Annotated in this window: 101 protein-coding genes, 11 tRNA genes, 1 other RNA gene, 4 pseudogenes and 1 riboswitch (1 of these 118 only partly in view); of the genes and pseudogenes, 62 read left to right on the top strand and 55 right to left on the bottom strand. The window is 72.1% G+C overall.

Going from position 1 to position 111,681, the window contains the following annotated elements:
- Nucleotides 1–485: 485 nt before the first annotated feature.
- Complete coding sequence (locus ACIP8Z_RS20510; RefSeq protein ID WP_030318311.1) at nt 486–1,052, bottom strand: MarR family winged helix-turn-helix transcriptional regulator; 567 nt, start codon at nt 1,050–1,052, stop codon at nt 486–488.
- Nucleotides 1,053–1,207: 155 nt separating this feature from the next.
- Here ACIP8Z_RS20510 and ACIP8Z_RS20515 point away from each other — a divergent pair, with 155 nt between their 5' ends.
- Entirely contained in the window at nt 1,208–2,476 is a 1,269-nt protein-coding gene (locus tag ACIP8Z_RS20515) for an MFS transporter (RefSeq protein WP_402085345.1), read from the top strand.
- Here the strand turns inward: ACIP8Z_RS20515 and ACIP8Z_RS20520 are convergent.
- Both ACIP8Z_RS20520 and ACIP8Z_RS20525 read right to left on the bottom strand, forming a co-directional pair.
- Nucleotides 2,473–4,125, bottom strand: a complete 1,653-nt coding sequence (locus ACIP8Z_RS20520) for a SpoIIE family protein phosphatase (RefSeq protein ID WP_402085348.1) — start codon at nt 4,123–4,125, stop codon at nt 2,473–2,475. The genes ACIP8Z_RS20515 and ACIP8Z_RS20520 overlap by 4 nt on opposite strands.
- A 106-nt stretch (nt 4,126–4,231) precedes the next feature.
- Nucleotides 4,232–5,596 carry an NAD(P)/FAD-dependent oxidoreductase gene (locus ACIP8Z_RS20525; RefSeq protein WP_402085351.1) on the bottom strand — a complete coding sequence of 455 codons (1,365 nt, stop codon included), beginning with the start codon at nt 5,594–5,596 and terminating at the stop codon, nt 4,232–4,234.
- A gap of 352 nt (nt 5,597–5,948) precedes the next feature.
- Here ACIP8Z_RS20525 and ACIP8Z_RS20530 point away from each other — a divergent pair, with 352 nt between their 5' ends.
- Together ACIP8Z_RS20530 and ACIP8Z_RS20535 are read left to right on the top strand one after the other, a co-directional pair.
- Complete coding sequence (locus ACIP8Z_RS20530; protein ID WP_402085353.1) at nt 5,949–6,740, top strand: TetR/AcrR family transcriptional regulator; 792 nt, start codon at nt 5,949–5,951, stop codon at nt 6,738–6,740.
- A 209-nt stretch (nt 6,741–6,949) separates the two neighbouring features.
- Entirely contained in the window at nt 6,950–9,082 is a 2,133-nt protein-coding gene (locus ACIP8Z_RS20535; protein WP_402085356.1) for a sigma-70 family RNA polymerase sigma factor, read from the top strand.
- Here ACIP8Z_RS20535 and ACIP8Z_RS20540 read toward each other — a convergent pair.
- From ACIP8Z_RS20540 to ACIP8Z_RS20555, 4 genes and pseudogenes are all read right to left on the bottom strand, one after another.
- On the bottom strand, nt 9,069–12,626 hold the full coding sequence (locus tag ACIP8Z_RS20540; RefSeq protein ID WP_402085359.1) for an ATP-binding protein: 3,558 nt from the start codon (nt 12,624–12,626) through the stop codon (nt 9,069–9,071). The genes ACIP8Z_RS20535 and ACIP8Z_RS20540 overlap by 14 nt on opposite strands.
- Before the next feature lie 72 nt (nt 12,627–12,698).
- Entirely contained in the window at nt 12,699–12,896 is a 198-nt protein-coding gene (locus tag ACIP8Z_RS20545; protein WP_402085361.1) for a hypothetical protein, read from the bottom strand.
- Nucleotides 12,897–12,921: 25 nt separating this feature from the next.
- Nucleotides 12,922–13,101 (bottom strand): annotated as a pseudogene (locus tag ACIP8Z_RS20550) (Uma2 family endonuclease); the annotation flags it as partial.
- Nucleotides 13,102–13,140: 39 nt separating this feature from the next.
- Nucleotides 13,141–15,390, bottom strand: coding sequence for an asparagine synthase-related protein (locus ACIP8Z_RS20555; RefSeq protein WP_402086491.1), 2,250 nt, complete (start codon nt 15,388–15,390; stop codon nt 13,141–13,143).
- Between the two features lie 570 nt (nt 15,391–15,960).
- On the opposite strand from ACIP8Z_RS20555, the gene ACIP8Z_RS20560 reads away from it, so the two are divergent.
- The 6 genes from ACIP8Z_RS20560 to ACIP8Z_RS20585 all read left to right on the top strand — a co-directional run bounded on the left by ACIP8Z_RS20560 (nt 15,961) and on the right by ACIP8Z_RS20585 (nt 21,940).
- Nucleotides 15,961–17,448, top strand: coding sequence for an MFS transporter (locus ACIP8Z_RS20560; RefSeq protein WP_402085363.1), 1,488 nt, complete (start codon nt 15,961–15,963; stop codon nt 17,446–17,448).
- A 198-nt stretch (nt 17,449–17,646) separates the two neighbouring features.
- Nucleotides 17,647–18,831, top strand: a complete 1,185-nt coding sequence (lhgO, locus tag ACIP8Z_RS20565; RefSeq protein ID WP_402085366.1) for an L-2-hydroxyglutarate oxidase — start codon at nt 17,647–17,649, stop codon at nt 18,829–18,831.
- A gap of 46 nt (nt 18,832–18,877) precedes the next feature.
- On the top strand, nt 18,878–19,681 hold the full coding sequence (gene trmB, locus ACIP8Z_RS20570; RefSeq protein ID WP_402085367.1) for a tRNA (guanosine(46)-N7)-methyltransferase TrmB: 804 nt from the start codon (nt 18,878–18,880) through the stop codon (nt 19,679–19,681).
- Nucleotides 19,682–19,736: 55 nt separating this feature from the next.
- On the top strand, nt 19,737–21,065 hold the full coding sequence (locus ACIP8Z_RS20575) for a PrsW family intramembrane metalloprotease (RefSeq protein WP_402085369.1): 1,329 nt from the start codon (nt 19,737–19,739) through the stop codon (nt 21,063–21,065).
- 143 nt (nt 21,066–21,208) lie between these two features.
- The gene (locus ACIP8Z_RS20580) at nt 21,209–21,424 is read left to right on the top strand and encodes a hypothetical protein (RefSeq protein WP_402085372.1); all 216 of its coding nucleotides are present in this window, start codon (nt 21,209–21,211) and stop codon (nt 21,422–21,424) included.
- Nucleotides 21,425–21,451: 27 nt separating this feature from the next.
- Nucleotides 21,452–21,940: a hypothetical protein gene (locus ACIP8Z_RS20585; protein ID WP_402085375.1), complete on the top strand. Its 489-nt coding sequence runs from the start codon at nt 21,452–21,454 to the stop codon at nt 21,938–21,940.
- Between the two features lie 45 nt (nt 21,941–21,985).
- Here the strand turns inward: ACIP8Z_RS20585 and ACIP8Z_RS20590 are convergent.
- A pseudogene (locus ACIP8Z_RS20590) lies at nt 21,986–22,083 on the bottom strand (IS481 family transposase); the annotation flags it as partial.
- Between the two features lie 130 nt (nt 22,084–22,213).
- Between ACIP8Z_RS20590 and ACIP8Z_RS20595 the strand changes: the two are divergent.
- Complete coding sequence (locus tag ACIP8Z_RS20595; protein WP_402085377.1) at nt 22,214–23,224, top strand: quinone oxidoreductase family protein; 1,011 nt, start codon at nt 22,214–22,216, stop codon at nt 23,222–23,224.
- A gap of 181 nt (nt 23,225–23,405) precedes the next feature.
- On the opposite strand, the gene ACIP8Z_RS20600 is transcribed toward ACIP8Z_RS20595, so the two are convergent.
- The 8 genes from ACIP8Z_RS20600 to ACIP8Z_RS20635 all read right to left on the bottom strand — a co-directional run bounded on the left by ACIP8Z_RS20600 (nt 23,406) and on the right by ACIP8Z_RS20635 (nt 30,629).
- Nucleotides 23,406–24,557: a M23 family metallopeptidase gene (locus ACIP8Z_RS20600; RefSeq protein WP_402085379.1), complete on the bottom strand. Its 1,152-nt coding sequence runs from the start codon at nt 24,555–24,557 to the stop codon at nt 23,406–23,408.
- 11 nt (nt 24,558–24,568) lie between these two features.
- A riboswitch (cyclic di-AMP (ydaO/yuaA leader) is annotated at nt 24,569–24,714 on the bottom strand.
- A gap of 201 nt (nt 24,715–24,915) precedes the next feature.
- Nucleotides 24,916–26,145: a PP2C family protein-serine/threonine phosphatase gene (locus tag ACIP8Z_RS20605; RefSeq protein WP_402085382.1), complete on the bottom strand. Its 1,230-nt coding sequence runs from the start codon at nt 26,143–26,145 to the stop codon at nt 24,916–24,918.
- A gap of 197 nt (nt 26,146–26,342) precedes the next feature.
- On the bottom strand, nt 26,343–27,566 hold the full coding sequence (locus ACIP8Z_RS20610; RefSeq protein WP_402085384.1) for an MFS transporter: 1,224 nt from the start codon (nt 27,564–27,566) through the stop codon (nt 26,343–26,345).
- Nucleotides 27,563–28,603 (bottom strand): PLP-dependent cysteine synthase family protein, encoded by a 1,041-nt coding sequence (locus ACIP8Z_RS20615; protein WP_402085387.1) that lies wholly within the window; start codon nt 28,601–28,603, stop codon nt 27,563–27,565. Before ACIP8Z_RS20615 ends, ACIP8Z_RS20610 begins: the two co-directional genes overlap by 4 nt.
- Before the next feature lie 64 nt (nt 28,604–28,667).
- Complete coding sequence (locus ACIP8Z_RS20620; protein ID WP_402085390.1) at nt 28,668–29,048, bottom strand: hypothetical protein; 381 nt, start codon at nt 29,046–29,048, stop codon at nt 28,668–28,670.
- Between the two features lie 112 nt (nt 29,049–29,160).
- Nucleotides 29,161–29,901, bottom strand: a complete 741-nt coding sequence (locus tag ACIP8Z_RS20625) for a MerR family transcriptional regulator (protein WP_402085392.1) — start codon at nt 29,899–29,901, stop codon at nt 29,161–29,163.
- A 106-nt stretch (nt 29,902–30,007) separates the two neighbouring features.
- Nucleotides 30,008–30,081, bottom strand: a tRNA-Met gene (locus tag ACIP8Z_RS20630).
- A 53-nt stretch (nt 30,082–30,134) separates the two neighbouring features.
- Entirely contained in the window at nt 30,135–30,629 is a 495-nt protein-coding gene (locus tag ACIP8Z_RS20635; RefSeq protein WP_383585715.1) for a rhodanese-like domain-containing protein, read from the bottom strand.
- Between the two features lie 200 nt (nt 30,630–30,829).
- Here ACIP8Z_RS20635 and sigJ point away from each other — a divergent pair, with 200 nt between their 5' ends.
- On the top strand, nt 30,830–31,783 hold the full coding sequence (sigJ, locus tag ACIP8Z_RS20640; protein WP_402085395.1) for an RNA polymerase sigma factor SigJ: 954 nt from the start codon (nt 30,830–30,832) through the stop codon (nt 31,781–31,783).
- A 9-nt stretch (nt 31,784–31,792) separates the two neighbouring features.
- Here sigJ and ACIP8Z_RS20645 read toward each other — a convergent pair whose 3' ends face one another.
- The 7 genes from ACIP8Z_RS20645 to ACIP8Z_RS20675 all read right to left on the bottom strand — a co-directional run bounded on the left by ACIP8Z_RS20645 (nt 31,793) and on the right by ACIP8Z_RS20675 (nt 40,079).
- On the bottom strand, nt 31,793–32,386 hold the full coding sequence (locus ACIP8Z_RS20645) for a phosphatase PAP2 family protein (protein ID WP_402085398.1): 594 nt from the start codon (nt 32,384–32,386) through the stop codon (nt 31,793–31,795).
- Complete coding sequence (locus ACIP8Z_RS20650) at nt 32,383–33,777, bottom strand: diacylglycerol/lipid kinase family protein (protein ID WP_402086493.1); 1,395 nt, start codon at nt 33,775–33,777, stop codon at nt 32,383–32,385. Before ACIP8Z_RS20650 ends, ACIP8Z_RS20645 begins: the two co-directional genes overlap by 4 nt.
- 174 nt (nt 33,778–33,951) lie before the next feature.
- Nucleotides 33,952–34,024: transfer RNA gene (locus tag ACIP8Z_RS20655), tRNA-Lys, on the bottom strand.
- A 126-nt stretch (nt 34,025–34,150) separates the two neighbouring features.
- The gene (locus ACIP8Z_RS20660; protein WP_402085401.1) at nt 34,151–36,346 is read right to left on the bottom strand and encodes an FG-GAP repeat domain-containing protein; all 2,196 of its coding nucleotides are present in this window, start codon (nt 36,344–36,346) and stop codon (nt 34,151–34,153) included.
- A gap of 225 nt (nt 36,347–36,571) precedes the next feature.
- Nucleotides 36,572–38,725: a DEAD/DEAH box helicase gene (locus tag ACIP8Z_RS20665; protein ID WP_402085403.1), complete on the bottom strand. Its 2,154-nt coding sequence runs from the start codon at nt 38,723–38,725 to the stop codon at nt 36,572–36,574.
- Nucleotides 38,726–38,922: 197 nt separating this feature from the next.
- Complete coding sequence (locus tag ACIP8Z_RS20670) at nt 38,923–39,477, bottom strand: hypothetical protein (protein WP_402085406.1); 555 nt, start codon at nt 39,475–39,477, stop codon at nt 38,923–38,925.
- A gap of 251 nt (nt 39,478–39,728) precedes the next feature.
- Nucleotides 39,729–40,079: a metallopeptidase family protein gene (locus tag ACIP8Z_RS20675; protein ID WP_055601288.1), complete on the bottom strand. Its 351-nt coding sequence runs from the start codon at nt 40,077–40,079 to the stop codon at nt 39,729–39,731.
- 104 nt (nt 40,080–40,183) lie between these two features.
- On the opposite strand from ACIP8Z_RS20675, the gene ACIP8Z_RS20680 reads away from it, so the two are divergent.
- The 3 genes from ACIP8Z_RS20680 (at nt 40,184) to ACIP8Z_RS20690 (ending at nt 40,466) form a co-directional block, all read left to right on the top strand.
- Nucleotides 40,184–40,256: transfer RNA gene (locus ACIP8Z_RS20680), tRNA-Glu, on the top strand.
- Between the two features lie 40 nt (nt 40,257–40,296).
- Nucleotides 40,297–40,370 (top strand) — tRNA-Asp (locus ACIP8Z_RS20685).
- Between the two features lie 22 nt (nt 40,371–40,392).
- Nucleotides 40,393–40,466 (top strand) — tRNA-Phe (locus ACIP8Z_RS20690).
- Between the two features lie 125 nt (nt 40,467–40,591).
- Here the strand turns inward: ACIP8Z_RS20690 and ACIP8Z_RS20695 are convergent.
- The 3 genes from ACIP8Z_RS20695 to ACIP8Z_RS20705 are packed head-to-tail and all read right to left on the bottom strand — an operon-like array spanning nt 40,592 to nt 42,630.
- The gene (locus ACIP8Z_RS20695) at nt 40,592–41,434 is read right to left on the bottom strand and encodes a cytochrome c biogenesis CcdA family protein (protein ID WP_402085409.1); all 843 of its coding nucleotides are present in this window, start codon (nt 41,432–41,434) and stop codon (nt 40,592–40,594) included.
- On the bottom strand, nt 41,431–42,222 hold the full coding sequence (locus ACIP8Z_RS20700; RefSeq protein WP_402085412.1) for a DsbA family protein: 792 nt from the start codon (nt 42,220–42,222) through the stop codon (nt 41,431–41,433). Before ACIP8Z_RS20700 ends, ACIP8Z_RS20695 begins: the two co-directional genes overlap by 4 nt.
- Nucleotides 42,223–42,279: 57 nt before the next feature.
- Complete coding sequence (locus ACIP8Z_RS20705; RefSeq protein WP_402085413.1) at nt 42,280–42,630, bottom strand: hypothetical protein; 351 nt, start codon at nt 42,628–42,630, stop codon at nt 42,280–42,282.
- 228 nt (nt 42,631–42,858) lie between these two features.
- On the opposite strand from ACIP8Z_RS20705, the gene hrpA reads away from it, so the two are divergent.
- The 3 genes from hrpA (at nt 42,859) to ACIP8Z_RS20720 (ending at nt 47,346) form a co-directional block, all read left to right on the top strand.
- Entirely contained in the window at nt 42,859–46,797 is a 3,939-nt protein-coding gene (hrpA, locus tag ACIP8Z_RS20710; RefSeq protein ID WP_402085416.1) for an ATP-dependent RNA helicase HrpA, read from the top strand.
- Between the two features lie 84 nt (nt 46,798–46,881).
- Nucleotides 46,882–46,955: transfer RNA gene (locus ACIP8Z_RS20715), tRNA-Asp, on the top strand.
- Between the two features lie 127 nt (nt 46,956–47,082).
- Nucleotides 47,083–47,346, top strand: coding sequence for a DUF6274 family protein (locus ACIP8Z_RS20720; RefSeq protein WP_402085418.1), 264 nt, complete (start codon nt 47,083–47,085; stop codon nt 47,344–47,346).
- Between the two features lie 341 nt (nt 47,347–47,687).
- On the opposite strand, the gene bldC is transcribed toward ACIP8Z_RS20720, so the two are convergent.
- The gene (bldC, locus tag ACIP8Z_RS20725; protein ID WP_003949541.1) at nt 47,688–47,894 is read right to left on the bottom strand and encodes a developmental transcriptional regulator BldC; all 207 of its coding nucleotides are present in this window, start codon (nt 47,892–47,894) and stop codon (nt 47,688–47,690) included.
- A gap of 582 nt (nt 47,895–48,476) precedes the next feature.
- Nucleotides 48,477–49,397: a hypothetical protein gene (locus tag ACIP8Z_RS20730; RefSeq protein WP_402085420.1), complete on the bottom strand. Its 921-nt coding sequence runs from the start codon at nt 49,395–49,397 to the stop codon at nt 48,477–48,479.
- A gap of 155 nt (nt 49,398–49,552) precedes the next feature.
- Between ACIP8Z_RS20730 and ACIP8Z_RS20735 the strand changes: the two genes are divergently transcribed.
- Complete coding sequence (locus tag ACIP8Z_RS20735; RefSeq protein WP_402085423.1) at nt 49,553–50,644, top strand: Leu/Phe/Val dehydrogenase; 1,092 nt, start codon at nt 49,553–49,555, stop codon at nt 50,642–50,644.
- 323 nt (nt 50,645–50,967) lie between these two features.
- A complete protein-coding gene (locus ACIP8Z_RS20740; RefSeq protein WP_030318267.1) occupies nt 50,968–51,222 on the top strand; it encodes a DUF3073 domain-containing protein in 255 nt (84 codons plus the stop codon).
- 167 nt (nt 51,223–51,389) lie between these two features.
- On the opposite strand, the gene purM is transcribed toward ACIP8Z_RS20740, so the two are convergent.
- The 4 genes from purM to ACIP8Z_RS20760 all read right to left on the bottom strand — a co-directional run bounded on the left by purM (nt 51,390) and on the right by ACIP8Z_RS20760 (nt 56,039).
- Nucleotides 51,390–52,463: a phosphoribosylformylglycinamidine cyclo-ligase gene (gene purM, locus ACIP8Z_RS20745; protein WP_209495996.1), complete on the bottom strand. Its 1,074-nt coding sequence runs from the start codon at nt 52,461–52,463 to the stop codon at nt 51,390–51,392.
- A 57-nt stretch (nt 52,464–52,520) separates the two neighbouring features.
- Entirely contained in the window at nt 52,521–54,047 is a 1,527-nt protein-coding gene (gene purF, locus ACIP8Z_RS20750) for an amidophosphoribosyltransferase (RefSeq protein ID WP_073909208.1), read from the bottom strand.
- 218 nt (nt 54,048–54,265) lie between these two features.
- Nucleotides 54,266–55,162, bottom strand: a complete 897-nt coding sequence (locus ACIP8Z_RS20755) for an META domain-containing protein (protein ID WP_402085427.1) — start codon at nt 55,160–55,162, stop codon at nt 54,266–54,268.
- Between the two features lie 85 nt (nt 55,163–55,247).
- Nucleotides 55,248–56,039: a sterol carrier family protein gene (locus ACIP8Z_RS20760; RefSeq protein ID WP_402085430.1), complete on the bottom strand. Its 792-nt coding sequence runs from the start codon at nt 56,037–56,039 to the stop codon at nt 55,248–55,250.
- A 78-nt stretch (nt 56,040–56,117) separates the two neighbouring features.
- On the opposite strand from ACIP8Z_RS20760, the gene ACIP8Z_RS20765 reads away from it, so the two are divergent.
- A complete protein-coding gene (locus tag ACIP8Z_RS20765; RefSeq protein WP_402085433.1) occupies nt 56,118–56,528 on the top strand; it encodes a nuclear transport factor 2 family protein in 411 nt (136 codons plus the stop codon).
- Here the strand turns inward: ACIP8Z_RS20765 and ACIP8Z_RS20770 are convergent.
- The 5 genes from ACIP8Z_RS20770 to purS all read right to left on the bottom strand — a co-directional run bounded on the left by ACIP8Z_RS20770 (nt 56,516) and on the right by purS (nt 61,232).
- On the bottom strand, nt 56,516–57,346 hold the full coding sequence (locus ACIP8Z_RS20770) for a M23 family metallopeptidase (protein ID WP_402085435.1): 831 nt from the start codon (nt 57,344–57,346) through the stop codon (nt 56,516–56,518). The two genes, ACIP8Z_RS20765 and ACIP8Z_RS20770, sit on opposite strands and share 13 nt — an antisense overlap.
- A 30-nt stretch (nt 57,347–57,376) precedes the next feature.
- Nucleotides 57,377–57,958, bottom strand: a complete 582-nt coding sequence (locus tag ACIP8Z_RS20775; RefSeq protein WP_402085438.1) for an ArsR/SmtB family transcription factor — start codon at nt 57,956–57,958, stop codon at nt 57,377–57,379.
- Between the two features lie 102 nt (nt 57,959–58,060).
- Nucleotides 58,061–60,310, bottom strand: a complete 2,250-nt coding sequence (gene purL / locus ACIP8Z_RS20780) for a phosphoribosylformylglycinamidine synthase subunit PurL (protein ID WP_402085440.1) — start codon at nt 60,308–60,310, stop codon at nt 58,061–58,063.
- On the bottom strand, nt 60,310–60,990 hold the full coding sequence (gene purQ / locus ACIP8Z_RS20785) for a phosphoribosylformylglycinamidine synthase subunit PurQ (protein ID WP_030496512.1): 681 nt from the start codon (nt 60,988–60,990) through the stop codon (nt 60,310–60,312). The genes purL and purQ overlap by 1 nt, the downstream gene beginning before the upstream one ends.
- Nucleotides 60,987–61,232 carry a phosphoribosylformylglycinamidine synthase subunit PurS gene (purS, locus tag ACIP8Z_RS20790; protein WP_017240564.1) on the bottom strand — a complete coding sequence of 82 codons (246 nt, stop codon included), beginning with the start codon at nt 61,230–61,232 and terminating at the stop codon, nt 60,987–60,989. Before purS ends, purQ begins: the two co-directional genes overlap by 4 nt.
- Nucleotides 61,233–61,598: 366 nt before the next feature.
- Between purS and ACIP8Z_RS20795 the strand changes: the two genes are divergently transcribed.
- From ACIP8Z_RS20795 to ACIP8Z_RS20825, 7 genes and pseudogenes are all read left to right on the top strand, one after another.
- Nucleotides 61,599–61,940: an Lsr2 family protein gene (locus ACIP8Z_RS20795; protein WP_030318247.1), complete on the top strand. Its 342-nt coding sequence runs from the start codon at nt 61,599–61,601 to the stop codon at nt 61,938–61,940.
- Nucleotides 61,941–62,062: 122 nt separating this feature from the next.
- Nucleotides 62,063–62,134, top strand: a tRNA-Gly gene (locus ACIP8Z_RS20800).
- An 80-nt stretch (nt 62,135–62,214) separates the two neighbouring features.
- Nucleotides 62,215–62,290, top strand: a tRNA-Gly gene (locus tag ACIP8Z_RS20805).
- A gap of 154 nt (nt 62,291–62,444) precedes the next feature.
- A pseudogene (locus ACIP8Z_RS20810) lies at nt 62,445–62,771 on the top strand (ATP-binding cassette domain-containing protein); the annotation flags it as partial.
- Nucleotides 62,772–62,850: 79 nt separating this feature from the next.
- Nucleotides 62,851–63,159: pseudogene (locus ACIP8Z_RS20815) on the top strand (ATP-binding protein); the annotation flags it as partial.
- A complete protein-coding gene (locus tag ACIP8Z_RS20820; RefSeq protein WP_402086496.1) occupies nt 63,156–63,794 on the top strand; it encodes a response regulator in 639 nt (212 codons plus the stop codon). The pseudogene ACIP8Z_RS20815 and the gene ACIP8Z_RS20820, both read left to right, overlap by 4 nt.
- 22 nt (nt 63,795–63,816) lie before the next feature.
- A tRNA-Gly gene (locus ACIP8Z_RS20825) sits at nt 63,817–63,892 on the top strand.
- 85 nt (nt 63,893–63,977) lie between these two features.
- On the opposite strand, the gene ACIP8Z_RS20830 is transcribed toward ACIP8Z_RS20825, so the two are convergent.
- The 6 genes from ACIP8Z_RS20830 to ffs all read right to left on the bottom strand — a co-directional run bounded on the left by ACIP8Z_RS20830 (nt 63,978) and on the right by ffs (nt 72,671).
- Nucleotides 63,978–64,886, bottom strand: coding sequence for a phosphoribosylaminoimidazolesuccinocarboxamide synthase (locus tag ACIP8Z_RS20830; RefSeq protein WP_402085443.1), 909 nt, complete (start codon nt 64,884–64,886; stop codon nt 63,978–63,980).
- 88 nt (nt 64,887–64,974) lie between these two features.
- Nucleotides 64,975–66,435 carry a N,N-dimethylformamidase beta subunit family domain-containing protein gene (locus ACIP8Z_RS20835; protein ID WP_187622091.1) on the bottom strand — a complete coding sequence of 487 codons (1,461 nt, stop codon included), beginning with the start codon at nt 66,433–66,435 and terminating at the stop codon, nt 64,975–64,977.
- Nucleotides 66,436–66,740: 305 nt separating this feature from the next.
- The gene (locus ACIP8Z_RS20840) at nt 66,741–68,708 is read right to left on the bottom strand and encodes a hypothetical protein (RefSeq protein WP_402085446.1); all 1,968 of its coding nucleotides are present in this window, start codon (nt 68,706–68,708) and stop codon (nt 66,741–66,743) included.
- A gap of 251 nt (nt 68,709–68,959) precedes the next feature.
- Nucleotides 68,960–70,210 carry a phosphoribosylamine--glycine ligase gene (purD, locus tag ACIP8Z_RS20845; protein ID WP_402085448.1) on the bottom strand — a complete coding sequence of 417 codons (1,251 nt, stop codon included), beginning with the start codon at nt 70,208–70,210 and terminating at the stop codon, nt 68,960–68,962.
- Between the two features lie 61 nt (nt 70,211–70,271).
- The gene (locus ACIP8Z_RS20850) at nt 70,272–72,428 is read right to left on the bottom strand and encodes a DNA polymerase III subunit gamma and tau (protein ID WP_402085451.1); all 2,157 of its coding nucleotides are present in this window, start codon (nt 72,426–72,428) and stop codon (nt 70,272–70,274) included.
- A gap of 144 nt (nt 72,429–72,572) precedes the next feature.
- Nucleotides 72,573–72,671: signal recognition particle sRNA small type (gene ffs / locus ACIP8Z_RS20855), an RNA gene on the bottom strand.
- Nucleotides 72,672–72,912: 241 nt separating this feature from the next.
- On the opposite strand from ffs, the gene ACIP8Z_RS20860 reads away from it, so the two are divergent.
- Nucleotides 72,913–73,000 (top strand) — tRNA-Ser (locus tag ACIP8Z_RS20860).
- Between the two features lie 69 nt (nt 73,001–73,069).
- Here ACIP8Z_RS20860 and ACIP8Z_RS20865 read toward each other — a convergent pair.
- Nucleotides 73,070–73,702, bottom strand: coding sequence for a TetR/AcrR family transcriptional regulator (locus ACIP8Z_RS20865; RefSeq protein WP_402085453.1), 633 nt, complete (start codon nt 73,700–73,702; stop codon nt 73,070–73,072).
- A 128-nt stretch (nt 73,703–73,830) separates the two neighbouring features.
- Here ACIP8Z_RS20865 and ACIP8Z_RS20870 point away from each other — a divergent pair, with 128 nt between their 5' ends.
- The 3 genes from ACIP8Z_RS20870 to ACIP8Z_RS20880 all read left to right on the top strand — a co-directional run bounded on the left by ACIP8Z_RS20870 (nt 73,831) and on the right by ACIP8Z_RS20880 (nt 74,848).
- Entirely contained in the window at nt 73,831–74,031 is a 201-nt protein-coding gene (locus ACIP8Z_RS20870) for a hypothetical protein (RefSeq protein WP_402085455.1), read from the top strand.
- 134 nt (nt 74,032–74,165) lie between these two features.
- Complete coding sequence (locus ACIP8Z_RS20875) at nt 74,166–74,591, top strand: VOC family protein (protein ID WP_402085457.1); 426 nt, start codon at nt 74,166–74,168, stop codon at nt 74,589–74,591.
- Entirely contained in the window at nt 74,588–74,848 is a 261-nt protein-coding gene (locus tag ACIP8Z_RS20880) for a hypothetical protein (protein WP_402085458.1), read from the top strand. Before ACIP8Z_RS20875 ends, ACIP8Z_RS20880 begins: the two co-directional genes overlap by 4 nt.
- A gap of 82 nt (nt 74,849–74,930) precedes the next feature.
- Here the strand turns inward: ACIP8Z_RS20880 and ACIP8Z_RS20885 are convergent, their stop codons facing one another.
- Nucleotides 74,931–75,497, bottom strand: coding sequence for a hypothetical protein (locus ACIP8Z_RS20885; protein ID WP_402085460.1), 567 nt, complete (start codon nt 75,495–75,497; stop codon nt 74,931–74,933).
- Between the two features lie 214 nt (nt 75,498–75,711).
- On the opposite strand from ACIP8Z_RS20885, the gene ACIP8Z_RS20890 reads away from it, so the two are divergent.
- The 4 genes from ACIP8Z_RS20890 (at nt 75,712) to ACIP8Z_RS20905 (ending at nt 79,402) form a co-directional block, all read left to right on the top strand.
- A complete protein-coding gene (locus tag ACIP8Z_RS20890) occupies nt 75,712–76,122 on the top strand; it encodes a hypothetical protein (protein WP_402085462.1) in 411 nt (136 codons plus the stop codon).
- A 57-nt stretch (nt 76,123–76,179) separates the two neighbouring features.
- Complete coding sequence (locus tag ACIP8Z_RS20895; protein ID WP_402085465.1) at nt 76,180–76,854, top strand: ABC transporter ATP-binding protein; 675 nt, start codon at nt 76,180–76,182, stop codon at nt 76,852–76,854.
- The gene (locus tag ACIP8Z_RS20900) at nt 76,851–79,103 is read left to right on the top strand and encodes an FtsX-like permease family protein (RefSeq protein WP_402085468.1); all 2,253 of its coding nucleotides are present in this window, start codon (nt 76,851–76,853) and stop codon (nt 79,101–79,103) included. The genes ACIP8Z_RS20895 and ACIP8Z_RS20900 overlap by 4 nt, the downstream gene beginning before the upstream one ends.
- A gap of 89 nt (nt 79,104–79,192) precedes the next feature.
- A complete protein-coding gene (locus ACIP8Z_RS20905; protein WP_402085470.1) occupies nt 79,193–79,402 on the top strand; it encodes a DUF4287 domain-containing protein in 210 nt (69 codons plus the stop codon).
- 9 nt (nt 79,403–79,411) lie between these two features.
- Here ACIP8Z_RS20905 and ACIP8Z_RS20910 read toward each other — a convergent pair whose 3' ends face one another.
- Nucleotides 79,412–80,638, bottom strand: coding sequence for an MFS transporter (locus ACIP8Z_RS20910; protein ID WP_402085473.1), 1,227 nt, complete (start codon nt 80,636–80,638; stop codon nt 79,412–79,414).
- A 187-nt stretch (nt 80,639–80,825) separates the two neighbouring features.
- Here ACIP8Z_RS20910 and ACIP8Z_RS20915 point away from each other — a divergent pair, with 187 nt between their 5' ends.
- The 4 genes from ACIP8Z_RS20915 (at nt 80,826) to ACIP8Z_RS20930 (ending at nt 85,378) form a co-directional block, all read left to right on the top strand.
- Nucleotides 80,826–81,809 (top strand): DUF5937 family protein, encoded by a 984-nt coding sequence (locus tag ACIP8Z_RS20915; protein WP_402085475.1) that lies wholly within the window; start codon nt 80,826–80,828, stop codon nt 81,807–81,809.
- Between the two features lie 14 nt (nt 81,810–81,823).
- Nucleotides 81,824–82,729, top strand: coding sequence for an alpha/beta fold hydrolase (locus tag ACIP8Z_RS20920; RefSeq protein WP_402085478.1), 906 nt, complete (start codon nt 81,824–81,826; stop codon nt 82,727–82,729).
- A 204-nt stretch (nt 82,730–82,933) separates the two neighbouring features.
- The gene (locus ACIP8Z_RS20925; RefSeq protein WP_402085480.1) at nt 82,934–83,992 is read left to right on the top strand and encodes an aldo/keto reductase; all 1,059 of its coding nucleotides are present in this window, start codon (nt 82,934–82,936) and stop codon (nt 83,990–83,992) included.
- A 144-nt stretch (nt 83,993–84,136) separates the two neighbouring features.
- On the top strand, nt 84,137–85,378 hold the full coding sequence (locus ACIP8Z_RS20930) for a winged helix DNA-binding domain-containing protein (RefSeq protein ID WP_402085482.1): 1,242 nt from the start codon (nt 84,137–84,139) through the stop codon (nt 85,376–85,378).
- A 21-nt stretch (nt 85,379–85,399) separates the two neighbouring features.
- Here ACIP8Z_RS20930 and ACIP8Z_RS20935 read toward each other — a convergent pair whose 3' ends face one another.
- Nucleotides 85,400–86,029: a MarC family protein gene (locus ACIP8Z_RS20935; RefSeq protein ID WP_402085485.1), complete on the bottom strand. Its 630-nt coding sequence runs from the start codon at nt 86,027–86,029 to the stop codon at nt 85,400–85,402.
- Between the two features lie 144 nt (nt 86,030–86,173).
- Between ACIP8Z_RS20935 and ACIP8Z_RS20940 the strand changes: the two genes are divergently transcribed.
- Together ACIP8Z_RS20940 and ACIP8Z_RS20945 are read left to right on the top strand one after the other, a co-directional pair.
- Nucleotides 86,174–86,590, top strand: coding sequence for a YciI family protein (locus ACIP8Z_RS20940; RefSeq protein ID WP_402086498.1), 417 nt, complete (start codon nt 86,174–86,176; stop codon nt 86,588–86,590).
- A gap of 60 nt (nt 86,591–86,650) precedes the next feature.
- A complete protein-coding gene (locus ACIP8Z_RS20945) occupies nt 86,651–87,193 on the top strand; it encodes a GNAT family N-acetyltransferase (protein ID WP_402085487.1) in 543 nt (180 codons plus the stop codon).
- A gap of 79 nt (nt 87,194–87,272) precedes the next feature.
- On the opposite strand, the gene ACIP8Z_RS20950 is transcribed toward ACIP8Z_RS20945, so the two are convergent.
- Entirely contained in the window at nt 87,273–88,748 is a 1,476-nt protein-coding gene (locus ACIP8Z_RS20950) for an MFS transporter (RefSeq protein ID WP_402085490.1), read from the bottom strand.
- A 64-nt stretch (nt 88,749–88,812) separates the two neighbouring features.
- Here ACIP8Z_RS20950 and ACIP8Z_RS20955 point away from each other — a divergent pair, with 64 nt between their 5' ends.
- Both ACIP8Z_RS20955 and ACIP8Z_RS20960 read left to right on the top strand, forming a co-directional pair.
- On the top strand, nt 88,813–89,634 hold the full coding sequence (locus ACIP8Z_RS20955; RefSeq protein ID WP_402085493.1) for a TetR/AcrR family transcriptional regulator: 822 nt from the start codon (nt 88,813–88,815) through the stop codon (nt 89,632–89,634).
- Between the two features lie 79 nt (nt 89,635–89,713).
- On the top strand, nt 89,714–90,001 hold the full coding sequence (locus tag ACIP8Z_RS20960; RefSeq protein ID WP_030318196.1) for a metal-sensitive transcriptional regulator: 288 nt from the start codon (nt 89,714–89,716) through the stop codon (nt 89,999–90,001).
- Nucleotides 90,002–90,080: 79 nt separating this feature from the next.
- Here the strand turns inward: ACIP8Z_RS20960 and wrbA are convergent, their stop codons facing one another.
- On the bottom strand, nt 90,081–90,689 hold the full coding sequence (gene wrbA / locus ACIP8Z_RS20965; protein ID WP_319315000.1) for an NAD(P)H:quinone oxidoreductase: 609 nt from the start codon (nt 90,687–90,689) through the stop codon (nt 90,081–90,083).
- A 201-nt stretch (nt 90,690–90,890) separates the two neighbouring features.
- Here wrbA and ACIP8Z_RS20970 point away from each other — a divergent pair, with 201 nt between their 5' ends.
- Complete coding sequence (locus ACIP8Z_RS20970; RefSeq protein WP_402085495.1) at nt 90,891–91,526, top strand: TetR/AcrR family transcriptional regulator; 636 nt, start codon at nt 90,891–90,893, stop codon at nt 91,524–91,526.
- 175 nt (nt 91,527–91,701) lie between these two features.
- Here the strand turns inward: ACIP8Z_RS20970 and ACIP8Z_RS20975 are convergent, their stop codons facing one another.
- Nucleotides 91,702–92,481 carry a TetR/AcrR family transcriptional regulator C-terminal domain-containing protein gene (locus tag ACIP8Z_RS20975; RefSeq protein ID WP_402085497.1) on the bottom strand — a complete coding sequence of 260 codons (780 nt, stop codon included), beginning with the start codon at nt 92,479–92,481 and terminating at the stop codon, nt 91,702–91,704.
- Nucleotides 92,482–92,636: 155 nt separating this feature from the next.
- Here ACIP8Z_RS20975 and ACIP8Z_RS20980 point away from each other — a divergent pair, with 155 nt between their 5' ends.
- From ACIP8Z_RS20980 to ACIP8Z_RS21000, 5 genes are all read left to right on the top strand, one after another.
- Nucleotides 92,637–94,907, top strand: coding sequence for an ATP-binding cassette domain-containing protein (locus tag ACIP8Z_RS20980; RefSeq protein WP_402085500.1), 2,271 nt, complete (start codon nt 92,637–92,639; stop codon nt 94,905–94,907).
- 164 nt (nt 94,908–95,071) lie between these two features.
- On the top strand, nt 95,072–95,644 hold the full coding sequence (locus ACIP8Z_RS20985) for an RBBP9/YdeN family alpha/beta hydrolase (protein WP_402085502.1): 573 nt from the start codon (nt 95,072–95,074) through the stop codon (nt 95,642–95,644).
- Between the two features lie 10 nt (nt 95,645–95,654).
- Nucleotides 95,655–96,617, top strand: coding sequence for a prolyl aminopeptidase (pip, locus tag ACIP8Z_RS20990; protein WP_402085504.1), 963 nt, complete (start codon nt 95,655–95,657; stop codon nt 96,615–96,617).
- 58 nt (nt 96,618–96,675) lie between these two features.
- The gene (locus ACIP8Z_RS20995) at nt 96,676–97,326 is read left to right on the top strand and encodes an HhH-GPD-type base excision DNA repair protein (protein ID WP_402085507.1); all 651 of its coding nucleotides are present in this window, start codon (nt 96,676–96,678) and stop codon (nt 97,324–97,326) included.
- A 115-nt stretch (nt 97,327–97,441) separates the two neighbouring features.
- Entirely contained in the window at nt 97,442–98,995 is a 1,554-nt protein-coding gene (locus tag ACIP8Z_RS21000; protein ID WP_402085510.1) for a M28 family metallopeptidase, read from the top strand.
- Between the two features lie 14 nt (nt 98,996–99,009).
- Here the strand turns inward: ACIP8Z_RS21000 and ACIP8Z_RS21005 are convergent, their stop codons facing one another.
- A complete protein-coding gene (locus ACIP8Z_RS21005) occupies nt 99,010–100,593 on the bottom strand; it encodes a helicase HerA-like domain-containing protein (protein WP_402085512.1) in 1,584 nt (527 codons plus the stop codon).
- 96 nt (nt 100,594–100,689) lie between these two features.
- On the opposite strand from ACIP8Z_RS21005, the gene ACIP8Z_RS21010 reads away from it, so the two are divergent.
- Both ACIP8Z_RS21010 and ACIP8Z_RS21015 read left to right on the top strand, forming a co-directional pair.
- A complete protein-coding gene (locus tag ACIP8Z_RS21010; RefSeq protein WP_015034993.1) occupies nt 100,690–100,986 on the top strand; it encodes a type II toxin-antitoxin system VapB family antitoxin in 297 nt (98 codons plus the stop codon).
- 117 nt (nt 100,987–101,103) lie between these two features.
- A complete protein-coding gene (locus tag ACIP8Z_RS21015) occupies nt 101,104–101,733 on the top strand; it encodes a LytR C-terminal domain-containing protein (protein ID WP_319315027.1) in 630 nt (209 codons plus the stop codon).
- Between the two features lie 97 nt (nt 101,734–101,830).
- Here ACIP8Z_RS21015 and upp read toward each other — a convergent pair whose 3' ends face one another.
- Nucleotides 101,831–102,466 (bottom strand): uracil phosphoribosyltransferase, encoded by a 636-nt coding sequence (gene upp / locus ACIP8Z_RS21020; RefSeq protein ID WP_015034991.1) that lies wholly within the window; start codon nt 102,464–102,466, stop codon nt 101,831–101,833.
- 93 nt (nt 102,467–102,559) lie between these two features.
- On the opposite strand from upp, the gene ACIP8Z_RS21025 reads away from it, so the two are divergent.
- The 4 genes from ACIP8Z_RS21025 to ACIP8Z_RS21040 all read left to right on the top strand — a co-directional run bounded on the left by ACIP8Z_RS21025 (nt 102,560) and on the right by ACIP8Z_RS21040 (nt 104,277).
- On the top strand, nt 102,560–102,769 hold the full coding sequence (locus ACIP8Z_RS21025; protein ID WP_266967309.1) for a hypothetical protein: 210 nt from the start codon (nt 102,560–102,562) through the stop codon (nt 102,767–102,769).
- Between the two features lie 343 nt (nt 102,770–103,112).
- On the top strand, nt 103,113–103,646 hold the full coding sequence (locus tag ACIP8Z_RS21030; RefSeq protein WP_319315034.1) for a hypothetical protein: 534 nt from the start codon (nt 103,113–103,115) through the stop codon (nt 103,644–103,646).
- A 62-nt stretch (nt 103,647–103,708) separates the two neighbouring features.
- Nucleotides 103,709–104,137, top strand: a complete 429-nt coding sequence (gene tadA / locus ACIP8Z_RS21035; RefSeq protein WP_402086501.1) for a tRNA adenosine(34) deaminase TadA — start codon at nt 103,709–103,711, stop codon at nt 104,135–104,137.
- A gap of 55 nt (nt 104,138–104,192) precedes the next feature.
- A tRNA-Ser gene (locus ACIP8Z_RS21040) sits at nt 104,193–104,277 on the top strand.
- Between the two features lie 192 nt (nt 104,278–104,469).
- Here the strand turns inward: ACIP8Z_RS21040 and ACIP8Z_RS21045 are convergent.
- A complete protein-coding gene (locus ACIP8Z_RS21045) occupies nt 104,470–104,628 on the bottom strand; it encodes a hypothetical protein (protein ID WP_402085516.1) in 159 nt (52 codons plus the stop codon).
- A gap of 876 nt (nt 104,629–105,504) precedes the next feature.
- Here ACIP8Z_RS21045 and ACIP8Z_RS21050 point away from each other — a divergent pair.
- The 5 genes from ACIP8Z_RS21050 to ACIP8Z_RS21070 all read left to right on the top strand — a co-directional run bounded on the left by ACIP8Z_RS21050 (nt 105,505) and on the right by ACIP8Z_RS21070 (nt 109,084).
- On the top strand, nt 105,505–105,669 hold the full coding sequence (locus ACIP8Z_RS21050) for a hypothetical protein (protein WP_319315040.1): 165 nt from the start codon (nt 105,505–105,507) through the stop codon (nt 105,667–105,669).
- 9 nt (nt 105,670–105,678) lie between these two features.
- Complete coding sequence (locus ACIP8Z_RS21055; protein WP_055599441.1) at nt 105,679–105,972, top strand: Dabb family protein; 294 nt, start codon at nt 105,679–105,681, stop codon at nt 105,970–105,972.
- Nucleotides 105,973–106,195: 223 nt separating this feature from the next.
- A complete protein-coding gene (locus tag ACIP8Z_RS21060) occupies nt 106,196–107,041 on the top strand; it encodes an RNA polymerase sigma factor SigF (RefSeq protein WP_030318136.1) in 846 nt (281 codons plus the stop codon).
- 235 nt (nt 107,042–107,276) lie between these two features.
- Nucleotides 107,277–108,182 carry an RNA polymerase sigma factor SigF gene (locus ACIP8Z_RS21065; RefSeq protein WP_402085519.1) on the top strand — a complete coding sequence of 302 codons (906 nt, stop codon included), beginning with the start codon at nt 107,277–107,279 and terminating at the stop codon, nt 108,180–108,182.
- A gap of 50 nt (nt 108,183–108,232) precedes the next feature.
- A complete protein-coding gene (locus tag ACIP8Z_RS21070) occupies nt 108,233–109,084 on the top strand; it encodes a hypothetical protein (RefSeq protein ID WP_402085522.1) in 852 nt (283 codons plus the stop codon).
- Here the strand turns inward: ACIP8Z_RS21070 and ACIP8Z_RS21075 are convergent.
- Nucleotides 109,071–110,009, bottom strand: coding sequence for an oxidoreductase (locus tag ACIP8Z_RS21075; RefSeq protein ID WP_402085524.1), 939 nt, complete (start codon nt 110,007–110,009; stop codon nt 109,071–109,073). The genes ACIP8Z_RS21070 and ACIP8Z_RS21075 overlap by 14 nt on opposite strands.
- A 188-nt stretch (nt 110,010–110,197) precedes the next feature.
- Between ACIP8Z_RS21075 and ACIP8Z_RS21080 the strand changes: the two genes are divergently transcribed.
- Nucleotides 110,198–110,794 (top strand): TetR family transcriptional regulator, encoded by a 597-nt coding sequence (locus ACIP8Z_RS21080; protein WP_402086503.1) that lies wholly within the window; start codon nt 110,198–110,200, stop codon nt 110,792–110,794.
- A 203-nt stretch (nt 110,795–110,997) separates the two neighbouring features.
- Here ACIP8Z_RS21080 and ACIP8Z_RS21085 read toward each other — a convergent pair whose 3' ends face one another.
- A complete protein-coding gene (locus tag ACIP8Z_RS21085) occupies nt 110,998–111,225 on the bottom strand; it encodes a hypothetical protein (RefSeq protein WP_055602853.1) in 228 nt (75 codons plus the stop codon).
- A gap of 190 nt (nt 111,226–111,415) precedes the next feature.
- Between ACIP8Z_RS21085 and ACIP8Z_RS21090 the strand changes: the two genes are divergently transcribed.
- Nucleotides 111,416–111,681, top strand: the 5' portion of a protein-coding gene (locus tag ACIP8Z_RS21090; RefSeq protein WP_402085527.1) for a MarR family winged helix-turn-helix transcriptional regulator. 202 nt of this gene lie beyond the right edge of the window; the window shows 266 of its 468 coding nt (coding positions 1–266); its start codon is at nt 111,416–111,418; its stop codon lies off the right edge, out of view.

A 111,681-nucleotide genomic window follows, 5' to 3' on the forward strand; every position in this document is an offset into this window, starting at 1 on the left:
CAACTAATCTGGCGTTGATTTTTGGCACGCTGTTGAGTTCTCAAGGAACGGACGCTTCCTTTGTACTCACCCTCTCGGGCTTTCCTCCGGGCTTCCCTTCGGTCTTGCGTTTCCGACTCTATCAGATCTTTCCGATCCGATTTCCTCGGTGCTTTCCGGTCCCGTTCGCTTTCGCTCCGGGCCCTTCCGGCGGTTCCGACTCTATCAGAACCTTTCGGCGTCTGATTCCCAGTCAGCGGGGTTTGTCTTAGCGGCTGTTGGGCCGTTCCGACGTCTCAAACTCTAGCGGATTTCCCCGGCGGCTCATAATCGAGTCTTTCGAAATGAATTTCGGCATGCCGAAATTCGTCCCGGTGGGGAGATCGTGCTGAGTAGAGGTGCCGCTATCAGCGGCGGAGTGGTTGTCGAAGAACCGTTCCGGCTCTGTGACAACTCGGAGAACACTACGCATCCGGCAGGGGAGTGTCAAGCCCTGTCAAGCGAGTTCAGTCGAGGTCCGTCAGGCGGCCGCCGGCGTCGGGCTGGGTGAGCTCCACGCGACGGAGGAGACGGATGAGGATCTCGCCGAGGACTCCCCGCTCGTCCGAGGTGAGGTCCTGGAGGAGCTCCTCCTCGAAGTCCGTGGCCATGCGCATGGCCTCCAGCCACTTCGAGCGGCCCTCGTCGGTGAGCTCGACGATCACACGGACGCGGTTGTTCTCGTCGCGGTCGCGGGTGACCAGGCCTTCTCCCGCCATGCGGTCGATGCGGTGGGTCATCGCGGCCGGGGTGAGGCCCAGTCGCTTGGCGAGCTCACCCGGGCCCAGCCGGTAGGGCTCGCCGGCGAGGACCAGGGTCTTGAGGACCTCCCACTCGGCGTTGCTGATGCCGAGGTCGGCGAGCTGGCGTCCGTACGCCACGTTCATCCGTCGGTTCAGCCGGCCGAGCGCGGAGACGACCTTCTCGACCTGGGGGTCGAGGTCGCGGAACTCGCGCTGATAGGCGGCGATCTGCTCGTCGAGGCTCGGCTCCTGCGGAGCCTGCGGGCCGGACCGCTCGGGGTTGTCGGACATGGAGGTGAGTATCCCACGGGTCTCGTTGGCGTTGAAGTCCTTCGGTGTGTACTGTTAAGGCTCTAACTTTAGTGTTGAAGTCTTCAGGGTTCAGGGGTACACCTCTGAACCTGCGACCGAAGTGGGTGAGTGTGACCAAGGCGAGGGGCGCAGCGATGCGCCGTATTCAGGCAGGCAGCGCGCTGAGCGCGTTCGGACTCGGCTTCACCGTGCCGTACCTCTATGTGTACGTGGCGCAGGTGCGGGATCTGGGCGCGGCCACGGCGGGCATCGTCCTGGCCGTCTTCGCCATGGCCGCACTGGTGGTGCTGCCCTTCAGCGGGCGGGCCATCGACCGGCGCGGGCCCGTGCCGGTCCTGCTCGTCGCCTCGGTCGTCGCCGCCGTGGGTGCGGTGGCGATGGGCTTCGCGTCCAGCGTGCCCGCGGCCGTGGGGGCCGCGGCGCTGCTCGGAGCCGGTACGGCCGTGCTCCAGCCGGCGCTGGCCACGATGATCGTCTGGTGCTCGACGCCCGTCGGGCGCACCCGGGCGTTCGCGATGCAGTTCTTCCTGCAGAACCTGGGTCTCGGCGTCGGTGGTCTGATCGGCGGTCTGCTGGTCGACACCAGCCGGCCGGGCAGCTTCATCCTGCTGTTCTCGATCGAGGCGGCGATGTTCCTCGTCCTGGCGGCGATCGTCGGGACCGTGAGGATGCCGGGCTCTCCGGCCTTCCAGGGTGCCCGTCCCTCCGAGGGCGGCAAGGGCGGCGGCGTCCGCGCGCTGCTCGGGCACAAGGCCATGGTGCAGCTGTGCGTCCTCGGCTTCGTCCTCTTCTTCGCCTGCTACGGACAGTTCGAGTCGGGTCTCGCCGCGTACGGCACCGAGGCCGCCGGCATCCAGCCCTCGACGCTCGGTATCGCGCTGGCCGCGAACACCGCGGTGATCGTGGCCGCCCAGTTCCTGGTGCTGAAGTTCGTCGAGCGCCGCAAGCGGACCCGGGTGATCGCGGCCGTCGGTCTGATCTGGACCGTGGCCTGGCTGATCGCCGGGTACGCGGGCCTCGGGCACGGCAGCCAGGCCATGGCGACGGCCGCCTTCGTCTCCACGTACGCCCTGTTCGGGCTCGGTGAGGCGATGCTGTCGCCGACCGTCGCGCCGCTGGTCGCCGATCTGGCGCCGGAGTCGATGGTCGGGCAGTACAACTCGGCCTTCGCGCTGGTCAAGCAGCTGGCGCTGGCCGTCGGGCCGGCCGTCGGCGGGCCCATGGGGGCCGCGCTGCACGGTCCGTACATCGTGACGTTCGTGCTCTTCTCGCTCGGCATCACGTTCCTCGCGGTGCGGCTGGGCAGGCAGCTGACCCCGGAGCAGAACCAGCCGTCGCTCGCCCTGAAGCCGTCCCGGGTCGTGGCGCAACACCTTCCCGAGAAGGAGACCGCGGCCGCCTAGTGGTCGGGGAGGGCGAACTCGCACCAGACGGCTTTGCCGCCGCCCGGTGTGCGGCGGCTTCCCCAGGACGAGGCGATCGTCGCGATGATCGAGATCCCGCGGCCCGCCTCATCCTCGGATTCCGCCCTGCGGCGGCGCGGCAGATGGTCGTCCCCGTCCGTGACCTCGATGATCAGTCGGCGGTCGGTGCGGCGCAGGCGCAGCCGCATGGGCGGGGTGCCGTGCTGGAGGGAGTTCGCCACCAGTTCGCTGGTGGCGAGGACGCCCAGGTCGCGCAGTTCGACCGGGAAGCGCCAGGACGACAGGACCCCGGAGGCGAACGCACGCGCGCGGGGAGCGGCCTCCACTCCGCCGAGGAGTTCCAGGGCCGCGTTGTGGAAGAGCTCCGCGTCCGGTCCCTTGCGGGACGGGTGCTGGACGACCAGGACGGCCACGTCGTCGTCGTGCTCCGCGGTGACCCCCAGGGAGCGGAGCAGCCGGTCGCAGACGACCTGCGGGGTGCCGCTGGCGCCGGAGAGCGCGCGGGCCAGGGCGGCGACGCCCTCGTCGATGTCCTCGCGGCGCCGCTCGACCAGACCGTCGGTGTAGAGGACGGCGGTCGAGCCGGGCGGCAGGGCGATGGAGCCGGAGGTGTGCAGCCAGCCGCCCGTGCCGAGCGGCGGGCCCGTCGGGTCCTCGGCGCACCGGACGCTGCCGTCCTCGTCCCGGACGAGGATCGGGAGGTGCCCCGCTGAGGCGTAGACCAGCTTCCCCTCGTTGGGGTCGTGGATCGCGTACACACAGGTGGCGATCTGGCTGGCGTCGATCTCGGCGGCGAGGCCGTCGAGGAGCTGGAGCACCTCGTGCGGGGGCAGGTCCAGGCGTGCGTAGGCCCGGACGGCGGTGCGGAGCTGGCCCATGACGGCGGCGGCGCGCACCCCCCGGCCCATCACGTCGCCGATGACGAGCGCGGTGCGGCCGGCGCCGAGGGTGATCACGTCGTACCAGTCGCCGCCGACGGCCGCGTCGGTGCCGCCGGGCTGGTAGGTGGCGGCGATCCGCAGGTCGTCGGGCTGCTCCAGGTCCTGCGGGAGCAGGGAGCGCTGGAGGGTGACGGCGGTCTCGCGGTGGCGGCGCTCACTGGCCCGCAGCCGCTCGGCGGCCTCCGCGTGGTCGGTGACGTCCGCGGCGTGGACGAGGACTCCGCCGCCTTCGAGGTGCGCGCTGTCCACGGGCAGGCACGTCACCGTGTACGAGCCGCCGTCCTGGGTGCGGCGGGACTTGACCGTACGGGGCTTGCCGCTGCGCAGCACCTGGTCCATGAGGGGCAGCAGGCCGAGCTCCTCCGCCTCCGGGCAGGTGTCGGCGACGGGCGCGCCCGCGGGGCGGGGGCCGAACGCGGCGGCATAGGCGTCGTTGACGTACGCGATGCGGTGCTCCGGGCCGTACGCGAGGGCGACCAGGCCGGGGAGCCGGCCCAGGAGCTCCCGTACGGAGAAGTCCTCCAGGGCGGGTACGTCGACGGGCTCGCCGGTCTCGGCAGCCTCGTGGGCGAGGTGCTCCAGCTGCTGCGCGTACTCACCGCGGGCGGCGGGCACGGAGCCTTCGGTCCCCCGCGCCGCGCGGCGCTGTGTACCGGGGAGCCGGGCGCTCCAACGGGTGAAGTTCACGGATCTCTATGCCTCGTGGTGTCGGTGCCGTGCAGAGTCACGCTGTGCAGGTGTGAGCCCACCTATGGTCACACGTCCAGTGTGGACGAGTGCACTGACAGTGATGTCAGGACGACGGCTTGTCGCCGTGGTCGGGTGGCGGAGCGGCGGCGAGTTCGAATTCGGCGCGGGGGTGTTCCAGCGATCCGAGGGAGACGATCTCCCGTTTGAACAGGCCGGACAGGGTCCATTCGGCGAGGACCCGGGCCTTGCGGTTGAAGGTGGGCACCCGGCTCAGGTGGTAGGCGCGGTGCATGAACCAGGCCGGATATCCCTTGAGTTTCCGTCCGTAGACGTGGGCGACGCCCTGGTGGAGGCCGAGGGACGCGACGGAGCCGACGTACGCGTGCGCGTACTCCTTGAGCGGCTGTCCGCGCAGGGAGGCCGCGATGTTCTCGGCGAGGACCTTGGCCTGGCGGACGGCGTGCTGCGCGTTGGGCGCGCACTCCTTGCCGGGTTCCTTCGAGGTCACGTCGGGGACGGCGGCTGCGTCTCCGGCGGCCCAGGCGTGGGCGACGCCCTCGACGGCGAGCCCGGCCGTGCAGCGGAGCCGGCCGCGCTCGTCGAGCGGCAGGTCCGTCGCGGCGAGCACGGGGGCGGGCTTCACGCCCGCGGTCCAGACGACGGTGCGGGTGGGCAGCCGGGTGCCGTCGCTGAGGACCGCGATCCGGTCCTCGCAGGATTCGAGGCGGGTCTCCAGGCGTACGTCGATGTTCCGGCCGCGCAGCTCGCGGATGGCGTACTTCCCCATCTCCTCGCCCACCTCGGGCAGGATGCGGTCCGAGGCCTCGACGAGGACCCAGCGCAGGTCCTCCGGCTTGACGTTGTGGTAGTACCGCGCCGTGTAGCGGGCCATGTCCTCCAGCTCCGCGAGCGCCTCCACGCCCGCGTAGCCCCCGCCGACGAAGACGAAGGTCAGGGCGGCATCGCGGATCGCGGGGTCACGGGTCGAGGAGGCGATGTCCATCTGCTCGATGACGTGGTTGCGCAGGCCGATGGCCTCCTCCACGGTCTTGAAGCCGATGCCGTGGTCGGCGAGACCGGGGACCGGGAGGGTGCGGGAGACCGAGCCCGGCGCGATGACCAGCTCGTCGTACGTGAGGTCGACCGAACCGGTTCCCTCTTCGGCGGTCGCGAGGGTGGAGAGGGTCGCGGTCCGCTTGGCGTGGTCGACGGAGAGGACCTCGCCGATGACGATCCGGCAGCGGTCGAGGACCCTGCGGAGCGGCACGACGACATGCCGCGGGGAGATCGAGCCGGCGGCGGCCTCGGGGAGGAACGGCTGGTACGTCATGTACGGCTCGGGGGTGACCACCGTGATCTCGACGTCGCCGGCTCTCAGCTCGGCCCTGAGCTGCCGCTGGAGGCGCAGCGCGGTGTACATGCCGACGTAGCCACCGCCGACCACGAGAATGCGCGCAGGTTCGGTCACTGTCCCATGACGCACCGCCGTCCGTGGTTTGTCCACAGCCCCGGCAAATTGTGTGACCGGAGGGGTACGGAGGCGCGGGGTGGCGCATAAGGGGGGTACGGGAGCAACGGCGCAGGTCAGGGTGGCCGCGCCGGGTTCGATGGAGGGTCGGAATCGGGAGTGTTCCGGTCCTTGCTCCGATCGGGGGGCGCACCGTACGGAACTCCCCCTTCTGAATTGACCCGGACTCAACTATGTTCGTACTTCGTCGGGGTGTCGGATGGGAGCGCGTGGACCGAAGCGCTTGTCACCGGAAGCCCCGTTTCAGGGCGGGGAGTCTCCGGGGGGAGACATCATGAGCGGGGGAACGCTTATGCATATTCAGGATTCACGATGGCAGACGGGCGCCGGGACGGCGACCGTGGACGACGGCCCGCACGCGGGCGTCGGCTCCGAGCGCAACGGCGCCCCGGTGTCCGGCAGGTCCGCGCCGCTGCGGGTGGACGCCCAGCGCAATCTGGAGCATGTCCTGCGCGCCGCGCGCGAGGTCTTCGGCGAGCTCGGTTACGGGGCTCCGATGGAGGACGTGGCACGCCGCGCCCGCGTCGGTGTCGGCACCGTCTACCGCCGCTTCCCGAGCAAGGACGTGCTGGTCAGGCGGATAGCCGAGGAGGAGACCTCCCGGCTGACCGAGCAGGCGCGCGCCGCGCTCGGCCAGGAGGACGAGCCGTGGTCGGCGCTCTCCCGGTTCCTGCGGACCTCGGTGGCCTCGGGCGCGGGCCGGCTCCTTCCGCCGCAGGTGCTGCGGGTGGGCGTCGACGACGTCACGGTGCTGCCGCTCGGCGGCGACTCCCACGACGCGGACGACGCGGCGCGGGTGCCGCACCAGCGGGGCGTCGGCGAGCAGACCGACGCACGCGTGGTCGCGCCGCGGGCCGTGCCGGCCGAGGAGAAGGACGACGCGGGCGCCGCGGAGCTCCTGGATGTGGTCGGCAGGCTGGTCGACCGGGCGCGTGAGGCGGGTGAGCTGCGGACGGACGTGACCGTGGCCGACGTCCTCCTCGTCATCGCCACGGCCGCTCCGGCGCTGCCGGACGCGGTGCAGCAGGCGGCGGCATCGACGCGTCTTCTCGACATCCTGATCGAGGGGCTGCGCTCCCGGTAGGAGTCGGCTGCCCGCGCTCTCGGCGCGGGCCGGAGTCTTCGTGGTCCGGGCGGATCAACGAGCATGACACGAACGTGTGAGCGGTTACGCCCGGATACACGAAGTCGCCCCGGATGAGTGGTAAGTGGACGCGGCGCTTCGGCGTGCCCGCGCTCTGTGGCAGGCTTGGCCGGTGTTCGGGTCCGAGCGTGCGTACGGGGGCTTCCGCGATGAGCGGTGACAGTCGGGACGAGCCGCTGGGCGGCCCCGCCGAGGCGGGGGGCCTGCCCTCCCGGCAGGTGCCGAGCCAGGGCGGGCCGGGAGGCCTCTCCGGCGCGCCGGACACGGCCGGAGCGGGGCCCGTGGGCGCGGGGTCCATGAGCACGGGGCCGACCGGAGCGGGTTCGGCCGGAGCGGGTTCGGCCGGTTCCGTGGGCGCCGTCGAGCCGCTCGACGCGAGCGTGCCACCGCAGCGCGAGGGCAAGGCCTCCGGCTGGGGCGCCGGTTCCGGAACGGGCGCCGGGTTCGACACGACCGGGACCGACACCGCCGCCGAGGACCACCACGAGCACGACACCGTCCTTCCGCCGCCGGTCGAACTGCCGCCCTCCGACGCCGAGCTCGTCCAGCTCATGCGGGACGGCGACGACTCCGCGTACGAGGAACTCTTCCGCAGACACTCCGACGCCGTGCGCCGGTACGCCAGGACCTGCTGCCGGGACGCCCACACCGCCGACGACCTGACCGCCGAGGTCTTCGCCCGCACCCTCCAGGCGGTCCGCGGCGGAGCCGGACCCGAACAGGCCGTACGCGCCTATCTGATGACCACCGTCCGGCGCGTCGCCGCGAACTGGACGAAGACACAGAAGCGGGAACACCTCGTCGAGGACTTCGCGGTGTTCGCGGCCGAGGCCGCCCGCTCCTCCGAGGTCTCCGACCAGACCGCTTCGTTCGGGGCGGGCCTCGACCTCGGCGCCGACGTCCTGGCCATGCACGAGGCCGAGCAATCGCTCGCCATGCAGGCCTTCCGCTCGCTGCCCGAGCGCTGGCAGGCCGTGCTGTGGCACACCACCGTCGAGGAGGAGTCCCCCAGCGAGGTCGCACCGCTCTTCGGACTCACCGCCAACGCCACGGCCGTACTCGCCAGCCGCGCCCGCGAAGGCCTCAAGCAGGCCTACCTCCAGGCCCACGTCAGCCAGTCCCTGACGGCCGGCGGCGACTGCGCCCGGTACGCCGACCGGCTCGGCGCCTACGCGCGCGGTGGCCTGCGGATGCGCGCCGAACGAGGACTGCGCAAGCACCTGGACGAGTGCGCCAAGTGCCGGCTCGCCGCCGGTGAGCTGGCCCATGTCAACGCCGGGATCCCCGCGCTGCTCCCGGTCGCCGTCATCGGCTGGTTCGCCGCCGGGTACTCGCTCAAGGCCGCCGGCGTCGTCGCCGGTGGCGCCGTCGGCGCGGGCGCGGCCGGGGCCGCGGCCGCCGCCACCGGGTCCTCCGGCGGTGCGGCCTCCGGCGCCGCCGCCGAGGGGCTCGGCGCGCCCGCCAAGGCCGGGATCGCGGCCGCCGTGGCCGTCGCCGCGGCCGCCGGCCTCGTCTGGGCCATGGCCGGGGATCCGCAGCCCGTGGCCGCGCCCAGACCCACCCAGCCCGTCGTCACCCCCCTCGTACCGGCGGAGCCCGCGCCGCCGCCGAAGCCGACGCCGAAGCCCGTACCGCCGCCCCCGCCCGTGACGTCCGAGCCGTCGGCGCCCACGCCGACGCCGACACCCACGCCCCCGCCCGCGAAGCCCACGCCGAAGCCGGCGCCCGCGAAGCCGTCACCGAAGCCGACGCCACCGCCGAAGCCCAGCCCCACGCCGACGCCCACGCCGACGCCCAGCCCCGAGAAGCCCTCGCCGAAGCCGAAGCCGACGCCCACCCCGCCGAGGGTCTACCAGGTCGACGAGCTGGACTACGGGATCTTCGGCGACGGCACGAAGCCCGAGGTCGCCCTCTCCGACAGCAGCTGGATGTGGCAGCGCGAGAGGCTGTCCATCGGCGGCACCCCGTACGCGCACGGGGTGAGCGTCCACGCGCCCGCGTCCCTGCTGATCGACCTCAACCGGCAGTGCACGAGTTACGACGCGGTCGTCGGCGTCGACGACCTGAGCGCCCTGCTGGGCGTCGGCGGCGTCCGCTTCTCCGTGTACGGCGACGAGGAGCGGCTCTGGCGCTCCGACGTGGTCCGGGCCGGCGACCCGCCGGTCCCGGTGCACGTCGACATCTCCGGCCGCGACACGATCCGGCTGGTGGTGGAGGAGCACACGCCGTTCGGGCGGGTCGCGGTCGCCGACTGGGCCCAGTCGCGGATCAGCTGCTCCTGACGGTGCCGTCCGTCCCCGGTCCGTCCGTCCCCGGTCCGTCCGTCCCCGGTCCGTCCGGTCCGGGGACGGCCCCGTCCGTCCCTGGCTCCTCCGGTCCGGGCCGCGGGGCGACGGTCTCCGCGAGGGCCAGCACCTCGTCGACACCGAGTCCCTTCCCCGCCGCGCGGGCGGCGGCGACGCCCGACGGGCCGAGCGCCGCGAGCGCCCGGTCGGTCACGGCCTGGAGGTCCCGCAGCCCCGGGACCGAGCGGGGCAGACCTTCGCGCCAGCTCTCGACGGCCGCCATGATCCGTATCGCCAGGGCCGGTTCGCCCGCCGAGGACAGGACGACCGCGAGGCCCTCCCCCAGGCCCGAGACGATGAAGTCCGCGCACTGCGCGTCCCGCGCACCGCGCAGCGCCGCGGTGGCCGTGGCGACGGCGGACGCCCGCCCCTCGCCCGCCTCGACGCGCGCGGACAGCCCCACGAGGACCGCCTCGAAGTGCGGTGGCGGCGCCCCGGTCGCGACCGTGCGGCCCGCCTGCTCCAGCTGGGCGCGGGCCTCCGCGACCTCACCGCGGTACAGCGCGAGGGCGGCCCGCAGGAAGCAGACGAACACGCCGGTGTCCCGCACGCGGTAGCGCTCCGCCTCCCGCGAGGCCTCGTCGAGGCCCTTCTCCGCGGCCTCCATGTCCCCCGTGTGGTAGGCGAGTTCGGCGAGGCGGGCGAGGAGGAACGGGGACTCGGCGTGCGCGCCGACCTCGCGGGCCAGCCGGAGGGCCTCCTCGTACGCCTCCCCGGCCTCCTCGCTGCGGCCGCGCAGCATATGGGCCTCGCCCACCGCGCTCGCGATCTGGGCGCCCATCCAGCGGTCGCCGACGCTCCGGGCGAGGAGGCGGAGCTCGGCGAGGTCCTCGTCGATGCCGGGCATGCCGCCGGGCATGTCGACGACCATGTGGGTACGGAACATGAGGCTGACGCCGATCTCCCAGTCGCCGCCGTGGCGGCGGCAGTTGGCGACGGCCTGGTCGAGGAGGTCGCGGACCACGGCCGGTTCCTCGGTGAGGTACGCGGTGAACGGCCAGAGCAGGCCGGGGAACCGGGCGCCCTCGGGGCCGGGTGGCTCGCCGAACGCCGTCCGTACACGGCGGGCGAGCGCGAGCGTCTCCGGTTCCCGGAAGTCCCCCAGCGTGCGGCTCTCCACCCCGAGGAAGAACTGCAGCATGCGCAGGCGCATCCGGGGCCAGTAGCGGGGGTCGTCGGGGTCGGCCGGGTCGTCGCCGAGCGCGACCGTGCGGTCGACCCAGTTCAGGCCCTCCGGGCGGTAGTTGCGCAGCCACCAGAACCAGCCCATGGCGAAGACCAGGCGATGGGCGGCGGCCTCGTCGGGGGAGGTGACGAGGGTGCGGTGCAGGGCGGCGCGGATGTTGTCCAGATCGCGTTCGATCCGCTCGATCCACGGGAGCTGCTCGGCCGAGCGGAGTTTGGGCTCGGCGGTCTCGGCGAGGGCCGTGAAGTGGGCGAGGTGGGCGGCCTCGGCGGCGGCGAGGACCTCCGGGGTCTCGGCGGCACGCTCGGCCGCGTACTCGTGGATGGTCTCCAGGAGCCGGTAGCGCATCTCGCCGCGCTCGGTGGGGGTGGCGACGACGAGGGACTTGTCGACCAGGGCGCCGAGCGCGTCCGCCGCGCGAGGGGAGAGGGCCTCCGCCGCGGCGAGGTCCCAGCCGCCGGCGAAGACCGAGACCTGGCGGAGCAGGGTGCGCTCGTCGGGGTCGAGCAGGTCCCAGGACCAGTCGACGACCGCGCGGAGGGTCTGCTGGCGGGGCAGGACCGTGCGGGAGCCGGAGGTGAGGAGACGGAAGCGGTCGTCGAGCCGGTCGGCGATCTGGCGCGGGGTGAGCAGCCGGAGCCGGGCGGCGGCCAGTTCGATGGCGAGGGGCAGGCCGTCGAGGCGGCGGCAGATCTCGTCGACGGCCGCGGCGCCGCCGCCCCGGGTGAGGTCGACGTCGGGGCGTACGGCGCGGGCGCGCTCGGCGAACAGGCGGTGCGCGGGGTCCGGCGGCAGGGGTTCGAGGGGACGGACCGACTCCCCCGGGACGCCGAGGGGTTCGCGGCTGGTGGCGAGGATGCGGAGCTGCGGGCAGTCGGTGAGGAGGGCCTCGGCGAGGGCGGCGGCCGCGTCGATCACGTGCTCGCAGTTGTCGAGGACGAGGAGGAAGGGGCGCCGGGCGAGGTGCTCGACGAGATGGGCCGTGGGGTCGTCCTGGAGGGGCACGCCCTCACGGGTGATCAGGTTGACCTCGCGGAGCCGGAGCGCGGAGAGGACGGCGCCGGGGACGGCCTCGGGGTCGTCGAGGGGGGCGAGTTCGGCGATCCAGGCGGTGGTGGGGGAGGCGGGTGCGGGCTCGGTCCGTGGGAGGTTGGCTCCGGCGGGGCCCGGACTGGTGGGGGCTGAGGTGGTGGGGGCTGAGGGGGCGGGGTTTGTATCTGTGGCGGGTGTGCCGGCTGAGCCGGCGGCGGGGGCGGCGGGCGGGGCGGTCGGGGCGGTCGGGGCGGTCGGGGCGAAGATCCTCAGGGCGGCCTCTTCGGCGAGCCGGGTCTTGCCGGAGCCGCCGGGGCCGGTGAGCGTGACGAGCCGGAAGCGGCCCAGGTCGGCGTGGATCGCGGCCAGCTCGGGCTCCCGGCCGACGAAGGAGGTGAGGCGGGGGCGGATGTTGCCGGGGGTGGGGGTGAGGGCGCGCGGGTGGTCCGGCGGTGGTGTCGGCCGCGCGTCGGCGGCGGTCGGTGGCCCCCACGGGGCGCCCGTACGCGCGGAGCCCGGGGCGGGGGTCGGGGCGGGGGTCGGGGGCGGACCCGCGAGGAGTTCCCGGTGGAGGGCGGCGAGTTCGGGGCCGGGGTCGGCGCCGAGGGCGTCCGCGAGGGTACGGCGGGCCGACTCGAAGGCGGCGAGGGCGTCGGCGTGCCGGCCCTCGGCCCGCAGGGCGCGGATGAGCTGGGCGTGGAAGGCCTCGTCGTAGGGGTACGTGGTGGTGAGCCCGGTCAGCTCCGGTACGAGTCCGCCGGTGGCGCCCCGGCGCAGATCGGCCTCGACGCGCTGCCGCAGCGCCGCGAGCCGCTGGGCCTCGGGGCGGACGCCCGCCGAGTCGGCCAGGTCGGCGAGGGCGGGCCCCCGGAAGAGGCCGAGGGCCGGGCGGAGAAGGGCGGCGGCCTTCTCCGGGTCGCCGGCGTCGAGGTGGGCGGCCGCGTCCTGGACGTGGCGCTCGAAGACGTACAGGTCGATGTCCTCGGGGGCGGCGACGAGCCGGTAGCCGGGGCCGGGGGTGGAGGCGACGGCGTCGCCGCCGATGATCCGCCGGAGGCGGCCGACGAGGGCCTGGAGGGCGGCGGGGGCGTCCTGCGGCGGGGAGTCCCCGTACACGTCGTCGGCGAGCTCGGCGACGGACGCGGGGCGTCCGCCGCGCAGCGCGAGCGCGGCGAGCAGGGCACGCAGTCGGGCACCGCCGACGGGGAGGCGGCGGCCGAGGGGGTCGAGGGCCTCGGTGGTGCCGAGGATGAGATACCGCACCGGCTCATTGTGTCCGGCGGCACCGGCGTGCGCCTCGGGGTTTACCCGGGAGTGTCCGGCGGAGTGCGGCCGTCAGAACTCCGCGGTGTCCAGGACGGAGCCGAGGGGGGCGGGGAGCGGGACACGCGTCCCCAGCTTGTGGACGGACTTGTGGCCGAAGTCGTCGCCGGAGGGTTCGGAGCACACGCCGGCTTCGCCCGCCTCGCGGTCGATCAGCAGGTAGAGCGGGATACCCGCGCGCGTAGGCCCGGATCTTCTGGACGCGGTCACGGCGCGCGGTGGAGGTGGAGGTGACCTCCGCGACGAGGAGGACGGGGTCGGGCGTGTGCCACTCCCGCTGGTCGTCGAAGCTGCCCTCGGGGGCGATGACGAGGTCGGGGATGACCCTGACCGCGTCGGTGGTCCCGGGCAGGCTGAGGCCGATGCCCGTGTAGCGCCCGACGCCCTTGTCGGGGTCTCGGACCTGACCGTTCAGCTCCGGGACGAGTGACGTTTCACCCGACGGCCACGCCGTTCACGCCGGGAGGGACCTCGTCGCCGGGATCAGGGGGCCCTGGACCGCGCGGTGGGCGCGGGGTTCTGTCGTGTTGGTCCAGCAGGAGCCTCGGCGGGACATGAGGCGGCGGAGCCAGAGTTCGGTGGAGACGAGGTCGGCGAGGCCGTCGAGGGGGACGGGAGCGCCGTCGGCCGCCGTGCGGAGGGCCTCGCGGACCACGCGCGCCTCGATCAGGCCCGCGTCGGCGAGCAGCGGGGCGTCGAAGAGGGCGATCAGGTGGGGGAGCGCCGCGCGCAGGCCCGCGCGCGTGGCGCCGGCCGGGACGGCCGGGTGGGGGGCGCCCCAGCCCGCGGGGAGGTCGTGGATGCCGGCGCCGGACAGGACGGTGCGCAGGACGCCCGCGCGGGCGTCCGGCTGGACCCGGAGCGATTCCGGGAGGGCGCGGCAGGCCCGTACGACCTGGTTGTCGAGGAAAGGGGCGTGCAGGCGCTGGCCGCGGATCTCCGCGGCCTGTTCCAGGACCCGGTGGTCGGCCGCCGCACGTGCGAGGGCGGCACGCGCGCGGGCTTCGCCCGGGCGCTGGACGGAGGTCGGCAGGGTCGCCGCCCGGTTCAGGCGAACCGATACTTCTGCCAGTGCCTCCCCCGTCAGCCAGCGCGCCGCGGGCCCCGGCCTGGACCAGGTGAGCGCCGAGAGGGACGCCTCCAGGGGGCCGAAGCCGTCCGGAGCCGTCCGGTTCGCCTCCAGGACCCGCTGGGCGGCCGCCTCCAGGCCCGTCCGGTACGGGGTACGGGCCAGCTTCCGCGCCGCCCGGTACACCGTCAGCGGCACCAGGAGCGAGCCAGCCGACGGCCCCGAGGCCTTCGCGAGCGCCGTCACCGGGCGGACGAGCGAGCGGCGCCTGCGGTCCATCAGGAGGTCCGCGAGGCGCGCCGGGTGCGCGTCGAGGACCTGCTTGGCGCCCATGCCGGTGAAGTGGTCGGCGCTGCCGCCCGCGAGCCGTCTCCGGTGTCGTTCGGCCGTCACGAGGGAGGGCCCCGGCTCGTCCGTGAGCGGCCCGTCGAGCGCGGCGTACGGGAGGGCCTCCTCGCCGCCCGCGACGACCACGTGATGCAGCCGCGGGTCGGCCGCTATGGCCCCGGCCCGCTTCAGCTCGTCCTCCCGGCCCGAACCCGCGCGCGTGGCCAGGTCGTTGAAGGTGACGGCGAGCAGCCGCTCCCCCGCGCCCGTGCCCTGCCCGGTGATCGTGCCCGGCACCCCGGGAAGGCCCGCCGCGAGCAGCGCCAGCGTGCCGGAGGCGCTGCCGCCCGACAGGTCGGCGCCGATGCCGGGCGCCGGGCCCGCGCCCCGGGCCGCGCGCCGGTCTGCGGGCCCCATGCCGGGCACCGGGCCCGGGTCCGGCAGTGGGGCCTCGGGCGCGTGCCGCGGGGCGGTGAGCCGTGCGCGTACGGCTTCGATCAGGGCGTCCCTGACCCCTTCGACGGCCTGCCGGGGGTCGGCCTGGGCCGCCGCGACCGCGAGCGAGGCGACCTGCTCGTACCCGGTGATCTCGCGCGAGCCCTCCCGCAGGATCAGCGCGTGGCCCGGCGGCACGCGCCGGACCCCCTCGTACGGGGTGGAGTCGCGCAGCGCCTCCGGGGTCTCCGGGCAGGCGAGCAGCGCCGCGAGATGGCCGATGTCGAGCTGGGCCTCGACCAGGTCGGCGAGCGGCAGGGCGGCGGTGGCGAAGGCGGTGCCGCCGGCCCACGGGGTGTGGAACACGGGCCGGGCGCCCGCGAGATCACCGGTGACGGTGACCCGGCGGCCGGCCTTGACGACCGCGGTGTAGCTGCCGGGCCAGGCCGTGAGATGCCGCAACGCGCCCCCGCGCGCGGTGAGCAGGCCGATCCGCAGTTCCTCGTCGCTCGCGGCGCAACAGCCGAGGACGGCGAGACGGGTGTGGTCGTCGACGGCCACGACCCGCACTTCGTCGGGGCGCCAGTCGCCGACCGCCCACAGCGGATCGGGGTCGCCCCAGAGGAGTTGTGCGCCGACGGGTTGCACCGTGCGCCCCTCGGTGGCGGCCGCGTGGCCGTAGCCGGGGCCCGAGCCGGAACCGTGGCCGGCGCCCGAGGCCGAGCCGGGGCCGTAGCCGGATCCCGCGACGTACCCGGCACCTGAGCCCGAGCCGTATGCGCCGCCGTACGGGCCGCTCACCGAGCCCGCCCGGGCCCCGGCCGTCGTTGCGAAGCTCGCGGCGACACTGCTCCAGCCCACCAGCCATCGCATCGGCGCCTCCACATCCGTTTCGGTGGGAGACATGCTGCCACGACAACGGCGCACGGGGCGGAGTCCGGGTGCACGCGCGCGAAAGCCGAATGCGCCCCTGGCATGGGCCAGTTGGACACCGGCGTCATTCGGCCAAATATCGCCCCTCCCCGGCGGGGTTGAGAAGCGTCCGGGGCACCCGCCCACGCACACCGCTTCCCACCGGCCACCGGCAGCCCGGGAGGCGCTCCCGCCTCCCGGTGCCGTCCGCCGCCCGCGGGGAATGGGGCGGCGGTATCCCCCAGCCCACTGGTCCGGGACACTTTCCCGGCCGAGCGGGCCGACCCACGCGCTACTCATGGAAGCGCTCCCCCGGCCATGCCGAGAGAGCGCACGGCCGGGCGCACGGCCACACAGTGGGAGCACGAGCCGGTCCGCCGGGCCCGACTGTCGGCCTTTCACACAACAATCTCGCCATACGGAACACCGCCCCTTAACGGTAGGGATGCGGCGAACTACGCTGTGTTTACGAATGCCGCACGCCTATGCCCGGCGTCGTGGCGGCCGTCTGGGTTGTCGAGGGGTGGCGTCATGTCCAGGGAGCAACGCGGGCCGAACGAAAAGCTCGGCACGGTTCTCGCCCTCGCGGGAATCAGCAACGCCGGGCTGGCCCGGCGCGTCAACGACCTCGGTGCGCAACGGGGCCTGACGCTTCGTTACGACAAGACCTCGGTCGCCCGGTGGGTGTCGAAGGGCATGGTGCCGCAGGGCGCCGCGCCGCATCTGATCGCCGCCGCGATCGGGCAGAAGCTCGGCAGGCCCGTGCCGCTGCACGAGATCGGGCTCGCCGACGCCGATCCCGCGCCCGAGGTGGGCCTCGCGTTCCCGCGCGACGTGGGCGAGGCGGTGCGCTCCGCGACCGACCTGTACCGGCTGGATCTCGCCGGGCGGCGGGCCGGCGGTGGCGGGATCTGGCAGTCGCTCGCCGGCTCCTTCGCGGTGAGCGCGTACGCGACGCCCGCGTCCCGCTGGCTGATAACCCCGGCCGATCCGTCGGTGGAGCGCGAGGCTCCGCGCCCGCCGGGGGCCGGGATCACGGGCGGGGGCGGGGGCGGGGGCGCCACGGGCGGCGCGGCGACCGCCTCGGCCGCCGTCGAGCACGTGCGCGTGGGGCACAGCGACGTCGCCAAGCTCCGCGAGGCCGCCGAGGACGCGCGCCGCTGGGACTCCAAGTACGGCGGCGGGGACTGGCGTTCGTCCATGGTCCCCGAGTGCTTACGGGTGGACGCGGCCCCGCTGCTGCTCGCCTCGTACTCCGACGAGGTCGGCCGGGCCCTCTTCGGCGCGACCGCCGAGCTCACCCGGCTCGCCGGCTGGATGGCGTTCGACACCGGGCAGCAGGAGGCCGCCCAGCGCTACTACATCCAGGCGCTGCGGCTCGCCCGCGCCGCCGCCGACGTGCCGCTCGGCGGCTATGTCCTCGCCTCGATGTCCCTCCAGGCCACCTACCGGGGCTTCGCCGACGAGGGCGTCGACCTCGCCCAGGCCGCGCTCGAACGGAACCGGGGGCTGGCCACCGCCCGCACCATGTCCTTCTTCCGGCTCGTCGAGGCACGCGCGCACGCGAAGGCCGGCGACGGGGTCGCCGCGGCGGCCGCTCTCAAGTCCGCCGAGGGCTGGCTGGAGCGCTCCCGCGAGGGCGACGGCGACCCGACCTGGCTGGGCTTCTACTCGTACGACCGGTTCTGCGCCGACGCCGCCGAGTGCTACAGCGACCTGAAGGCGCCGCGGGAGGTGCGCCGCTTCACCGAGCAGGCGCTCTCGCGGCCGACGGAGGAGTTCGTCCGCTCGCACGGGCTGCGGCTGGTGGTCTCCGCCGTCGCCGAGCTGGAGTCGGGCAACCTCGACGCGGCCTGCGCGGCGGGCACGCGCGCGGTGGAGGTGGCGGGGCGGATCTCGTCGGCGCGGACGACGGAGTACGTACGGGACCTGCTGCACCGGCTGGAGCCGTACGGGGACGAGCCCCGGGTCATGGAGCTGCGGGAGCGTGCCAGGCCGCTGCTCGTCGCACCGGCGTGAGGGGCGGGGGCGCCGCTCGTCGCCCCCGACGCGAGGGGCGTGACGTGGGCCGGCACCACCCGCGTCGGCGTGACGTGAGCCGGCATGACCCGCGCCGTGGTGCCCCGCGTCGGCGTGACCTGCGTCTCGTGCCGTCGCGCGAGGTTTCACGGGATTGTCAGTGGGCCAGTGCACTATCGGGGGTGGGAGGTGGCGCTGGTGTTTGACTGTGACGTGCTGGTGATCGGCGGCGGGATCGTCGGTCTGTCGACGGCGTACGCCCTGACGCGCGCCGCTCCCGGCACCCGGGTCACGGTCCTGGAGAAGGAGCACGCGCTCGCGAGCCACCAGACGGGGCGCAACAGCGGGGTGATCCACAGCGGGATCTACTACCGGCCGGGCTCGCTCAAGGCCCGGTTCGCCGTCGAGGGCGCGGCCGAAATGGTCAAGTTCTGCGCGGAGTGGGGCATTCCGTACGAGGTGACGGGCAAGCTCGTCGTCGCCACCGCGCGCGAGGAGCTGCCCCGGCTGCACGCGCTCGTGCAGCGCGGCAGGGAGAACGGCATCCCGGTGCGCGAGCTCGGCCCCGCCCAGATCAGCGAGTACGAGCCGCGGGTGACGGGCCTGGCCGCGATCCACGTCGGCACGACCGGCATCTGCGACTACGGGGCGGTGTCCCGGCGGCTCGCCGAGTCCTCCCGGGCCCGGATCCTGTACGGGGCCGAGGTCACCGTCATCGACCGGCGGCCCTGGGGGGTCGCCGTGCGGACGGCGGACGGCCGGGTCGTGCGGGCGCGGGTCCTGGTCAACTGCGCGGGGCTGCACTGCGACCGGATCGCACGGCTCGCGGGTGACGACCCGGGCATGCGGATCGTGCCCTTCCGGGGGGAGTACTACGAGCTCAAGGACCCCTCGCTCGTGCGGGGTCTCGTCTATCCGGTGCCGGACCCGGCCTTCCCGTTCCTCGGGGTGCATCTGACCCGGGGGATCGACGGCGGCGTCCACATCGGGCCGAACGCGGTCCCGGCGCTCGCCCGGGAGGGGTACGGCTGGTCCGTCGTCCGCCCGCGCGAGCTGGCCGGCACGCTCGCGTGGCCCGGCTCATGGGCGATCGCCCGGGCCCACTGGCGGTACGGGGCGGGTGAGCTGCGGCGGTCGGTGTCGAAGCGGGCGTTCACGGAGGCGGTGCGGAGGCTGCTTCCGGTGGTGTCGGAGGCGGACCTGCGACGGGCGGACGCGGGGGTGCGGGCGCAGGCGGTGCTGCGGGACGGGACCCTCGTCGATGACTTCCTGATCCGGGAGGCACCGCGGACGGTCCACGTCCTGAACGCGCCGTCGCCCGCGGCGACGGCGTCGCTGCCGATCGGGCGCGAGGTGGCGGGCAGGGCGCTGGCGCGGCTGTAGCCCACCGCCGGGCGGGCGGCGGGGTTCGCCGTAGAATCGGGGCATTGTGTCTGAGCAGCCAGAGAACTTCGCGCGCCCCGCCGCCGACCCTGCCGAGTCCGTACGGCCCGTCTCGCAGCGGGGCAGCCAGCGGTTCGCGCCCGGCGAGGGCCCCCTGCCCGATCCCGCCGGGTCTCATCACGAGCGGCGGATCCGCAGCTTCCAGCCGCGGCGCAGCCGCGTCACCGCCGGTCAGGCCGAGGCCCTGCTCAAGCGGTGGCCCGACTGGGGTCTCGACATCGACGGCAAGCGGGTCATCGACCTCGGCGAGATGTTCGACGGGCTCCCCGTCGTCCTCGAGATCGGCTTCGGCATGGGCGAGGCGACCGCGCAGATGGCCGCCGCCGACCCCGGCACCGGCATCCTCGCCGTCGACGTCCACACCCCCGGCCAGGGCAATCTCCTCGGCCTCGCCGACCGGAACGGCCTGACCAACGTCCGGGTCGCCAACGGCGACGCCATCATCCTGCTCCGCGAGATGCTCGACAAGGACTCCCTCGACGGCTGCCGCGTCTACTTCCCGGACCCCTGGCCCAAGGCCCGCCACCACAAGCGGCGGCTCATCCAGCCCGAGTTCCTCAGCCTCCTCGCGACCCGGCTCAAGCCCGGCGGCGTGCTGCACTGCGCCACCGACTGGGAGTCGTACGCCGAGCAGATGCTGGAGGTGCTCTCCGCGCATCCCGACTTCGAGAACACCCAGGCCGACGGCGGTTTCGCGCCGCGGCCCGACTTCCGGCCGCTCACCCGCTTCGAGGGGCAGGGGCTCGACAAGGGGCACGTCGTGAACGATCTCCTCTTCCGGCGGAAGTGACAGGCCCGGCATAACCCTTTTCCGGCTGTCGGTGGGGGTCGTTAGGGTCGCTCACGTGTCCTTCCCCGTCCCCACCGAAGCCGGTGCCGCTCCCGTCCCCCACCGGGACACCGAGGAGCCGGCCTTCCCGGCCGCCGCCGACCGGTCCCAGTGGCGCTACCGGCCCCGCCGGGACTTCTGGCGCAGCCGGCTGGTCCGGGGCGTCGCCCTCGTCACCGTGCTCGCGATCTGCGCGCTGTTCATCCTCGGGCTGGTCCGCGAGCAGACCGGCACCGAGGGCTTCCTCGTCGGCCTGGGTCTCGCCGTGCTTCCCGTACCGCTGCTGATGGCGGCGTTCCGCTGGCTCGACCGGGTGGAGCCGGGTCCCTGGAAGAACCTGCTCTTCGCGTTCGCCTGGGGCGCCTTCGCCGCCGCGCTCGTCGCGATCCTGGCGAACTCCTTCGCGGTCCGCTGGATCGCGACGGCCACCGCGGATCCCGCCTCGGCGGACACTCTCGGCGCGACCGTCGTCGCGCCCGTGGTGGAGGAGACCGCGAAGGCCGCCGCGATCCTGCTGCTCTTCCTCTTCCGCAGGAAGCACTTCGGCGGGCTCGTCGACGGGGTCGTGATCGCCGGGTTCACCGCGACCGGCTTCGCCTTCACCGAGAACATCCTCTACCTCGGCAACGCCTTCGGCGAGGACCAGGAGTTCGGCTCCACCGGCCTCGGCTCGGTGACCGCGGCGACGTTCTTCGTCCGGGTCGTCATGTCGCCGTTCGCGCATCCGCTCTTCACCGTGCTCACCGGTGTCGGCTTCGGCTTCGCCGCTCTCGCGCCGCACGGCAAGCGCCTGCGTCGGGTGCTGCTGCCGCTCGCCGGGCTGCTGCTGGCCATGAGCCTGCACGCCGCCTGGAACGGCTCGGCCACCTTCGGCGGCCCCCTGGCCTTCTACGCAGTGTACGGGGCGCTCATGGTCCCGGCCTTCGGTCTGCTGACCTGGCTGGCGGTCTGGAGCCGGCAGCGCGAGCTGCGCACGATATCCGGCGAGCTCCCGGCGTACGCGGCGGCCGGCTGGCTCTCCCCCGCCGAGCCGCTCGCGCTCTCCTCGATGCGCGCCCGCCAGCTGGCCCGCGCCTTCGCCGCCCGTACGTACGGGCCGCCGGCCGCGCGGGCCGTCGGCGAGTACGAGTCCTTCGCGACGACCCTGGCGTTCCTGCGGGACCGGGCCCGGCGGGGCACGGCCGGGCCCGACTTCCCGGCCCGTGAGCAGGAGTTGCTGCACCATCTGTGGCAGCGCCGGGCGGTCGCCTCCCCCGCCCTCACGTACGCGGCACGGGCGACGGGCCAGGTCTGGGCGCCGCCGCAGTATCTGGACTACGACGGCTTCAACCCGTACCGCAGCTAGGGCCTGTCCGGCCCTGATCCGCCGGACACCCCCTGGCGGCGGACGCGACCGCCCCCCAACAGCCGCCCCGAACTGCCGGGGACGGTCCCCGGGGCCTCCTAGCGTGCCGGTACACCTTTCGTACCCATCCAGGAGGTTGCAGCATGAAGTACACGAGTCGCCCCGCTGTCGGGGGTACCGCGGCCGCGTTCGCGGCCGCCGCGCTCGTTCTCGGCGGAGCGGGTGCCGCGTCCGCGCAGTCCTTGCCCAGGCCCGGGCAGATCACCTCGGCGCAGCTGGAGGCGCACCTGGCCAAGGCGGTCGAGCAGGAGCGCACGGCGGCGGCCTGCACTCCGGCCTGCGCCGGCCAGATCGTGTAGCGGTCCCCGACGGACGAGGAGGTGGAGATGAACACCGCGGACCGTTCCGGGGAGGGCAGGACATGGTGCCCGAGCGGCAAGGCCGACGCACCGGAGTCGGTGGTCCTGGGAGTGCGGTCGGGGCAGGGCGGCGAGGTCGTGTACCTCGCCGATCCCGTGCCGGCCGGAGACGTCCTGCCGGTCATCCCGAAGGATGTCGAGCCGACCCGGGTCCTGCGCTTCGCGTCGCACTGCGTCAGCGACTGTCTGCACCGCAGGGGCAATGACTGCGGGCTGGTGGAGCGGGTGGCCGCGACGCCGGCGGACGAGCACCGGAGCGTGCCGCGGTGTCATCTGCGCCCCCACTGCAAGTGGTGGGTCCAGGTCGGTGTGGACGGCTGCCGCAGGTGCCCGGCCCTGGCGACCACCGTCGTCGAGGGCGACGACCTGGGCGCGCTGGTCGCCGACCCCGGCACCACCCGGGCACAGCTGGACGCCTGGATCGCGGAGGCCGGGGCGGGCGCGCGCTGGGGGTGAACAGGGCCCACAGGGTGCCGGGGCTCGCCGCGATGTTCGGGTGCATTGCCTCGTCAGGTCGGGGACGCCGCTTGCGGGTGGTTGCCCGCGAGTGCGGTGTGTCCGCGGTGGTGCTTGTGGGAGTGGAGCCGGCCGGGGACCTGGAAGCGTGTCCCGGACCCGCGTGCGAAGCAGGCGTCTCAGCTCTCGGCGGGGGCGGCGGGCCGGTCTGCTTGCCGGGAATCGGTTCGCCATCAACGGGGTTGGTGGGGGAGGAGCCGATATTGGAGGGTCATGCGAGCGATTCAGGTGTACGAAGTGGGCGGTCCCGAGGTGCTGCGGGAGGCCGAGGTGGACCAGCCGCGGCCGGGTCCGGGCGAGGCGGTCGTGGAGGTCGCCGCATCCGGGGTCAACTTCCTCGACGTCTACCACCGCGAAGGCCGGTACAGCCTCCCGCTGCCCTTCACCCCGGGCGCTGAGGGCGCCGGCACGGTCGTCGAGGTCGGACCCGGCGTCGCTGACGTCGCAGTCGGGGACCGGGTCGGTTGGGTGGAGATTCCCGGCACGTATGCCGAGCGGGCCGTCGTCGACTCCTCCCGGCTGGTGCCGCTGCCCGACGACATCGGCTTCGAGACAGCCGCCGCCGTGCTCCTCCAAGGCATGACCGCGCACTATCTCGTCAAGGACGCCTACCCGGTTCAGGGGGGCGACACGGTGCTCGTGCACGCGGCTGCTGGTGGCATGGGGCTGCTTCTGACCCAGCTCATCACCCATCTCGGCGGCAGGGTGATCGGCACGACGTCGACCACGGCCAAGGCCGAGCTGGCGAAGCGTGCCGGGGCCGCCGAGGTGATCCTTTCCTCCGCGGTCGACGATCTCGCAGCCGAGGTGAGGCGGCTCAACGGCGGTCAGGGACTGCCGGTTGTCTTCGACGGCGTCGGCGCGCACACCTTCGATGCGAGCCTCGCCAGCCTGCGGACCCGCGGCCATCTCGTGCTCTTCGGCGCGGCAAGTGGTGCCGTGCCGCCGTTTGATCCGATTCGGCTCGCCCACGGCGGTTCGCTGACCCTGATCCGGCCCAGCCTCGGGGACTTCATCGCCGATCGGTCCGAACTGCTCCGACGGGCCGCCGATGTGTTCGAGTGGGTGCGCTCCAAGGCGCTTGAGGTCACCGTAACGGGCCGCTACGCATTGTCCGAGGCCGCCCAGGCCCACAGCGATCTGGAGGCTCGGCGTACCACCGGCAAGCTGCTCGTCGTTCCCGATGCGGCCGCTGTCGGGCGCCGCGGGGAGACGCTGAGCTGATCACGGGTGACGAGGTCGGGGATCTCGGAGCCGGGTCACACCCCTTCAAGATCCCTCAGCCGAGACTGGCTCACCCGTCCACGACCTCCCGGGACGGAACAGCTGGGGCCCGTCCGGCGGATCAGGGCCGGACGGGCCCAGGGCGGGCAGACCCGGTCGCCTTCGTGGCGACGCGGGTGGGTCAGAGGCTCAGGCCCTTGGAGCGCAGCCACTCCGCCGGGTCGAGGCCGGAGCCGCCGGGGGTGTGCACCTCCATGTGGAGGTGGGCGCCGGTGACGTTGCCGGTGGCGCCGACGCGGCCGATGGTCTCGCCGGTGCCCACGGTCTGGCCGGCGGAGACCGTCATGGAGGACATGTGGGCGTACCAGATCTCGGTGCCGTCCGAGAGCTCCAGGACGACGCGGTAGCCGTACGAGCCGGACCAGCCCGCCGACTTGACGGTGCCGCTGTGGACGGCCTTGAGCGGGGTGCCGGTGGGGGCGGCGAAGTCGAGGCCGGTGTGGTAGCCGGAGGACCACATCGACCCGGACTGCATGTAGGTGGCGCTGAGGCTGTACGAGGAGAGCGGCAGCGTGTAGCTCGCGGCCAGCTTGGCGAGGCGCTCGGCCTCGGCCGCCGCCTCGGCCTTCGCCTTCGCCTCGGCTTCCGCCTTCGCCTTGGCCTCCGCCTCGGCCTTGGCCTTCGCCTCGGCGGCCGCCTTCTCCGCCGCGTCGGCCTTGGCCGCGGCCTCCGCGGCGGCCTTCTCGGCCGCCGCCTTCTCCGCCGCGGCCTTCTCGGCGCCGTCGGCGGAGGCCTGCTGCTGCTCGGCCTGCTGGAGGATGCGGGCGCGCAGGGCCTCGCCCGCGTCGCCGGCGCCGGTCGCGGCCTTCGCCGCCGGACCGTCCTGGGTGACCAGGCCGGCCTGCCGCATCTGCGGGGTCCCGGTGCCCTGCTCGTCGTCGAGGGTGGCGTACGCGGTGCTGGTGAGCGGGTTCGGGTTGGCGCGGGCCGCGCTGACCGTCTCGTGGCTCTCCTCGGGGAGGAGGTCGCCGACACCGGGGAGGTCGTGGGCGTCCGGCAGGTTGAGGTCCGGGAGCGATATCGCCACCGGGGGCTTCTCCTGCGCGGTGGCGAGGCCACCCGCGCCGACGGCCGCGATCACACCGACGCCGAGGACGGTGGAGGAGCGGGCGAAGTTGGAGCGCTGCTTGACGACACGGTGGCGGCCGCCGGAGCGGCTCTCGGCGCGGAGGGATCCCTCGGTGGGGTTCCACTCGGTGTCCGGGGCGGCAGGACCCGCACCACCACCGAAGGCATCGAAGGGGGCTTCGGGTGCGGGAGTGTTGGACGCCACGAAGGCGCGCTCCTTTCCTTCCTTCTCGCCTACCGGGTTAGCTGACGGGTTCGGAGCAGGAAGGTCTCCTACGGGCACGTCGCACGGGTGCGATGGGCTCGATTCACCCCAAGTGGTGGTTCCCCGGTTCCTTTTCAGGATTCGGCGCGTGCGCACGGTGCCGTCTCTTGCGACGGCTGGGACGACCGCACTGCGTTATCGAACGTTAATAGACACGGGGTGTCGATTCCAAGCTGTTCCTCTTGATCATTCATTGAATTGGGCGGTAATGGCCCGAGTTGACCGCCCTTCAGCAGGGGAAGCCAAAACCCTCGCGATCTGACGTTATGTCAATTGTTATCGCAGTGACACCTCGCGACTACGGCTGGTGACCGGGCCCGCCGCCGGGCGATCCGGACCCGCCGGGCGGCACCACCGGCATCGTCCGGCGCCGCTCCGGCTGCCCCGTCGCCGGCCGGCTCAGCGCGAGCAGCGCCATGTCGTCGGTCGACCCGCCGCCGGTGTGCAGCCGTACGTCGTCCACGAGCGCGTCGAGCAGTTCCTCCGGCCCGGGGAAGATCCGTCCGGCGAGCCGTTCCCCCGGGTCGTAGAAGACGCCCTCGGCGTTCCGCGCCTCCGAGAGACCGTCGGTGTAGAAGAGCAGCGTCGCGCCCGGCGGATACGGCCGCGCCTCGGCCCGGTCCGGCCACGACGCCAGATCGCCCATGCCGAGCGGCAGCGCCGGCTCGCCGGGCTCCATCGTGTCCAGGCTCCCGTCCGTGTACAGCATCAGCGGAGGCGGGTGCCCGCGGTTGACGACCCGTACGAAACCGTCGAAGGTGCCGCTCCCGTCACCGCGCGGGATCTCGGCGAGGACGGCCGTGGTGAACCCCTCGAAGGCATCGAGCCCGTGCCGGCGGGTGCCCTCCCGGGCGAGGGCCCGCTCCAGCCGCTGCGCCACGCCCTCCAGGGTCCGTTCCTGCTCGGCCGCCTCCCGGAACGCCCCGATGACGACGGCGACGGCCTCGACCGCGTCCATGCCCTTGCCGCGGACGTCGCCGACCACGAGCCGTACCCCGTAGGGGGTGTCCTGGACGGCGAACAGGTCGCCGCCGATGAACGCGTCCGCCTGCGCCGCCTCGTACCGCGCCGCGCACTGCAGCCCGCCGATGCGCTCGGCGGGCGTCGGCAGCACCGCCTTCTGCGCGGTCTCCGCGATGACCCGCGCCGAGGCGAGCCGCTCGCCGCTGCGGAGGACGACCCGGTTGATGAGCACCGCGAGCACCGCGACCGTGAGCACGGTCAGGAACTCGGTGAGCGACGGGATCTCGGTCGCGGTGTCGTTGTAGATGTGCAGCCCGACGGAGGCGAGGACGGCCGCGATCCCGGTGAGCAGCGTCGTGAGGGTGGAGGAGAACGGGGCCGCGATCAGCGGGGCCGCGGAGAACATCGGCGCCGCGCTGTACTTGGGCGGCGTCAGGACGTCGAAGAAGACACCGCCCACGATGATCAGCGGCGGCAGCGCCCGGATGAACCTCCGGGCACCGCCGTACGGGCGACGGCCCTCGCCGCCCCGCCGCCCGCCGATCGCTCCTGGGGGGTGCCCCACCTGTGCTCTCCTGCCCGGTCCGTACCCGGCCGCGGCCCGTACCGCGCCCTCCCAGGGTGGCCGCCGCCACCCGGGGCGGCGACTCCCACGGGGCCGACTGGCGTACGGACCGGAGGGCCGGGCCCGGCCACGCGCGCGGGGAGCCTGGCCGGGCGCGGCCACGCGCGCGTACGGGCGGGTAGGGGCCCGGCCCCGGCTCAGTCCGCCGGCGCCGCTCCCTCCGCCAGCCGCCCGCCCCTCGCCAGGAGGGCCATCGCCGCGGCGCACCCCAGCCCCACCGCGCACAGCGCGAGCCACGGCACCGCCGACCAGCCGGTCACGTCGAGCAGCGCGCCCGTCCCCAGGTTCCCGAGGGTGATCCCGATCCCGCACACCGTGTTGTAGAGCCCGTAGTGGGTGGCCACCCAGCGCCCCCGGGACAGGGCGACGACGGTGTCCATCTCGTACGGGTAGAGCACCGCGTTCGCGACGGCCAGGACCACCGCGCACAGCAGCAACCCCACCAGGCCACGGCCGAGGGCCGCCGGGAACAGGAAGGCCCCGCCCATCAGGGCGAGCCCGAGGACCAGACACCGCTCCCGGCTCAGCCGCCGCTTGCACCAGGCGGTGATCCGCAGCTGCCCGGCGAGCGCGACCAGCGCGGAGACGACGAAGAGCGCCGTCGTGGGCCCCGTGCCGCCGGCGGCGAGCGGCAACGCCAGATAGACCTGGAAGGACAGCACGTACGAGCCGGTCATCGCGAGCGAGAAGAGCCAGAAGGTGCGGTGGGAGAGCACCGTGCGGAACTGCCCTCGCCCCTCCCCGTCCCGCTCCCGCCGCTCCCCCCGCGCGGGCATGTAGCGGAGCTGTACGAGGGTCAGCCCGGCGAACAGCACCGCCGCCACGACGCACGTCAGCCGGAACGACACCCCCGTCAGGGCCACCCCCACGAGCGGCCCGAGCAGGATGCCCGCCTGGTAGTGGACGTTGAACAGGGCGAAGGCCTGGACCCGGCGCTCCTCCCCCGCCTCCGCCGCGAGACAGGCCCGGACGGCGGGGTTGAACAGCGCCCCCGCGAGCCCGGTCGCCAGCGAGGCGGCGATCAGCATCGGGAGCGACTGCGCGAACGCGAGCGCCCCGAAGCCGACCGTCCGCAGGGCGCAGCCCGCCACGATGAGCGGCTTGAAGCCGAGCCGGTCGGCGAGCGCCCCGCCGACGAGGAACATGCCCTGCTGGGAGAGGTTCCGGGCGCCGAGCACGAGCCCGACCGCCCAGGCCGCCATGCCGAGCCCGTCCGCGAGGTGCGCGGCCAGGTACGGCATGAGCATGTAGAAGCCGAGGTTGATGGTGAGCTGGTTGAGGAAGAGGAGCCGGACGGCCGGTTCGAAGGTACGGCTCTGCCTCCAGACCCCGCCCTCGGGCGGCGCTGCCGTCGTGGTCAACGCGTCGCCCCCGTCCGGTCCATGACCCTGCGGGTCCAGCCGCTGACCGTGTCGGCGGAGACGTACCCGGCGGGGTCCTCCCGTACGGGCCCGTCGAGAAGACCGTGGGCCGCGCAGAACTCGTCGTTGAAGACGGTGTCGAAGTACCGCTGCGGCCCGTCGGGGAAGACGGCCGCGATCCGCGTCCCGCGCGGCCGGGTCCGGGCCAGCCAGCCGGCGACCAGCGCGACCGCGCCGACGCTCCAGCCGCCCGTGGCGAACTGACGCGAGGCCAGACGTCGGGCCGCCCGTACCGCCTCGGCGGGCCCCACCCAGTGGATCTCGTCGAAGGCGCCGTGGTCCACGTTGCCCGGGTGGATGGAGGAGCCGAGGCCGCGCATCAGCCGCTCCCCGGCCGGCAGGCCGAAGACGGTGGAGCCGACGGAGTCCACGCCGACGAGTTCGAGCGCGGGGCTGCTGGTGGCGCGCAGGGCCCGGGAGATCCCGGCCGAGTGGCCGCCGGTGCCGACCGCGCAGACGAGGACGTCGATCCGGTCGAGCTGCCCGGACAGCTCGGCGGCGAGCCCCGCGTACGCGCCGGGGTTGTCGGGGTTCCCGTACTGGTCGGGCCACCACGCCCCGTCGAGGCTCACGAGCAGCTCGGCGACCCGGTCCATCCGGGCCTGCTGCCACCCGCCCCGGGGGCTCGGCTCCGGTACGACATGGACCCGGGCGCCGTGGGCGACGAGCATCCGCTCGACCATCGGTTCGAGGCCGGGGTCGGTGACGACGTGCACCGGATGGCCGTGGAGGACCCCGGCGAGGGCGAGGCCGAGGCCGAGGGTCCCGGAGGTCGACTCGACGATCGGGGCGCCGGGCCGCAGCTCGCCGCGCCGGCGGGCCTCCTCGACCATGTAGAGGGCGGCGCGGTCCTTGATGCCGCCGAAGTTGAAGCCTTCGAGCTTGGCCCAGTAGCCGTCGTCCGTACGGAGGACGGGGGTGTTGCCGACGGTCTGCTCGGCGACGGGCGACAGGCTGCCGGACAGCAGGTCGTTCATGGAGGGGACGTCCTTGGGGTGAGTACGCGGAAGGGGGCCTGGTCACGCGAGGGCGAGACCCGGCTCAGTTCCGGTCCACTCCGAGGGCGATCAGCAGCCGACCCGGCTCGGGGCCGGGTCCCGCCCTGCCCCGGACACAGCGCGCGCGGGGGTCGGTGCGGAGGTCGGCCGCGTACGGCAGGAGGACGGCTCCGCCGGCGTCCGGCGCGGCGAGGGGCGCGGCGGCGGTCTGCGCGGGGAGGTGGACGTCGAAGGACCACGCCTCACCGGACCGCTCGCAGCCGTGCGGCAGCGCGGGGGCCGAGACGACGGCCCCGGAGCCCGAGGGCGGCAGCATGTGCCCGTGCGAGCCGTGGCAGACGCTGACGAGGAGGGCGAGGAGCGCGAGCAGGACGAGGACGGCGGGCGCCCGCCGGCGTACGTCACTCACTCGCTCGTCACTCATGGTGCGTGTGACACTACGGTGGGGCAGTGCGCGCGCACAAAGGGACAGGCACGGTTCCGGCCACCGTTCACCTCCGGCAGCCGGGGGCGTTCGGACAGCCCGGCCGGAAGGGCTACAGGTTCCGCTCCGCGTAGATCTCCATCGCGTCCCGGACGAGGACGGCGGTGCCCTCACCGTGCTTGTCGTAGTTCGCGGTGAAGCGCGGGTCGTCGACGTACATGCGGCCGAGACCGGTCACGTACTCCTTGGTCGGCGTCGTGGTGGTGGACAGCCACGCGACCTGGCGCCGCGCGATCTCCTGCACCGCGTCGCTGCCGGCGGCGAGCCCGTCCTTGAGCGCCTGCCCGAAGTCGCGGGCGATGCCGGCCTGCTCGTCCATGAACGCCTTCTTCTGCGCCGCGGTGAGCGAGCGCCACCAGCGGTCGCTCTTCTCGTACGCGTCGCGGCCCCAGCGCTCGGTGACCTCCTGCTCGTACACCGTGTGGTCGAAACCGTCGAACACTTCGTCGGCCATGAGTTCTTCTCCGTTCTCGGTCTTGTGGAGAGTGGTCCGCACCGAGGCGATCTGCCGTCCGATGCGCTCGCGCTCCTGCTCCAGGAGCGCGAGATGGGTGCGCAGGGCGGCGGACGTGTCGCGCTGCCCCGCGAGGACCTCGGCGATCGCGGGCAGCGAGAGCCCCAGCTCGCGCAGCAGCAGGATCCGCTGCAGCCGTACGAGCGCCGCCTGGTCGTAGTACCGGTAACCGTTCGCGCCGATCCGGCTCGGCTCCAGCAGTCCGCGGTCCCCGTAGTGCCGGAGGGTGCGACTGGTGGTGCCGGCCTTCTTGGCGATCTCTTGGATCGACCACTCCATACCGAGAACGCTAGATCTTGACGTTGCGTAAAGGTCAAGCGCCGGTCTGCGGGAACGACGAAGGCCCGGATCCAGTGACTGGATCCGGGCCTTCGTTGCTACTGAGTAGCGGGGACAGGATTTGAACCTGCGACCTCTGGGTTATGAGCCCAGCGAGCTACCGAGCTGCTCCACCCCGCGTCGGTAAACATGACTGTACGGCATGACCGGGGCGATCCGGAAATCGGTTTCCGTCAGCAGCCGCAGTCGTCCGAGTCCACCGGCGCCGTGAGCGGGTCCGCGGCCTTCTCAGCGGGCCCCTCCCAGGTCTCGTACGCGAAGCCCTCACGCACCCAGTACTCGAAGCCGCCGAGCATCTCCTTCACCTGGAATCCCCGCTCCGCGAGGGCCAGCGCGGCCCGCGTGGCGCCGTTGCAGCCGGGGCCCCAGCAGTACGTGACGACCGGCACGGACCGGTCGAGCAGCCGCTCGGCCTGCTCGGGGATGAGCGCGGTCGGCAGGTGGACGGCACCGGGGACGTGCCCCTGGTCCCAGGAGGCGGTCGAGCGCGAGTCGATCACCACGAAGCCCGGGTCGGTGCCGTCGGCGGCCGCGGCGGCCAGCGCGGAGGCCACGTCGGAGACATCGGCGTGGAAGGCGAGGCTCGCGGAGAAGTACGCGGCAGCGGCGGCGGGAGAGGCCGGCGGGGTACGGAGAACGGCGTTGACCTGCGAAGTTGTCGTCGTCATGAGAATCAATCTACGGATGATGATCACCGCGCTGAAGGGATGATCCCCGGCGCTCCGAGCCATCGACCGGGGAATCCCGGGCGTTCCCCGCGCAGCGGCGTGGATCTCACGTACCGGAAGCCTCGGGACCGCCGATGCCCCGTCGGAAAGGGGCGTGACAGACGGCGTCACATCGACGAGGTTTGCTCCGTCATGACGACATGACGGGACGCGAACGGGGAGATCGACGAGTGGACCAGAACCGCGACAACCACGCCGACGGCAAGGACCTGCTGGCCCGCCGCTTCGAGGCCGACCGGGGCCATCTGCGGGCCGTGGCGTACCGGATGCTGGGCTCGCTCAGCGAGGCCGAGGACGCCGTCCAGGAGGCCTGGTTCAAGCTCAACCGCAGCGACGTCAGCGCGGTGGAGAACCTGAGCGGCTGGCTGACCACGGTCGTCGGCCGCGTCTGCCTCGACATGCTGCGCTCGCGCGGCTCACGCCGCGAGGACCCGCTGGAGTACTACGTCCCCGACCCGGTCGTCCGGGTCGCCGACACCACCGACCCGGAGCACGCGGCCGAGGTCACCGAATCCGTCGGCCTCGCGCTCCTCGTCGTCCTGGAGACCCTGGGCCCGGCCGAGCGTCTCGCGTTCGTCCTGCACGACATGTTCGCCGTCTCCTTCGACGAGATCGCGCGGATCGTGGACCGCACCCCGGCCGCCACCCGCCAGCTCGCCAGCCGCGCCCGCCGCCGGGTGCAGGACGCCAGCCCCGCCCCCGGGCCCGACGCGCGCCGGCAGCGGGAGATCGCCGACGCCTTCCTCGCCGCTTCGCACGGCGGCGACTTCGAGGGGCTGCTCGCCGTCCTCGACCCGGACGTGGTGCTGCGCGCGGACGGCGGCCGGACGCTCGCGGCCGTCTCCAAGGTCGTACGGGGCGCCGAGGCCGTCATCGCGCAGGCCCTCACGTACGCCAGGTTCCGGCAGGCCGCGCTGCCCGTCGTGGCCAACGGCGCGCCCGCGTTCGTCGCGGTCGCCGACGGCCGCCCGACCGTCCTCATGTCGTTCACCATCGCCGGGGACAAGATCGTCGAGCTGCAGATCCTGGCGGACCCGGAGCGGATCGCCGCGCTCGGCCTCTCGGAGGAGGACCTGGCCCGCGCGACGTTCTGAGCCGACCGGTCACTTCCCCCTGGCGGCCGTCAAGGAGGCCATGGCCGTCAGGGAGACGGCGGCGCTCGCGACGCCGAGGACGGCGCCCGCGGCGACGTCGCCCGGGTAGTGCACCCCGGTGTGGACACGGGAGTAGCCCACGGCCATCGCCAGGACCTGCAGGGGCACCGCGACCGGCGGGAAGACGACCCCCACGGCGGTCGCGAAGGCGACCGCCGACGCGGTGTGCCCGGAGGGGAACGACGCCGAGTCCGGCATCGGCACGTGGCGGCCCACCACGACCCGGGCCGCCTCACGGTCCGGCCGCGGCCTGCGGACGAGACGCTTGCCCAGCAGGTTGGCCGAGGCCGAGGCGACGGCCACGGCCCCGATGCCGGCCAGGGCGGCCCGGCGCGGCCGGCCGGGGACCAGGGCGAGCCCGGCCGCCACGGCGAACGAGATCTTGGAGTGGTTCGCCGCGCTCGACAGCCTGCGGAAGCCCGTGTCGAGCGTGGGCGTGGGGGTGGCGGCCACGGCGGCGTAGACGGCCCCGTCGATCGCGCGGAGGTCCCGGAAGACCGCCCGGACGGGGTTCGTGGCGGGAGTGGTGGTGCCGGTGGTCATGAGCCGCTGCTCCTCGAAGTGGTCTGGAAGGCGATGTGAGTGATGCGCCGCCAGTCCAGGGGCGGCTGGGGCTCGATGACGCCGGGCCGGTGACGCGGTACGAGCACCCGCAGGGCACGGGGGCGCAGGGTGCAGACGACGGGGGTGGGGAGGGTCAGCGCCTCGCCGTCGACGGCGACGGCGATGGTGCCGGGGGCGCCGGGGGCCCGGGCGGGCGCGGGGACGAAGGCCGAGGCGGGCACGGGGACGGGGGCCGCGGCCTTCCCCGTCACCTCGACACGAGCGGCCGTCAGGACGTTCAGCCCGGTCGAGTTGGTGCCCAGTACGGCCATCTCGGCGGCCTGCGCGGCCCCGTCGACCCGGATGGCGATCACCCCGAGCTCTCCGCCGTCCAGGCGCGGTCTCCTTGCGGCGGCGGCGCTGAACGGATCGGGCGCGGCGTACGCGTTGTTGCTGACGAGGAGGGCCTGCTGGGCGGGGAGCCTGAGGCCGTCGGCGGTCGCGTCGAGACGGTCGCCGCCACCGCCCTGGAGCAGGTCGGGGAGGACGTCGACGGCGGTGCCGGCCTTCGCGTCGCGGTACTCGGGGAGCTGGACGACGTCGGCGTACACACCGAAGGAGACGGTGTTGACGAACGCCCGCCCGGACACGGAGCCGAGGTCGACCCGCAGTTCCTCGCCGTCGACGAGCGCGTCCAGGCAGGCCGCCGGGTCGGCGCGGTCGAGACCCAGGTCGAGGGCGAAGTGGTTGCGGGTTCCGGCGGAGATGACGAGGAACGGCAGGTCGTGCTCGGCGGCCACGGCGGCCACCAGCGCCTGGGTGCCGTCCCCTCCGGCCACCCCGAGCAGGTCGGCGCCGTCGGCGACGGCCTCCCGGGCGAGCGCGGCGACATCGGTCTCGACGGACGGGTCGATGAGGACGACCCGCGCGCCCAGCTTCTCGGCCCGCTCGACGAGCCCGAAGCGGGCGACCTTCCCGCCCCCGGACTTCGGGTTCATGATCAGTACGGGGCGCTTCGGCCGCGGCCGCCGCTTCGGCCCCGGCCGAAGCGGCCCGCCGTTCGTGTCCCTGATGAGGCGCAGGGAGGCCCGCGCGCAGACCAGCGCCACGCTCCACGACGCGAGGGCCCCAAGCCCGGTCAGCCACGGGCCCCAGGCGACGTACAGGACGAGGACGGCGAGCGGCGCGCCGACGGCCAGCAGGGCGCCGGACACCCGCAGCGGCCCGCGGTGGGCGAGGAACCACCAGATGCCCACGGCCGAACAGACGAGCCCCACCAGCGCGCTCAGGATGACCAGCACACCGGCGGCGCCGAGGCCGGTGAGCAGCAGCACGACCGCCGCCACGGCGGCGCCGAGCGCCCACCGCGCCAGCGTCCGGGCACGGTCCATCGGATCACCGGATCCGTTCACCGTCACGGTCCCCACCTCCACGCTCAGCGTCCACGAACCAGACTCACCCAGGGTGCCGCACACCGCTCCCGGATACGGAAGCGCCCCGACCGGTCGAAACCGGTCGGGGCGCTTCTCGGCAGCTCGGGGACCGAAACCCCCGCCTGCCACACGTAGGCCGTGTGGGACTCGAACCCACAACCAACGGATTAAAAGTCCGCTGCTCTGCCAATTGAGCTAACGGCCCGTGGACAAGCACACCCGTGCAGCATAGCCCGAGAGATCCCCCGAACCGATCGGGTATTCGCGGACGACTCGGGGCCCGTCCCCACGACAACGTGCGGGACGGGCCCCGGGCCTCGCTCGGGGCCCGTCAGGACAGCGTCTTGTACATCTGCCAGCCGCCGCCGATCTTCACCCGGCCGCCGAAGGCACCCGCGCCGTTCCCCGCGTAACGCCAGAGCGTCCCGGTCGTGTCGCGGGCCACCAGGTCCGCCTTGCCGTCGCCGGTGAAGTCGCCCACACCCACGAGGGAGTTGTAGGCCTGCCAGCCGCCGCCGACCCTCACCCGGGTGCCGAACGTGCCCTTGCCCGTGCCCTGGTAGCGCCAGAGCACACCGGCCGTGTCGCGGGCGAGCAGGTCGCCGGCCTTGTCGCCGTTCAGGTCACCGACGCCGACGACCGCGGTGTAGGCCTGCCAGCCGCCGCCGAGCGCCGCGCGTGTCCTGAACGCGCCCTTGCCGTCGTCCGCGTACAGGAACAGCTCACCGCCGGGCGTGCGCGCCACCAGATCCGTCCGGCCGTCTCCGGTCAGGTCGCCCGGGGCGGTCAGGACGTCGTACGCGTTCCAGCCTGCGCCGATGGTGAGCTTCGGCCCGCCCGGCGCGAACGCCGTCCCGCAGCCGCCGTCATGACGCGTCAGCACCCCGGCGGAGCTCCGTACGAGCAGGTCGTTGCACCGGTCGCCCGACAGGTCGCCGAACGGGACGACCGTCGACGTCGCCGGCCATCCGGTCGCCGTCGCCCCGGTCCCGAGGCCACCGGCGCCCGAGCCCGTGCGCACGGTCAGCGCGCCGGCCGGGGTCAGCCCGAACAGGTCGCCCCTGCCGTCACCGCTGTGGTCCCGCCACGTGGGGAGCGGCTTGACGGGCGCGGGGGCGGTGGTGGCCGCGCGCAGCTGGGTGGTGAGGTCGCCGCTGGACTGCTGCCACACGGCGACGGGCCGGTCGGCGGCGTCGACGGTGACCAGACCCAGGGCGTAGCCGCTGGTGTTGGTCGAGAGCGGCGTCGGGGCCGCGGACCAGGCGCCGGCGACCCGCGAGGAGGCCATCAGCTTCCGGTCCGTGCTGCCCTGGGTCCACACGGCGTGGACGACGCCGTCCGGACCGGCCGTCAGGTCGAACTGGTCGTCGGGCACATAACCCGTGGAGATCGTCTTCAGTGCGGCCCAGGTGCCGGTCGCGGCAGATCGGGTGGTGGTCCGCGCGGTGTACCCGCTGCCCTCGACGAAGGTGACACCGAGCAGGGTGACGTCGCCCTCGGGGCCGACCGCGATCTTGCGCCACGCACCGCCTTCGAAGCCGTTGGCCGGCTCCCCGGCACTCCAGGCCGGGCTGCCGGCCGGCCGCCGGGCGACCACGTCCGTACCGACGGAGGAGTCCCGGGAGTCCTGCGTGTGCCAGACCAGCGCGGCGTGGCCGCCGCGGCCGAGCGCCAGCTTCGGGTTGTGGGCGTACTGCCCGGGGGCGGAGACGGTGACCGGCTTGGTCCACGTGCCGCCGGCCGGCCGGTCGAGGACCTTGATCTCACTGATCTCGGGGCCGGCCTGGACGAAGGTGACGGTCGTCGTGCCGTCCGCCGAGTGGATGAGCTCCGGAGTGGAGGAGAGCCCCGCGTCCGTCGCGGGCTCGTCGATCCGCACCGGCTCGGACCAGGCCCCTCCCGGGGCGGTGCGGACCGAGGAGTACACCCCGGCCCTCCCCGCCGAGACTGCCTCCCAGACGGCGACGAGCTCGCCCGAAGGCGAGCCGGCCAGCCTCCCGCTGTGCACCCAGCCGGGGTCGGTCATGATGTCCGACGCGTCGGACCACGTCGTGGCACCGGCCGCGAGGGTGACCATCCGGAACGCACCGCCGGGCTTCTCGTTGCCCGGCCCGCCGTCGTTCGGGTACTCCATCCAGGCCACCGTGACGGACCCGTCGGCGGAGACGGTGAGTTGGGCCTGGCTGCGCTGGCTCGGCAACGTGCGCAGGACCTGTGCCGCGCCCCAGACGGAGCTGCCCGCCGGGCGCACCGCCGCGACGAGCTCGTTCTTGCTGTGGTCCTCGGCGGTCCGGTACCAGAGGGCGACGACCGCCCCGTCCTTGGCCGTCTTGAGGTCCACGAGGCTGTGCAGGGCCGCCTCGTCCGACAGCGGCACGGACGCCGCCCACGGGTCGACCGACGCGGCGGCGGCGACGGCGGCGACCGGCGCGGCAGTCGCCGTCGCGGCCAGCGGGCCGACGCCGGCGAGAAGGGTCGCGGCGGTGACGGCCGCGATGGAATGGCGTAGAAGAGCGCTACGAGGCACTCGGGTCCTCCCCTGAGGATCAATGTAGAGGCATGGGGAAGACGGTGGCTCTCGTGCTGAACAGATGTCGGTCCACGGCCCCCCGGCCGCACCGCCCCCATGCGAGTCCGCCGATGCTAACAGCCGACCCCGCACGTCGAAACCGAGTTTCGAACCCGTTCAAAGCAGCAGGGCCCGTACGTCACCGAAGTGTCGTACGGGCCCTGCTCAGAGTGCTACGTGAGGTCAGCCGTTGCGCTTCCAGCGCGGCTTGTCGTCGCGGCGGCCGAAGGAGCCACCGGTCGAGCCGGTCGAGCCGGTGCCGCGGTGGTCGTCACGACGGACGTACGGGCGGTCGCCGCCACCCGGGCGGAAGCCGCCGGAGGGGCGGTCGTCGCGACGGTCGCGGTTGAACGGACGGTCGCTGCCACGGTGGCCGCCGGCCGGACGGTCGTCACGACGCTCGAAGGAACGGCCACCGCGGTCGTCACGGTTGAAGCCGCCCGACGGACGGTCGTCACGGCGGAAACCACCGGACGGACGGTCGTTGTCACGACGGAAGCCACCACGGTCGCCACCGCGGTCGTCACGGTTGAAGCCACCCGAGGGGCGGTCGTCACGGCGGAAACCACCGGACGGACGGTCGTTGTCACGACGGAAACCGCCACGGTCGCCACCACGGTCACCGCCGCGGAAGCCACCACGGTCGCCGCCACGGTCACCGCGGTCGTCGCGGTTGAAGCCGCCACGGTCACGACGCTCGTAGTTGCCCCGCTCGTCGCGGGCCGGACGCTCCTCGCGGCGCTGCTCCTCGGCACGGGCGGCACGCTCGGCCTCGACGGCGGCGGCCGCGACCTCGGCCTCGGCGGCCTCGGTCACCTCGGCGACAGCGGCCTCGGGGTCCTCGCCACGCTCACGGGCGGCGCGGGCCACCAGGCGGTCGGCCTCCTCGCGGAGCTCGACGGCGCGGCGCTGCAGGCGCTCCAGCTGCTTGGTCAGGTCGACGACCTCGCGCTCGGCCTGCTTGGCCGAGTTGTTCGCCGAGTCGGCCTGGACCTCGGTCAGCGAACGGGCGCCGGTGATCTCGGCGACCTCGGGGTCGAAGGCGCCGGCCCCGCCGACGATGTGGCGCGAGGCGTCGACGCCCGCGTCCTCCATCAGACGGAAGATCTGACGGCGCTGGTGCGGCAGGGCCAGGGAGACCACGACACCGGAGCGGCCGGCACGGGCGGTACGGCCCGAGCGGTGCAGGTAGTCCTTGTGGTCGCCGGCCGGGTCCACGTTCAGGACCAGGTCGATGCCGTCGACGTGGATGCCTCGGGCGGCGACGTCGGTCGCGACGAGCGCGTTGACGTAGCCGTCCTTGAAGTCGGCCAGGGTCCGCGTACGGGCGCCCTGGGTCATGCCGCCGTGCAGCGCGTCGGCCTTCACACCGGCGTCGCGCAGCTGCTCCGCGATGCGGTCCGCGCCCAGCTGGGTACGGACGAAGATGATCGTGCGGCCCTTGCGGGCGGCGATGGCGGCGGTGACCGGCGCCTTGTCCTTCGGCTTCACGACGAGGACGTGGTGGGTCATGGTCGTGACGTTGCCCTGCGCGCTGTCGACCTCGTGCGTGACGGGGTCGGTCAGGTAGCGCTTGACCAGGGTGCCGATCTCGTTCTCCATGGTGGCGGAGAAGAGCATGCGCTGGCCGCCGCCGGGGATCTGGTCGAGCAGTTCGGTGACCTCGGGCAGGAAGCCCAGGTCGGCCATCTGGTCGGCCTCGTCGAGGACCGCGATCTTGACCTGCTCCAGGGAGCAGGCGCCGCGGTTGATGATGTCGCGCAGTCGGCCCGGGGTGGCGACGAGGACGTCGACGCCGCGCTCCAGGGCGTAGATCTGGTTGCCCATCGACGTACCGCCGCAGACGACCTTCATCTTGAGGCCGAGCACGTCGCCGTACGGCTGGAGGGCGTCCGCGACCTGCATCGCGAGCTCACGCGTCGGCGTGAGGATGATGCCGCGGGGCTTCTTCTTCTCGGTGTGACCGCCGGCGAGGCCGGCGAGCAGCGGCAGACCGAAGGAGAGGGTCTTGCCCGAGCCGGTACGGCCACGGCCCAGGATGTCCTTGCCGGCCAGGGCGTCCGGGATGGTCGCCGCCTGGATCGGGAAGGGGGTGGTGACGCCGTTCTGCGCGAGCTTGCGCACCACGCCGTCCGGCAGACCGAGGTCGCCGAAGGTGATGGTGGGCTCGGCGGGCTCCTCGACGGAGTCGTCGTCGGAGTCGGTGTCGATGTCGAGGGCCTCTACGGCCTCGGCGAGGTCGTCGGTGTCGATCTCGACGATCGCGACAGCCTCGGCGGCGTCGACGATCTCGTCGTTCTCGGGCATGACGGCGTGATCAGAACTGAAAATGGACATGCGAAATGCGAAACCTTCCGGAGTCTCGGCACGCGCCCGTCAACTCCGTGATTTCGCAAACGACCGCCTCAATGCGGTCAGCCACGGCTAGGGAGAGTACGCGCCACACGGCGCTCTTCTGTGTCGGCGCCGGGCAATGGGATCAAACGATCTACCACCATACGCACCCTCCCCCACCTATGGCAAATCGGACTCCCTCACACCGGTCCGACCTGCGGAGACGCCACCGGCTCCGGGGGCGCTCCCGGCCCGTCCGCCGCACGCATCGCACCCATCTGGGTGTCGGCTCCGGGCGAGGGCGGATCGGTCGGGTTGGAGGTCGGCTCCGGCGTCGGCTCGGGAGTGGGCTCCGCGGTCGGCTCCGGCGTCGGCTCGGGAGTCGGCTCGGCCGTCGGCTCCGGCGTGGGCGTGCCCCCGCCGCCCGGACCGCCCGAGCCGCCGCCGTTCGCCCCGCCGCCGTTGCCCCCGTTCCCGCCACCACCGGTGCCGCCGTTCCCGGCGGAACCGCCCGAGCCGCCGCCCGGGCCGTCCTGACCGCCCGTCGGCTGGGGCTTCGACGGGCCGCCGGGGCCCTCGACCGGCAGCACCGCACCCGGGGAGGGCTTCGCCGTGCCCGAGGGAGAGCCGCTCGGCACCGGGGAGTCCGTACCGGAACCGGCCACGTCGGGGCCGCCGGCGTCCGGTCGGCCGTTCCACGAACCGGCGCCCCCACCGGGCTCCCCGGCCGCACCGCCGCCGGAGTCGGTCGCCACGCCCCGTTTCCCGCCGGACGCGCCGGGCGCCGGCTTCGCCCCCTCGTCACTCACACTCATACAGCCGCTCAGGCCGGCGCAGGCCGCGACGGCCAGCGCGGCGGCGGCCCATCTGACACGGGTGGGCAAATGGCGCACGGGGGCACCTCCAGGACAGAACAGGCAGGAACGGAACGCGTTGCCCTGCCCAACTCCCCTGGCGCCACAAGGGACACGCCCGAAAGGCCCCGGGCGTCTGCCCGGGGGTCCGCTCAGCCGTAGCCCAGCGCGTGCAGCCGCTCGTCGTCGATGCCGAAGTGGTGGGCGATCTCGTGCACCACCGTGATCTCGGTCTCCGCGACCACGTCCTCGCGCGACTCGCACATCCGCAGGGTCGGCCCCCGGTAGATCGTGATCCGGTCCGGCAGCACACCGGCGTACCACTCACCGCGCTCGGTCAGCGGCGTCCCCTCGTAGAGCCCGAGCAGGTCGGGATCGTCCGCGGCGGGCTCGTCCTCCACGAACACCGCGACGTTGTCCATCAGCCGCGTCAGCTCCGGCGGGATCCGGTCCAGGGCCTCGGCGACCAGCTCTTCGAACTCCTCGCGCGTCATCTCCAGCACGCGCCCATTGTCCCCCCGCCGGAAACCGTTTTGGCGATAGCGCCCGGCATCCCATATGCTTCTCACGTCCCCGACGCACTGAGAAGTGCGCAGGTGAGCCTCTAGCCCTCATCGTCTAGTGGCCCAGGACGCCGCCCTTTCAAGGCGGTAGCACGGGTTCGAATCCCGTTGGGGGCACGCATGACCGTGTGCGAGACTAGTGATCGCGCACAAACTTGGCTCTGTGGAGCAGTTGGTTAGCTCGCCACCCTGTCAAGGTGGAGGTCGCGGGTTCAAGTCCCGTCAGAGTCGCTGAAGCTGGAGACAGCTTCGTGGCTGGGTAGCTCAGTTGGTACGAGCGATCGCCTGAAAAGCGATAGGTCGCCGGTTCGACCCCGGCCCCAGCCACAAACAGAAGGCCCCGTTCGAAAGAACGGGGCCTTCGTCGTTCCCAGGACCGGAGCACCAGGACCGGAGCGCCAGGACCGGAGACGTCCGTACGGGGAGGAGGCCGGCGCCCCCTCCCCGTACCGTCAGCCCTCCTCGCGTTCCCCCGAACGGCTCCCCCGCCTCGCCCGCAGCGCGAGCACCAGCGCCACCACGGCCACCACCGCGACCAGCAGCGCCCAGTCCGGGACCGCCCGGCCCAGCGAGGCCACCCGCTGCTCCACCGCGAACGAGTCGTCCACCGACAGCAGGCCCGGCAGCGCGGTCGTCCCGTCGAAGACCAGGAAGAGCGTCCCCAGGGCCACGAAGAACAGGCCCGAGAGCAGCGACGTCGAGTGCAGCGTGAGGGGGCCCACCCGGAGCGGGCGGCCGCGCAGCCAGGACCGCCGGCCCAGGTCGTAGCGCTCCCAGAGCAGCGCGAGCACGAACAGCGGAACGGCCATGCCGAGCGCGTACACGCCGAGGAGCAGTCCCCCGTACGCCGGGCTGCCGCTCAGCGCCGCGACCGTCAGGACGCTGCCGAGGATCGGGCCCGCGCAGAAGCCCGCGAGCCCGTAGACCAGGCCGAGGGCGTAGACGGAGAGCGCCGACGTGGGCCGGATCCGGCCGCTCGCCTCGGCGATCCGCCGGGAGGCGAAGCCCAGCCCGAGGATCTGCAGGACACCGAGGCCGATGATCAGCCAGCCGCCGGCGGTGACGAGCAGCTCCCGGTGGCCGTAGAAGAGGCGGCCGGCGAAGGAGCCGGCCGCGCCGAGCGGGACGAGGGTGGTCGCCAGACCCGCGTAGAGGATGCCGGTCCTGGCCACCAGCTTCGCGCGCGTGTCGATCGAATACGCGAAGAAGGCCGGCAGGAGCAGCGCGCTGCACGGGCTGAGCAGGGCGAGCAGCCCGCCGAGGAAGGCGGCGAAATAGCCGATGCCGGAGGTCACCGCGCGGAGTCCGAGCCCGGCTTCGTGGCGCCGTCGGCCGGCGCGGCCGTCTTCGGCGCCTTCGAGGCCCCGGCCGCCTCGGCCGCCTCGGCGGCGGCCTCGATCGTCTCCGTGAACGTCTCCAGCGGCTGCGCGCCGGCGATCGGCCGGCCGTTGATCAGGAAGGACGGGGTGGAGGTGGCGCCGAGGGAGTAGCCCTGCTCCTGGTCCGCGCTCACGGCCGCGCGGGCCGCCGCCCCCTCGCTGTCCTTCGCGAACCGGGCCGCGTCGGGGACGCCCGCCTCCTTCGCCAGGGCCGCGATCCGGTCCTTGCCGAAGCCCTTCTCCTTGGCGCCCTCCGCGTAGGCCGCCTTGTGGAACTCCCAGAACCGGCCCTGCTGCCCGGCGGCCCAGGACGCGCGGGCGACCGCCTCGGACTCCTCGCCGAAGATCGGGAAGTTCCGCCACTCGATGCGCAGGGTGCCGTCGTCGACGTACTTCCGGACCAGGACGGGCTCGGTGTCCCGGGCGAACTTCCCGCAGTAGCCGCACTTGAAGTCGGCGTACTCGATGAGCACGACGGGCGCGTCGGCGCGGCCGAGGGCGAGCTTGTCGGAGGCGTCGCGGCGGGCGTACGCCTCCAGTTCGGCGTAGACGCCGGCCGAGGGGTCGGCGGAGACCTCCGCGACGGAGGAGGAGCCGGCGGCGCCGGGGGACGCGGGCTTGGTGGCGGTGTACGAGACGACACCGAGCAGGACGGCGGCGGCGGCCACCCCGGAGACGACGACGATCGGCTTGGACCTGGACATGCGGAAGCGCTCCTGAAGGAGAGGAAGGGAGAAGGACGGCGGAGGACGGCCGTCCGTCTAGACCCTCAGGACCGAAAGCTCCACGGGGGACAGGGGTACGCGCGCGGGTGGCTCCCGGCCCGCCGGCCCGCCCCGGCCGGCCGGATCCTGCTCCCGGGCGCCGCACGGCGTCCGGTCGGCGGCCAGGGCAGGCAGCAGCTCCGCGAAGGCGTGCGCGCGCGGTGGTACGACGGGGCCGGCGGCCCCCTCGTCGACGGGGTGGCCCGGGTCGCAGCCGGGTACGGCGGCGCCCAGGACGACCGGGGCCGTCCCGGCGGGCGTGGCCGTCGTCGCACCGCACACCAGGAGTCCGAGGACCAGCGCCACGAGCGCGGCGAACGCCGCCGGCACGCGGGTGGTGCGGAACATACGAAACCTCTCCGGTCCGGTCGACGTGCCCGAAATAGTACGCACCCCACCACCCCGCACCCGGAAGCCACCCGTGCCGGGAGCCGCCCGCGGGATCTCCGGGAGCCGCCCGTGGGATCTCCGGGAGCCGCCCGTGGGGTCCCGGGGCCGCCACTCGTGGGGTCCCCGGGCAGCCACTCGTAAATCGGTTCGCCGCTTCTCGGCCGCAGGTGCGATCCTGGATCCCGTATGTCTACTTCCTTCGCCGCCCTCCAGTCCGTCCTGGCCGAGGTCTCGCTGCGGGACTCCCACCGGCTCGGCCGCCGTCTCGAAGGCGCCCGCCGCATCCGCAAGCCCGAGGCCCGCGCGGCCGTCCTGGACGAGATCGCCGCCGAGGCGGCCAAGGCCAAGGAGCGCGTCGACGGGCGCGCCTCCCGCGTGCCCGCGGTCACGTATCCCGAGCAGCTGCCCGTCTCGCAGAAGAAGGACGAGATCCTGGAGGCGATACGCGACCACCAGGTCGTGATCGTCGCCGGTGAGACGGGTTCGGGAAAGACCACCCAGATCCCGAAGATCTGCCTGGAGCTCGGCCGGGGCGTCCGGGGCATGATCGGGCACACCCAGCCCCGCCGGATCGCCGCCCGCACGGTCGCCGAGCGGGTCGCCGAGGAGCTGAGGACCCCGCTCGGCGAGGCCGTCGGCTGGAAGGTCCGCTTCACCGACCAGGTGAACCCCGACGCGACCTTCGTGAAGCTGATGACGGACGGCATCCTGCTCGCCGAGATCCAGACGGACCGCGAGCTGCGCGCCTACGACACGATCATCATCGACGAGGCCCACGAGCGGTCCCTCAACATCGACTTCCTGCTCGGCTATCTGGCCCAGCTGCTCCCGAAGCGCCCCGACCTCAAGGTCGTGATCACCTCGGCGACCATCGACCCGGAGCGCTTCTCCCGCCACTTCGGCGAGGCCCCGATCGTCGAGGTCTCCGGCCGTACGTACCCGGTCGAGGTCCGCTACCGCCCCCTCCTGGAGGAGGACTCCGAGGAGAGCGACCGGGACCAGATCACCGCGATCTGCGAGGCCGTCGACGAGCTCCAGTCCGAGGGCCCCGGCGACGTCCTGGTCTTCCTCTCCGGTGAGCGCGAGATCCGCGACACCGCGGACGCGCTGCTCAAGCGGCAGCTGCGCAACACCGAGGTCCTCCCGCTCTACGCCCGGCTGAGCCACGCCGAGCAGCACCGGGTCTTCCAGGCGCACGCCGGCCGCCGGATCGTCCTCGCGACGAACGTCGCCGAGACGTCCCTGACCGTCCCGGGCATCAAGTACGTGATCGATCCGGGCACCGCCCGCATCTCCCGCTACTCGCACCGGACCAAGGTGCAGCGGCTGCCGATCGAGCCGGTCAGCCAGGCCAGCGCCAACCAGCGCAAAGGCCGCTGCGGCCGTACGTCCGACGGCATCTGCATCCGGCTGTACTCGGAGGACGACTTCCTCGCGCGGCCGGAGTTCACGGACGCCGAGATCCTCCGTACGAACCTCGCCTCCGTCATCCTGCAGATGACCGCGGCCGGTCTCGGCGACATCGAGAAGTTCCCGTTCATCGACCCGCCGGACCACCGCAACATCCGGGACGGCGTGCAGCTCCTCCAGGAGCTGGGCGCGATCGACCCCACGGAGAAGGATCCGAAGAAGCGGCTCACCCAGCAGGGCCGGAAGCTCGCCCAGCTGCCCGTGGACCCGCGGCTCGCCCGGATGGTCCTGGAGGCCGACAAGAACGGCTGTGTCCGCGAGGTCATGGTGATCGCGGCCGCCCTCTCCATCCAGGACCCGCGCGAGCGGCCGGCGGAGAAGCAGGCGCAGGCCGACCAGCAGCACGCCCGGTTCAAGGACGAGACGAGCGACTTCCTCGCGTTCCTGAACCTGTGGCGGTACGTCCGTGAGCAGCAGAAGGAGCGCGGCTCCAGCTCCTTCCGCCGGATGTGCAAGCAGGAGTACCTGAACTTCCTGCGCATCCGCGAGTGGCAGGACATCTACGCGCAGCTGCGGACGGTCGCGAAGCAGCTGGGCATCCATGTGAACGAGGAGGACGCGCCCGAGCAGTCCGTCCACATCTCGCTCCTCGCGGGCCTCCTCAGCCACATCGGCATGAAGGACGTGAAGGACGGCGCGAAGAACGACTACCTGGGTGCCCGCAGCGCCAAGTTCGCGATCTTCCCCGGTTCCGCGCTCTTCAAGAAGCCCCCGCGCTTCGTCATGTCCGCCGAGCTGGTGGAGACCTCGCGCCTCTGGGCCCGGGTCAACGCGCGCGTGGAGCCCGAGTGGATCGAGCCGCTCGCCCAGCACCTGGTGAAGAAGACGTACAGCGAGCCGCACTGGGAGAAGGACCAGGCGGCCGTGATGGCCTTCGAGAAGGTGACGCTGTACGGCGTCCCGATCATCGCCGACCGCAAGGTCAACTACGGCCGGATCGATCCCGAGGTCTCCCGCGACCTGTTCATCAGGAACGCGCTCGTCGAGGGCGACTGGCGCACCCACCACAAGTTCTTCGCGGACAACCGCAAGCTCCTCACCGAGGTCGAGGAGCTGGAACACCGCGCGCGGCGCCGGGACATCCTGGTCGACGACGAGACGCTCTTCGACTTCTACGACAAGCGCGTCCCCGAACACGTCGTGTCCGGAGCCCACTTCGACTCGTGGTGGAAGCACAAGCGCCATGACGAGCCGGAGTTCCTGGACTTCGAGCGCGAGATGCTCATCAACGAGAAGGCCGCCGGGGTCACCAAGGACGACTACCCGGACTCCTGGCGGCAGGGTCCGCTGAAGTTCCGGGTGACGTACCAGTTCGAGCCCGGCGCGGACGCCGACGGTGTGACCGTCCACGTCCCGCTCCAGGTCCTGAACCAGGTGACGGACGACGGCTTCGAGTGGCAGATCCCCGGTCTGCGCGCCGAGGTCGTCACCGAGCTGATCCGCTCCCTGCCGAAGCCGATCCGCCGCCACTACGTGCCCGCGCCGAACTTCGCGTCCCGCTTCCTCGACGCGGTCGTGCCCGTGCAGGAGCCGCTGGCGGGGGCGCTCGCCCGCGAGCTCCAGCGGATGGTCGGCGTGCCGGTGACGGCCGACGACTTCGACTGGGCGAAGGTCCCCGAGCACCTCAAGGTGACGTTCCGGATCGTCGACGAGCGGCGCAGGAAGCTCGCCGAGGACAAGGACCTGGAGACGCTGCGGCTGCGGCTGCGCCCGAAGGCCCGCAAGGCCCTCTCCCAGGCCGCCGCGGCGGCCACCGGGGGCCCGGACGGCTCCGGGCCCTCCCTGGAGCGCACGGGGCTCACGGACTGGACGATCGGGACGCTCACGAGGGTCTTCGAGACCAAGAGGGGCGGGCAGCCGGTCAAGGCGTACCCGGCGCTCGTGGACGAGGGCGCGACCGTCGCCGTGCGGCTCTTCGACACGGAGGCCGAGCAGGCGCTCGCGATGTGGCGGGGCACCCGGAAGCTGATCATGCTGAACATCCCGGTGAACCCGGCGAAGTTCGCCTCGGACAAGCTGACCAACCAGCAGAAGCTGGCCCTGTCCTCGAACCCGCACGGCTCGATCCAGGCGCTCTTCGACGACTGCGCCACCGCGGCGGCCGACAAGCTGATCGCGGAGCACGGCGGCCCGGCGTGGGACGAGGAGTCGTTCCGGAAGCTGTACGACAAGGTCCGCGCGGACCTGGTGGACACGACCGTACGGACGGTGGGCCAGGTCCAGCAGATCCTGGCGGCGTGGCAGGCGTGCGAGCGTCGGCTGAAGTCGACGAACAGCCTGGCCCTGATCAACAACCTGACCGACGTGCGCGACCAGCTGGCCCGGCTGATGCCGGCCGGCTTCGTCACCCGTACGGGCCTGAAGCGGCTCCCGGACCTGATGCGCTACCTGGTGGCGGTGGACCGGCGGCTCCAGCAGATGCCGACCGGGGTCCAGCGGGACACCACCCGGATGGAGAAGGTCCAGGAGATGCAGGACGAGTACGCCTGGCTGCTCGAACAGCTCCCCAAGGGCCGTCCGGTGCCGTCCGAGGTCACCGACATCCGCTGGATGATCGAGGAGCTGCGGGTGAGCTACTTCGCGCACGCGCTGGGCACGGCGTACCCGATCTCGGACAAGCGGATCGTGAAGGCGATCGACGCGGCGGCCCCGTAGCGGGGCGTCCGCCGGTGAGTTCGACCGGACCGCTGACCTGCTGTACAGTGTTCCTCGCAGCCACTTACGAGGGGCCGCAGCCAAGGACCTGTGGAGCAGTTGGTTAGCTCGCCACCCTGTCAAGGTGGAGGTCGCGGGTTCAAGTCCCGTCAGGTTCGCTTGGGAGAAAGGCCCGCATCGTGAGATGCGGGCCTTTCTTTGTGCTCCCGTGTCTTGACGGGCCCACAGGCCCGCCGGTACCCCGGACATCAGGGATTCGGGGGCCCACACCGGAGGTGGTCGCGCATGGCCGCGGCGTCCGCAGCACGGCACGAGACGAGGGCGCTGCTGCGCGCCCATCTGGCGGCCGCGTCCCGGTACGGACATCTCACCCGCCACTGCGCGGTCTGCCATCGCCTCCTGCGGCTCTCCATGGACCTTCCGGAGCCCGAGGGGGCGGAGGAGGCACCGGAACGGCCGGAAGGGCCGAGGGAAGGGCCCGGGGTAGGCACGGACGGGCCCGGGGAGCCGGCGGGCGGCAGTGGGGACGAAAGTCCCACCGACCCATGACCAACGGCGGGTTGAGGCCGTTCCGCGAAGTGGGAGGCTGTTCTTTGGCAAGAGTTCGCCCGTGTGACGGGAGTCACTGAAGCAGTTTCAGAAACCGCTTCACTTACACCCTCCCTACACCGGCCCGATTTAATATGTGCAATTGCACCGCCCTCCGAAGAGTGGCGCCGGACACAAAAGAAGATCGCGCCAGACCCGGCGGAGTCCAGCGCGATCGTTGACGAAGGCCTGTTGGGGCAGGAGTCCGTCGGCAGAGCTAGGTGTGGGCGACCGGATTGGGGGATCCGGACAGGCCCGGTGTTACGGGGTACTGCTGGGTACTACGGGGTGTTTGCGCGACCTCAGGCCTCGCTGCGCTGCTGCGGAATACCTGCCAGCAGAGCGCGAACCTCAGCTTCGCGGTACCGGCGGTGCCCACCCAGGGTGCGGATGGACGTGAGCTTCCCGGCCTTCGCCCAACGGGTCACCGTCTTCGGGTCCACGCGGAACATCGTGGCAACCTCGGCAGGGGTCAGCAGCGGCTCGGCATCAGGGGTGCGAGCGGTCATGAGCGGCCTCCTCGGGAGAACCGAACCATCTCGGTTCTTTCCTCTAAATTCTGCACCTTGACCCGCGTTGCCCGAAATGGCAGAAGCGGGCCGAGTCGGTTATAGGACGAACGGCTTGTCCTCGGCACTACAACTACACCATCCGTCCAGCCACGTCGGCCAAACCGATGGAATTGCCCTCGCAGGTGTTCATCAGCGGCGGAAGTCGATGGACCATGCCATAACGGACAGTCACGCCACTGTGACGATCAGTCACAGAGCGATCAGGAGTCCTCAGACCCCCCATAGAGTGCAATGCTGAGCGTTCCGCCCAAAGATGGACGGAAGGAACCCTCCCCGGACTCCTTGTCCTATTTTGGCACGAGGGTGGGTGATGGGCGCAAGGGTGCGTTACGTGCTGTCCGTCACGCTTGAGCCAAAGGCCCGGATCGGGACCAACGTCCCCGCCCAGCGGGTGCCGAAAGGCCCGACACCACCCGGCATTCAAAACCGGGCAGGCGGTATCCGGACACCCCTGAAGATCATTTACACCCGTCGGACATGTCTTGTCGATACCGACCTGACGAAGATGCCCGACTGATGTCAATTCGCGAAGCGAAGATCCCTGACCGTCCGCCAGCGCTCCGCGAGCCGCCCGTACGCGTCGCTCGCCCGCTCACCGTCGCCGGCCCGCAGCGCCGCGATCCCCTCCGCCAGCTGCGCCGCCGACCGGTCCGCCGCCAGCCACTCCTCCGGGACCGCGTGCACCAGACCACCGAAGTCCAGCTCCACGAGCGCCCGCGGATGGAACTCCTCCAGCCAGCGCCCCACCTCGATCAGGCCCTCCGTCATCGGACCGTCGTCGATCGACTCCCGCAGCGCCCGCAGCGCCCGCGCGAGACGACGGCGCGCCTGCGCCATCGTCGTCCGGTAGCGCAGCACCGGAGCCTTACCCGCACCGCCCGCACCGCCCGCGCCGCCCGCGCCCGCGCCCGCGCCCTCGCCCGCGCCCGCCTCTTCCGCGCCGGACGGCCGCTCCCCCGGCTCGTACTCCCTGTCCTCGTCCCCGAAGAGTGCGAACCAGCGCAGCGGCACCTGCCAGACCGCCGTACGGATCCACGGACGCGCGTCCGGGTTCCTGCTCAGCCAGCGCTCGTAGTCGCTCTCCACCTGGACGCGCACGACCGGCGGCAGCATCGCGTCGAGCACCGGCTCCGGGAACTGGCCGGCCAGCTCCTGGAGCGCCAGCCACCCCCGCAGCCGGGTCCGCCACGGGCAGATCACCACCACCCCGTCCAGCAGGGCGACGAAGGCCTCCCCGCTCTCGTGGACCGGCACCGGGACCGGCGGCGTCGGCAGCAGGTCGGCCAGCGAGCGCCGCAGCTCCTCCTGCGCCCCCGGGGTGCGCGGCAGGCGGGCGTACCGGGCCCAGTGGGTCCGCTCGGGCTCGGGGAACGCGGCCAGCGGCTCGTACACCCGCAGATAGGACGCGTAGGGGATGAGGACCGAGGAAGCGACCGACATGTCGCGAATCCTTCCACGGAGGTACTCCGAGAGGGGGTGATCCTGAGCACTGCCGCTGATCTACGCCCAGGTAGGACTTACTCTCTTGCCGAACTGGTCCTCCCCCACCCCTAGGGAGGTCCGCAACCGCCGCTTCGTACTTGGGAGTCACCACCGTGACCGATGTGACCGGCGTTCCTGCTGATGTACTGCACACCCTGTTCCACTCGGAGCAGGGTGGCCACGAGCAAGTCGTGCTCTGCCAGGACCGCGCCACCGGCCTCAAGGCCGTCATCGCCCTCCACTCCACCGCCCTGGGCCCCGCCCTCGGCGGCACCCGCTTCTACCCGTACGCCACCGAGGCCGCGGCGATCGCCGACGCCCTCAACCTGGCCCGCGGCATGTCGTACAAGAACGCCATGGCCGGTCTCGACCACGGTGGCGGCAAGGCCGTCATCATCGGCGACCCGGAGAAGATCAAGACGGAGGAGCTCCTCCTCGCCTACGGGCGCTTCGTCGCCTCCCTCGGCGGCCGTTACGTCACGGCCTGCGACGTCGGCACCTACGTCGCCGACATGGACGTCGTCGCCCGTGAGAACCAGTGGACCACCGGCCGCTCCCCCGAGAACGGCGGCGCCGGCGACTCCTCCGTCCTCACCGCCTACGGCGTCTTCCAGGGCATGCGCGCCTCCGCGCAGACCCTCTGGGGCGACCCGACGCTGCGCGGCCGCAAGGTCGGCGTCGCGGGCGTCGGCAAGGTCGGCCACTACCTCGTCGAGCACCTCCTGGAGGACGGCGCCGAGGTCGTGATCACCGATGTGCGCGAGGAGTCGGTGCGCCGGATCACCGACAAGCACCCGCAGGTCACCGTCGTCGCCGACACCGAGGCGCTGATCCGCGTCGAGGGTCTCGACATCTACGCGCCCTGCGCGCTCGGCGGCGCCCTGAACGAGGAGACCGTCCCGTTCATCACCGCGAGCATCGTCTGCGGCGCGGCCAACAACCAGCTCGCCCACCCGGGCATCGAGAAGGACCTCGTGGAACGCGGGATCCTCTACGCGCCCGACTACGTGGTCAACGCCGGCGGCGTGATCCAGGTCGCCGACGAGCTGCACGGCTTCGACTTCGACCGCTGCAAGAAGAAGGCGACGAAGATCTTCGACACCACGCTCGAAATCTTCGCACGTGCGAAGGCCGATGGGATTCCGCCGGCCGCGGCGTCCGACCGGATCGCCGAGCAGCGCATGGCGGACGCGCGACGCGCCTGAGCCGTACCGGGGACCGACCCGTCGCCGGGGTGACCGTGAGGAGTCCGTGGGAGGGCCACGGAGCGACCACGGGGAGACTTCGCTCACGCCCCTCGGCGGGTCGGCCCTCAAGAAGAGGTTAAAATCGCGATTGACCAGCGAGGAAAGGGCACCTCGATGGTTCTGTACCGGGGTATGTGATGCGCGCGGCGTACCGTAGACCCTCGGAAACAGGTACCGTTGAAGCCCTACGGGCCGGTCTCTCTGTCGAGAGTCCGTTCCGAATCATGAACGCGTGTCAAGACTCTGGGGCCACCGAGCCCCGTCACCGAGGGGGTCGAGCCATGGGGCGCGGCCGGGCAAAGGCCAAGCAGACCAAGGTCGCCCGCCAGCTGAAGTACAGCAGCGGCGGGACAGACCTGACGCGTCTGGCCAATGAGCTGGGCGCTTCGACTTCGAACCAGCCGCCGAATGGCGAGCCGTTCGAGGACGACGACGAGGAAGACGACCCGTACGCCCAGTACGCGGATCTCTATAACGAGGACGACGAGGACGAGGACGACGAGTCCGGTCCGAGTGCGTCCCCGCGTCGCGCTTGACCTTCTGAATCGCATCACAGAAACCCGGTCCGGGATCACCCGGCCGGGTTTCTGTGCTGTCCGCGTCCGGGGCACCGCAGGGCCCGTGAGCCGGGCCACGGGGCACTCCGTACGACGCGAAACGGGGCGCCCCCTCAGGAGCGCCCCGTCACCTCGTACCGCTCAGGTCACTTCGCGTAGTCCCCGACCAGCTCGGCGCCCGTGGTGTGCGCGCCGCGCTCGGTGATCTCGCCCGCGACCCAGGACTCGACGCCCCGGTCCGCCAGCGTCGTCAGGGCCGCGTCCACGAACTCGGCCGGCACGACGGCCATCATGCCGACACCCATGTTCAGGGTCTTCTCCAGCTCCAGGCGCTCCACCTGACCGGCCTTGCCGACCAGGTCGAAGATCGCGCCCGGCGCCCAGGTCGAACGGTCGACCGTGGCGTGCAGGCCGTCCGGGATCACCCGGGCCAGGTTGGCCGCGAGACCGCCGCCCGTGATGTGGCTGAACGCGTGGACGTCCGTGGTCCGGGTGAGGGCCAGGCAGTCGAGCGAGTAGATCTTCGTGGGCTCCAGGAGCTCCTCGCCGAGCGTCCGGCCCAGCTCGTCGACCCGCTGGTCGAGCGTCATGCCGGCGCGGTCGAAGACCACGTGCCGGACGAGCGAGTACCCGTTGGAGTGAAGACCCGAGGAGGCCATGGCGATGACCGCGTCACCCGTACGGATGCGATCGGCGCCGAGCAGCCGGTCGTGCTCCACGACACCCGTGCCCGCGCCGGCGACGTCGAAGTCGTCCGGACCGAGGAGGCCCGGGTGCTCCGCCGTCTCGCCGCCGACCAGCGCGCAGCCGGCGAGGACACAGCCCTCGGCGATGCCCTTGACGATGGCGGCGACCCGCTCCGGGTGGACCTTGCCGACACAGATGTAGTCGGTCATGAAGAGCGGCTCGGCGCCGCAGACGACGATGTCGTCCATGACCATCGCGACCAGGTCGTGGCCGATCGTGTCGTACACGCCCATCTGCCGGGCGATGTCGACCTTCGTCCCGACACCGTCGGTGGCGGAGGCGAGCAGCGGACGCTCGTAGCGCTTGAGGGCGGAGGCGTCGAAGAGGCCGGCGAAGCCGCCCAGGCCACCGAGGCCCGCGACTTCTGCGCGCTGCGTCTTCTTCACCCACTCCTTCATGAGCTCGACGGCGCGGTCACCCGCTTCGATGTCGACGCCCGCGGACGCGTAGCTGGCACCGGTGGTCTCAGGCATGGCTGGGAACTTTCGTGTCGTACTGCGGTTGCAGCGGGGTCTTACGGGCGACGGAGCTCACGGGCGGCGGAGCGCGTCGGAGGCCGCCGTGGCAGCGGGACCCGCGGCCAGTTCGGTCTCCAGGAGCTGCTTGCCGAGCAGCTCGGGGTCCGGCAGCTCCATCGGGTACTCGCCGTCGAAGCAGGCACGGCAGAGGTTCGGCTTCTGGATCGTGGTCGCCTCGATCATCCCGTCGATCGAGATGTACGAGAGCGAGTCCGCGCCCAGCGACTTGCCGATCTCCTCGATCGACATGCCGTTGGCGATCAGCTCCGCGCGGGTGGCGAAGTCGATGCCGAAGAAGCAGGGCCACTTCACCGGCGGCGAGGAGATCCGGATGTGGATCTCGGCCGCGCCGGCCTCGCGGAGCATCTTGACGAGGGCGCGCTGGGTGTTGCCGCGGACGATCGAGTCGTCGACGACCACCAGGCGCTTGCCCTTGATGACGTCCTTGAGCGGGTTCAGCTTCAGCCGGATGCCGAGCTGGCGGATGGTCTGCGAGGGCTGGATGAAGGTGCGCCCGACGTAGGCGTTCTTCACCAGGCCCGCGCCGAACGGGATGCCCGAGGCCTCGGCGTAGCCGATCGCGGCCGGGGTTCCGGACTCCGGCGTGGCTATCACCAGGTCGGCCTCGACGGGCGCCTCCTTCGCCAGGCGGCGGCCCATCTCCACGCGGGAGAGGTACACGTTCCGGCCGGCGATGTCGGTGTCCGGGCGAGCCAGGTACACGTACTCGAAGACACAGCCCTTGGGCTTCGCTTCCGCGAATCGCGAGGTGCGGATGCCGTTCTCGTCGATCGCGATCATCTCGCCCGGCTCGACCTCGCGGACGTAGCTGGCGCCGCAGATGTCGAGGGCGGCGGACTCGGACGCGACCACCCAGCCGCGCTCCAGGCGGCCGAGGACCAGCGGGCGGATGCCCTGCGGGTCACGGGCCGCGTAGAGCGTGTGCTCGTCCATGAAGACGAGGGAGAAGGCGCCCCGGACATCGGGAAGGACCTTGGCGGCCGCCTCCTCGATGGTGAGCGGCTTGCCCTCGTCGTCGACCTGGGCGGCGAGGAGCGCCGTCAGCAGGTCGGTGTCGTTGGTGGCCGCGACACGGGTGCTGCGGCCTTCCTTCTTGGGCAGGTCGGCGACCATCTCGGCGAGCTGCGCCGTGTTCACCAGGTTGCCGTTGTGGCCGAGCGCGATGGAGCCGTGGGCGGTTGCCCTGAACGTCGGCTGCGCGTTCTCCCACACGGACGCCCCGGTGGTCGAGTAGCGGGCGTGACCGACCGCGATATGACCTTGGAGGGAACCGAGAGAGGTCTCGTCGAAGACCTGGGACACGAGGCCCATGTCCTTGAAGACGAGGATCTGGGAGCCGTTGCTGACCGCGATTCCCGCGGATTCCTGGCCCCGATGCTGGAGGGCGTAGAGCCCGAAGTACGTGAGCTTTGCGACCTCTTCACCCGGAGCCCAGACACCGAAGACGCCACAAGCGTCCTGGGGGCCTTTCTCGCCGGGGAGCAGGTCGTGATTGAGTCGACCGTCACCACGTGGCACGTTTCCGAGTGTAGACGGGCTCGACCACTGGTCCGAATTGAGGAAATGCGGGGTCCACCCCGCTCGTGCGATCGCACGAAATGATCATCTCTGGCTTGGAGAGGGCTACGAGGCAGGCGCGGTAAGGGATTCCCGCCCCGGGGCCCTCCCGAGCGGACGCTCGTACCAGCACGGGAGCCCCGCGGCGATGTGACGGAGGGCACCCCGGAGAGCCTCGTTCACCGGGACGCCGAGGGCTCTTGGCCCTCCGCTCCGCCCGCTCCTTCGGAGGTTCCGCCAGTCCCGGTGGCCGCCTTCGCGCTCAGGCCCTTGCCCTCGGCGTCGGTGAGGGTCAGCGTCCGGTGGTCCAGGCGGTAGGTGAGCGGGCCGTCGAGGAGCTCGTACAGCTGGGTCTCCAGCTGCATCTGCGGGCCGGTGCACATCATCCGGGTGGTCGCCGCCGGGCCCTCGATCGTGAGGGTCTTCCCCTCCACGCGGGCGGTCGCGGCGAAGTTGTTGCAGCCCAGGTTGCCGGTGACCCGGCCGTCCGCGCCGAGGACGAGACGGGCCTTGTCGCCGCTGCCGGCGGGCAGTGAGGACGCGGTGTCCCCCGAGATCAGCCCGTCGATCTTCCAGGTGGTGCCGCGCAGCGGGAGGTCCGCCTCGGCGGTCAGCTCCAGGCCGTTGCGGCCGTCCGGGGAGGTCAGGGTGAGGGCCTCGCCCTTCTGTGTCCCCTTGAGCGGGCCGGTGAAGGCCTTGACCAGGTCGGTCTCGAAGCGCTGCCGGTCCTCGGGACAGCCCATCTCGGTGATCTCCTGCGGGGAGACGGTCAGGGTGTCCCCCTTCACGGCGACGGTCGCCCCGAAGGTGTTGCAGCCGCTGTTCCCGCGGGCGCGGCCGTCCGCGCCGAACTCGACGCGGGCGCCGTCCGGGGCGGCGGACCTTCGGCCGTCGACCGTGACGGCGCCGATCGTCCAGTGCGTACCGGCGACGGGCAGGTCGGGGGAGACGGTGTCGGAACCGGATCCGGAGCCCGCTCCGGTGGAGCCTCCCTCCGTGCCGCAGGCGGCGAGGAGGAGGGCCAGGGCGGCGGCGGATGCGGCGGATGCGAGGGTGCGCGGCGTCTGCGTCTGCATGGCGATGGGACGGGCCGGGGCGGAAGTCGGTTCCGCTTCGGTTCCGGGGGCGGTGCCGCCGGGGCCCGCCGCCCGTACGGGAATCTCAGCCCATCAGGGGCAGGAGGTCCTTCAGGTCGGCCCGCTCGCCGCTCGCGCCCACCCGCGCCTCGTCCAGCTCCGTCGCCCACTCCGCCCGCCCGGTCGCGAGCCGGATCCAGGTCAGCGGGTCGGTCTCGACCACGTTGGGCGGGGTGCCCCGGGTGTGCCGGGGGCCCTCCACGCACTGCACCACCGCGTACGGCGGAATCCGCACCTCGACCGCCCCGCCCGGGGCCTTCGCCGCGAGGGCGTCGGCGAGCAGCCGGGTGCAGGCGGCGAGGGCCTGCCGGTCGTGGGGGACGTCGGCGCCGGTCGCCGCGTTCAGGTCGTCGGTGTGGACGACGAGCTCGACGGTCCGGGTGACGAGGAAGTCGGCGAGGGTCATCGCGCCGAAGCTCACCGGCAGGAGCCGGTCCTCCGGTGCCGCCACGAGCGCCCGCTCGAAATCGTCCGCCACGCGCGCGTAGAGCCCCGGCAGGTCGGAGGCGTCCATGCCCCGGGTGTGCTCGTCGATCCGCTCGGCGGCTCCCGCCGTCACGAACGGCCAGTCGACGAGGGCCAGCCGGTCCTGTCCCGGGCGCTCCGGCGCGGCCAGGAGCCGCGGCACCGAGTCGACCATCCACGCGAGGTGCGCCGCCAGGTCCCGTACCGTCCACTCCCCCAGCCGGGTCGGCCCGTCGAGCTGCTCGGGCGTGAGCGCCGCGACCGCCTCCCGTACGTGCGTGAACTGGGCGAGCACGGCGGCCCTGGTCTTGGCGGAGTCGTAGCGACGGATGCGCTTCTTGGCCGGTGGCATGGGGGCGAGGGTAGTCGGAGACTGGAGGGGGAGGGCTTCCGGCAGCGCACCCGTTCGACCGAGAGGGGTCGATGAGCGATGGCTGAGCACCCTGACGCCGCCCTGATCCGCCGGGGCTTCGACGCGTGGACCAAGGGAGACATGGAGGCCGTCGGCGAGCTGATGACGGCGGACTGTACGCACCACTCGCCCGGCGAGAGCCAGATCTCCGGGCACATCAAGGGCCGGGACAACGTCCTCGACATGTACCGGAAGATGTTCGAACTCACCCGCGGCGAGATGCGGGTCGAGCTGCAGAGCGTCTCCGTCGACGGCCGCGGCCATGCCGTGGCGGCGAACCGGTTCTACGCCACGCGCGAGGACAAGGGCGTGGGCATCGAGATGAACGGCGCCCTCGTCTTCACCATCATCGGCGGCAAGATCTCCGACATCGACGAGTGCGTCGAGGACATCGACGTCTCCGACGCCTTCTGGGGTCAGCCCGAGTAGACCGGATCGCGGGGCACCTCGAAGGTCTCGCCGTTCCTCGGTACGCCCACACCGCGCCAGGTGAACGGCACTCCGCTCGCCGTGTCCAGGTCCGGCCCGTCCATCAGCTGGAAGTGCACGTGCGGCTCGGTGGAGTTGCCCGAGTTCCCGCACCGGGCGAGTTCCTGGCCGGCCGTGACCCGGTCGCCCGGCCGGACGGCGAGCGAGCCGCGCCTCAGGTGCGCGTACATCGCGTACGTACCGTCGCCGAGGTCGAGGACGAGGTGATTCCCGGTGATCCGGCGCGCTCCCCCGATGCTCCGGGCGCCGGCCTCGATCAGCAGCAGGTAGAGGACGCCGAGCAGCGAGTTGCGGCTGAGGTGGTCGCGCTGCCCGTCCTCCGCGTGCACGACGGTCCCGTCGGCGACCGCGAGCAGCGGCGCGCCGAAGGCCGGGAAGTCCTCGCTCCGCCGCACCACCGGCCACAGCCACGCGAAGCCCGGACGGGGTTCTTCCCCGTCCTCCCGGGTGACGTCGATCGCGTACGTCTGACCCAGCTGGTGGGTGCCGTGGCTGGGCGTCCGGTCCGCCGGGCTGTTCAGCGCCGACCAGCGGCCGGTGACCGGCGGGTCCACCTCGACCGTGGCGCGGGACGCGGCCATGACCCGGCTACGGGCCGTCCGGGCGAGAACGAGGCCGAGGATCATCGCGGCGACCGCGGGCAGCCAGCCCGCCCAGTAGGGGTACGGCAGCTCGACGGCGAACGAGGCGATCGCCTGGACGACGAACGCCAGCCAGAGCACGCGGTGGAGGACCAACAGCGATGTGCGCGAGGACATGCGGATTCCCCCTGAGGATCGTGGTGTCGGTCACGGGCGGGCCGCGGTGAGGACCACCAGGAGCGGGACGACCCGGGCTCCCGGGACCTCGTAGCGACCACGTCCGACGGTCTTGAGCCAGCCCGCGCCGGTCAGCTGGCGCAGGTGGTGGTAGATCTGGCCGGTCGTGCCGGTCTCCTCCAGCTCCGCCAGCTCGGCGGCGGTGCGCCGGCCGCCGAGGATCTCCCGCAGCAGGCGGAGCCGTACGGGATGGCCGAGGGCGGCGAAGGACTCGGCGGCGTCCGCCCAGTCCTCCTCGAACAGCTGCCCGGTGAAGGCGCCGAACTGCCACTCGTAGCGCTCCTCCGTCGGCAGCCTGACCGCTCCCGTGAAGACGACCGCGCCGTCCTCGCCCCGGTCCCCCGCGTCCGCCGCAAGCTGCGCCTTGAGTGCTTCGAGGGCCCAGAGCGGGCTGTCGGTGACCTCGGGGACGGGGCGCCCGGCGGCTCGGGCCGCGCTGTCGGCCGCTCCTCCCGCCGCGCGTCCGGCCGCGCCGTCGGCCGCGCCGTCGGCCGCGCTCTCCAGGGCCGCCAGACGCCGTTCCAGCGCCGCGACCCGCTCTTCCAGCTCCATGGCGACGAGATTACGTAATTACGTAATCCCCCGCAAGCGGGTAACGCGAAAGCCCCCGCCAGGACCTTCCGGTCCGGACGGGGGCTCCCCCAATGCTCCGTATCAGGCCAGCAGGCCCGGAATCGTCGCCTCGTGCGCCGTGCGCAGCTCCGTCAGGGAGAGCGCGAACTCGCCCTGGACGTCGACCGCGTCCCCGTCGACGACACCGATCCGCGCCGCCGGCAGACCCCGCGCACCGCACATGTCGGTGAAGCGGAGCTCCTCGCTGCGCGGGACGGCCACGACCGCACGGCCGGCCGACTCGCTGAAGAGGAACGTGAACGCGTCCAGGCCCTCCGGGACGACCAGGCGCGCGCCGTTCCCGCCGCGCAGGCAGGACTCGACGACCGCCTGGACGAGACCGCCGTCGGACAGGTCGTGCGCGGCGTCGATCATGCCGTCGCGCGAGGCCGAGATCAGGATCTCGCCGAGCAGCTTCTCCCGGTCGAGGTCCACGGCCGGCGGCAGACCGCCGAGGTGCTTGTGGATGACCTCGGACCAGGCCGAGCCGCCGAACTCCTCACGCGTGTCGCCGAGCAGGTAGAGGAGCTGGCCCTCTTCCGCGAAGGCGATCGGCGTACGGCGGTTGACGTCGTCGATCACACCGAGGACGGCCACGACCGGCGTCGGGTGGATCGCGACCTCACCGGTCTGGTTGTACAGCGAGACGTTGCCGCCGGTCACCGGGGTGCCGAGCTGGAGGCAGCCGTCCGCGAGACCACGGGTGGCCTCGGCGAACTGCCACATCACGGCCGGGTCCTCGGGCGAACCGAAGTTCAGGCAGTCCGAGATGGCCAGCGGCTTCGCCCCGGAGGCGGCGACGTTGCGGTACGCCTCCGCCAGCGCGAGCTGCGCACCCGTGTACGGGTCGAGCTTGGCGTACCGGCCGTTGCCGTCGGTCGCCATGGCCACGCCGAGGTTGGTCTCCTCGTCGATGCGGACCATGCCCGCGTCCTCGGGCTGCGCCAGGACCGTGTTGCCCTGCACGAACCGGTCGTACTGGTCCGTGATCCAGGACTTCGACGCCTGGTTCGGGGAGGAGACCAGCTTCAGGACCTGGTCCTTGAGCTCCTCACCCGTCTGCGGCCGGGGCAGCTTGCCGGCGTCGTCGGCCTGGAGCGCGTCCTGCCACTCCGGGCGGGCGTACGGCCGGTGGTAGGTCGGGCCCTCGTGGGCGACGGAGCGCGGCGGCACGTCGACGATCTGCTCGCCGTGCCAGAAGATCTCCAGACGCTCGCCCTCGGTCACCTCACCGATGACGACCGCGATGACGTCCCACTTCTCGCAGATCTCCAGGAAGCGGTCGACGTGCTCGGGCTCGACGATCGCGCACATGCGCTCCTGCGACTCGCTCATGAGGATCTCCTCGGGCGAGAGGGTCGCGTCGCGCAGGTGGACCCGGTCGAGCTCGACGCGCATGCCGCCGGAACCGGCCGAGGCCAGCTCGGACGTGGCGCAGGAGAGCCCGGCACCGCCGAGGTCCTGGATGCCCGCGACCAGCTTCTCCTTGAAGATCTCCAGGGTGCACTCGATGAGGAGCTTCTCCTGGAAGGGGTCGCCGACCTGGACGGCGGGGCGCTTGGTGGGCTTGGTGTCGTCGAAGGTCTCGGACGCGAGGACCGAGACGCCGCCGATGCCGTCGCCGCCCGTGCGGGCGCCGTACAGGATCACCTTGTTGCCGGGGCCGGAGGCCTTGGCGAGGTGGATGTCCTCGTGCTTCATCACGCCGATGCAGCCGGCGTTGACCAGCGGGTTGCCCTGGTAGCACTCGTCGAAGACGACCTCGCCGCCGATGTTCGGCAGGCCGAGGCAGTTGCCGTAGCCGCCGATGCCGGCGACGACACCGGGCAGCACGCGCTTGGTGTCGGGGTGGTCGGCCGCGCCGAAGCGCAGCGGGTCGACGACCGCGACCGGGCGGGCGCCCATGGCGAGGATGTCGCGGACGATGCCGCCGATGCCGGTGGCAGCGCCCTGGTAGGGCTCGATGTACGAGGGGTGGTTGTGCGACTCGACCTTGAAGGTGACCGCGTACCCCTGGCCGACGTCGACGACGCCGGCGTTCTCACCGATGCCGACGAGCATGGCGTCGTTGGCGGGGACCTTCTCGCCGAACTGCTTCAGGTGGACCTTGCTGCTCTTGTAGGAGCAGTGCTCGGACCACATGACGGAGTACATGGCGAGCTCGGCGCCGGTGGGACGGCGGCCGAGGATCTCGCGGATGCGCGCGTACTCGTCCTCCTTGAGGCCGAGCTCCTTCCAGGGCTGCTCGCTGTCCGGCGTCTCGCTCGCGTGCTTGACGGTGTCGAGGCTCATCAGGCGTTGACCAGCTTCTTGAGGATCGAGGTGAAGAAACCGAGGCCGTCCGTCTTGCCGGTGCCGATGAGCGGCTCGACGGCGTGCTCGGGGTGCGGCATGAGGCCGACCACGTTGCCCGCGGCGTTGGTGATGCCCGCGATGTCACGCAGCGAGCCGTTGGGGTTCACGTCCAGGTAGCGGAAGGCGACCCGCCCCTCGGCCTCCAGCTCGTCGAGCACCCGCTCGTCGGCGACGTACCGGCCGTCCATGTTCTTGAGCGGGACCTCGATCTCCTGGCCCTCGGTGTAGTCCGAGGTCCAGGCGGTCTCCGCGTTCTCCACCCGCAGCTTCTGGTCGCGGCAGATGAAGTGGAGGTGGTTGTTGCGCAGCATCGCGCCCGGCAGCAGATGGGCCTCGGTGAGGATCTGGAAGCCGTTGCAGATGCCGAGGACGGGCATGCCCGCCTTCGCCTGCTCGATGATCGTCTCCATCACCGGCGAGAAGCGGGAGATGGCTCCGGCCCGCAGGTAGTCGCCGTAGGAGAAACCGCCGGCCAGGACCACGGCGTCGACCTGCTTGAGGTCCTTGTCGCGGTGCCAGAGCGATACGGGCTCGGCGCCCGCGAGGCGGGCGGCACGCAGCGCGTCCTGGTCGTCGAGCGTTCCGGGGAACGTGACGACGCCGATGCGTGCGGTCACGACTCCACCTTCACGATGAAGTCTTCGATCACGGTGTTTGCAAGGAAGGTTTCGGCCATCTCATGGATGCGGGCGAGGGCGGCGTCGTCGACCGGTCCCTCCACCTCCAGCTCGAAACGCTTCCCCTGACGGACGTCGGCGATTCCGGCGAATCCCAGGCGGGGCAGTGCACGCTGCACCGCCTGCCCCTGAGGGTCGAGGATCTCCGGCTTGAGCATGACGTCGACTACGACGCGTGCCACTGGCACTCCCGGTGGTGTGTTGCGTGGGCGGTTCCCTCAGCGTACCTGTCTCCAAATTCTACGCGGGTAGAGATCTGAAGGATCCTACAAAAGCCAGGCCGCGGAGCCGCCCCACCAGGGATCACACCCCATGCCCCCGACCGAGCACACCCACGCAAAATTCGAGTGAAATATTGCGGACCTCATTGCGCCGGGACACGCTGAAACAATTGCCAGGGCTTCACAATGCGACGCCCGCCGCTGTACAAAGGAATCGAGAAGAAATCAGCATTGTCGCGGCACAGCCGTACGGTCGGCATCGCCGCACGTCAGAGGCGTCACAAGCGCCCCCTCTGCGGCACCGGCCGCAGGAAAGGACCGATATCCGTGGCTCAGCGTGTGGTGGTCACAATCTCCGACGACATGGACGGCGGAGAAGCGGCTGAAACGGTCGCGTTCGGCCTCGACGGGAAGATGTACGAGATCGACCTGAATGCTGCCAATGCAAAGAAACTCCGCAAGGCACTCGCCCCGTACCTCGCCGCCGGGCGCAAGTTGCCGGCGAAGGCCGTGACCGGCCGGAGCGCGTCCCTGGAGTCGTACACCCACACCTCCCTCGCCCCCGACCCGGCGGCGGTCCGCGCCTGGGCGCAGTCCAACAAGATGGAGGTGCCCGCCCGCGGCCGGATCCCGAAGAGGGTCTACGAGGCCTTCCGCGCCGCGAGTTGAGCGGCCCGGCCCCCGGCCGCCGACGCGGCGGGGCGAGCCGATTTGCATTGCACCCCCCATGATCCGCTAAAGTCTGGAACACGCCGAGGGGCGAGGCCGCAAAGCCCCACCTCACGCAGCGTGCGGGTGTAGTTCAGTAGCAGAACATCCCCCTTCCAGGGGGAAGGCGCAGTGTGCAATTCCTGTCACCCGCTCTGCATCGCAAGACCGAGCACTCCGGTGCATCAGGTAGAGTGGTGCTCGCACCGCCCAGTGAAAGCTGAGCGGCAGCAATGCGGACGTGGCTCAGTTGGTAGAGCATCACCTTGCCAAGGTGAGGGTCGCGAGTTCGAATCTCGTCGTCCGCTCCAGATCGAAGGCCCCGGTTCTCTGGAACCGGGGCCTTCGGCGTATCTCAAGAGCCCCGAGCGCTCCCCGACTCCCGCCGCCCCCATGACATTTGTCAGAACCGGGTGGTGACAGCGCGCACTGCCGGACGGCCCGCGCCGCCGGAAGCCTGGACCCATGACCCACGCGACCCACGCGAGCCCCGCGATCGAGGCGGAGGGCCTCCGCCGCGGCTACTCCGGCGACTTCGAGGCCGTCCGCGGCATCTCCTTCACCGTCCCGCGCGGCGAGATCTTCGCCCTCCTCGGCACCAACGGCGCCGGGAAGACCTCCACCGTCGAACTCCTCGAAGGCCTCGCCGCCCCGAGCGCCGGCACCGCCCGCGTCCTCGGCCACGACCCCTACCGCGAACGGGCCGCCGTCCGCCCCCGGATCGGCGTGATGCTCCAGGAGGGCGGCTTCCCCTCCGAACTGACCGTGGCCGAGACCGTGAGGATGTGGGCGGACTGCACCACCCACGCCCGCCCCACCGCCGAAGCGCTCGACGCCACCGGGCTCACCGGACGAGGTCCAGGCGGCGCTCGGGTGGGTGGTCCGGGAGACCACGACGAACGTACTGCGACACGGGGACGCGCGGCGCTGCGCGATCGCCGTGCGGGAGGAGGAGGACACGGTGCTGCTGACGGTGGAGAACGACGGGGTGCGGGCGGGGACGGGGGGCGGTGCCCGGCCTGGCGGTTCGGGTGCCGGCGGGGGTGCCGGGACCGGGCTCGTCGGGCTGCGGGAGCGGCTCGCGGCCGTCGGCGGGACGCTCGACGCGGGCCCGGGCGACGGCGGTACGTTCCTCGTGACGGCCCGGATTCCGGTGGCCCGGGCGGGGGTCCGACGGTGACCGAAGCCGGAGCCGCGCCCGCGCCCGTACCCGTGCGCGTGCTGCTCGCCGACGACGAGCATCTGATCCGTGGTGCGGTCGCCGCGCTGCTCGGCCTCGAAGACGATCTCGTCGTCGTCGCCGAGGCCGCGACCGGACCCGAGGCGCTCGCCATGGCCCGCGCCCACCGCCCCGACGTCGCCGTGCTCGATCTGCAGATGCCGGGCGGGGACGGTGTGAGGGTCGCCACAGTCCTGCGGGACGAACTGCCCGACTGCCGCACCATGATCGTGACCGGTCACGGCCGCCCCGGACACCTCAAGCGGGCCCTCTCGGCCGGCGTCCGCGGCTTCGTCCCGAAGACCGTCAGCGCCCAGCGACTCGCCGAGATCATCCGTACCGTGCACGCCGGAAACCGTTACGTGGAACCGGAGTTGGCGGCCGACGCCATCGCCGCCGGAGACTCCCCGCTGACCGCCAGGGAGGCCGAGGTGCTCGAATTCTCCGCCGACGGGGCGCCCGTCGCGGAGATCGCCCGGCGCGCCTCGCTCTCCCCCGGAACCGTCCGCAACTACCTCTCCTCCGCCGCCGCGAAACTCGGTGCGGAGAACCGGCATACGGCGGTGCGTCTCGCACAGGCGAAAGGTTGGGTATAGTTGGCTCCGCGCTACGGCGCATGCGGACGTGGCTCAGTTGGTAGAGCATCACCTTGCCAAGGTGAGGGTCGCGAGTTCGAATCTCGTCGTCCGCTCCATGAAGAAGCCCCCGGTCGAATCGACCGGGGGCTTTCTCGTGCTCCCGAGACGTGCCCCCGGCACGAGTGCCGGGGGCCGGGGAGGTCAGAAGCTGTCGGACCAGGCCCTGCCGGTCAGCAGCTCGTACGCCTCCAGGTACTTGGCGCGCGTGGCGTCCACGATCTCCTGCGGGAGCGGCGGCGGGGGCTGCTCGCTCTTGCGGTCCCACCCGGAGGCCGGGGAGGTCAGCCAGTTCCGGACGAACTGCTTGTCGTACGAGGGCTGGGCGCGGCCCGGCTCCCACTGGTCGGCCGGCCAGAAGCGCGAGGAGTCCGGGGTCAGCACCTCGTCGCCGAGGACGAGCGTCTCCCCGTCGAAACCGAACTCGAACTTGGTGTCCGCGAGGATGATCCCGCGCTCGCGGGCGATGTCCCGGGCCCGGCCGTACACGGCGAGGGTCGTCTGACGCAGCAGCGCGGCGGTCTCGGCGCCGACCTGGCGGGCGACCTCCTCGTACGACACGTTCTCGTCGTGGTCGCCGACCGCGGCCTTGGTGGCCGGGGTGAAGATCGGGGCGGGCAGCTCGGAGCCGTCGCCGAGACCCTCGGGAAGCGCGAGACCGCAGACCGTGCGGGACTCGTTGTACTCCAGGAGGCCGGAGCCGGTGAGGTAGCCGCGGGCCACGCACTCGACCGGGACCATGTTCAGCGACTTGCAGACCGTGGTGCGGCCCGCCCAGTCGGCGGGGGCGCCGGCCGGCAGTTCGGTGGAGATCACGTGGTGCGGGACCAGGTCGGAGAGCCGGTCGAACCACCACAGGGAGAGCTGCGTGAGCACCCGGCCCTTGTCGGGGATCTCGGTGGGCAGCACCCAGTCGAACGCGGACATGCGGTCGCTCGCCACCATCACGAGGTCCCCGTCCTCGTTCCGGTACAGGTCGCGCACCTTGCCCGTGTGGAGATGGGTGAGGCCCGGGACCTGGACGGGCTCGGGCTTTTCTACGAATCCGGACACGGTTCCTCCGCGTAGGTTGATCCAGGAGCGTGTCCGATTCTCTCGCACATCCGGGCGGCCCCGGCCGCCGGGCCGTGTGACCCCCCGCTCAGTCCCTCTTGCAGATCCGGTCGAGGAGATTCGCGGTGGCGCGCTGGACCCGGGCGTCGACATGGCCCGGCCGGTCGAGCGCCGGCGACCAGGCGAACGTCCCGGAGGCGAAGACCCAGGCACCCGAGGGCGCCCGGTAGAGGCTCGTCTCCTGGTGCCGGAGCGCCCCCTCGCCGTCGCGGTAGGGCGAGTGGGCGAGCAGGATGCGGCCCTGGTGCTCGGGGAGCGCCGTCCGCGGGAAGTAGCGGTCGGCCTCGCCCGCGACCAGGCCGGGGAGCTCGTCGCCGTCACCGGCGCCGGTGGCCTCCCAGAGCCAGTGCTCGGCGTTCCGTACGACCAGCGGGTGCGGTTCGGGCACCCGGCCCGCGTACTGGATGCCGAGGAGCTGCTGCTCGGGCCGGTCGACCTCGCGCCAGAGCGCGGGCCGGCCGGGGCCGCGGCGCTTGCGGCAGGTGAGCAGCCGGTCCGGCACCCCGGACGGCGAAGGGCCCAGCTCCACCTGCCAGTACATGGTGTTGGCGGAGAGGAAGACCAGCGAGGTGCCCTGGTCGCGGGCGAGCTCGACGGTCTTGCGCATCGGCACCGACCAGTACTCGTCGTGCCCGGGGAAGACCAGGCCCCGGTAGCGGCTCGGGTCGACCCGGCCCGCGTGCAGATCGCGGGTCTCGGCGTACGCCAGGTCGTAGCCGTAGCGCTCGGCCCAGCGGATGAAGTCGTACGCGTGACCGACGTGGAGCGGCAGCCCCGCGCCCGCGTACGGGCGGTCGAAGGAGACGGTGACGGCCGCGTCCTGCTCGCCGAGCAGCCGGCCCTCCTCGTCCCATGCGTGGTAGAGGCTGGCGCCGGTGTGACCGTCCTCCGGGTAGAGGTTGTACGCCTGCCAGGTCACGTCCGGGAGGACGAGGAGCAGATCGGCCGGGTGGTTGTCGCGGACCGTGAAGGGGATGTGCGAGCGGTAGCCGTCGGCGGTGGTGAGGACGGCGACGTACGCCCCGATCGACCAGTAGCTGGGGACCTGCAGCCGCCAGGACTGCCACCAGTGGTGGCAGGAGACCGTGCGGTCGGCGGTCAGCGGGGCCGGCTGGACGATCCCGGAGAGCCGGGGGCTCGTGGTGATCTTCGCGGCGCCGTCACCGCCGTAGTGACCGATCCGGTAGATGTCGACCGAGAACTGCTGCGGCGGGTCCACCGTGATGTGGAAGTCGATCGACTCGCCCGGTGCCACGGCTCCGTCGGAGGCGAAACCCTTGATCTGGCGGCGGACGTCGTCGGCCGTGCGCGGGCCGCCGCTGCCGCCCCGGGCCAGGATTTCGTCCGCGTACCAGGGGACCATCTGCCCGGTGTCGTCGAAGTAGTTCTCGGAACCGCGCAGCCAGGGCAAGGGGCCCTGGCCGAACGGATCGGTGACGGCGTGCGCGAGCGCACCCGACTCCCACCGCCTGATCTGGTCCGCCCCCATGCTGCGCCCCTCCCTCGACTCCCCCGGGTCGGCTGGTCAGTGCCTGTCTGCTCGTGTCGGATCGTGCCCCTGGTTCAGGCTCCTGGGTCGTGCCTCTGTCAGCGGCGGTCTCCAGCACATCACATAACGCACGCACTCCGTCACCGTTCGTCGTGAATTGACGAGAGTGGAAGACGGGGCTCCGAAACGGGTGATCTCCAGGGCTCCTCCGAACTCGCATCCGGGATGGCCCCGGGACCGCCTCCGGATGGCCCCCGGCCCGCCTCCGGACCGCCTCCGGACGGCCCCCAGGACCCCGGGAGGCCTCAGACCAGGCGTACGGGCTTCTCGGGGCGCACCCCCGTGCGGGCCAGCCACACCCGCAGCGGCTCCGGATCGCCGTCCTCGACGAGCGCGAGGACACGGGGACCGAGGTCCGCCGCCCGCTCGCCGCCGACGAGGAGCGCGGGACCGTCGAGCCAGTCGAGGCCGGGGGTGGCCTCCGCGGTGTCCACCGCCGCACAGCAGACCATCGCGGTGACGTGGTCGGCGAGCAGATCGCGGCCGGAGCGGGGCGGCTGGAGCGGGAAGAGCGGCAGCGGGCCGTCCGGGCCGCTGACGACCGCGGGGGGTGTGCCGCCGGAGTGCCGGTCGTCCTTCTCGGCGCTGCGGGCCGCCGCCTCGGCGGTCAGGGCGGTGGCGGCCACGCGCGCCTCCCGGGCGGCCTCCTCACGCGCGAGGAGCGCGCTGAGGGCGCCTGCGAGCGCCTCGGCGGCGGGGTTGACGGCCTCTTCGTCGTCCTCGGTGTCGAGGTCGACGTCGGCGTCGGCGTCGGCGTCGGTGGCAGTGGTGGCGGCGATGCCGGTGGCGGCGTCGGTGCCGGTGGTGTGGATGTCGTCCGCCGGGAACGGGCGCTCCTGGGGCGACGTGGCCTGCGCGGCCTCAAGGGCTGCCCCGCCGGCATCGGCGTCGCCACCGGCGTCGCCATCGGCATCGGCAGGCTTCGTCGGCTCCGTGGAGAGGTGGGCGATCACCCGGGTCAGGGTCGGACCGTCGGCGACGCCCTCACCACCCCCGACCCCTCCCGCGGAGTGCGCGAGGCCGAGGCCGTCGAGGACCTGGTGGAGCCGGGCCGCGTCGGTGCGCCACTTCCGGTCGACGACCTCCTCCGGGTACTGGCTCCACTCCACCGGGGACCAGTCGGGCCCGGGCTCGGCCGGGCCGCCGTGGAAGAGACGGGCGGCGAGCAGCGAGGTGGCCTCGTCGACCGCGCCCGGCTCCTCCAGGAGGTCGCAGGCGGGGCGCTCGCCGAGGCGGGAGGCGAAGCCGTCCGCGAGCCGGTCGCGGCGGGAGAGCTCGGTCAGGGCGGAGACCACGCCGGCGTCGAGCTTGGCGGGCCAGCGGCCCATCCGCCAGGCGGGCAGCGCGACGCGGGTCAGGAGCCGGTCCCAGCCCGCGTACGCCAGGCCGACCTGCTCCTGGGCGACGATCCGTACGCCGTAGTCCACGGCCTGGGCGCGCTCGGAGCCGGCGGCGGCGACCCCGCGCTCCATCTCGGCGGCGTGCCCGCGGCAGGCGCGGAGGAGGACGCGGGCGACCTGCCCGACCCCGTGCGCGCCGAGGCGGCGGACCGGGTCGAGACCGGGGGTTCCGGGTACGGCCACGGCGGCGTCCAGGCCCCGGACGAAGCGGCGGGCCGCGGCTATGTCGGGGTGTGCGGCGGGGCCCGTACCGGCGACGACGGGGGCGAGGACCGCCCGCAGCTCGCCGACGCGCATCCACCACAGGAAGGGCGAGCCTATGACGAGGACGGGGGCGCCTTCGCTCTCCCCTTCACCTCCCCGCGTGCGCAGCGCGCGGTGGGCCCGGTGGGTGCGGTCCTCCAGCCAGCTGTCGCAGTCCGGGGTCAGGGCTATCGCGGCGGGCGCCGGGACGTCGAGCCGGTCGGCCAGGTCCCGGACGAGCCGGTAGAGGTCGGGGGCGGCGGTCTCGGCGAGCTCCACCGTCGGTGTGGCGGCGGGGCGGGCCCGGGCGACGACCAGGGCGACGGCGGTGGCGGCGAGCAGGACGAGGACCGCGAGGACGGTCACCACCCAGCGGGCCGCGTCCCAGCCGGAGCCGGTGAAGTGGCCGGTGACCCCGCCCGCGTACAGGACGACGGCCACGGCGGCGGGCAGGACCGCGAGGCCCAGCGCCCTGCCGCGGACCCGGAGGACGGCGAGGGCCCGGGAGCGCGCGGCGCGCGCTCCCCACTCCTCGCCGACAACGGAACCGGTACCGGACACGCCGTACATCACCCCCTCCTGCCCTTGTCGGGACTGCCTGTGGCGGTGTTGCTCACACCCCCACTGTGGCACCCGCCACCGACATCGCAATGCCGGTGGGCCAAGTGCCGGAACGCCTTCGCCGCACCCTAGTTGGGGCTTCGGCGGACGTCATCCGGATGGCCCAGCCGTCACTCGAAGGTATGGCTTTGGGCAAAGGTGATGGATTTCGCGCGGCCGTGCGATCCACCGCACGGCCGCGCGAGAAATCGGCGCCCCCGTCAGGCCTCGGCGGCCTTCCGCGCGATGTCCGTACGGTGCTGGGAGCCGTCAAGGCGGATACGGCCGACCGCCGCGTAGGCACGCTCGCGGGCCTGCGCCAGGTCCGTTCCGGTCGCGGTGACCGAGAGGACGCGGCCGCCCGCGCTGACGATCGCGTCGCCGTCCCGCTTCGTCCCGGCGTGCAGGACGTACGCGAGCGGGGCGTCCTTCTCGGCGACCTCGTCGAGGCCCTCGATCGGGTCGCCCGTGCGCGGGGTCTCCGGGTAGTTGTGCGAGGCGATGACGACGGTGACCGCGGCGTCGTCGCTCCAGCTCAGCGGGGCCTGGTCGTCCAGGGTGCCGTTGGCCGCGTTCAGCAGGACGCCGGCCAGCGGGGTGCGCAGCCGGGCCAGGACGACCTGGGTCTCGGGGTCGCCGAAGCGGGCGTTGAACTCGATGACCCGGACGCCGCGGCCGGTGATGGCCAGACCCGCGTACAGCAGGCCGGAGAACGGCGTGCCGCGGCGGCGCAGCTCGTCGACCGTCGGCTGGAGGACGGTCGCGAGGACCTCGTCGACCAGCTTCGGGTCGGCCCAGGGCAGCGGCGAGTAGGCGCCCATGCCACCGGTGTTCGGGCCCTCGTCGTCGTCGAGCGCGCGCTTGAAGTCCTGCGCGGGCTGGAGCGGGAGGACGGTGGTGCCGTCGGTGATGGCGAAGAGGGAGACCTCGGGGCCGTCGAGGAACTCCTCGATGACCACCCGGTCGCACGCGAGCGCGTGGGCCCGGGCCTGCGCGAGGTCGTCGGTGACGACGACGCCCTTGCCGGCGGCGAGGCCGTCGTCCTTCACGACGTACGGAGCGCCGAAGGCGTCGAGCGCCTCGTCGATCTCCTCCGGGGTCGTGCAGACGTAGCTGCGGGCGGTGGGCACCCCGGCGCCGGCCATGACGTCCTTGGCGAACGCCTTGGAGCCCTCCAGCTCCGCCGCTTCCCGCGACGGGCCGAAGACGGGGATGCCGGTCGCGCGGACGGCGTCGGCGACACCGGCGACGAGCGGAGCCTCCGGGCCGACGACGACCAGGCCGGCGCCGAGCTCGGTGGCGAGGCGCGCGACGGCGTCGCCGTCCAGTTGGTCGACGGGGTGCAGCTCGGCGACCTCCGCGATTCCGGCGTTGCCGGGCGCGCAGTGCAGAGCGGTGACGTCGGGATCGAGGGAGAGAGAGCGGCACAGGGCGTGTTCGCGGGCGCCGCCGCCGATGACGAGGACCTTCACGCCTGTCAGGGTAGCCCGACGACCGGGATGCCCCTTGTGCGGGCCACTGAACGAGACGCCCCTACTCGTTCGTGTATTCCTCCACAACCGTGGCGCCGAGCTCGCGCACGATCAGGTCGTGCCCGGAGAGGGCGGAGTCGACGAGGTCCGGGTCATCCTCCTCCGGCACGTCGTCCTCGGGCGCCACCGGCTGCGGCGCGGGCGGCGTGTACGCGGGCGCGGGAGCGGGCGGCGGGGCCTGCTGGAACGAGGAGGGCGCGGGGGCGGACGGAGCCTGCGGCTGTACGGGGGTGGGCGGCGGCGCCTGCTGGAAGGACGGCGCGGGAGCGGGGGCGGACGCCTGCGGGCGGCTGAAGCCTCCGGTTCCGCCCGAGCCGCCGAAGCCGGTCGCGGCGGGCGGCGGCGAGGCCCCGCCCGAGGGGTCGATGATCGCCTCGATCTTCCAGTTCACGTTGAACTGCTCGGCGAGGGCCTGCTTCAGGACGTCCTCGCTGCCGCTGCTCGCGAAGTTGTCGCGGGCTCCGGCGTTGAGGAAGCCGAGCTGGAGGGTCGTGCCGTCGAAGCCGGCGACCTGCGCGTTCTGGCTGAGCAGGATCCAGGTGAAGCGGCGCCGGTTCTTCACGGCGTCGAGGATCTGCGGCCAGAGGTTGCGCACCTGGGCGGTGTCACCGCCACCGCCCGAGGCGGGAGCGGGCGCGGGGGCCTGCGGCGTGGGCTGTGCGTGGACGGGGGCGGGGGCGGTCGGGGCCGGCGCGGCGGGCGCGGAGGCACCGGGCCAGGCACCGGGTGCGGCGCCGCCGGGTGCGGCGCCGCCGGGGGTGGCGGCACCGGGCCAGGCGCCGGGGCGGGGGGCGGCGGGCTGCGCCTGAACCGGCTCGGGTGCCGGCGCGGCCGCCGGTGCCGGTGCGGCCTGCGGCGGGGCCTGTACGGGCGTGGGCGCGGGAGCCGGGGCGGGGGCCGGCGGGGGCGGGGCCATCGGCGTGTGGGCGTCGGGCCCGGGGACGTACCCCAGGGCGGGGCCGGGCGCCCCGGGCGTGAAGACGGGCGCGGGCCCGGTGGCCGCACCGCGCTCCAGCCGGTCGAGGCGCGCCTGCACGGAGCGCTCGTCGTCGAAGGCGGCGGGCAGCAGCACGCGCGCGCAGATCAGCTCCAGCTGGAGCCGGGGCGAGGTGGCCCCCCGCATCTCGGTCAGACCGGTGTTGACCAGGTCGGCGGCCCGGCTGAGCTCGGCGGCGCCGAACACGGACGCCTGCGCCTGCATGCGCTCGATCACGTCGGCCGGGGCGTCGATGAGCCCCTTCTCGGCGGCGTCGGGAACGGCGGCCAGGATCACCAGGTCACGCAGCCGCTCCAGGAGGTCGGCGACGAAGCGGCGCGGGTCGTTGCCGCCCTCGATGACCGTGTCGACGACCTCGAACGCGGCGGCGCCGTCACCGGCGGCGAAGGCCTCCACGACCGCGTCGAGCAGCGAGCCGTCCGTGTAGCCGAGCAGGGAGGTGGCCATGCTGTACGTCACACCGTCGGCGGCGGCCCCCGAGAGGAGCTGGTCCATGACGGACATCGAGTCACGCACGGAACCGGCGCCGGCGCGCACGACGAGCGGCAGCACGCCGTCGTCGACGGCGATGCCCTCGCGCCCGCAGACGTCCCGCAGGTACTCCCGCAGGGTCCCGGGCGGGACGAGCCGGAAGGGGTAGTGGTGGGTCCGGGACCGGATCGTCCCGATCACCTTCTCCGGCTCGGTCGTCGCGAAGATGAACTTGAGGTGCTCCGGCGGCTCCTCGACCACCTTCAGCAGGGCGTTGAAGCCCGCCGGGGTGACCATGTGGGCCTCGTCGATGATGTAGATCTTGTAGCGGCTCGACGCGGGCCCGAAGAAGGCCTTCTCGCGCAGGTCACGGGCGTCGTCCACACCACCGTGCGAGGCGGCGTCGATCTCGATGACGTCGATCGACCCCGGCCCGTTCCGCGCGAGGTCACGGCAGGACTGGCACTCCCCGCAGGGCGTGGGCGTGGGCCCCTGCTCGCAGTTCAGACACCGCGCGAGAATGCGCGCACTGGTCGTCTTGCCACAGCCGCGGGGCCCGCTGAACAGGTACGCGTGATTGACCCGGTTGTTCCGCAGGGCCTGCTGCAACGGGTCGGTGACATGCTCCTGCCCGATGACCTCGGCGAAGGACTCGGGGCGATAGCGGCGGTAGAGCGCGAGAGACGACACATGTACGAGGTTATAGGCGCCCACCGACAACCCGGGAAAAATCCGCCACCGGCGGCCGGCGCGACGTCCACCGCGGGTACGGCCACGGTCACCGCCCCGGCCTTCGGCGGCCCCGGCCAGGGCCGCGGCCCCGCCTCGCACGGGAACGCAAGCGCCCCCCACGCACCTGCCAGAGCCGACCTACCCTTGCTGCCTTCCGGCCCTGGGGGAGTTCAGTCAGATAGCACCGCGTGAGGGGCTTCGCCCAGAGTACCCGATGGCGAACCCCCCGAAGCCCCGCGCCCCCTCGCTCCCCTGCGGAACAGCTGGCCGCCCCTCACCGGAGACGCCACCGAGCACGCCACCGAGCACGTCGACGACACGTAGACGAACACCTCGCCGGACACGTCGACGAACACCGTGCCGGACACCCACGGGGCACCTCACCACCCCCCACCAGGATCGAGTTCGCGAGCACCCTCTTCGGTCATGTAATGTTCGCGGCGGAGGATTCGCCTAGAGGCCTAGGGCGCACGCTTGGAAAGCGTGTTGGGGGCAACCCCTCACGAGTTCGAATCTCGTATCCTCCGCCAGTGCCTCACCGGGCACGATGTCGAAGGCCCCGCTGCTTGCAGCGGGGCCTTCGACGTTGTCCGGGGCGGTCAGTTCTCCCCGGCGGGGAGGCCGGCTTCGAGGAGATCGAAGAGGTACGTCGCCTCCGGGGCCACGACGGCCGCGATCCGGGCGTTGGGCTCCCCGGCGAGGGTGAGCTCCTGGATGCGTTGGAACAGCAGGCGGTGGGCGGCGCCGAGGAGTGCCGCGGCGGCCCGAGGGGCGATGGCCGGGGCCTGGGCGGGGGCGACGGCCGCCAGGGCCTCGGCGAGGGCCTCCTCGCGCAGGTCGTGGAGTTCGCGCAGGCGGGCGCTCAGGGTGGGGCTCTCGGCGATCATGCGGGCGAACTCCGGTCCGGCGAAGCCCGCGACGGGGTCGCACTCCTCGACCGCGGCGGCGAACTCGCGGCGCAGCGCGGCGAGCGGCGACTCGTCCGCGGCGCGGTCGGCGACCGCGCGGGCCAGGGTCGCGGTGAACGCCTCGTGGTGGTCGAGGGCCAGGTCCTCCTTCCGCGGGAAGTAGTTGGTGACCGTCTTCTTGGCGACGCGGGCCGCCGTGGCGATCTCGGCGATGGTCGTCTGCTCGAAGCCCTGCTCCATGAAGAGGCGGGTGGCGTGGTCGGAGATCAGCTGCCTGGTCTCCTGCTTCTTGGACTCGCGGAGTCCCGTGCTCTCGGTACCCATGAGCGAATCTTACACGCGACGTAAAAATATCCTTGACGCACTCTCGCGGTCGTGCCTAAAGTTACGTCCGTTGCAAAAATCGCCCGGTAGAACCCCAGGGGCGAAGAGCCAAAAGGAAGAGGTCGCGTATGCGTATGCCGAAGCAGGATCTCGCCGCGTTCAGCACCGCTCTCAGTACCGCTCTCACCAGCACCGCCAAGCTCGGCGCCGCCGCCGCCCAGGACACCGGGCCGACGCCCGCCGCCCGGCGCCCCCCGCGCCGCGAGCTGCCGCGTACGGGCCGCGGTGAGGCACGTAACCGGTTCCAGGCGCCGCGCCGCACGTACTGACACCGGCCGGGCCTGGCGCTGCGCGCGGTGTACGCCCACCGACCCACTGACCGGCCTGCCCGCCGACGCATTGAACCGTTGATCCGTTGATCCGCTGGTCCGCTGGTCCGCTGGTCCGCTTCTGAGGAGCCGCCGTGAACGTCTCTACCTCCACCCTCTCCCTCACCGTCGCCGACGTGGACGCCTCCCAGGAGTTCCTCACCACCCACCTCGGCTACCAGGTGGCCATGGCCGCCGACGGCTTCGCCTCGCTGACCCGCGAGGACGCCGCCGTCGACATCGTGCTGCTGCGCCGGGGCACCGACGTCCTGCCGCCCGAACAGCGCGACCAGCAGGCCGCGGGCCTGATCCTGGCGTTCACCGTCACCGACCTCGTGGCCGAAGAGGCCCGACTGCGGGCCGCGGGCGCTCCCATCACGATGCCGCTGCGCGAAGAGCCCTGGGGCGAGCGGCTGTTCCAGCTGACCGACCCCAACGGTGTCGTGGTCCAGCTCGTCGAGTGGGTCACGCCGTCGGCCGATCCCGGCCCCGTCGAAGAGGAGGCACCCGCGCGCACGTGATCACCCCGTCGCCCGAGTCCGTCACCGTCTCCCCCGACGCCACGATGACCGGCCTCGCCGCGCCGAGCCGGGGCAGCGCCGAACTCAGCACCTGGACGGTGGAGATGGCCGCGGGGGCGACCGGACCCGAGCACACCATCAGCCGCGAACAGGTGTGGACGATCACCTGCGGGGGCCGCACCGAGAAGGTCGCGGCCGGCCGGACCGTGATCCTGCCGCCGGACCTGGTACGCCGGGTCCACCCCTGGGCTGTGTGAGGCCCGCCTCCTCCGTGAACGCCTGTGGGCCGGGACGCGTTGGCGTCCCGGCCCACCGGCGTTCGTGTGCGTTCGCGTGTGCCTACACGGGGCAGGGGCGGTACTCGAGGCTGAGTTCGCGGTCGACGGCGTAGCTGGTACGCATCGACGCGTCGATCACCTGCTGCCAGGACCCGTACTTGGCGTACAGCTGGTCCGCGGTGGGACCGAGCGGGTTGCCGTACTTGGCGATGTTCCGCTGCTCGAGGATCCGTACCTCTTCCGGGGTCATGCCGGCGCGGGTGATCTCCTTGGCCTGGTTCCGCATGTCGACCAGCTCACGGGCGATCTCCTCGTCCGTGGCCCCCGCCTCACGCATGGCGGCCTCCGTGCGGTGCATGTCCTCGAGGAGCCCGTGGTACCGCATCCGGGTCCGCTGGGCCTCGACCTTCTGGTCCATCGGCAGCACACGGATCCGGCATACGACGGGGTCGGTGCTGGGGCAGGGGTCGTCGGCGGACACGGGCCGGGCGAGCGGTGCGGTGATGACCGACCCACACGCCTCGGCGGCACCGGCACCGGCGGAACCGGCGGTCCCGAGGAGGGCGACGGCGGCGACGAAGGGGAGAAGGGCGCGGCGAAGCGTGACGGGGGAGGAGGAAAGACGCATGCGCGCATCTTTGGGGCTGCCGCGGTTCGCCATCACGGAGGCGCACCGGTGATCACTCCTACGGGGTGGGCCGGGGTTCCCCGGTCCTGCGGGACGGCCTCGTTCACTGGATCGGGGGGTGATGGGAGGGAGGGACGTTACTGCGACCACCGGTGTGTAGTGATGCCGATACTTTCTGTGATGACCAGTCGGCTCGACCAAACAGGGGTTATCGATGAGGAAGTTCGCTACGGCGGTGGTGGCCGCGGGGCTGTTCTTTGGGGGGATGGGGGTGGCGGTGGCCAACTCGTCCTGGCACGAGTTGGTCATGGAAACGCCGGGAGTTGCGTTCAAGGGCAAGTACCAGTGGCAGCCGACGACCAAGGTGCCAAGCGGGCTTCATGTACAGGGCCAGCTGCGGGACGGCAACAAGGACGACGGTCACAACGTCTACCTGCGCACCAAAGTCGAAGGCTACGAGTGGGGCCACCTCAAGGGCGCCCAGGGGAAGAGCATCAAGGTCGACAAGGTCTTCTACGACGGCGCGGTTCTGAAGACCAAGGAAGTGCGACTGCACGCGTGCATCGACCGTGGGTCCTTGCGCCCTGATTACTGCTCACCGGAGCGGCTGTTCTGGCGGAAGTAGTTGACGGTTCCGGGAGCCGCCCAAGCGCGGCTCCCCGCCCCCAGGGAGCACATCACGATGGACGTCATTCTCCGCGCTGAGGGCGTGGATCTCTTCTACGGCACCGAGCAAGCCGTCAGCGGTGCTGATTTCACGCTCAGACGCGGCGAGGTGGCCGCCATCATGGGCAGTAGCGGGTCGGGTAAGTCGTCGCTGCTGTATTGCCTCGCGGGGGTTCTGCCACCGACCACCGGCACCGTGACCTTCGATGGTGTTCAGCTCTCCACCCTCCCTGATGGAGAGTTGAGCGCCCTACGTCGAACGCGCCTCGGGTTCGTCTTCCAGTACGGGGAGCTCCTGCCGGAGCTGACCGTGGAAGAGAACGCGGCGCTCCCCCTTCGGCTCGCCGGCATCAGTAAGACGCATGCGCATGCGGTGGCCGCCCAGGTACTGGGGCGGCTCGGGATGGGTGATCTGTTACGGCGCAGGACCTCGAAACTGTCGGGAGGCCAGAGTCAGCGTGTAGCGGTCGCCCGGGCCCTGGTCCACCGACCTGACGTGGTGTTCGCGGACGAGCCGACCGGGGCACTCGACAGCGCCAACGCGACTACCGTGCTGGATGAGTTCCTTTACTTGGCACGGAGACAGAAGACGGCCGTGATCATCGTGACGCACGATGCCGAGGTGGCCGCGAGGGCCGACACGCGGTACACGATGTCGGACGGTGTCCTGGCTCAGCGGGTGGCTGTGTGAACGCGTTCGTCCTCGGGATGCGTCTTCTGTGGGGAAGCGGGCGTCGGGGGCGGGTTCGCTTCCTCTTGATGGCACTCGGCTCGGCGCTCGGGGTGGCTTGCCTTGCCGCCGTCCTGGCCATTCCGTCGATCCTCATGGCCCATGACGCTCGCACGGCAGCCCGTGAGCCGCGTCCAGGCACCAGCAATGTCTTGTTCCAGGAATTCAGGGATCCGTATGGGTCACAGCCTCTCCATCGAGTCTTCGTTGCACAGACCAGCCCCGGGCCTACGCCAGTGCCGCCGGGCATCGAGAAACTTCCCGGCGCCGGTGAGGCGATCGTTTCTCCGAAACTCAGCGAGATCCTCGCTTCCCGCCCACGCATGGCAAGTCTTGTTCCCGGCCGAGTCACCGGAACCATCGCGCCGCAGGGGCTGGGTGCCAGCGACGACCTGTACGCATACATCGGCACTACTCCGGCCGAGCTGACCGAGGCAGAAGAGCTCGGTGCCTTCGGCACTGGCCGAACCTGGCGGGAGATCGTCGACCCGTCGACTCTCACCATCCTGCGGTTCACCCTCGGGTGCATCGTGCTGCTCCCACTCGTCATCTTCCTTTCCGTCTGCGCCCGACTCTCTGGAGAATCGCGTTCCCGGCGGCTTGCCGCCCTCCGGCTCGTCGGGCTCAGCATGAAGGACACCCTGCGGGTCAATGCCGGGGAGAGCGTCGCAGCCGCATCGGTCGGGGCCGTGATCGGGGTCGCGGGGTATCTCGGGGTGAACGAGGTCATGGCTCGGGTCGGACTGCCAGGCTTGCACTGGTATCCCGCAGATGGCCGGCCCTCCGGGACGACCCTTGCCATGTGTCTGCTGGGATGCCCGGCGCTCGCATGGTTCGTAGGGCAGTTCAGCGCACGGCGGGCTGCCATGTCCCCCATCAGTGTGCGACGAACCGGGGACCGCAAGCCTCCGAGGAAGTTCGGAACGCTGCTTCTGGTGCCAGGACTGGGCATCATCGGTGGGTACTGCGTGCTGAGCATCGCTGGGCGGGACCCTTCCGGGGGATCAGCCAGTTCTCTGCTGGTGCCCGGTGCCGTTTTGTTGACCGGTGCCGGGCTCGTCTTCGGGCTGGGGCCCATCACAGCGTGGCTGGCGCGACGACTGGCCGGGGCGGCGAAGTCGCTCCCGGTGGCCTTGGCGATGCGACGGACCGAGGTCGACCCCGGGTCCTCGTTGAGGGTGGTCACCGGGCTCGTGCTGCTGGTCTTCGGCGCCTCGCTGGCGCAGGGGGTACTTGTCGAAATCGACCAGGTCAGTCGGCGGACAGCTCCTCTGCAGGAATACAAGATCAGCCTGGACAAACTCACGCCCCCTCAGCGGGAGGCACTCGCGAACGTGCCGGGTGTACGGACACAGGTGGTCTCGTACAGCTCTTGGGATCCCATGGACGACGGTGATGTCTCCCACGCAGAGTTGGTAGTCGCCACCTGCGCGGAGCTCGCCTCGTCCACAGAGCGCTCTACAGGCTGCGTTGAAGGCAAGATCATGCAACTGCGCAATGACCACTCGCCTTTGGAGTACGACCCGAAGGCGGGAGAGCGCTACCCCTTTACCTTGCAGGACGGCCGAAAGGCCACATTCACCGTTCCCCGGGAAACGGTGAACGTACGACCCTGGGATGTATCCGTATTCGCTTCAGGCGCCCTGCTCGTACCTCCTGCTCTCGTCCCGGCCCCCCTCGCCGATTCCGCCGGCACCCTCACCCTCATCAGCGACTCCGACCCCGCCACCGTCCGCTCCGTTCTCGACGGCATCGGGGCCGTCGCTCCCACCTCCCCCGTCGAGCCCGTCGGGATCGTCATCGACTCGCTCGCTCAGCTCACCGTCATTCGCAGTCTGCTTGCCGTCGGGATGGTGCTCGGGCTTGTCATCGGGGTGGCCGCGTTCGTCGTGTCCGTGGCCGATCGGGCCATGGAGCGGCGGGGGCAGGTGACCGCGCTCGCGCTTCTGGGGGCTCGGGCCGGGACGTTGCGGGGGGTGCAGGTCATGCAGGTGTTGTTGCCGCTTGTCGTGGGGCTGGGGGGTGCCGTCGTCGCCGGGTGGCTCGCCGAGTCCAGTTATCTGATCACCGGGGGTGGTGCCGTGCACTGGGACTGGCAGGGGTTGCCCCTGCTGTTCGCCTGCGCCCTGGGCGTGCTGCTCGTCGCCGCGCTCGCCTCCGTGCCCATGGTGCGGCGGCACATCGACCCCGAGCACATCCGGCGCGATTGATCTTGCGGCTCCGATGAGTTTTCGGTGGAGTGGGGGTCCTACTTGTAGTTCCTACTGGTCGTACTCACTCACCTACCCTGGAGACTCCCGTGGCCGAGAACGTCGTCAAAGGACCCGCCAGTTACTTCCCCTCCATCGAGAAGAAGTACGGCCGGCCCATCTCCGAGTGGCAGGACCTCATCCGTTCCTCGCCGCTCACCAAGCACATGGAGCTCGTCTCCTGGCTGAAGGCCGAGCACGGTATCGGCCACGGGCACGCCAACGCGCTCGTGGCCCACACCCTCGCCGAGGGGAAGTAGCCCCCGGGCTCACGCCGCCAGTTCGTGGGCCGTGCGGGCGTTCACCCTCGCCGTCAGCGCCACCGTCGCCAGCGCCGCGGCGGTGCCCGCCACCAGGGCCGTCCACCACAGCACCGACGGGCCCAGCGTCGTGTACGCGGCCACCCCCAGCGTGAGCGCCGCGAAGCGCGCAAGCCCCCACGTCCAGCTGAAGGCACCCTGGTAGCGGCCCCGTGCGTGTGCCGGGGCCAGGTTGGCGACCACGCCCGCGGCGATGCCCGCCACCACCACCTCGCCCAGGGACCAGACGACGACCGACACCGTGAAGCCCGCCACGCTGTCCGCAAGCCCGGTCAGCGCCACCCCTCCCGCGATCAGCGTGCCGCCCGCGCCCTGCACCGCCAGCTGCGGGAACCTCGACAGCCTCGCCGTCGCGAACGGCTGCAGCGCCACCACCAGGATCGCGTTGACCGCCGCCATCGCCCCGTACACCGCCGGCGACAGGCCGCTGTCGTGGACCGCCAGCGGCAGGGCCACCTCTGTCAGCGAGTACACGAAGAGCTGCACTCCGAAGAGGGGCAGCAGGAGCAGGGCCAGGCGGTCTCGGAGCACCACCCCGTAGCCGATGCCGTCCTTCTTCTCCTCGGACGTCTCCCGGGACGTCTCCCCCTTCGGGTCCTTCAGCCGCACCGCCACCACCAGCGCGTACGCCAGCATCGAGCCCGCGTCCACCACGAACAGCAGCCAGTAGCCCCGCGCCGCCAGGTAGCCGCCGAGGACTCCCGCCACCGCCGTGCCGATGTTCACTCCCCAGCCGAACAGGGCGTACGCGCGCCGGCGCCGCTCGCTGTCCACGGCGTCCGCGAGGAGCGCGTACGCCGCCGGCGAGACCGTGCTGCCCGCCGCGCTGATCAGCAGCGCCGCCGCCGCCATCGTCCACACGCCGGGAGCCAGGAACAGCGCGCCCTGCGCCGCCGACGCTCCGATCAGGCCGATCAGCATCGTCGGGCGGCGCCCGATCCGGTCGGCCAGGATGCCGCCCACGGCCGGGCCCAGGAGGTTGCCCGTGCCCAGGGCTCCCAGGACGTACGAGGTCTCCGCGCCCGTCACCCCGCGCGCGGCCAGGAAGAAGACCAGGAACGGCGTCACGAGGTAGCCGAGCCTGTTGACGATCGTTCCCGCGAAGATCGTCCATACGACGGATGGCAGTCCTCGGAAGGAGGACGGGATGAGGGACGACGCAGTGAGAGTGGGCATGCGTCGAGGCTGCCCCCGTCCCACCTCCGCCTCCATTGATTAAGCTCTGGCCGAATCCAATCATCGAAGCCGATGGTCGAACCTCATCGCCGAAGCCGAGGGTCGGACCCCATCGTCGAAGCCGATGATCGGACCCCCTCGTCGAAGCCAGTCAGCTCTTCCCAGCCGCGCTTGTGGACCCTAGGACGTGGACCCCTTGGAATCCGGGCTCAGTTTCTCCGCCGCCGACCTCGCCCAGACCCGTTTCGCCGTCTCCCCCATGTGGGAGGTCGTCACCAGCTACCGCGTCCTCGTCGGCCGGCCCGACTCCGGTCCCCATCGGCGCTGGGTCGCCCAGGTCCGGCCCCGGATCACGCGGGCCGGGCTCGATCGCGGGTGGCTCGCCGCGCTCGTACCCGCCCACGGCTACCTCGCCGACTTCCTCAACCCCACCCCCGCCGGGCCCTTCCCCACCCTCGACACCGAGCTCGACGCCGTTCTCCGCACGCCCGTCGAGCAGGTCCGGGACGATCTCCGCACCTTGGCGGGAGGTGAGCCGCTCGACCGGCTCCGGCTGTTGCACGACGACCCTCCCGCCGTGCTCCGCAAGGTCGTCGACGAGATCGAGGCCTACTGGGAGCTCGCCCTCGCCCCCTACTGGGCCCGCATCCAGCACGTCCTGGAGGCCGACGTCTTCCATCGGGCCCGGCAGGTCGCCGAGCACGGTTCGGCGCGGGTGCTGAGCGAGCTCCACGAGACCGTACGGTGGGACGACGGCACCCTGCGGCTCGTACGGCGGCACTGCGCGCTCAGCCGCGACCAGACCGGATCCGGGCTGCTGCTCGTCCCCTCCGTGTTCGCCTGGCCCCGGGTCCTCACCCGGTCCGTCCATCCCGATCCCCCTCAACTCGCCTACCCGGCCAGGGGCTTCGGTGCCGTCTGGGAGCCTCGTACCACCGATGCCACCGAGGCCGTCGCCGCCGTTCTCGGGCGCTCCCGCACCCTGCTCCTCACCGAGCTCGACACCCCCGCGTCGACCACCCAACTCGCCGCCAACTGCGGGCTTTCCGCCGCCGGCGTCTCCCAGCACCTCATCGCCCTGCGCAACGCCGGCCTCGTCACCGCCCATCGCAGCGGGCGCTCCGTCCTGTACGCCCGCACCGCCGTCGCCGATCAGCTCCTCAACCCGTAAGGGATCATGGAGGGATGACACCTTCCTCCAGTTCCTCCTGGTCAGAGCGGTTCGTGATCCGTGACGGCGTACGGCTCTCGTGTCGCGACTGGGGCGACCGGGGTGGTTCCGGGGGCGACGTTCTTCTTCTCCACGGACTCGCCGGGCACGCCGGCGAGTGGGACGACACGGCCCGGCTGCTCCGGGACTCCGGCCATCGGGTCGTCGCCCTCGACCAGCGCGGGCACGGCGGCAGCGATCGGAACCCGTCGGACGGCGACGTCTCGCGGGCCGCGTACGTCGCCGACGTCATCGCCGTCATCGAGCAACTCGGGCTCGATCGGCCCGTGTTGATCGGACAGTCGTTGGGCGGGAGCACCGCGCTCCTCACCGCCGCAGCCCGCCCCGGCCTGCCGCGCGCCCTCGTCCTCGTCGAGGCCGGGCCCGACGGGGCGAACCCAGGCGTCCAGGAGCAGATCGGCGGCTGGCTGCGGGCCTGGCCGGTGCCGTTCCCCTCGCGGGCGGCGGCCGTCGCGTACCTCGGCGGCGGCACGGACTCCGTGGGCGAGGGCTGGGCGCGCGGCCTCGAGGAGCGGGCCGACGGGCTGTGGCCGCGCTTCGACCCCGAGGTCATGGTCCGGTCCCTCGACGAGATCGCCACCCGCGCCTTCTGGGACGAGTGGTCCGCCATCACCTGCCCCACCCTCGCGGTCCTCGGCCAGGGCGAACACGGCGGGATCATCGGCGGCGAGGAGTACGCGGAGATGGCCCGCCGCCGGCCCGCGCTGCACGGCACCAGCCTGCCCGGCACCGGCCACGACGTGCACCTGGAGCGGCCCGGGGTCCTCCACCGGCTGATCGTCGACTTCCTCGCGGACGGCGACGGTGGCGGTGGCCGTGGCGGCTCGTTCCGTCCGGCGGACGGGCCCGGGACGGACTGACGCGGCTCGGGGCGGCCCCCGTCGGTCACGGTCGCCCCTCCGTCCGGCCCCCGTCGGTCACGGTCGCCCCTCCATCCGGCCCCCGTCGATCACAGCCGCCCCTCCATCCGGCCCCCGTCGATCCCCGTCACCCCTCCGCGGCCCAGACGCCGACCGACCACAGGCCCTTGCCCTGGAGTGCACTCGAATTCCTAGAGTGCGCGCATGCGCTATCGGGTACTCGGCGGGACCGGGTTCGAAGTAAGTACGTACTGCCTCGGCACCATGATGTTCGGGGCCGTCGGCAATCCTGACCACGCGGATTCCGTACGTGTCATCCATGCCGCCCTCGACCAGGGCATCAACTTCGTGGACACAGCCGACATGTACTCCTCCGGCGAGTCCGAGGAGATCGTCGGCAAGGCGCTGCGCGACTCCAGCCGGCGGGACGCGACCGTCCTCGCCACCAAGGTGTACTTCCCCGTAGGCGGCGAGGGCCCCAACCGGGGTGGTCTCTCCCGGCGTTGGATCACCCGGGCCGTCGAGAACAGCCTCAAGCGGCTCGGCACCGACTGGATCGACCTCTACCAGGTCCACCGGCCCGACCACCGCACGGACATCGAGGAGACCCTCGACGTCCTCGGCGACCTCGTCGGCCAGGGCAAGATCCGGGCGTTCGGCTGCTCCACCTTCCCCGCCGAGGAGATCGTCGAGGCCCACGCCGTCGCCGAACGGCGCGGTCTGCGCCGCTTCCGCTCCGAGCAGCCGCCGTACTCGCTGCTCGCGCGGGGCGTCGAGGCCTCCGTCCTGCCCGTCGCCCAGCGGTACGGGATGGGCGTCCTGACCTGGGCTCCGCTCGCCTCCGGCTTCCTCACCGGCAAGTACCGCAAGGGGCAGCCGATCGACCTCACCAGCGGGCGCGCCGCGCTCACCCCGCACCGCTTCGACCCGGCGCTCCCGGGCAACGCCGCGAAGCTCGACGCCGTCGAGGAGTTCATCACCCTCGCCGACGAGATCGGCTGCTCCCTGCCCGAGCTCGCGCTCGCCTTCGCCGCCTCGCACCCGGCCGTGACCTCCGTCATCATCGGGCCGCGGACGATGGAGCAGCTGGAGGGGCTGCTGAAGGGCGCGCCCGTCGTTCTCACGGACGAGGTCCTGGACCGGATCGACGCGATCGTGCCGCCGGGCACGAACCTCTACCGCGCGGACGGCGCGTGGCAGCCGCCGTTCCTCACCCAGCCGGCGCTGCGGCGGCGGCCGTTGGAGGAGCGGGCGGCCGGGTAGGGCCATCTGGTCCCGTTGTGACGGCTGATCCTGTTACGCGCCTGCCGGTGCGGCCGGGGTGGCTGTGGCGCCCGGGCCCGTCATCCCGGTGTGGACCGACGGATTTCCTCGTTCCTGTCCGTCTCTGACGCCATGCTTGGCCGCATGGGTGAGACGAGGACGAGGACGATCGGCGCCGCCGAGCGCAGGGCGCGGCTCGGGGTGCGGCATCGGCTGGCCGGCAGTGCGCGGGCCGGGTCGGCGGAGGAGGTCGCGGGGTCGCTCGTCGCCCTGCACGGGACCGATCCGGCGAGTGTGTTCCTCGCCGTGGGGGCGCGGCTGGCCGGGAAGGCCGGGCCCGTGGCGGACGTCGAGCGGGCGCTGTACGAGGAGCGGTCGCTGGTTCGGATGCACGGCATGCGGCACACGGTCTTCGTCTTCCCCGCCGCGCTCGCGCCCGCCGTCCAGGCCTCGACGACCGACCCGGCCGCCGTCCGCGAACGCACCACGCTGATCCGGCACTTGGCGGCCGGCAGCGACTTCGACGCGGCGTGGCTGGCGGAGGCGGAGCAGCTCGTCCTCGCCGAGCTGGCCGTACGGGGCGAGGCGAGCGGGGCCGAACTCGGCAGGGCCGTACCGGCGTTGCGATCGACGTACCTGTACGGGAAGGGCACGCGGCAGGAGGGTGTCCAGTCCGTCGCGAGCCGGGTGCTGCGGGTGCTCGGCATGGAGGGGCGAATCGTGCGTGGCCGGCCTCTGGGCACGTGGACGTCCAGCCAGTTCCGCTGGGCGCGTCCCGGCGATCCCCGTTCCGGGATGCCCCCCGGGCTGTCTTCCGGGCTTCCTTCCGCGCTTCCGACCGCGCTCGATCCGGCCACGGCGCGCGCCGAGCTGATCCGGCGGTGGCTCCGGGCCTGCGGGCCCGCCACCGAGGCGGATCTGAAGTGGTGGACGGGGTGGAAGGTGACGGATGTGCGCGGGGCGCTCGCCGCCGTCGGGGCGGTTCCGGTGACCCTCGACGAGGGGACCGGTTTCGTCCTGCCGGACGACCTCGACCCCGTGACGGAGCGGGCGGCGGAGCCCGAGCCGTGGGCGGCGCTGCTGCCCGCGCTCGATCCGACGGCCATGGGCTGGCAGGCGCGCGACTGGTACCTGGACCCGGAGCACCGGGCAGCGTTGTACGACCGCAGCGGGAACATCGGGCCGACGGTGTGGTGGGACGGCCGGATCGTCGGCGGGTGGGCCCAGCGCCCGGACGGCGAGATCGCGCACCGGCTCCTGACGGACGTGGGCGCGGCGGCCGGGCGGGCGATCGGCGCGGAGGCGGAGCGGCTGGCGGGGTGGATCGGGGACGTACGGGTGACGCCCCGGTTCCGTACGCCGCTGGAGCGGGAGTTGAGCGCCTGATCCCCGTACCCGCCCCCTCGCTCACTTGCGCAGGTAGAGGCCCGGGACGCCCAGTTCCGAGAGTCCGTCCAGGACCAGGTCCACGCCGACGGCCGCGAGCAGCAGGCCGAGCAGGCGGCCGAGCAGCTCGATCGTGGCGTGGTGGGTGCGGCGCAGGACGCGGGCGAGCAGCAGGACGCAGACCAGGTCGAGCGCGATGACGGACACGTACGCGCCGACGACGGTCGAGCGCCAGCTGAAGGAGTCGCGGGCGGCCGCCTCGATGAGCACGGCGGTCATGGCGAGCGGGCTCACCACGTACGGCATGAGCAGCTCGCGCACGCCGCTGACCATGTCGGGGGCGTCCTGGTGGGTGGTGTTGGAGCCGAGGTGGAGACCGAGGACGAGCCCGACGGCGTAGATGAAGAAGATGACGCCGCCCGCGAGCTGCAGTGCCGGGGTGCTGATGTGGAAGACGTTCAGCAGCCACGGGGCCGTGATGCCCATGACCAGGCCGACGAGGACGGCCGCGCCGGAGGAGATGAGGGCGATGGTCCGCATCTGGCTCACGGGGTGGACCTGCGCGAGGCCGGCGAAGGCGAGGAGGACCTTCGGGGGGCCGACGACGGAGAAGAAGGTGATGAAGGCGGCGGAGTAGCTGAAGGCGTTCACATCGGAATCATGGTGCGGGCGGGTGATTTCTCCGGTTTTTCCGGCCGGTGCCCGCGCGGTGTCGAGAACCGGTCCTCCGCTCCGACTGTCCTGCGAGAGGCGGTACGCCCGGAAGAGCCGGGAACGATGAGCGAGGAGGACGTCATGAAGTACCTGGTGATGGTGGAGGGCGCGCAGGCGGACTACGAGGCCATGGTGGGCCGCCCCAGCGAGGACAGCCCCGCCTGGAACAAGTCCGACCTCAAGGCGATGTTCGAGCACATGAACGCCATCAACGAGGAGCTGGCGGCCAACGGCGAGATGATCGACGCCCAGGGCCTCGCCGCCCCCTCCACGACCCGGTTCGTGACGGTGGACGGCGACGGGAAGCCGGTCGTGACCGACGGCCCGTACGCGGAGACGAAGGAGGTCATCGCCGGCTACTGGCTCCTCGACTGCGCCTCCCTGGAACGCGTCACGGAGATCGCCGCCCAGGTGGCCCGTTGCCCGCAGCCGCCCGGCGCCCCGGCCTACCCGGTGGTCATCCGCCCGGTCGACGAGACGGGCCCGACCCAGGACTGACGGCGCGGGGCCAGGTACTCGCACCCGGCACCGTCCGTGCCGGGTGCGAGGATCGGCCGCGTGGATATCGGATCCCTCGTTCTTCGACAGTTCACCGCTCCGGAGGACGTCTCTCCGGAGCTGCGGAACGACCTCCTCGACTGCTGGATCGAGGTGACCAACGCGGGTGGGGCGGCCGGTTTCCCCTTCCCGCCGATCGACGCGCAGCTGGCCGGCCCCGCGGTCGACTTCCTCGTCGCGGGCCTCGCCCCCGCGTCGAGCCGTCTTCTGGTCGCGTCGATCGACGACGCCCTCGTCGGATGGCTCAACGTCCGCCGCGACGACTTCCGGCTCGTCGCGCACTGGGGGACGCTCCATCACGTCCAGACCCGGACGGGTCTGCGGGGACACGGCATCGGGGCCGCCCTCATGCGTCGCGTACGGGAGATCGCCCGCGACGAGATGGGACTTGAGCAGCTCCGTCTCGCCGCGCGCGGCGGCGCCGGCCTGGAGACGTTCTACGGGCGGCTCGGGTGGCGGGAGGTCGGGCGCTGGCCCGGGGCGCTGCGGCTGGCGCCCGGGGACGACCGGGACGAGATCCTGATGATCCTGGCCCCGCTCTGAACCCGTGCCTGGTCTGATCCCGCGCGGAATCCGCTCCGGCATCGGTCGGCCCGTCAGTGCATGCCGTGTGGGCCGCCCGTCAGTGCATGCCGTGCGGGCCGCCCGTCATGTGGGGGCGGCCCCTCGGGATGAGGAGGGGGGACGCCAGGGCCGCGGTCGCCGCCGTGGCGGTGCAGAGGGTGTACGCGGCTGTCAGGCCGGCCGGGGTGGGGGTCGGGGTGGTCGTGGTGGTCAGGGCGAGGGTGGAGACGAGCGCGACGCCGATGGAGCCGCCCAGTTCGTGGAAGGTGTTCACGATGCCGGAGGCGAGGCCCGCCTCGTGCGGGGCGATCAGGCCCAGGGCCGTCGTCGTCGCCGTGACGAAGACCGCCCCGAGGCCCAGCGACGCCGTCGCGAGGGACGGGAGGAGCGTGGTCCACGGGCCGGACGCGGGGTCGGCGAAGGCCAGCGGGAGGCAGCCGAGGGCCGCGACCGTCAGGCCTCCCGTCGCGCACACGCGCGGGCCGGCCGTGCTCACCAGGCGGGAGCCCAGATGGGCGCCGACCGCCGTGGTGAGTGCCACCGGGAGGAACAGCAGGCCGGTGCGGAGGGCGTCGAGGTGGTGGACGTGCTGGAGGTGCATCGAGCCGAGGAAGAAGAACGAGATCAGCAGCGCCGTCGCGACCAGCATGAGGAGTGAGCCCACGACGACCGGTCGCCGGGTGAGCATCCGCAGGTCCATCAGCGGGACGCGGGTCTTCCGCTCGGTCGCCGCGAAGGCTGCGTAGAGCGCGAGCGCGCCCAGGAGGGGCAGCAGCGTCGCCGCCGACGTCCAGCCGGAGTCGCCCGCCGCGACCAGGCCGTAGACGAGTGCGCCGGTCGCCGTCGTGACGAGGAGGGCGCCCGGGACGTCCAGGCCGCCGCCGCGCTTCGCGGGCCTCGCCATCGCCGGTACGAACCTCGGCAGGGCCACCAGGACCGCGAGGCCCATGGGGACGTTGACGTAGAAGATCCACGGCCAGCCCGGGCCCGAGGTGAGGGCGCCGCCGAGCAGGACGCCCACCGCCGATCCCGTACCGCCGACGGCCGCCCAGACGCCCAGCGCCTTCGGCCGCTCCGGGCCGTGGAACACCGTCGTGACCAGGGCGAGTGCCGCCGGGGAGAGCAGTGCGGCGCCGATGCCCTGGGCGATGCGGCCGCCGAGCAGGACGCCGGCGTTCGGCGCGAGGCCGCAGGCCAGGGACGCGGCGGTGAAGAGGGCGAGGCCGGTGAGGAGCACCCGGCGGGCGCCGAGGGCGTCGGAGAGCCGTCCGCCGAGGAGCATCAGCCCGCCGAAGCAGAGGGTGTACGCGGTGACGACCCAGGTCAGGGCGGTGCGCCCGAGGTCGAGGTCGGTGGCGAGCGCGGGCAGCGCGACGTTCACCACGGTCACGTCGAGGACCAGCATGAACTGGGCCGCGCAGATCAGGGCGAGGGCCTTCCAGCGGCGCGGGTCGGGGCTCGGGTGGTCGTGGGCCCGGTCGTGACCACGCGCCTGGTCGTGGGCAGGGGAGGGTACGGCGGATTCGGTGGGCATAACTGAACTGTACGGCACAGTACAGTTGAACTCAAGAGTACAGTTTCCTGGGTAGGGTGAGGCCATGGACGCCCTGCCCGCACCGGACGCCGAACCCGCGCCGGCCGCCAAGCCCGCCCCCACCGGCCCCCGCGCCGCCCGCAAGCGGCAGGCGATCGTCCGGGCCGCCCGCGACCTCTTCCTCCGCGAGGGCTTCGGCGTCGGCATGGACGCCATCGCCGCCGAGGCCGGCGTCTCCAAGGTGACCGTCTACAACCACTTCGGCAGCAAAGAAGCCCTCTTCACCGCCGTCGTCGCGGGCGGCCTCGACGAGCCGCTCAGGGAAAGCGGACAGGGAGGACAGGCGGGACCGGGAGGACAGGCGGGACCGGGAGGACAGGGCGGGCCGGGCGGGCGGAGCGGCGAGCCTCGGAGCGACGCGCCCGATCTCGCGCGGCTCATCGACGCCGACGGGCCCGACGCGCTCAAGGCCGCCCTCACCGACGCCGGCCGCGCCTGGGGCCGGGCCCTGCGCGCCGACACCGAGGGGCGTGCCCTGCGCACCCTCGTCGCCACCGAGGTCCACCGCTTCCCCGAGCTGGGCCGCGCCTGGCGCGCACACGGCCCGGCCGGCCACCACCCCGCCGTCACGAACGCCCTGCGCGCCCTCGCGGACCGGGGCCTCCTCGACATCCCCGACCTGGAGGTCGCCGTCCTCCAGCTCTACTCGCTGCTGGTCTTCCCGCAGATGGTGTTCGAGCAGCACGGGACGGAGCTCGGCGAGGAGCTGGGCGAGCGTCTCGTCGTCGACGGAGTCGAGATGTTCCTCCGGCGGTACGCGCCCGCCACGGCGCCCACCCCCGTGCCCGGACCCGCCGCCGCGCCCTCGTCCACGCCCGCAAGCTGACGCAGGTGTCATCCTTGGTCTTCGACGGAGCCCCGCGCGGGGAGTAAATTACCCCCTGGGGTATCTATGAGGAGTAGCTGTGGAACTGGATCTCGCTGGTGCGGAGCTGAAGTCGGTACTGAACCGGCTCCGCCGGGCTCAGGGCCAGATCTCCGGCGTGATCCGGATGATCGAGGAAGGCCGCGATTGCGAGGAGGTCGTGACCCAGCTGGCCGCCGCCTCCCGGGCCCTCGACCGGGCCGGGTTCGCGATCATCGCGACCGGCCTCCAGCAGTGCCTGACCGACGTCGAGGACGCCCGCCGGAACGGTGAGGACCGCGACGCGATGCGCGCCCGGCTGGAGAAGCTGTTCCTGTCGCTGGCGTGACCACCGCCCTTCGAGACGCGGACGTACCCCCGGGGGATCTCCCCCGGGGGTACGTCTTTTGCGGCGCCAGCCGGCGTGGTCAGTCGGTCGCGAGCCCCTTCAGGCGCTTCGCGATCGTCGTCAGACGGCGGCCCTGGTAGCGGGCGGCCTGGAGGACGTTCTCCTCCGGGGCGCCGTTCGCGCCCGGGTGGGCGGTGCCGTACGGGTTGCCGCCGGCCGCGTAGACCGCCGGGTCCGTGAAGCCGGGGGAGACGATGACCGAGCCCCAGTGGTGGAAGGTGTTGTAGAGCGCGAGCAGCGTCGACTCGTTGCCGCCGTGCAGGTTGTGGGCGCTGGTGAAGGCGGTCGCGGGCTTGTCCGCCATGACGCCCTGCTGCCAGAGGCCGCCCGTGGTGTCGATGTACTGCTTCAGCTGCGCGGCCACGTTGCCGAAACGGGTCGGGGAGCCGAGCGCGTACGCGTCCGCCCACTCCAGGTCGTCGAGGGTGGCGACCTCCACGTCACCGGTGGCGTCCACGTGGGCGCGCCATGCCGGGTTCGAGTCGATGGCGGCGGCCGGGGCGAGCTCGGGCACCCGGCGCAGCCGTACCTCGGCGCCGGCCTTCTCCGCGCCCTCGGCGACGGCCTGGGCGAGCTGGTGGACGGCACCCGTGGCCGAGTAGTAGATGACGGCGACCTTCACGGACATGGCGATCTCCTCCGGCAGAAGCGGATCAGTTTCCGTTTCAATGTCAGGAGCCTAATCGGATTGCTATCCGCTTTGCAAGGGGAACAGGTATGCTCACATCGAGGGCTACCGGAACGGGGAGACGGGGCGCGAAGAGAGAAACAGCGCGACACAGCGCGCAACAGGGCGCACGGGCGGCGCACCAGGAACAGGAGTCGGCAGATGAGCACCGAGATCCCGCGGGCCGGAGGCACGGCGGCGCCCCTGCTCGGCCTCCTCCCCACCGTCGGAACCCCCGGACCCGAGCGCGCCGACGCCGCCCGCAACCGGCGCAAGATCCTCGACGCCGCCGCCCGGATCGTCAGCGAGGACGGCCCCGAGGCCGTCACCATGAACCAGGTCGCGCACGCCAGCGGCATAGGCGTCGGCACGGTCTACCGCCGCTTCGGCGACGTCTCCCAGCTCCTGTGGGCGCTCCTCGACGAACGCGAGCGCCAGTTCCAGGAGGCGTACATGAGCGGCCCGCCGCCGCTCGGTCCCGGTGCCCCGGCCGACGCCAGGCTCGACGCCTTCCTCGACGCGCTCGTCGACCGGGTCGGCGAGCAGCGCGAGATCCTGCTCGCCGCGCACTCCGCCGCCCCCCGCGCCCGCTATCACAGCGGCGCGTACCGCGTGATGCACACGCATGTGGCCCTGCTCATCGGGCGGCTGCGGCCCGGCTCCGACAGCACGCTCCTCGCGCACATGCTGCTCGCGCCGTTCTCACCGGACGTCATGCACCATCTGGCGGTCGAGCAGGAACTGTCGGCGGACCGCCTCAAGGCGGGGGTACGGGAGCTGCTCCGGCTGCGGGCCTGAGCCCCGGACCGGTGACCGGGGGCCGGCTGCCCCGAACCGGTGGCCGCGGGCCTGCCCTGGACCGGGGGTCTGGAGCCCTGGACCGGTGGCCGCGGGCCTGATCCCCGAACCGGCGACCGCGGGCCTGCCCTGAACCGGTGACCGGGGGCCTGGAGCCCCGGACCAGTGGCCTCGGTCAGCTCCCGCCCAGCGCCGCCAGACCGTCCAGCACCCGCTCCAGACCGAAGCGGTACGCGTGTTCCGCGTCGTACAGGCCGTCGTACGCGACCGCCGCCGCCTCCCCCACCCGGCTCGCCAGCGGGAACCGCGACTCGTCCAACGCCCGCGCCAACAGCGGCTCGTGGGCGTCCCACCACTCCCCGTCCGACATCGCGCTCTCCCGCTCCACGGCCCGCGCGTCCAGCTCCGCCCGGGCGCCGGACTGGACGAAGCCGAGGACGTACGTCAGCGCCGAGTCCCTGGCCACGTCGTCGAGACCCAGGCCCTCGAAGGCGCCGAGCTCGTACTCGTACTTGGTCATCACGCCGGGGCCCAACGGGGCGCGCACGATGCGCAGTTCGACCAGCCACGGGTGACCCAGATGCAGGGCCCGGTTCGCGTCCGCGACCGCCGTGACGCGGGACCGCCAGGACTCCTCCGGACGGAACGGCGGCCGGTCCATGCGCAGGAAGACGGCGTCCAGCATGAGGTCGAGGAGCTCGGCCTTGCCGGGGACGTACGTGTAGAGCGTCATCGGGGTCACCCCGAGGTGCTGGGCCACCGCGCGCATGGTCAACGCGTCGAGCCCGCCGGCGTCCGCGAGGGCGAGGGCCGCGTCGACGACCGCGTCGACCGTGAGGCCCTGCCTCGGGCCGCGCCGCCCCGCCGGGGCGGCCGAGCCGTCGCGCCACAGCAGCTCCAGGGTGCGCGCCGGGTCGCCCGCGCCGCTGCTGCTCTTCCCCTTCGCTGCCGCCATGTCGCTTCCGTCCTTCATCGCGTTCTTCGCGTTCTGCGTTCTTCGCGTTCCCGCGTTTTTCGCGTTCTCGCAGGTCAGGATAGCTCCCGCTTACTTTGTACGTTGTATAGAGTACGCTTCCCCAGCACACAGGACGACCACCGGAGGGCGCACGCATGAACCACCCCGTCGCAGCGGACAGCCACCACGTCATCCAGGTCCGCGGGGCCAGGGAGAACAACCTCAGGAACGTCGACGTCGACCTCCCCAAGCGCCGTCTCACCGTCTTCACCGGAGTCTCCGGCTCCGGGAAGTCCTCCCTCGTCTTCGGTACCATCGCCGCCGAGTCGCAGCGCCTGATCAACGAGACCTACAGCGCCTTCCTGCAGTCCTTCATGCCGTCGCTCGCCCGCCCCGATGTCGACGGACTGCACAACCTGAGCGCCGCGATCGTCGTCGACCAGGAGCGGATGGGCGCCAACTCCCGCTCCACCGTGGGCACCGCCACCGACGCCTACACGATGCTGCGGATCGTCTTCAGCCGTCTCGGCACCCCGCACGTCGGCACCTCGGGCGCCTTCAGCTTCAACCTGCCCGAGGGCATGTGCCCGCGCTGCGAGGGCACCGGCCAGATCTCCGACATCGACGTCGACGAACTCGTCGACCGCGGCAAGTCCCTCAACGAGGGGGCCATCACCGTGCCGGGCTACGCCGTCGACTCCTGGATGTGGCAGATCATGGCCCACTCCGGTTTCTACGACCCCGACAAGAAGCTCGCGGACTTCACCGACCAGGAGTGGGAGGACTTCCTCCACAAGCCGTCCTGCAAGGTGAAGGTCGGCACCAACAACTTCACCTACGAGGGCCTCGTGGTGAAGCTCCAGCGGACCGTCCTCTCCAAGGACCGGGAGGCCATGCAGGCCCACATCCGCGCCTTCGTCGACCGGGCCGTCGGCTTCCGTACCTGCCCCGAGTGCGAGGGCGCCCGGCTCACCCGGGCCGCGCTGTCCTCCCGTATCGACGGGGTCAACATCGCCGAGTGCTCGGCGATGCAGATCAGCGACCTCGCCGCGTTCGTCCGCCGGATCGAGGACCCCTCCGTCGCCCCGCTCCTCGCCGGCCTGCGCGAACTCCTCGACTCGCTCGTCGAGATCGGCCTCGGCTACCTCTCCCTCGACCGCTCCTCCGGCACGCTCTCCGGCGGCGAGGCGCAGCGCGTGAAGATGGTCCGCCATCTCGGCTCCCCGCTCACCGACGTCACGTACGTCTTCGACGAGCCGACCACCGGGCTGCACCCGCACGACGTGCGGCGCATGAACGACCTGCTGCTGCGGCTGCGCGACAAGGGCAACACCGTCCTCGTCGTCGAGCACAAGCCCGAGGTCATCGAGATCGCCGACCACGTCGTCGACCTCGGCCCGCGGGCCGGGACCGCGGGCGGCGAGATCTGCTACAGCGGAAACGTTCCTGGTCTGCGCACCTCCGGCACCCTCACCGGGAACCACCTCGCGCACCGGGCGAAGCTCCGTGCGGAGGTACGGATCCCCAGCGGCGCGCTGAGCATCACCGGCGCCACACAGCACAACCTCAAGGACGTGAGCGTCGAGATCCCGGCCGGGGTCCTGACCGTCGTCACGGGCGTGGCCGGCTCCGGCAAGTCCTCCCTCATCCACGGCAACCTGCCGGGCCGCGAGGGCGTCGTCGTCGCCGACCAGTCCCCCATCCGGGGCTCGCGCCGCTCGAACCCGGCGACGTACACCGGGCTCCTCGGCCCGATCCGTACGGCCTTCGCCAAGGCCAACGGCGTCAAGCCGGCCCTCTTCAGCGCCAACTCCGAGGGCGCCTGCCCGCGCTGCAACGGCCTCGGGCTCGTCTACACCGACCTCGCCATCGCGGCGGGCGTCGCGTCGGTCTGCGAGGAGTGCGAGGGGAAGAGGTTCACGCCCGAGGTCCTCACGTACCGGCTGAACGGGAAGAACATCCACGAGGTCCTGTCGCTGTCGATCGAGGAGGCGTACGACTTCTTCACGGCCAAGAGCCAGGCCCGCACGATCCTCGGCCGCCTCAAGGACGTCGGCCTCGGGTACCTGCGGCTCGGGCAGCCGCTCAACACGCTCTCGGGCGGTGAGCGGCAGCGTCTGAAGCTGGCGATCCACATGGCGGAGAAGGGGGCGGTCTACGTCCTCGACGAGCCCACCACCGGGCTCCACCTGGCCGACGTCGACAAGCTGCTCGCGCTCCTCGACCGACTCGTCGAGGCCGGCAACACGGTCGTCGTGATCGAGCACCACCAGGCGGTGATGGCGCACGCGGACTGGCTGATCGACCTGGGGCCGGGGGCGGGGCACGACGGGGGGCGGGTGGTGTTCGAGGGGACGCCGGCGGAGCTGGTGGCGAAGTCGGACACGCTGACGGCGCGGCACCTCCGCGAGTACGTGGGCGCCTGACGCAACCGCCCCCGGGCCCCCTGCCGTGCCGGGCGCCGTACCAGCGGTGCGAGGGGCCACAGCGGGGCGGCGGGGCGGCCCTCCGGACCAGGGGTCCTGGGGGGGCGCGTCCAGTTCGTGGGATCGGGTGGACCCCGGCTCGGGTTCGCGCGCAGCATTCCCCCATGAGCGACCCCTCCAGGACCTTCCTCATCCTCCACGGTTTCCAGAACCGCCGGCCCCCCGAGCACTGGCAGCACCACCTCGCCCAGCAGCTGCGGGACCGCGGCCACGACGTGCACTACCCGCAGTTGCCCGAGCCCGACGCCCCCGTGCTCGACGACTGGCTCGCCGCGCTGGAGGAGCACGGCACGCGCCCCGCCCGGGGTGAGTTCGTCGTGCTCGCGCACAGCCTGTCCGTGCTGCTCTGGCTGCGGGCCGGCGCCCGTCGGCCGGTCGCCGACCGGGTGCTGCTCGTCGCCCCGCCCTCGCCGCCCGTCACCGCCTCGATCCCCGAGATCGCCGCCTTCGCCGACGGGCTCGACCTGTCGGAGGCGGGGCTCGACGCGCGTCTCGTGTACGGCGACGGCGACCCGTACTGCCCCGGCGGCGCCGAACTGCACTACGGCCGCCCGCTCGGCCTCGACATGGACCACGTACCGGGCGGGGAGCACCTCAACCCCAGTTCCGGGTACGGGGATTGGCCCTCGCTCCTGGAGTGGTGCGAAGACCCCGCCGTGCGGATCAAGGGTCGTTAGGCTGGGTCGGATGTACTCCGACAGCACCGCACCGTACGACCAGGGCCTGCTCGACGTGGGCGACGGCAACCGCGTCCACTGGGAGGTCTCCGGCAACCCGGACGGCCGGGCGGCGCTCGTCGTCCACGGCGGCCCCGGCTCCGGGTCCTCGCCGCGCAGCCGCCGGTTCTTCGACCCGGAGGCGTACCGCCTGGTCCTCTTCGACCAGCGCGGCTGCGGCCGTTCGACCCCGCACGCGAGCGACCCGGCGGCCGACATGGGGGTGAACACCACCGCGCACCTGATCGCCGACATGGAGCGGCTGCGCGAGCACCTGGGGATCGACCGCTGGCTGTTGTACGGCGGCTCCTGGGGCTCCACCCTGATCCTGGCGTACGCGGAGGCGTACCCGGAGCGGGTGACGGAGATCGTGATCGCGGCGGTGACGACCACCCGCCGCTCCGAGACGGCCTGGCTGTACGAGGGGGTGGGGCGGTTCTTCCCCGAGGCCCATGAGCGGTTCCGGGCGGGGGCGGACCACGCGGAGGACCTGGTCGGCGCCTACGCCGCCCTGATGGACCACCCCGACCGGGCCGTACGGGAGAAAGCCGCGGCCGACTGGTGCGCCTGGGAGGACGCGGTCCTGTCGATGGAGGGCCAGGGCACCCCGTACTCGGACCGCGTCGACGACACCCGGCTCGGCTTCGTCCGGATCTGCTCGCACTACTTCGCGCACGGCGCCTGGCTGGAGGAGGGCGCCCTGATCCGCGACGCCCACCGGCTGGCCGGCATCCCGGGGGTCCTGATCCACGGCCGGCTCGACATGGGCGGGCCGCTCGGCACCGCGTGGGAGCTCTCCCGGGCCTGGCCGGACGCCGAGCTGCACGTGGTCGAGACCGCCGGTCACCTGGGCGGGAAGGAGACGGGGGAGCTGATCCTCGCCGCCCTCGACCGTTTCGCGATGCGGGTCCCCCCTGCTCGGGCACAGCCCTGAGCTCGGGGGAGGGTGAGTCCACCGGGCGATCTCCACGGCCGGGCGGGATGATCGAACCATGAGTCCCGTGTCCAAGAGCCCCGCCGCCCCGCACCCGAAGCACCCCGAGATCCATCTCGCCCAGCAGGCGGAGGCCGACGCGCTGCTCGGCCGGTCGCCGCTGGCCGCGCTCGTCGGCATGCTGCTCGACCAGCAGGTGCCCATGGAGTGGGCCTTCTCCGGTCCGTACACCATCGCCCAGCGGCTCGGCGCGGACGATCTCGACGCGCACGAGATCGCCGCCCGGGACCCGGAGGAGTTCGCCGCGCTGCTCTCCGAGAAGCCCGCCGTGCACCGCTACCCCGGGTCGATGGCCCAGCGCGTACAGCAACTGTGCGCGTTCCTCGTCGAGGAGTACGGGGGCGACGCCGAGGCCGTCTGGGCGGACGCGGCGACCGGGAAGGAGCTGCTCGGGCGGCTGCAGGCGCTGCCCGGCTTCGGCAAGCAGAAGGCGCAGATCTTCCTGGCCCTGCTCGGCAAGCAGTACGGGGTGCGGCCGGCGGGCTGGCGGGAGGCGGCGGGGGCGTACGGCGAGCAGGGCTCGTACCGCTCGGCCGCCGACATCACGGGGCCGGAGTCACTGGTGAAGGTGCGGGCCCACAAGCAGGAGATGAAGGCGGCGGCGAAAGCGGCGAAAGCCGCCAAGGAGTCCAAAACAGATGGGAATTGAAAATTCCAGATTTCAATCCTGCTCTATGTGACAGGAATTGTGGAGAAGGTGTTCACAGGATGCCCTGCGGATCGCTAACTTCCCCTCAACCTCGTCCGTAACGGGAAGGACTTCTGTGAACGCTACCCAGCGCCGGGCCGCGGCCGTTCTGGCCGCCGCCGCCCTCGCCACCCCGCTGGTCCTCGCCTCCCCCGCCACCGCGGTGAAGGACCCCGCGGCCGCACCCGCCCGCGATGCCGCCCGGCTGGCGAAGAAGCTGGTCCGCGAAACCACTGGCCAGGACGCCTACAAGCACCTGCAGAAGTTCCAGGCGATAGCCGACTCGGCCGGCGGCCACCGCGCGGCCGGCACCCTCGGCCACGACGCCTCGGCCGCCTACGTGTACCAGCAGCTCAAGAAGGCCGGCTACGACGTCTCGTACGAGCAGTTCGACTTCATCTACACCCAGACGCTCGCCGAGAAGGTCTCCGTCGAGGCGCCCGCACCGCGCGCCCTCGACATCCGCGCCATGACCTACACCAAGTCCACCCCGGTCGGCGGCATCAAGGCCGATCTGGTCGCCGTGCCCGTCGACGCCGACGGCACCACCGGCTGTGAGCCCGCCGACTACGCCTCCGGCACCTTCACCGGCAAGGTCGCGCTGATCAAGCGCGGTGGCTGCTCCTTCGCGATCAAGCAGGAGCGGGCCGCCGCGGCCGGCGCCGCCGGCGCGATCATCTACAACAACGCCGAGGGCATCCTCTCCGGCACCCTCGGCGAGCCGGCCGCGGGCAAGATCCCGACCGGTGGCATCAGCCTGGCCGAGGGCGAGAAGCTCGCCGCCGACCTCGCCAAGGGCGCCGTCAAGCTCTCCTTCGAGATCCGCCAGCTCCAGGAGAAGCGCGTCACCAACAACGTCATCGCGGAGACCAAGGGCGGGAACGCCGCCAACACCGTGATGCTCGGCTCGCACCTCGACTCCGTCACCGCGGGCCCCGGCATCAACGACAACGGCTCCGGCTCCGCCGGCCTCCTCCAGACCGCCCTGGAACTCGCCAAGTCGAAGGACAAGGTCCGCAACAAGGTCCGCTTCGCCTGGTGGTCCGCGGAGGAGAACGGCCTCCTCGGCTCCGACCACTACGTCAAGAACCTGACCGCGCTCGACAAGAGCGAGATCAAGCTCTACCTGAACTTCGACATGATCGCCTCGCCGAACTACGGCCTGTTCGTCTACGACGGCGACAACTCGGACAACGTCGGCGAGGGCGCCGGCCCCGCGGGCTCCGCCCAGCTGGAGCGCGACATCACCGACTTCATGGGCTCGCGCGGCCTCCCGCACGAGGGCACCGACTTCTCCGGCCGCTCCGACTACGGCCCGTTCATCAAGGTCGGCATCCCCTCCGGCGGCACCTTCACCGGCGCCGAGGGCATCAAGACCGCCGCCCAGGCCGCCAAGTTCGGCGGCACGGCGGGCGTCGCGTACGACGTGAACTACCACGCCAAGGGCGACGACCTGAAGAACATCAACATGAAGGCCTTCGACGCCAACATCAAGGTCATCGCCAACGCCGTGGGCACCTACGCCCACGACATCTCCTCGCTGCGCAAGCCGGTCGTCTCCACCCCGACCACCGGCGGCGAGAGCAGCGGCGGCGGCCTGCACAGCGACCACGACGAGGTCACCGAGTGATCCGGTAGCTCCCGCTACCTCCTGCGGCGGGCGGTGCCGAAGATCGAGCGGCTGATCTCCCGGCCCAGCTGGGTGCCGATCGACCTCGCGAGGGACTTGAACATCCCACTGCCCACCACCTGTTCGGTGAGGGAGGGCTCCGGCTTCGGAGCCCTCCCTCCGCCCTGCTTCCGCGCCTTCTCCGCCTCCCTGGCGGCCGCCGCCTCCAGCGCCGCCGCCTCAGCGGCCTGCTGCTCGGCCGTCAGCCTCTCGTACGCCGACTCGCGGTCCACCGCCTCCGCGTACCGCCCGTAGAGCGGCGAGCCCTTCACCGCCGCGTCCAGGGCGGCCGCGTCGATCGGGCCCATCAGCGACTCCGGCGCCCGCAGCCGGGTCGCCGCGACCGGGGTCGGGGCGCCCTTCTCGCTCAGTACGGTGATCACCGCCTCGCCCGTACCGAGGCCCGTGAGGACCTCCTCCAGGTCGTACGGAGAGTTCGGGAACGTCCGTACCGTCGCCTTCAGGGCCTTCGCGTCGTCCGGGGTGAAGGCCCGCAGCGCGTGCTGCACCCGGTTGCCGAGCTGCGCGAGCACGTCCGAGGGCACGTCCTTCGGCGTCTGCGTCACGAAGAACACGCCGATCCCCTTCGAGCGGATCAGCCGCACGGTCTGGGTGATCGACTCCAGGAACGCCTTCGACGCGCCGTTGAACAGCAGGTGCGCCTCGTCGAAGAAGAAGACCAGCTTCGGCTTCTCCAGATCGCCGACCTCCGGCAGGTCGTTGAAGAGATCCGCCAGCATCCACATCAGGAAGGTCGAGAAGAGCTGCGGCTTGTCCTGCACCGACGGCAGCTCCAGGACCGAGACGATCCCGCGCCCGTCCGCCGCCGTCCGCAGGAACTCGCTCGTGTCGAACTCCGGCTCCCCGAAGAAATCGCCCGCGCCCTGCTGCTCGAAGGCCGTGATCGACCGCAGGATCACCCCGGCCGTCACCGTGGACAGCCCGCCGATCCCCTTGAGCTCGGCCTTCCCGGTGTCCGAGACCAGGAACGCCACCACCGCCCGGAGATCCTTGAGGTCCACCAGCTCCAGGCCCTTGGAGTCGGCGTAGTGGAAGATCAGGCCGAGCGACTGCTCCTGCGTCTGGTTGAGCTGGAGCACCTTCGACAGCAGTACGGGGCCGAAACTGGTCACGGTGGCGCGCACCGGGATGCCGGGGCCGGTCCCTCCGAGCCCGTAGAACTCGCAGGGGAAGCCCGTCGCCCGCCACTCCTGGCCGACCTGGGCGGCCCGCTCCCGGACCTTCGCGCCGTCCTCGCCGGGGGCGGAGACGCCGGACACGTCGCCCTTGATGTCGGCGAGGAAGACCGGCACGCCGTTCGCCGAGAGCTGCTCGGCGATCAGCTGGAGCGTCTTCGTCTTGCCGGTGCCGGTCGCGCCGGCGACCAGTCCGTGCCGGTTGAGCACGGGCAGCGGGATGCGGATCGGCGCGTCCGGGTGACACGCGCCGTCCCAGAGCAGTGCCCCCAGATCGAGTGCCGCGCCCTCGAAGGCGTACCCGGCGGCGATCTCGGCGGCGGGGCCGCCCAGCGCGGCCGGTGGCTGCTCGCTCACGCTCATCACGGCACCCCAATTCCGGTTTGTCACGGTTCGCACCAGCATCCCACTGCCCGTGCATGGCTGCGCCGGGAGCCGCTCGCCCGGTAGGCTTTCCGTGTGATCTTCAAGCGCATCGGAAACGGAAAGCCGTATCCCGACCACGGCCGGGAAAGCACCCGGCAGTGGGCGGACGTCGCCCCGCGCCCGGTCCGTCTCGATCAGCTGGTCACCACCAAGGGCCAGCTGGACCTGGAGACGCTGCTCGCCGAGGACTCCACGTTCTACGGCGACCTCTTCGCGCACGTCGTGAAGTGGCAGGGCGATCTCTACCTCGAGGACGGACTGCACCGCGCCGTCCGCGCGGCGCTCCAGCAGCGCCAGGTGCTGCACGCCCGCGTCCTGGAAATGGACTGAGCCGGCGCCGACCGGCCCCGTACCCGCTGACCCTTTCGGGGTCAGTTCGCCCCCATCCGGACGCGATCACATGATCATCAAGTAGGCATCGCCGACGGGCGGCATTACGCTGCGTTCATGAGCATGCTCACTCCCCCCGGAATGGGCGGAAAGTACCGCATCACGGGGGACGTCTACCCGCGCATGCGCCGCCCCCACCGCCGGCGCAGGATCATCCTCGCGTCCGCCGCCGCCGTGGTCGTGCTCGGCGCGGCCGGCTGGGGCACGCTCCAGCTCGTCGACGTCTTCTCCGGCGACGAGGGCACCCGGGCGACGGCCGGCAAACAGGCCGACTGCAAACCCGTCGCCCAGGCGACGACCCCGCCCGCGGCCGCCCTCCCCAAGCCCGCCCAGATCACGGTCAACGTCTACAACGCGACCCCGCGCAGCGGGCTCGCCAAGACGACCGCGGACGAGCTCAAGAAGCGCGGCTTCAAGATCGGCAAGGTGGGGAACGCGCCCGCCGCCTACGACAAGAAGGTCCCCGGCGCCGGTCTGCTCCTCGGCGCCACGACCGCCACCAAGGGCGTCTTCCCGGTCCTCGGCACGCAGCTCGCGGGCGCCACGACGAAGACGGACACCCGGGGCACGGCGGACGTGGACCTGATCATCGGGACCGCCTTCAAGAACCTGGCCCCGAAAACGACGGCGGACGCGGCCCTGGTCGCCCTGACCAAGCCCGCGCCCGTACCGACCGGGAAGTGCTGACGTACTTCTGAGGCGCTCTCAGCTCCTCGGACTCCTGAGGAGCTGAGCGCTACTCGGCGGAGCCCGCAGCCTGCTACTCGGCGGAGCCGGCAGCCTGCTACTCGGCGGAGCCGTACATGCGGTCGCCCGCGTCGCCCAGACCCGGAACGATGTAGCCGTTCTCGTTGAGACGCTCGTCGACCGAGGCCGTCACGACGGTGACGGGGGTGCCCGCCAGCTCGCGCTCCATGACCTCGACGCCCTCCGGGGCAGCGAGGAGCACGACCGCGGTCACGTCGTCGGCGCCGCGCTTGATGAGCTCCTGGATGGCCGCGACGAGCGTGCCGCCGGTCGCCAGCATCGGGTCCAGGACGTACACCTGGCGGCCCGAGAGGTCCTCCGGCATCCGCGTGGCGTAGGTCGACGCCTCCAGCGTCTCCTCGTTGCGGATCATGCCCAGGAAGCCGACCTCGGCGGTCGGGAGCAGCCGGACCATGCCGTCGAGCATGCCGAGCCCGGCGCGCAGGATCGGGACCACCAGCGGACGCGGGTACGACAGCTTCACGCCGGTCGTGGGCGTGACGGGGGTCTCGATGTCGACCTGCTCGGTCCGGACGTCCCTGGTGGCCTCGTAGGCGAGCAGGGTGACCAGCTCGTCGGCGAGCCGACGGAAGGTCGCGGAATCCGTGCGCTTGTCGCGCAGCGTGGTGAGCTTGTGGGCGACCAGCGGGTGATCGACGACGTGGAGACGCATGACTCAACAGTAGCCCGCCCCGCACTGGCATCGACCCACGCCACTGGGGGAAGGTGGGTGGCACGGGGACCCAGCGATGGGGTGGAGTGGCCGATGCCCGACCTGGAAGAACCGGCCGACGGCGCCGCCGAGGGGGCGGCCCGGACACCGGCACCGGAGACCGACGCGGAGCGCCGCAGGCGCCGCGCCCAGTTCCTGCGTGAACTCGGCGAGGCGAAGGCGCTGCGCGAGCGCGTCCAGCCGCGACGCGCGCGGGCGGCCCGGATGCGGCAAGCCATGCGCATGCGCACCTTCCGCTGGTGAGGAGCCCACCGGAAGCCCGGCACGAGCCACCCAGGGTTCCACCCCGGATTCCGCCCAGCGGGCCACCCAGGATCCTGCCCAGGGGCTCCTCTGGTGCGCGCCGGGCCCCCTGACGGAATCCCGCCGCTCCGGCCCCGGCCGCGCCCCGTCCCGTCCCTCCGTGCGCCCCCTGCGTGCGCCGGGGTCGTACGCCCACCCGATCGCGGGGTCGTTCAGACTGATGCACGACGCAAGAGCCGAAGACCTCTCCTGTGGGCGCCGTATCTGTCACGATGCCGATTGGGCGGGGCATCAGGACCGCGCCGCCGGATCGTCACACCTCTGATCAGTGGGAGAGAGTCAGGTGTACTTCGCCGCACTGCTCGCGCGCACCGAAGACGGGTGGGAAGCGAGCGACACGGAGCTCGACGACGTGGAGACCCTGTCGGATCTGACCGAGCTCGCCCGCGAGGCCTCGGACGACGACACGGTGATCGTCTTCATCGAGCAGGAGGACGCGTGGTTCGGGATCGTACGGATCGAGGGTGAGGAAGACCCTCGCATCTACGTCTCGGACGGCGCCGCCGCCGCCCGTTCCTCGTACGGGGAGATCCTCACCCGGGAGATCCTCGGCGACGACCTGGACGACATCGTCGACGAGCTCGAATCGCTGGACCTGGACGGCACGGAGGACGGGGAGCCGCTCGACGGCGACACGGACGACGACGAGGAGACGAGCGTCGCGGCCGAGGCCGTGCCGGCCGCTCCGGTCGGCGACCGGCTGATCCTGGCGGACCTCGGTATGTCCCCGGCGGATCTGCTGGCGCTCGACAGCGACGCGCTCGCGGAGATCGCGGACGCGCTGGGGGCCGCCGAGGTCCTGGAGGCCGTCCGCTAGTGGCCCGCGCCGTACCTGTCGTACCTGTGCCCGACCCCGTTCGGGACCCCTGGCGGGACGCCATGCGGCTCGCCCTCGCCGAGGCCGACGCGGCCGTGTCGGCCGGTGACGTACCGGTCGGCGCGGTCGTGCTCGGCCCCGGCGGCGCGGTGCTCGCCCGCGGGCACAACGAGCGGGAGGCGACCGGTGACCCCACCGCGCACGCCGAGGTGATCGCCCTGCGCCGGGCGGCCGCGGCGACCGGGGAGTGGCGGCTCACGGGCTGCACGCTGGTCGTGACCCTGGAGCCGTGCGTGATGTGCGCGGGGGCACTCGTCCAGTCGCGGGTCGAGCGGGTGGTGTTCGGCGCCCCGGACGAGAAGGCGGGCGCGGCTGGTTCGCTCTGGGACCTCGTACGGGACCGCCGGCTCAACCACCGGCCCGAGGTGATCCAGGGCGTGCTCGGCGAGGAGTGCGCGGAGCAGCTCACGGCCTTCTTCCGCACTCGCTGACCTGCCACGCGATACGGATTTCATCGCAGCGCGAGTTTCGGCTAAGCTCTCTCTCGGTAGCGTGTCCGAGCGGCCGAAGGAGCTCGCCTCGAAAGCGAGTGTGGCGCAAGTCACCGAGGGTTCAAATCCCTCCGCTACCGCCGGCAAGAACCCCTCCGATCCGTGGAAACGGATCGGAGGGGTTCTTCTTTTGCCGTCGGCCAGCGCCCTGGTCCTCCGTCAGGAGGCGGAGAGCGGCGCCAGGGGGCCCGGGGGCGGGCCTGGCCCAGGAGGCCACCCACCGGCCGGACTCGGACCTCGGGGTGGCCGCGGTGCCGCTCCGCCTCCCCCGGCTAGCGGTGGCGCCCGCGCTCCAGGAGCTCGAACGCGCCGATGACGACCAGGACGATTCCCAGCGGACGCCCCCTGAACCAGCCGAATTCGAGATCCGGGAAGAACAGGGCCAGCACTCCGCCCGCGACGATTGCCGTGAGGCCGAAAATTCGCTTCATACCTGTGCTCCCCCTGGGGTATGTCCGCGTTCGGTAAAGAAACCGCCAACTTGGCTCCACCGTACGCCCTATGGGGTGTCCGGCATCGAGCTGCTGGCCGAATTGGGGAGGCCCGGCCGAAAACCGACCGACGCCCGCATCTGACCGCCCGGGCAGGGACGGGGGGCCGTCGTCGGAGCCGTTGACCGGCACGGCCGACGGAAGCCCACGGCGGCGGTGCTGCCCCGCCGCTGCGGGCTTCCGCCGCTGCGAGACGGACTCGGCGCGCTTACGGGCGTCCGCACGGCGCCGCCCGAGGCGGGGTGCCGTCCCTGCGGAACGCCACGAAGAAAGGCCGGTACGGAATTCTCCCGATCCCGGGCGGTCGTCGCACGAGCTTGCGACCGCCCTCGTATCGCCGGTGAATTCCACCAAGAGTCGTACGGCCCCGCAAACCGTCCACGGCACGCGTCGTCGGCAAGGGGTTTCGGCAACGGTCCGCCGCATTCCCCGGAACACCGGGAACACGCCTTCCGCGGGAAACCTCGGGAAGTGGGGCCGGGCGCGGCCGGGGCCACTTCGTCGGGCAGGGAAGCCAGGACGGGGGGAGCGGCATCGGGGGGACAAGCCGCTCCCCCCCGATGAGAACCGGTCCTACAAGCCCGCGCCGCAGTCAGGGGGAAGCTCGCGGCGCGGACCCCGCAGTGCGGGCCGGTTCCAGGAGCCCTTCCGATTCCTGCCAGATCCTCCGGGCTCGACATCCATCCTGCTCCGCCGTCACCCTTCCGGGGGACGGCGAAAGGCCTCGATCGCCGGGCCCTTGGTCCATAAAGCCTCGGTTAGAGTGGCGCGGTCGTACGGCGGGGGAACAGGCGGGGGAACAGGGGAGGGCTGGCTATGGCGCAGGCGAAGAAGGTCGCGCTCTACGCGGTCGCGGTCTTTGTGCTGTACACGATCATCACGTCCCCTGCCCGGGCCGCCGATCTCGTACAGGTAGGGTTCGAGGGCATTTCCAGCGCCGCCCAGGGTGTCGGCGAGTTCATGACCGAACTCATCAACTAGGAGCCCTTCGTGATCCGCCATCTGGTCCTCTTCAAGCTCAACGACGGTGTCGCACGCGACGAGCCGCGTGTCGTCGCCGGCGTCGAGGCGTTCCGCGCCCTCGGCGACCAGATCCCGGAGCTGCGCTTCTGGGAGTGCGACTGGAACATCACGGACCGGCCGATCGCGTACGACTTCGCCATCAACTCGGCCGTCGAGGACACCGACGCACTCCAGCGCTACCTGGACCACCCCGCGCACCAGGCGGGTGTCGCACAGTGGCGCGAGTTCGCCACCTGGGTGATCGCGGACTACGCGTTCTAGTCCGCGGCAGACGCCAGGCCCCCCGCCATCGAGGTGGGGGGCTTTTTCGTGCGCGATTCCACGCGTGACCTCCCCTTTTTCCGTCACTATGCCCTCAACACGTCACTATGCGGTGCTTGCACACAGTGGACATGTCTTGTGATGCTATGACCGCTTTTGACGGATGAGTTGACCGTAGTTGACCCAGTCGACCAGCAAGACCAGCCAAAGGGGTGGCGTGAACGTGCCGGCCAGTACAGCGCCTCAGGTCCCGCCCCAGCACGAGGCAGGCGGCGCGGAGACCCCCCGCCCCCGGCCCCAGAGCACCCGCGGCGCCGACACCCGCGCCCTCACCCAGGTGCTCTTCGGGCAGCTCAAGAACCTGGAACCGGGCACTCCGGAGCACCACCGGGTGCGCGGGGCCCTCATCGAGGCCAACCTGCCGCTCGTGCGGTACGCGGCGGCCCGCTTCCGCTCCCGCAACGAACCGATGGAGGACGTCGTCCAGGTCGGCACCATCGGCCTCATCAACGCCATCGACCGGTTCGACCCCGACCGCGGCGTCCAGTTCCCGACGTTCGCCATGCCGACCGTCGTCGGCGAGATCAAGCGGTACTTCCGCGACAACGTCCGCACCGTGCACGTGCCCCGCCGCCTGCACGAGCTCTGGGTTCAGGTGAACGGAGCCACCGAGGACCTCACGACCGCCCACGGCCGCTCCCCCACGACCGCCGAGATCGCCGAGCGGCTGCGGATCGGCGAGGACGAGGTGCTCGCCTGCATCGAGGCCGGACGCTCGTACCACGCGACCTCCCTGGAGGCCGCGCAGGAGGGCGACGGGCTGCCCGGGCTGCTCGACCGGCTCGGCTACGAGGACCCCGCGCTGGCCGGCGTCGAGCACCGCGACCTCGTCCGGCACCTGCTCGTCCAACTTCCCGAGCGGGAGCAGCGGATCCTGATGCTGCGCTACTACAGCAATCTGACGCAGTCCCAGATCAGCCAGGAACTCGGCGTCTCCCAGATGCATGTGTCAAGGCTCCTCGCCCGCAGCTTCGCGCGTTTGAGATCCGCAAACAGAATCGAGGCGTAGCTGAATCGGGTAGACCGGTTCGGAGCAGTTCTGCGGCGCCCCAAATGCCTTACACCCCTTGTTTCCTGCGGATATGCACCCTCGGCTTGTCGACAAGTCACTACAGCGTGTTGCCGACATGTGACATTCTGCTGGAACCGAGTTTGCCGCAGCCCCGCCGCCGGTATTCAGGTGGTGGCTGCGTTCCTCAGATGGTCGCGGCCACCGCGACCGTCCGCGACCTCAAGGGGGTGGCATGTCCACAGAACTGGGCAGCTCGAAGGTGCTCACGCTCACGCCCGTTCCCGTGCCCACGCAGACGACGGCGCCGACCGCGACCGACAGCGCGGAGGCCATGCCTCCGCCGATGCCCGTCACGTCGGGGGCCCTCGACACCCGCACCCTCTCGCGCTCCCTCTTCCTGAGGCTGCGCGCCCTCGACACCGAGGGCGCCGCCGCGGACAGCCCGGAGCGGACCTATGTCCGCGACACCCTCATCGAGCTCAACCTCCCCCTCGTGCGGTACGCGGCGGCCCGCTTCCGCTCGCGCAACGAGCCGATGGAGGACATCGTCCAGGTCGGCACCATCGGCCTCATCAAGGCGATCGACCGCTTCGACTGCGAACGGGGCGTGGAGTTCCCGACGTTCGCGATGCCGACGGTCGTCGGCGAGATCAAGCGCTTCTTCCGCGACACGTCCTGGTCGGTCCGCGTCCCGCGCCGGCTCCAGGAGCTGCGCCTCGCCCTCACCAAGGCCAGCGACGAGCTCGCTCAGAAGCTCGACCGCTCCCCCACCGTGCCCGAACTCGCCGCCGTGCTCGGGGTGTCGGAGGAGGACGTCGTCGACGGCCTCGCCGTGGGCAACGCGTACACCGCCTCCTCGCTCGACTCCCCGTCGCCCGAGGACGACGGCGGCGAGGGCTCCCTGGCCGACCGCCTCGGCTACGAGGACACGGCGCTCGAAGGCGTCGAGTACCGCGAGTCGCTCAAGCCGCTGCTCGCCAAACTCCCGCCCCGGGAGCGACAGATCATCATGCTGCGCTTCTTCGCCAACATGACCCAGTCGCAGATCGGCGAGGAGGTCGGCATCTCCCAGATGCACGTCTCCCGGCTGCTCACCCGCACCCTCGCCCAGCTGCGCGAGGGCCTCATCGCCGACTGAGTTCCGCGAAGGACTCCCTTGTTGACGGATCGTCAGACAGACTGGCGGTCATGAGGCGAAGGAAGCCCGGACTCGTAGCGGTGGCGCTCTGCCTCGGCGGGGCGCTGACCGCCTGTGGCGGCGGAGGAGACGGCGAGGGGTACGCGGCGGTGGGCGCCGGCCCCTCCCCGGGAGCGGCGGGCACCCCCTCGGGCGCGGTCACCCTGGTCCCCCTGGACGGCCCCACGACGAGCGGGGACACGTCCAGCACGTCGTCACCGTCACCGGCTCCGGAGGGGCCGTCCACACCGCCGCCCGGAGTCACTCCGGGCCCCGGCACCCCCGGGTCTTCCGATGCGGGTACGGGTACCGGGCCGAGTACGGGCGCGGGGTCGGGCGCGGGTACGGGCTCAGGCACCGGTACGGAGTCCACCACGGCGCCGACGACCACGCCGGGCGGCTCAGGTTCCGGCTCCGGCTCCGGCTCCGGCTCCGGCGGTACGCCCCCGGGCACGGGTCCGGGTCCCGGCACCGGCACCCCTCCCCGTACGCCCTCACCGCCCGGAACCGGCACCCCCGCGCCCTCTCCCTCCCCTGTCCCCACTCCCGCCCCCGGGCCCGCCGTGGTCACCGTCTCCGCGCCCGTCCTCGCCGACGGCGACCGACGCTGGTGCGAGAAGGTGACGGTCACCTTCCGGAACAGCGGGGGAACGGCGGCCCGTTCGGGCACGGTCACCTTCGCCACCCATGTCATCGGCGCCCTCGGCATCGACTGGGCGACGCTCACGTCCACCCGGCCACTGCCCGCGCCGCTCGCCGCCGGGACGGCGCGGACGGAGACGTACACCGTGTGCGTGGACTCCTGGCGGGTGCCGCTGGGGATGCGGATCGACACCCGCGAGGTCTCCGCTACCTGGCGGTGACGGGGAAGCTCACCTCGGTCAGGCCTTCCGAGAGCTCCCACAGCTCGCGCCCCGTCCCCGGGTCGGCGGACGCGCCGGAGGGACGTATCCGGGTGGGCGCGCCACGCAGCTCGCCCACACCGTCGGGCCCGATGAACTCGCCGCCCTCCAGGCCCGGTTCGGTCGCCGCGTACAGCTGCGGGAGCGCGCCCCGCTCGGGGCGCTGGGCGAGCAACGGGTTGCCGATGCGGCCGAGGACCAGCTTCAACAGGCCTGAGGTGTTCCGGGTCTGGAGCCGGGTCGCCGTGTATCCGGGGTGGGCGAGGACGCTGCGGACCGGGCTGCCGGACGCACTCAGGCGCCGGTGCAGCTCCTGCCCGAAGACGGCGTTCGCGAACTTCGACTGGTTGTAGAAGGCCATGGGCGCGTAGCCGCGCGCACCGGTGAGGTCGTCGAGGTGAAGGCGGCCCTGGCGGTGGTTGATCGAGCTGACCGTGACCACCCGGGGGTCCCGGCCGGCGGCGAGCAGGTCGAGCAGCAGCCCGGTGAGCGCGAAGTGGCCGAGGTGGTTGACGGCGAACTGGACCTCGTGGCCCTGGGGGCTCAGGGTGCGGGGCGGCGCCATCACTCCCGCGTTGTTGACGAGGACGTCGAGCCGCGGGTGCTCCTCCCGCATCCGGCCGGCGAAGGCGTGCACCGAGTCGAGGTCGGCGAGGTCGAGTGGGCGTACGGCGAGCAGGTCCGGCGTGATCCCGGCCGCGACGAGCTCGTCGACGGCCCGGCGGCCCTTCCCCTCGTCCCGCACGGCGAGGATCACGCGGCCGCCCCGGCGGGCGAGCTCCCGGGTGGTGGCGAGGCCGAGGCCGCTGTTGGCCCCGGTGACGACGAAGAGCCGCCCGGTCTGGTCCGGGATCCGGTCGGCGGTCCAGCGCTGCTTCTTGGTCATGCGACACACGCTGACGCTTGTGTCACCGAGTGTCAAGAGCGCAATCAAGTGCCATGGAAGCGTCCTGGTGCCACGGAAGGCACCGCGTTACGATTCCGAACGTGAGCACCCGCCCCCACATCGACCCCGGTCCCGGCCAGGGCCATGGCCCCGGTCCCGGCCGGACCCCCGGCCCCGCCCCCGTCAGCCTGGCCCAGCGCAAGCGTCAGCTCGTCGCGACCGAGCTCACCGAGGCGGCCCTCCAGCTGCTCGCCCTCAAGGGCTTCGACGCCGTCACCGTCGACGAGATCGCGACCACCGCGGGGGTCTCCAAGCGGACCTTCTTCCGGTACTTCGCTTCCAAGGAGGACGTGGTCGTCCAGTTCCTGGCCGACATGGGCGCCGACATGCGCGCGGGCCTGGCCGCCAGGCCCGCCGGGGAGCGCCCCTCCGAGGCGCTCCTGCACGCCGTCTCCGTGCCCCTGACGATCTGCGACGCCCACGCGGACCGGGCCCTGCCGGTGGTCCGGCTGATCCTGCGCACCCCCGCGCTGCTCGCCCGCTTCCTGGAGCACCAGGCGCGGTGGCGGGAGGATCTGACGGAGGGACTGGCGGCCCGCCTGGGCCGCGACCCCCGGGCCGACCTCTACCCCCGGCTGGCCGCGGGCACGGCGCTCGCCGCCTTCGACGCCGTACTGCACCGGTGGAGCGAGGGCGAGGACGCCGGCGGCTCCGCCGACCCGGGCACCCTGATCGAAGAGGCGTTCGCGGTGCTCGCGCCCGCCCTGGACTCCGCCGCCCTTTAAGACACGCACCACCCCTTTAGACACGCGCCACCCCTTGAGCACGCGCGATTCCTTAGAGCACGCGCGATCCCTTAGAGCACGCGCCCTCCGTTGAACACGCGCCCGCCCACCGGCACGTACCCCCGAGCGGGCGAAAAGAAAGGTGGACCGGGCCCGCGTGACGCGGATCCGGCCCACCCAGGGCTCGGTGAGGGACAGGTCGGTCAGCCCAGGGCCAGCCAGGCGACGGCCGCCAGGACGACGATCACCGCGACCACGCCCACGATCAGGCCGACCTTCGGGCCGCCCGACGCGGCCGCGACCTGGGGCTGCCGCTGCTGCGGGGCGCCCTCGTCGACGAAGGCGCGGAACATCTGCGTGTTGCCGGCGGGGTCGTAGGAGCCCTCGGGGCCCTGGCCCTGGCCGTACGGTGCTTGGGGGTTGTGTGCCATGGGTCAGGACCCTAGCGAAGTACGGGTGAGGGGCCCAAGCCCCGTACCCCCACCCCCGCGGAACCGTCCGCGACCCACACCTCCGCTCCACCTTTGCCTATTCTTTAGCGCCGTTTGACCGATTTAGTTTGCCTGGAGCAACCATCGATCTCTATGGTTGCCCTAAGCAACAACATCTGGGGAGCGCCCGATGGACGACTCGATGGACAGCTCGGTGGACCGGGGCAATCGATACGAGAACCTCGCCCGCCAGGTGAGCGCCATCGGAGCGGTGAAGCGCGGACTCGCGCGGGTCCTGCCCGCCGAGTGCCCCAGCGGATCCGCCATCGTGCTCGCCCTGCTCAACCACCACGGCGACATGCGGATGGGCCGGGTGTCCGAGCTGATGGCCGTCGACATGTCGGTCAGCAGCCGGCACGTGGCCCACACCGTGGACCGCGGCTGGGTCGAGCGACT

It is taken from the genome of Streptomyces sp. NPDC088553 (genome assembly GCF_044752965.1).
Lineage (GTDB): Bacteria > Actinomycetota > Actinomycetes > Streptomycetales > Streptomycetaceae > Streptomyces.

Bases quoted from the DNA above. Each gene is read 5' to 3' on its own strand.
- ACIP8Z_RS20510 (WP_030318311.1), bottom strand. From the start codon at position 1,052: ATGTCCGACAACCCCGAGCGGTCCGGCCCGCAGGCTCCGCAGGAGCCG.
- ACIP8Z_RS20515 (WP_402085345.1), top strand. From the start codon at position 1,208: ATGCGCCGTATTCAGGCAGGCAGCGCGCTGAGCGCGTTCGGACTCGGC.
- ACIP8Z_RS20530 (WP_402085353.1), top strand. From the start codon at position 5,949: ATGCATATTCAGGATTCACGATGGCAGACGGGCGCCGGGACGGCGACC.
- ACIP8Z_RS20535 (WP_402085356.1), top strand. From the start codon at position 6,950: ATGAGCGGTGACAGTCGGGACGAGCCGCTGGGCGGCCCCGCCGAGGCG.
- ACIP8Z_RS20555 (WP_402086491.1), bottom strand. From the start codon at position 15,390: ATGCGATGGCTGGTGGGCTGGAGCAGTGTCGCCGCGAGCTTCGCAACG.
- ACIP8Z_RS20560 (WP_402085363.1), top strand. From the start codon at position 15,961: ATGTCCAGGGAGCAACGCGGGCCGAACGAAAAGCTCGGCACGGTTCTC.
- ACIP8Z_RS20580 (WP_402085372.1), top strand. From the start codon at position 21,209: ATGAAGTACACGAGTCGCCCCGCTGTCGGGGGTACCGCGGCCGCGTTC.
- ACIP8Z_RS20585 (WP_402085375.1), top strand. From the start codon at position 21,452: ATGAACACCGCGGACCGTTCCGGGGAGGGCAGGACATGGTGCCCGAGC.
- ACIP8Z_RS20595 (WP_402085377.1), top strand. From the start codon at position 22,214: ATGCGAGCGATTCAGGTGTACGAAGTGGGCGGTCCCGAGGTGCTGCGG.
- ACIP8Z_RS20615 (WP_402085387.1), bottom strand. From the start codon at position 28,603: ATGAACGACCTGCTGTCCGGCAGCCTGTCGCCCGTCGCCGAGCAGACC.
- ACIP8Z_RS20620 (WP_402085390.1), bottom strand. From the start codon at position 29,048: ATGAGTGACGAGCGAGTGAGTGACGTACGCCGGCGGGCGCCCGCCGTC.
- ACIP8Z_RS20625 (WP_402085392.1), bottom strand. From the start codon at position 29,901: ATGGAGTGGTCGATCCAAGAGATCGCCAAGAAGGCCGGCACCACCAGT.
- ACIP8Z_RS20635 (WP_383585715.1), bottom strand. From the start codon at position 30,629: ATGACGACGACAACTTCGCAGGTCAACGCCGTTCTCCGTACCCCGCCG.
- sigJ (WP_402085395.1), top strand. From the start codon at position 30,830: ATGACGGGACGCGAACGGGGAGATCGACGAGTGGACCAGAACCGCGAC.
- ACIP8Z_RS20645 (WP_402085398.1), bottom strand. From the start codon at position 32,386: ATGACCACCGGCACCACCACTCCCGCCACGAACCCCGTCCGGGCGGTC.
- ACIP8Z_RS20650 (WP_402086493.1), bottom strand. From the start codon at position 33,777: ATGGACCGTGCCCGGACGCTGGCGCGGTGGGCGCTCGGCGCCGCCGTG.
- ACIP8Z_RS20665 (WP_402085403.1), bottom strand. From the start codon at position 38,725: ATGTCCATTTTCAGTTCTGATCACGCCGTCATGCCCGAGAACGACGAG.
- ACIP8Z_RS20700 (WP_402085412.1), bottom strand. From the start codon at position 42,222: ATGTCCAGGTCCAAGCCGATCGTCGTCGTCTCCGGGGTGGCCGCCGCC.
- ACIP8Z_RS20705 (WP_402085413.1), bottom strand. From the start codon at position 42,630: ATGTTCCGCACCACCCGCGTGCCGGCGGCGTTCGCCGCGCTCGTGGCG.
- hrpA (WP_402085416.1), top strand. From the start codon at position 42,859: ATGTCTACTTCCTTCGCCGCCCTCCAGTCCGTCCTGGCCGAGGTCTCG.
- ACIP8Z_RS20720 (WP_402085418.1), top strand. From the start codon at position 47,083: ATGGCCGCGGCGTCCGCAGCACGGCACGAGACGAGGGCGCTGCTGCGC.
- bldC (WP_003949541.1), bottom strand. From the start codon at position 47,894: ATGACCGCTCGCACCCCTGATGCCGAGCCGCTGCTGACCCCTGCCGAG.
- ACIP8Z_RS20730 (WP_402085420.1), bottom strand. From the start codon at position 49,397: ATGTCGGTCGCTTCCTCGGTCCTCATCCCCTACGCGTCCTATCTGCGG.
- ACIP8Z_RS20740 (WP_030318267.1), top strand. From the start codon at position 50,968: ATGGGGCGCGGCCGGGCAAAGGCCAAGCAGACCAAGGTCGCCCGCCAG.
- purM (WP_209495996.1), bottom strand. From the start codon at position 52,463: ATGCCTGAGACCACCGGTGCCAGCTACGCGTCCGCGGGCGTCGACATC.
- ACIP8Z_RS20755 (WP_402085427.1), bottom strand. From the start codon at position 55,162: ATGCAGACGCAGACGCCGCGCACCCTCGCATCCGCCGCATCCGCCGCC.
- ACIP8Z_RS20760 (WP_402085430.1), bottom strand. From the start codon at position 56,039: ATGCCACCGGCCAAGAAGCGCATCCGTCGCTACGACTCCGCCAAGACC.
- ACIP8Z_RS20765 (WP_402085433.1), top strand. From the start codon at position 56,118: ATGGCTGAGCACCCTGACGCCGCCCTGATCCGCCGGGGCTTCGACGCG.
- ACIP8Z_RS20770 (WP_402085435.1), bottom strand. From the start codon at position 57,346: ATGTCCTCGCGCACATCGCTGTTGGTCCTCCACCGCGTGCTCTGGCTG.
- ACIP8Z_RS20775 (WP_402085438.1), bottom strand. From the start codon at position 57,958: ATGGAGCTGGAAGAGCGGGTCGCGGCGCTGGAACGGCGTCTGGCGGCC.
- purL (WP_402085440.1), bottom strand. From the start codon at position 60,310: ATGAGCCTCGACACCGTCAAGCACGCGAGCGAGACGCCGGACAGCGAG.
- ACIP8Z_RS20835 (WP_187622091.1), bottom strand. From the start codon at position 66,435: ATGGGGGCGGACCAGATCAGGCGGTGGGAGTCGGGTGCGCTCGCGCAC.
- ACIP8Z_RS20840 (WP_402085446.1), bottom strand. From the start codon at position 68,708: ATGTACGGCGTGTCCGGTACCGGTTCCGTTGTCGGCGAGGAGTGGGGA.
- ACIP8Z_RS20865 (WP_402085453.1), bottom strand. From the start codon at position 73,702: ATGGGTACCGAGAGCACGGGACTCCGCGAGTCCAAGAAGCAGGAGACC.
- ACIP8Z_RS20870 (WP_402085455.1), top strand. From the start codon at position 73,831: ATGCGTATGCCGAAGCAGGATCTCGCCGCGTTCAGCACCGCTCTCAGT.
- ACIP8Z_RS20885 (WP_402085460.1), bottom strand. From the start codon at position 75,497: ATGCGTCTTTCCTCCTCCCCCGTCACGCTTCGCCGCGCCCTTCTCCCC.
- ACIP8Z_RS20890 (WP_402085462.1), top strand. From the start codon at position 75,712: ATGAGGAAGTTCGCTACGGCGGTGGTGGCCGCGGGGCTGTTCTTTGGG.
- ACIP8Z_RS20895 (WP_402085465.1), top strand. From the start codon at position 76,180: ATGGACGTCATTCTCCGCGCTGAGGGCGTGGATCTCTTCTACGGCACC.
- ACIP8Z_RS20910 (WP_402085473.1), bottom strand. From the start codon at position 80,638: ATGCCCACTCTCACTGCGTCGTCCCTCATCCCGTCCTCCTTCCGAGGA.
- ACIP8Z_RS20920 (WP_402085478.1), top strand. From the start codon at position 81,824: ATGACACCTTCCTCCAGTTCCTCCTGGTCAGAGCGGTTCGTGATCCGT.
- ACIP8Z_RS20925 (WP_402085480.1), top strand. From the start codon at position 82,934: ATGCGCTATCGGGTACTCGGCGGGACCGGGTTCGAAGTAAGTACGTAC.
- ACIP8Z_RS20930 (WP_402085482.1), top strand. From the start codon at position 84,137: ATGGGTGAGACGAGGACGAGGACGATCGGCGCCGCCGAGCGCAGGGCG.
- ACIP8Z_RS20940 (WP_402086498.1), top strand. From the start codon at position 86,174: ATGAAGTACCTGGTGATGGTGGAGGGCGCGCAGGCGGACTACGAGGCC.
- ACIP8Z_RS20950 (WP_402085490.1), bottom strand. From the start codon at position 88,748: ATGCCCACCGAATCCGCCGTACCCTCCCCTGCCCACGACCAGGCGCGT.
- ACIP8Z_RS20955 (WP_402085493.1), top strand. From the start codon at position 88,813: ATGGACGCCCTGCCCGCACCGGACGCCGAACCCGCGCCGGCCGCCAAG.
- wrbA (WP_319315000.1), bottom strand. From the start codon at position 90,689: ATGTCCGTGAAGGTCGCCGTCATCTACTACTCGGCCACGGGTGCCGTC.
- ACIP8Z_RS20970 (WP_402085495.1), top strand. From the start codon at position 90,891: ATGAGCACCGAGATCCCGCGGGCCGGAGGCACGGCGGCGCCCCTGCTC.
- ACIP8Z_RS20975 (WP_402085497.1), bottom strand. From the start codon at position 92,481: ATGGCGGCAGCGAAGGGGAAGAGCAGCAGCGGCGCGGGCGACCCGGCG.
- ACIP8Z_RS20980 (WP_402085500.1), top strand. From the start codon at position 92,637: ATGAACCACCCCGTCGCAGCGGACAGCCACCACGTCATCCAGGTCCGC.
- ACIP8Z_RS20985 (WP_402085502.1), top strand. From the start codon at position 95,072: ATGAGCGACCCCTCCAGGACCTTCCTCATCCTCCACGGTTTCCAGAAC.
- pip (WP_402085504.1), top strand. From the start codon at position 95,655: ATGTACTCCGACAGCACCGCACCGTACGACCAGGGCCTGCTCGACGTG.
- ACIP8Z_RS20995 (WP_402085507.1), top strand. From the start codon at position 96,676: ATGAGTCCCGTGTCCAAGAGCCCCGCCGCCCCGCACCCGAAGCACCCC.
- ACIP8Z_RS21005 (WP_402085512.1), bottom strand. From the start codon at position 100,593: ATGAGCGTGAGCGAGCAGCCACCGGCCGCGCTGGGCGGCCCCGCCGCC.
- ACIP8Z_RS21015 (WP_319315027.1), top strand. From the start codon at position 101,104: ATGAGCATGCTCACTCCCCCCGGAATGGGCGGAAAGTACCGCATCACG.
- upp (WP_015034991.1), bottom strand. From the start codon at position 102,466: ATGCGTCTCCACGTCGTCGATCACCCGCTGGTCGCCCACAAGCTCACC.
- ACIP8Z_RS21025 (WP_266967309.1), top strand. From the start codon at position 102,560: ATGCCCGACCTGGAAGAACCGGCCGACGGCGCCGCCGAGGGGGCGGCC.
- tadA (WP_402086501.1), top strand. From the start codon at position 103,709: ATGCGGCTCGCCCTCGCCGAGGCCGACGCGGCCGTGTCGGCCGGTGAC.
- ACIP8Z_RS21045 (WP_402085516.1), bottom strand. From the start codon at position 104,628: ATGAAGCGAATTTTCGGCCTCACGGCAATCGTCGCGGGCGGAGTGCTG.
- ACIP8Z_RS21050 (WP_319315040.1), top strand. From the start codon at position 105,505: ATGGCGCAGGCGAAGAAGGTCGCGCTCTACGCGGTCGCGGTCTTTGTG.
- ACIP8Z_RS21065 (WP_402085519.1), top strand. From the start codon at position 107,277: ATGTCCACAGAACTGGGCAGCTCGAAGGTGCTCACGCTCACGCCCGTT.
- ACIP8Z_RS21070 (WP_402085522.1), top strand. From the start codon at position 108,233: ATGAGGCGAAGGAAGCCCGGACTCGTAGCGGTGGCGCTCTGCCTCGGC.
- ACIP8Z_RS21075 (WP_402085524.1), bottom strand. From the start codon at position 110,009: ATGACCAAGAAGCAGCGCTGGACCGCCGACCGGATCCCGGACCAGACC.
- ACIP8Z_RS21085 (WP_055602853.1), bottom strand. From the start codon at position 111,225: ATGGCACACAACCCCCAAGCACCGTACGGCCAGGGCCAGGGCCCCGAG.